We start from the raw sequence: 100,245 nt of genomic DNA, 5'->3' as shown, positions 1-100,245 counted from the left end.
GTGAACCAGAGTGCCAAATGGTGAAACAGGCAAATGATGAGGAATAATAAATGATGAGGATAAGCCGATTATTCCTAACAATAGGAATAATCGGCGAGAAGAGCTTTAGACTGAGCAAACTAAAGATGAAGATAGCAGGAACCTTCCGTTCCTCTGAAGGCGGGTCCAACTTCTGTACGATTTTCTCCATCATAGACACAGTCAGAAAGAATGGTGGAAACGCATTCGAGGCCCTAACACAATTGTTCAACAACTCATTCTCCCTGGCTTTTCTCAACTAAAATCTGCTTGGGAGACCTGAGCAGTTACACAAAAATGCCAAATTAATGTTTTACAGTGCGAGAAAACCATGCAATAATCATGAGTGTCGTTGCTCGAGTCTAGACCGATGTTTCCAGCGGATAGACGCGTACCCATAGGAGAGGAGTCCTAGGGTTCTCAAGGAGGTTGCCGCTACCCGTTTGGGTAGCGGTTTTACTTGGTCAAAGCCCTTGCATTGTCTGCAACATTCGCCTCTGGAATACCCATCGATCCAAGGCAACTGCTACGCTTCCTAGTACGGTACTTCGATCCTTGAGCTGGGAGCGTACCACAGGAATATTCGCAAGGCTGTGGTGGGTGTGCTGTTGGTAGTACTGCTGAAGCAATGAAATGTAGTGGTCAGGGAGGTTGGATACCCCTCCGCCCAAAATAATCTTGTTGCATCCAGTAATCGCACTGGCAGACGTTAGGGCAATTCCCATGGCCTCTGCGGCCTCTTGCAGAGCTTGAACTACTTTGGGGTCTTGGCTCTGTGCCAGGTCTTTGACGGACGTTCCTGCAAAGCGTTCACTGAGCGCCCAACCTGCAGCTACAGTCTCAAGGCATCCAATGCCACCGCAGCGGCACAATCCTGTCTGTCGGACGGGGAGATGTCCGAACCTGCTCTTCTCTCCTACGATAGTATTGTCTTGCACCAATGCTCCGCTGATATGCTCTCCCCAGTTAACATAGAGGAACGACTTCTGATCTTCTCCAGCAAACCATTGCTCTGCTTCAACCATTGCCCTCATAGAATGCACCAGGATTGCAGGGGTTTGGGTATATTCACTGATAGCTTTTGCAAGAGGGACATTCTCCCACGGCCAGTGGTCATGACGGAGTATGGAAAGGCTGTCATTGCTGATTTGGGCGCTTGTCGCCACGGTGATGCCAGCAATGGGAGTCTTGGTAATCCGTCTCATTTTCAGACACGTCTTGATGATGGTAAGTCCATGTTCCTGTGCATCCGGTTTGATTGGTGTGGGGATGCGTTCAAACCTCAATACATTACCTAAGAGGTCGGAAAGGGTGAAACAGGTATTTTTACTGCCTAGCTCCACACCAAGGACCAGCCTGGAACCTTGTTGTAAGGCAAGCGTGGTGGGTCTCCTGCCATTGGCTGTCTTGGCCTTCCCCTTTTCCTCAACAAGCCCTTCCTGGAGCAACTGTTCCACAATCTCACTGGTAGATGGCTTGTTCAGGGTCAGACGACGTGCGATATCAGCACGACTGAATTCGCCCTCACGGGCCAGTAGATTGAGAACTCTCAGACGATTGATGGTTCTAGCTGAGCTTGGAGTGGAAAACTGCATTCCCAAGCATATCCCACCTCTGCCTTTTTGTTAAGGAACAATTGCCGTTGGTTTGAAAAATCAGTATGTTTATCAATATCCCTTTGGAGGTATCATACTACGATGGAACAAAAGAAGTTCAAAACTGAAGTATCTGAGCTATTGCATCTGATTATTCACTCGCTCTATTCTCACAAGGAAATCTTCCTCCGCGAGCTGGTATCCAACTCATCTGATGCTTTGGACAAACTCAAGTATCTCACCCTTACCGATGACAAGCTCAAGAATCTAACCTTTGAGCCGCGCATCGACATCTCCTTTAGTGAGGAGGGTGAAGACCGGACGCTCACCATTAGTGACAACGGCCTTGGAATGAGCCACGACGATTTGGCAGACAACCTGGGTACCATTGCATCCAGTGGCACGAAGAAGTTCCTCTCTTCCCTTACCGAGGAGCAAAAGAAGGACAGCAATCTCATCGGTCAGTTCGGTGTAGGATTCTACAGTGCCTTCATGGTTGCAAAAAAGGTTGAGGTAGTCAGCCGGAAGGCAGGTGAGGAGCAGGCTTGGAAGTGGAGCAGCACCGGAAAGGGGAGCTATATCCTTGAGGAAGCAAAGCGCGAAAGCCAGGGCACTACCATTACCCTGTACTTGAACGAGGAAGGCAGTGAATATGCAAACCGCTGGCAGATTGAACAGCTGGTGAAGAAATACAGCGACCACATTGCCTACCCCATTTTCCTCTCCTACGACCAGACTTCCTATGACGACAAGAAGAAGGATGATGAAGGGAATCCCTTGAAGAAAGTCGAGCACAAGATTGAGCAGATTAACAGCTCATCAGCCCTGTGGAGACGAAGCAAGAGCGAACTGACAGATGAAGAGTACAAGGAGTTCTACAAGCAGAGTAGCTATGACAGTGAAGATCCCTTGTTCTACTTGCACACCCGAGCCGAGGGTGCAACTGAATACATCACGCTCTTCTTCATTCCCAGCAAAGCTCCGTTTGACATGTACTATGCCGATTACAAGCCGGGCGTGAAGCTCTACGTAAAGCGGGTCTACATCACCGATGATGATAAGGAGTTGCTTCCTTCCTACCTTCGCTTCGTACGTGGTATAATCGACAGCGAGGACCTCCCTCTCAATGTCAGTCGTGAGATCTTGCAGCAGAACCGAGTGATGAATGCAATTCGCACTGCATCAGTAAAGAAACTGCTCGGGGAGTTCCAGAAGATCAGCGAACAGAACCCCGATCTCTATGCAAAGTTCATTGAGCAGTACAACCGACCTCTGAAGGAAGGATTGTACTCCGACTATGCCAATAGAGATGCATTGCTTGAGCTGGTACGGTTCAAATCCTCATCCGAGGATGGCTATGTAAGTCTCGCTTCCTACAAGGAGCGGATGAAGAGTGACCAGAAATCAATCTACTACATCACGGGTGGAAAGGAAGAAACCCTCAAGGCAAGCCCCTTGCTCGAAGCGTATCGCAAGAAGGGGTATGAAGTCCTCATTATGAGCGATGATATCGACGACATCGTTGTTGGTTCGATTGGTACCTACAAGGAATTGCCTTTGAAGGCAATCAACAAGAGTGGTGCAGTCGATGATCTGAAGGAAGAAGGTGAGGAGAAGAAAAAAGACACCAAGGAAGCAAAGGCCCTCATCAAGAAGGTCAAGAAAGCCCTTGGGGACAAGGTGAAGGATGTAGTTGCATCTTCCCGCCTTGCAGATTCTCCTGCTGTAGTGGTGGTCGATGAGAATGACCCATCAGTACAGATGCAGCAGATTCTCAAGAGTATGGGACAAACAGACTTTGAGGAAGCAAAACCAATTCTTGAGATCAACGTGGAAGACCCGATGGTCAAGAAGATTGAGAACAGCGACGATGAACAGTACATTGAGCAACTGAGCTCAGTATTACTGGATCAGGCTCTGCTTGCTGAAGGGGTTATGCCTAAGGATCCTGTAGGGTTTGCAAAGCGTCTACATGCTCTATTGTCTACATAATGGATAGTAATTAATTACTTATCATGCAAGGTGAAGAGGCCATTTTCTTCACCTTGTTTTTTTTCTCTACCGATGGTAGTGTTTTGTTTAACCCCTCTATAAGGAAGTAGTAGTATGATTGCGAATTTCATGGCACTGAGTAGTGAAGCCGTAGCTGAAAGCTCTGCCTTTGGTCGTTTTGTTGAGAAGATTGACAGCTGGATTCAAATCGGTCCAGTCGAATTCTTGGTAAACGTAGTGATTGGATTGCTCATTGTATTCATCGGAAAACTGGTGATTATCGGAATCTCCCGTGTGCTCAAACGTGCACTTAATCGTTCCAAAAAGATCAATGACCTAATGGCACGTTTCATCTTGAAACTGGTCAATGTCATAGGATGGATATTCCTTATCATCGCTTTCCTTGGTCGCATTGGCCTTGATATGGGCCCCGTGCTTGCCGGCCTCGGCATCACTGGCGTCGTCCTTGGATTTGCATTCCAGGATACCATTGGAAACCTGCTCAGTGGTATGATGATCGTCATCAACTCACCCTTCAGGATTGGGGACTACATCGAAACCGGATCTTTCAGTGGTACAGTCAGTGACATGGATATGATCTGTGTCATTCTGTCCACACCTGATAATAGGAAGATTACAATATCCAACAAGCTTGTCTGGGGTAACCCTATTGTGAACTATTCCAATGTCGAGCGACGAAGACTTGGTCTTACGGTCAGTGTTGCCTATGGGACGAACATACAGCTGGCAAAGGATACCATTTGGAAAATCCTCAATTCATACAGCGAGATTCTTCCCGAGCCTGCTCCCATGGTAGAGGTGAATACGCTTGCTGCTTCCTCGATTGAATTCGCGGTCCGGCCTTGGACCAAACCAGAAGACTTCTGGAAGGTTCATTGGAGATTCCAGGGAGAGATTGTTGATCGTCTTGCTGAGGTTGGGATTTCTGTTCCCTTCAACCAGCTTGATGTACACATCATTGATCAGCCGAAAGCGAACTAACGTCCTTCTCCAAACAGTGACGTTCCATGATGGTACAGAACTCCTTGGAATCCTGGAGGAGGAATTTTCCTAGATAGGATTTCCTTCTCCATGCTTTGGAACCGAACACCAAAGTGATGATTGCATCATTTGTCTCAACGATTACCGAGATATGGGAGAGTTTATTCCCTTGTGTCTCGTAATTTTGCTTACAGGATACAAAGTCTGCATACGGGAAGTGGTAGAACTCCTCAGCCAAAGTGATCCCAACAACCTGTTTTTTGGTATCGAAACAAAGAAGAATTCCGTCTCCGATATCATTGATGTATCCGTGTCTATCATCAAAATTGTATCCATGCTCTTTCATCAACTCATTGGTTCTCACCCCAAGCTTCTGCAAGGTAAGACGATAATTGGTTGCTGCCCGGTTACGATTTTTCTTACCGATGGTCAGTGCATAGAGGTTTGCGGCAGTAATGATGACTAACAGAGCTACCAGCAGGTATTGGAGTATGTTCATAGCCGGACAATACCAAGGGTAGACCGACTTTGTAAAGAGAACCGCTTATGATACACTCTCTTTGAGGTGTCACATTGATAAAGATTTTGATTGTTGTTCCCTACCAAGAGTTGCAAGAAGCATTTGATCAAGTCGTCCAGAGTTATGACCTGGATACGATTGAAGTGCGTACAACCCATATCTTTGGAAGTGATCCCCAGAAGATTGTACCGCTTGTTGCTGATATCATTGTTGCTCGCGGCATAACCGCCCAGGCAATTGCCCATCAGAAACCTTCGGTGCACGTGGTGCCAATTGCACTCAGCAGTGCAGATTTGCTCAGCGCACTGGCCAAAGCAAAAGAAATGAAAAACGATGCCCATATTGGGGTAGTCACGAATGAACAGCTTTGTGACCAGGAGGTAATCAGCACCTTGGTTGGGCAACCTGTGTCCATCTTTCAGGTAACCGATGAAAAAGATGTGGAAATCGGCTTGGCTCATCTTGCACGAAAGGGCTGTACTGTCTTTGTTGGTGGCTTGACGATGTGCCGCTTGTGTGAGGAGCAGAACTTTGCCCATGTGCATGTAAAGAGTGGTTATCAGGCAGTGGTCCATGCCGTTGCAGAGGCAGTTGCTGCCGCTCGTTCCCTGGAGCGGGCTCAGACAAGGGGAAACCTACTGTGGACCCTGCTCAATAATGCTGCGTATGCTTTGCTTGCAATCAACAGCAATACAACCATCATTGCGGCCAACCGACAAGCGGAACAGCTCTTTGGCACCAGTTCCCTGATTGGAAAGCAACTGATGGAAGTTTATCAGTCAGGGAAATGGGATCTCACCTTGAAATCAGGGAAGAAGGAAATACTGGTTCCCATTGCAGGCAAGCAATTCCTTGTCACTCAGCAACCGATCAGTATGGATGAAGAGACACCCGGCTTTCTTTTTACGTTCCAGAATGCAGAGACAATCCAGCAAACAGAGCATATGATCAGAACGGAGTTGAGCAGAAAAGGCTTGGTTGCCAAGTATACATTCTCCAACATCGTGACGCAAAATTCCCAAATGAGAGCTCTGGTGGAGAAAGCCAGGAGATTCAGTCAAGTCCCCGGAGCAGTGCTCTTGCTCGGGGAGACTGGAACAGGAAAGGAACTGTTTGCCCAGAGCATCCACAATGCATCCCCCCGTGCATCACAACCCTTTGTTGCAGTGAACTGTGCAGCGCTTCCTGAGCAACTGCTAGAGAGTGAGTTGTTCGGGTACACTGAAGGAGCCTTCACGGGTGCGAGCAAGGGGGGAAAGCCTGGGTTGTTTGAATTGGCACACAAGGGAACCATTTTTCTCGACGAAATTTCCGAGATGCCAATAGTCGTACAGGCGAAGCTCCTGCGGGTGCTACAGGAACGTGAGGTGCGTCGGGTAGGTGCTGATATGGTTGTTCCTGTCGACGTGAGAGTCATCAGTGCAGCAAACAGCAATATCCTGCAAAAAGTGCAGGATGGATTGTTCCGTCTTGATCTGTTTTATCGTATCAGTCTGCTGAGTCTCATGCTGATTCCCCTACGCGATCGTCCTGAGGATATCGGATTGTTGTTCTCCCATTTTGTTGCGGAGTACTGTGAGAGACATGGATTGCATGGAATCAATATCAATGCAGATGCACTGGAAATGCTCGGCCAGTTCTACTGGCCAGGAAATATTCGTGAGCTACGTAATGCAGCAGAACGACTGGCGATTCTCCATACTTCCAACCAAGTCGGGATTCGGGAGATTGAACAACTTGATATTGGATCCACAGGATTGTACCTGGAAGCCAAGAAAAGAGAAAAACCGAAAAAGAAGAAACTCTCTGACCATGACCTCTATGAACAGTTCCTCTCCAGTGGATTGACTCGTGAAGCATTCGCGAAGGGTGTAGGAATCAGCAGAACGACACTCTGGAGGAAGTTCTCCCGATTTGAAACGTAGCAATGATGTTTCACTTATGTTTCAAATGAAACATGAAACATAACTTATGTAACATTGAAACATGTTAAAAAAGTCTTAAAAATTTTTAGAAATCTGTATGATATCTTTCTTATTTAGTTACTTCACTAGAAAATATATATACAAAAGCCCAATATCCGAAAAAATTGTATACAATAAACCCCAACTTGGCACGTTAGTTGCTACCTCTATTGCCGAAGTGACGAACACCGTTATTCACTGCAAAGTATGAAGAGGAGTAATCCATGAACGATAAGCCTGTATTGGGACTTTTGACAGGGGACGGGGCCGGAGTCGGACCTGAGATCATTGCCAAGTTGGCGGTTGGTAAGTTCTTTGAACAGTATTGTAGACCAGTGGTTATTGGTGATGTCCGCATACTAGAGCGTGCTTTCTCCGTGATTGGTTCTTCGGTTCCATTGCAGGTGATAGGTGATGTGGATGAGGCTGACTGGAGCAAAGGTCTTCCCATCCTAGACCAGAGAGACCAGGACCCTGAAGTGGTGAAGTTTGGAACATTGACCACCGAGGCAGGTAAAGCAAACCTCAATGCATTGAAGCTTGGTGTTGCATTGTATAAAGAAAAGAAGATTGAGGGCTTTTGTTTCGCTCCCCTCCATAAAGCGGGACTCAAGCAGGCAGGAAGCAAGGTGGAGAGTGAACACCACTTACTCGCTCAGTTGTTCAACCACACTGAACCCTTTGGGGAAATCAATGTGGTAGGAGATCTCTGGACTACCCGCACAACCAGTCATATCCCCATCAGTGAGGTGAGCAAGAACTTGACTGTAGAGAGCATTCTTCGAGCAGTACGTCTTGCAAATACATCCTTGAAAACCAGCGGTATCGCAAAACCTCGCCTTGCTCTTGCTGCCCTGAATCCCCATGCAGGTGAAAATGGCCTATGTGGTCGTGAAGAGATTGATGTAATCATTCCGGCTATTGAGAAAGCAAGAGAAATGGGAATTGATGCCACAGGACCCTATCCGAGTGACATCACCTTCATCAAGGCATTCCGTGGTGACTTTGACGGGGTTGTGACCATGTATCATGATCAGGGTCAGATCGCCCTAAAACTCAGAGGATTTGATGAAGGGATTACCATTGCTGGCGGCCTTCCTGCTCCAATTGTTACCTGTGCCCATGGCACGGCCTACGATATTGCTGGTACCGGTGTTGTGAAAACCAGCGCTTTTGAGAATGCAGTGAAGATGGCCTCCCGTATGGCCAACCACCTGCGTCTGCAAGCGTAAGGAGAGAGAGAAATATGCAGTTGAAAAAGGTTACGAGTCAGATGGTGATTCCTGTAGTCACGGCAGTGATTGCTGCTCTGTTCATCTATCTCGGTATCACCAAGTACGGCTTCTGGCATGAGCTCAGGGGGCCGCTTCCAGGTTTTTTCCCTACCCTTATTGGGGTTGCATTGCTTGCCCTGAGCTTCATTGCATTCCTGGGATCTTTCAAGGAAGAGAAGACCACATATCCAATCGAGAGTTGGTACCCTGCCTTGGGAGTTATTGCCATTATGCTCGCCACGTTGGTCATAGGAATGATTCCCAGCCTTGCACTCTTTGTCATTCTTTGGCTCAAGTGGTACGAAAAGTATAGTTGGAAGACTACCCTCATTGGGTTGGCTGTCATCATGGCCATTGTAATCGGAGCCTTCGTCATGTGGCTCGGAGTTCCCTTTCCAAAGGGAATCATCTACAACTGGATCGCGTACTGAGGAGCAAGCAATGGAAAATCTAGAAATGCTATTAATGGGCTTTTCAGTAGTCCTTACCTTTCAGAATGTTATGGTTACCATGCTTGGTGCAGTACTCGGCCTAGTGGTTGGAGCAATGCCCGGTATTGGTTCTCTCGCTGGGGTTGCCTTGCTGCTTCCCCTTACGTATAAGTTCAATCCAACCACCGCTATTATCATGCTTGGCGCACTTTATTACTCCAACATGTATGGTGGGTCGTTCAGCGCTATACTGCTAAACATCCCTGGAGACTCTCCTGCTGTCATGACCGCCTTGGATGGGTATCCAATGGCAACCAAGCGCAATCGTCCTGGTCAGGCTCTGTTCACCTCCAATCTTTCCTCCTTCATCGGCGGTTTCATTGGTATGGTCATCCTTACCTTCATGGGACCTGCACTTGCAGAGCTCGGACTCAAGTTTGGCCCTGCTGAGATGACCTCGCTTTTGTTGGTCGCGATGACCTCCATCGGTTGGCTGGTAGGGGAAAGCCCGACAAAGGGTGTCATCCTGACGTTGGTTGGAATTTTGTTGGCGACAATGGGTATGGATACGCTTACAGGAAGCCCCCGTTACGACTTCGGCAACATGTATCTGCTAGGGGGCATTCCTTTTATACCATTTGTCATCGGAGCAGTTGGGTTCAGCCAGGTACTCAAGTTGATGACAGAGCGGAATAAGAAGGTTGATGTAAATCTGACACAGAAGCTGACGATTAAGGGCTCGATGTTGACCCTCCATGATGTGCGCCGTCTGGTCCCGCCGGCCATTCGTAGCGGTTTTATGGGCACCTTTGTGGGTGTACTTCCCGGAGCTGGTGCTACAACCGGAGCATTCCTTGGATATGCTGCCCAGAAGGCCTTCAAGAGTGAAAAGCCGCTTGGCAGTGGTGCAATCGAGGGGATTGCAAGCTGTGAATCAGCGAACAATGCAGCAGCAGCTGGTTCCTTTGCTCCCTTGCTTGCTTTGGGTATTCCAGGCAGTGGTACCGGAGCAGTCTTGCTTGGTGGGTTGATGATGTGGGGTCTGAATCCTGGACCACTGCTCTTCTCCAGTAATCCTGACTTTGCATGGGGCTTGATTGCAAGCTTGTTTCTTGCAAACCTGCTTACCTTGTTCATCTCACTGGGTGTCATCCCATTCCTGATTAAAATTCTCACCGTTCCGGTACGGATTCTAATCCCGATCATCACAGTGGTCTGTGTAGTTGGCAGTTATAGTACCTCCAACTCCATGTACGGGGTGATCATCATGTTCCTTTCCGGACTCTTTGGGTATGTACTTGACAGGAATGGCTATGGAGTTGCCCCGATGCTTCTCTCCTTCGTCTTGGCTCCGTTGCTTGAATCGAACATGCGCAAGGCATTCATCATCAGTAATGGTGGATTGGGAATTTTCGTTGATAAGCCGATTTCTGCCTTCCTGCTGTTGATTCTGTTAGCGATTGTCGTGACTCCTGTGGTGAAGTTCATTCTCCGCAAGGTTGGTACTCGTAAGCAATAAGGTTTTATTTCCTCGAAAGAGGAATTGGATATTGGAAAATATGGGACATTGTCCCATGAGAAACTAAGAGGAGATAGAAAAATGAGAAAAATTGCTCTCGTGTTGGCACTGGTTTTGTTGGCAAGTGTGTCTGTTTTCGCAAACGGTACTGCTGAAGCTGCAGGTGGTGCAGAGAAGTCCTTCGTCCCTACCCGAAATGTTGACTGGTATGTAACCAGCTCCCCCGGTGGTGGTTCTGACATCTTCACCCGCACAATTACGGACATTGCTGTTAAAGAGGACCTGATCAACGGAAAGAATTTTGTTATTCAGTACAAGACCGATGGTGCTGGTGAGGTTGGTAGACTGCTTGTTTCCAACATAAAGGCTGGCGTACAGGCTGACCACACCTTGTTGACATTCAACAGTGGTGACTTGATGCCGATGGTAAAGAATACCAGCAACCGTTTCCAGAACTTCCAGCCTATTGCTCACATGGCTGTAGACAAGCACCTCATCTTCATCGGTGAATCCTCCAAGTACACCAGTGCCGAAGAGATCATTGACGCATTGAAGCATGGTGAGAGACTTGTTCTTGGTGGTTCCAAGGGTGATGACATCGCATGTCATGCTGCTCTTATCAAGGAACTTGGCATTACCCAAGATCAGCTTTCCTACATCGCTCACGATGCAACCAGTGGTGCTATTACTGCAATTCTTGGCGGTCACTTCGACCTCTTGATCTCCAAGCCAGCAGCTGCTTCCCAGTATGTTGAAGCCGGCAAGCTCACTCCTGTCTTGGCTCTTTCCACCAGCCGTTTCCCTGGTAACCTCAGTGGTGCACCGACCCTCAGCGAACTCGGTTACAAGAACGTAGAGGTTCCCAACTGGAGATCTGTGGTTGCTCCCAAGAACATGAGTGCTGCTGCAGTCAGCTATTGGAGTAATGTCATGAAGCAGGTCAGCGAAACTGAAGCTTGGCAGAAAGGCTACATCGAGAAACAGAAGCTGGTTCCCGATTTCATGGATACTGATACTTACAGAGCATATGGTATGAAGTTCCAGGCTGACTACCTTGAGTCAATCGGTAAGTCCGAGTAAGGAATTCCGGGTCTATAGAGTTTGATCTTGGGGGGTGAAAGTGGTTTTCTTTCATCCCTCAACTTTGTGTTACACTTATTACTGTGAAATGAACAGAAATAAAGAGGGGATACTAAGATGAAACGTGTTGCACTTATCCATACGGTACGGCCTGTGTTGGGGAGTTTTCCGGAATTGTTGGAAAACGTAGTAGGGCAGAAGCTGAAGATTCATAACATGCTTGATGATTTTCTTGCGTCCGACCCTGCTGAGATTGGGTATTTTTCATTGGAAAATCGGAAGCGTTTGTTCAATGATTTGCAATCCTGTGAATTGACAAAACCTGATGTAATCGTCGTCACCTGTTCAACACTTACCCCTGCAGTACAGCTCATCAGGCCGTTTATCAATGTTCCTGTTGTAGCCATCGATGATGCGATGGCAGAAAAAGCTGTACGCATTGGAAAAAAAATCAAGGTCGTTGCCACTGCAATGAGCACCCTGGAACCCACCATCAGCAAACTCAAGCAAGAAGCTGCAATCGCAGGAACCGAAATTGAGGTGGATGCTGAGGACAATGAACCCGCTTATACGGCCATGCGTGCCGGGGACATGGAAACACATAATCGCTTGGTGCTTGAGATGATCAAACAAGTGAAGGGATATGACTGTATTGTCCTTGCACAAGCCTCTATGGGACATTTGCAAGAAGAAGCAGAGAAGCTAGCAGGTGTCCCCGTATTGGCAAGCCCGGTTCTCTGTTGCCAGAAGGTAAAGAAAATTCTGGAAGGGGAAGTGTAATGCACAAAGACATCCATGCATATTGTCGTATCGGAATTGTGGTCTCAATGGCCTATCCTTTTTGTTCAAATAGTGAACAAGACTATCATGATTCACTCAAGAAGCTTCTTGTTGACCCTTATTTCCAAGTAATGGAGCTTGGAAGTCTGCCGTTTCCTTCATTATCTGAGAAGGTACCGTTCATGATCCAGACAGCCCATTGCGATTGCACCTATAGCGGGCACTCCCTTCTCTTTGCAAAGAAGCTGAATATCAACAGCTTGGATGAAGCAGAGAGAAGGCTGGCAGTAGAGACATTGAAAGCAGGGATTGATGAGGCATATGCAATGGGAGCGGAGGAGTTCCAGTTTCTCTCCCGTAGGTATGAGAAAGGGAAAGAAGACTCCTATCTTGGAGCATTGATTGCCTCAACGAAGGAGCTGTGTACGTATGCAAGGAATAAAGGCCCCATGCCGGTAGTCCTTGAGGTGTTCGACCATGACATCGACAAGAAGTCACTGCTTGGTCCTTCTTCATTGGTCAAGCAGTATGCCGAGGCAGTGTGTCCTCAGTTCGATAATTTCGGAATCATGATTGACTGCTCCCACATTCCCATGATTGGGGAACGTATTGAGGAGGCGGTAGAGCCAATCAAGCAGTACATCAAGCACGTTCATATGGGAAATACCTTCATCAGCGATTCCAGCCATCCCAGTTATGGTGACTATCATCCACGATTTGGCTATCCCGGCTCAGAGAATGATACCGAGTACCTCGCTTCCTTCCTGCAGAAAATGAAAGAGATCGGGTACCTCTTTGAAGGGGGAAGGAATATTCTTTCCTTTGAGGTGAAACCCCAAGCAGGGGAGGATGCAGACCTGGTGGTAGCGAATGCAAAAAGAACACTGGAGGATGCTTGGAGGAGGGTACAGTGAAACTCGGAGATACAACTATGGAAGTTTCTTCCATTGCCTTGGGAACCTGGGCAATGGGTGGTGGAGACAGCTGGGGAGCCAGCGATGAAGTTGAGAGTATCAAGACAGTGCATTGTGCACTGGAGAGGGGGATCAATTTCATCGATACAGCACCTGCCTATGGCAATGGCTTCAGCGAAGAGCTTTTGGGAAAGGCTCTCAAGGGAAAACGCAATGAATGTATTCTGGCGACCAAATGCGGATTGCTCTGGGGACCAGAGGATGAGGGCTCACTACACAAGAGTCGTGATGGAGTGATCATTCGTCGCAATCTCAACCCAAAAAGTATTGTGGAACAGGTTGAGAAGAGCCTGAAACGCCTTGGGACCGACCATATTGATCTGCTCTTGACCCACTGGCAGTCAATTCCTCCTTTCTTTACACCGATTGAGGAAACAGTTGAGGCAATGGAGCGTTTGGTTGCACAGGGCAAGATTCGTAGCTATGGTGCTTGTAACCTTACTCTGGAACAGTTGAAGGAGTACCAATCCTATGGGAATCCTTCCTTGGTTCAGGAGCGGTTCAGCCTGCTTACCCGTAGCAAGGAAGCCCTTGCTTCCTACTGTGCTGAACAGGGGATTACCTTCCAGGCATATAGCCCTCTTGAGAGGGGTTTGCTTACTGGAAACGTCAGTCTCGATACCAAGGTAGTGGGTACAGCGAAAGCTTCAGTATCTTGGTATGATGCTGAGCATCGTCCCCAGGTATTGCAAATGCTTGAGTCATTGAAAGAGATGGCAGAAAGCTATGGTTGCACCGTAGGGAATCTGGTCATCGCTTGGACAAGAGGGGCAGAGGGAACGATGAATGTCCTTTGTGGTGCACGCAAACCAGAACAGGTTGAGGAGAACAGCAATGCCTTGTCTGTGGTGCTTTCCAGGGAGGACTGGAAAGCAATTGATGACCTTGCCAAGCCTCTTCTGCAATAATAGTGCAAGATAACTCCATGAGCAGGCACCCGTTTTGGTGCCTGTCATCGTTAGAACAATACTCTATACCTAATCAGCATTCAGTTCCTTGATGAACTTGATCATATCAATTGCCTTAGGAGGACAGCCTGGAAGGCTTTTCCCTAGTCCCTTGGTGCAGATGCCAACCCCTGCCTTGGAAGGGTCCTTCACGCCCTTGTACCCTTGACCGATGCAGATGTTCCGTTTGACATTCTTCAAGCGATCGACCTCCTCGAGACGCTTGAGAGCATGGATCAGATTTCCATAACAAGCAGAGCATGCACTATCTGGTTCAGTATAGCGACCAAGGTAGTTAGCCCTTCCTGTAGGGCGAACCACTGGTTCATCGCTTGGCTCATTCAGCTGGATGACATTGGCTTTTTCAAGATCTGTGGTTCCGGCCCCCAAATGTTCTGCCATCTCGATATAGGGAACATCCCTGAGTTCAAAGCCTAGGAGTGAGGCTCCGAAGCTGTCACAGAGAACACTGTCACGGCAAGCAAACATTCGGTTGGTCTCAACAGGGTTTCCCCCTTCCTCAAAATCAAGATCTCCGTTCAAGCTGTCAACAATGATCAGATCTGCAGCACGCACAACATTGAGTGCAGCAATGGGGCGGTGCAGCCCTAGGGAGTGAAACAACCGCTTGCTGCGGTCTGACAGGCACCCCTTCATATTCTTCAGAGCACAGGTCATTGCAGTTTGGCAGTGGCCCTTCAACACAGGAAGGCTGATCAGAAAATCAGTGTTTAGGATTGTCTGGCTGACTTCCATGGTGATCCCGTCTACGGTTTTCTTCTCATAACTGTCACCCTTCACATCAACAAGGGGAACATTGTATTTCTTGCTGATCTGGTTGTATCCATTGACCCTGAACCCATCTTTGGTGGAGTCACCCACCCATGCACTCTCCACGATTGAGATAGAGTGATATCCCTTTTCCTGGAGAAACTCGATGATGGAAACTACAATCTCAGGATGAGTGGTTGCTCCACTGTCTGCGGTTACTGCGACCACAAGATTAGGCTTGAGGGCAATGGATGCATGTTTATCAGGGAGGAGTCCTTCAATGTCGATGGATTGAAGCAATGCTCTGGTCATGCTGGTTGCATCCGATCCGTAGGTGATGATGATGTCTTCTTTCTTCATGCGTTGTCCTTATCTAAATGGCTGGTAAGGTCGTGGGTAATGTGTTCATAGAGCATATGCTTGCACGCTTCTTTCTCCCCATTTTTCAACATGCTCATCATCTGGGCATGTTGGCCAAGATAGTAGGAGAGCTCATCCTCGGGGAGGTTTTGTGCAATTCTGAGCTGCTGGATTTTTGCATCCAGCCGTTCACAGATGCTGATCAAGGCACTGTTCCGGCTGGCTTTCACCAATGCAAGGTGAAACAGACTGTCCTGTTCAAAAACGGTAGCCCTATCCCCAATTCCCATTGCATACTGGCAATCAGCTGCATAGCGGGAGAGTTCTTTTACATGTTCCGCATATGATTCCTCATCGATTGAATCGATGGCAAGCTGTTCCAAAGAAACCCGGACCTTGGCAATATCATCTGCCTCCTGGGGAGAGATGATTGAAACCACAGCATGGCTCCTTGGTTTAATGGTTACGAGCCCATATTCCGCCAATCGTCTGATTGCCTCCCTGATTGGAGTTCTTGAGACTCCAAACTGTTCAGCAAGGGACTCTTCAGGAATTTTCATCCCACCCTTGAGCTGGCCTGAGAGAATCTGATCCTTAAGCATGGTATAGACTTGGTCGGATAGACTGTTTTGTATACATTTAGGCATACTTGGTACCCCCATTGATTACTATCACTGTAAAAGGAATTTTCCGGTAAGTCAATGTTAATTGTGTACAAAAAACATTTTGCATAATAATCACACTTTCATTCCTAGTTAATGCTTGGAATTTGCATAGTAAATATATATGTATGAATCAAATTTATAAAATTTTTCTGATAAGTACAAGAATCCCTTTGACAAGAATTACTGTCCATGGTATCAATATTGTATACAGTACACAATGCACTGCTTCTTGGACTATAGCTAGTACCAAGCTGCACTGAATAAGGAGTTTCCTAGATGAATACAACAGTCGAGGAGTTGCTCAGCCAGAAGGAACGGAAGTTCAATGCAAAGGAACTTGCACTGCTGGCAGCATATTTTAGGAGCGTAATGTTCGATACTCTCCACACAAGAGGAACCGGACACTGGGGTGGAGCCGCTTCAAGCGCAGAATTGACCACATGCCTCTACTTCAATCGGCTCACTATCAAGAGCGACGACCCTCAGTGGGAAGATCGTGACCGGGTAGTACTTTCAAAGGGACATGCTTCGATCAATCTCTACACCATGCTTGCCCACCGTGGGTTTTTCCCTATTGAGGAACTCTCCACTTTCCGTACACTGAACACTCGGTTGCAGGGTCATCCCTGCATGAAGACCCTCCCTGGTGTGGATATGTCCACAGGAGCACTGGGTCATGGACTTTCCATCGGGTTGGGAATGGCTTTGGCTGCACGGCAGTCAGGAAAGCAATACTGGACCTATGTAATCAGTGGGGAAGGATGTTTGAATGAAGGGCAGAGTTGGGAAGCTCTCATGAGTGCAGCAAAGTTCAAGCCAGGGCACTTTGTCCTTATGATCGACTACAACAAGGTACAGCTCGATGGAACTACTGATGAGATCATGCCGCTTGAGCCGCTTGCAGACAAACTGAAGGCATTTGGTTGGAATGTAGCTGAGAAGGCCTACGATGGAAACAACACTGAAGAGGTGCTGGAATCCTTCGCATGGATGGATAGCGACAACCAATGGCCGAAAGCGGTTATCTACAACACGGTTAAAGGAAAGGGAGTCTCTTTCACTGAGGGGAAGAATACCTGGCATGGGGCTGTTATCGATGATGACTCCTACACCAAGGGTATGCTTGAATTGAATGCTGACATTGAGAAGAAGGAGGCCTCCCTATGAGTGATACAATGAGAGATGCTTTCGGAAAAAAACTCGCCGAGTTGGGTGCTACCCATCCTGAGTTGGTGGTGTTTGATGCTGATGTATCTTCATCCACCAAGAGTGCATATTTTGGGAAGGCTTTTCCGGACCGTTTTTACAATGTTGGAGTTGCTGAGGCGAACATGGTTGATATTGCTGCCGGCATGTCTACCGCTGGATACCATCCGGTAGTAAATGCGTTTGCCATCTTCCTTGCCCTGAAGGCTACTGACCAGATCCGTAACACCATCTGTTATAATAACCTTCCTGTCATCATAGCAGGAGCCTATGGGGGCCTTTCCGATTCCTTTGATGGTGCAAGCCACCAGGCAATAACTGACATTGCCATTATGAGAGCCCTGCCGAATATGCAGGTAATTGTCCCTGGTGATGCTAAACAAGCCGAACAGGCTTTGGAATATGCATTGCAGCAGGAGGGACCTGTCTATATCAGGCTCAACCGCAATGCAATGCCTGACCTTCCTGCAACCGATGCAATCGGAACAGTTTGTACTGCAATCGGCAGTGATGTAACCATCGCAGCAAACGGTATTACCGCAAGCTTTGCACATGAAGCAGCTGTCCTGCTCCAGAAAGAGGGTATCAAGGCTGAAGTGCTGAGCGTGCCTGTAGTAAAACCGCTTGATGTCCAGACACTCAAGAACAGCGTAGCCAAAACCGGTAAGCTACTTTGTGTTGAAGAACATGTACTCGCTGGTGGATTCTCCAGTGCTGTCAGCGAGGTCTTTATGAGAGAAGGAATTTCCTGTAGATTTGATGCTATAGGAATCGAAGATGTATTTACCGAGACGGGTCCTTATGAACCACTCTTGGCAAAATATGGAATTAGCGCAGAGCATATTGCAGAACGCGCGAAAAAACTTTGCAAATAAGGAGCTATTGTTATGGATCAAATGAAACGTGCCTATACACTCTTGAAGGATTGGAAAGGGGACTCGTATGTCCATGGGTTGGGAGTTCTTGATCAGGTAGGACCACTGGCAGCCAAGTTTGGCAAGCGTGCCCTTGTGGTCAGCAACACTACCTACATGAAGCCGGTTGCAGACAGGGTTGTCTCCTATCTCAATGCTGCAGGTGTCGAACTTGCCGGAAACATGATTGCTCCCGATGCAAAGCCCAATGCTCCCCGAGAGGACGTCTATCGCCTGGAGTCCTACATCCTGCACACCAAACCCGATTGCATCGTCGTCATCGGCGGTGGTTCGTCAATCGATGCGGTGAAAGCTGCAAATGCCCTGGCCACCCTTGGTGCAAAGGTAACTCCCGAGATCGACCACTACTTCGGAACCAATGTGGTGAGCAAGTCCCTTGATGAGACCGGCTCTTCCCTGCTTCCTGTCATTGCCGTGCAGACCAGTGCTTCCAGTGGAGCCCACCTGACCAAGTATTCCAATGTTACCGACCCTGTGGCTGGGCAGAAGAAGCTCATCGTGGACAATGCAGTTGTTCCGACCGTTGGGCTGTTTGATTATGAGACGACGGTCAGCATGCCGATCAGTGTAACCATAGACGGTGCCCTCGATGCCATTGCACACACCTTCGAGGTGTTCTGTGGTGCAAAGGAAGAGACCTATGAGAAAGCCCGTGAGATTGCCGAGTGTGCTATCAGCCTGGTGGCTGAGTATGCAAAGGTGCTGGTTGACGATCCCAAGAATGTGAAGGCACGGGAAGCCATCGGGCTTGCCACCGACCTTGGTGGCTATGCCATCATGATCGGGGGGACCAGTGGTGCCCACTTGACCAGCTTCTCCCTGGTGGACATTGTCAGCCATGGTACTGCCTGTGGAATCATGAACCCCTACTATGCGGTGCTCTACTCCAAGGCAATTCAGAAGCAACTGAAGGTTGTTGGTTCAATCTTTGCCGAGTTTGGATTTGGTTCTCCAGTGGACAACCTGGAAGGGAAAGAACTTGCAGTTGCCGTGGCTGAGGCCATGATTGCATTCAGCAAGTCCATCAAGGCTCCCACCAAGCTCGACGACCTGAAGGGATTCAGTGAGGCTCACATCCAGCGTGCATTGAATGCTGCAAAGGACCCGCAGCTAGAGATGAAACTGAAGAACATGCCGGTTCCGATGAGCTCTAGCGATGTCGATACCTACATGGAACCCCTGCTTCGCTCTGCAGCAAGTGGCGACCTCTCCCTGATCAAGGCGATGTAACCAGGAAAACAGGGCACCATATGGTGTCCTGTTTCTCCTCCAACGGAGTATTCTATGAAATTATCTGTAGCTATTGCCGGTAAAGAGGCAATGCCTAATGCGTTTGTGGTGTTTCGCGGGGTAAAAGAGTCAATCATCAAAGCCCATGAACTTGGGTATGATGGTGTTGAGCTTGCCCTCAAACGTCCAGATGAAGTATCCAAGGACGAACTGAACCAGTGGTTGCATGAGAATAGTCTTGAGGTAAGCGCAATTTCCAGTGGGCAGGTCTTTGCGGCAAGGAATCTCTACTTCACCGATGAGAACCAGGAAAACCGCGCTGAACTGTACAAGAGCTTCTGTGGCTTCATTGACCTAGCCTCTGACTTTGGTGGCTTGGTAAATATTGGAAGGACAAGAGGACCTATTGATGGTCGTGACCCTGCCTTTGCGGAGGAACTCTTCTTGGATATGGCCCACAAGGTTGCAGACCATGCTGAAAAGCGTGGCGTTGAATTGATCCTTGAACCAGTGAATCGCTATGAGATTGACTTCATCAACAACCTCGACGAGTGTTCAACCTTGCTCAAGAAGATTGACAGGAAAAACTTTGTCATGATGCCTGATGTCTTCCATATGAATATTGAGGATGATCACATTGGTGAGAGTTTCATCAGGAACAAGGAGTATGTACGGTATGTGCACTTTGCAGATACCAATCGGCATGCTCCCGGCGATGGGCACATGGATTGGGATGAGATTTTCTCTTCCCTCGCCTCCATCGGGTATGATGGGTGGACCACAGCCGAGATTCTTCCCTATCCCGATCCTGAGACGGCGGCAAAACGAACCGTCAGCTTCTTGAGGGGAACGTACGGTAAATACTACTCCTAACACGTAAGAAGAGCCACCAAACGGTGGCTCTCTTCATGAAATCAGCATTGATTCTACTGGATCAACGCCTGGATGTTGGCATGAACCATGGACTCCAGGCTCCCCCTGCCTCCGCTCTCAGGGAAGTTTCTCCAGACAACTATCTTTGAATCTGGGGACACCTCCAACAGGGGTCCTGCGATAGGATTATGGATATTGTCGATGATGATCTGATATCCACCTTTCGAGACCTCGCTGATCTGTTGGGCAGTGACCGGACCAGGGCCGAATGTACCGGCTACCTGCAAGCCCAGGTCTTTGGCAAGATAGACCTGCATTGCATGACAGTAGACCTTCGCCTCTGTCAAGCCAAGTGCTTCAGCCTGCTTTGCCCCCTCCTCAATCGTTGCAATGTAGCTATCTAGGCGTACCTTGCTCTTGTCTTCAGTTCCCTCAAGACTGGCAAGAATTGCTGCTTGCTTCTTCACGTTCTCGATATCATTGGTGGTGGTTATCTGCACCATTGTTCCTGCTTCTTTCTTGATGGAATCACCCATGCTCTGCATCATTCTCTCATATCCTGCGTAGATGAAATAATCTGCATGGTTGATCTTTACCACATCGCTGACCGTAATCTCATACTCAGGGGGGTGTGTGAGTGTGGCAGGGGCTATGAAAGCAACATCATCAAGTCCCCCAAGGTCGGCAAACGCTGCCGTCCAACTGGTGCTTGCCACTATGGAAGCAGGGTGGGAAGCGCTTGATGCAGCGACTTCTTCCGGAACGCCTTGGGCAGGGATACTGAACGCTGCCAAAAGCATGATGATCAAGGAGAAAAGATAGTTTCTCATGAGTGTAATCCTCTCTTATGGGTAGGTATGATAAACAGCAAAGCCGAGAGCAATGCAATCGTTCCACTGGGTGGCAAATCTGTTGCAATGGCAGCCAAAAATCCAAAGGTAGAGACAAAGAGGCCTGTAAGACAGGAGTAGAGCAGCAGTTGTTTCAAGCTTTCAGCACGTTTCCCTGCAATGAGCACGGGAAGAATGAGCAGAGCATCAATAAGCAATGCCCCGATCAGTTTCATGGCAAAGGCAATAACCAAGGCAATGACCAGAACCATTGCGGTGTAGTGTGCCTTTACCGGCATTCCCAGGGACTGGGCAATTTCCTGGTCGAAGAAGATGGCGCTCACTGTCCTGAAATTTGTAAAAAGATAGATGGCCAGGATGAGGGCTATGCCGCTCAATACCACGATATCTGCCCAGGAGAGAGCAAAAGGGCTTCCCCAGAGCAACTGCAGCGTATCCTTTGCTGGGACATCCCACAGATGCATCACCAGAGAGGCAGATGCCATGGTAAATACCATTCCAGCAGCGCTGGCAAGGCCGAACCCATGACGGGTATCCTTCGCCAAGTGCATCATTGCTAGAACCAAGACGATGTTCAGGGCGATGCTGAGAGGGAGTACTGGCAGGGAGAGTGCCAGGGAGATGGCCCCTCCAAGGATTACCCCGTGCATGAGCATGTAGCGCATGGGGACCAAGTCAAGGCGAAGAACCATGACCCCACTAGCGGGAAAACAGAGACCAGCAATGGCCATGGCAAGCAATCCTTTCGTTACCGGTGGTAGGGTTAGTGCATAGAGAAACTCATTCATATGCCCCCCAGAAGCAGTGTTGGCCACCCCAAATCTTTTTCCAGAGCCTTGTCATGGGTGACAATGATAATGGTTGGCATCTCTCCTATGGTCAGACTCTGTAGCACTTCCACTAGGGTAGTACGACTCTTTGCATCCAGAAAGGAGGTAGGCTCATCAAGGAGGAGTAGCTTTGCTTTCTGGCAAAGCGTTCTCGAAAGGGAGACTTTTTGTCTCTCCCCTCCGCTAAGGGTGAAGAAGTTTCTCTCCGCAAGATGCTCTATCTTGGTCCTTCTGAGGGCGGTGTCGATCTCCCACTGCTGCTCTTCCCTTGAGAGGCTGGAATCACATGCCATTGCCACAACTTCACGGGCAGAAACCGGGAACTGTTGTTCCTGTTGCTGTTGCTTGATGTAGCCGATGGTTCTCTTTTCCAGATGGCTAACTTCTTCTTCCCCAATGAGAATCGTTCCGGTGGTAGGCTTGAGTTTTCCCATCAAGAGTGCAAGCAATGTGGTCTTTCCCATTCCATTGTCGCCTTGGATGAGCAGTCGTTCTCCCTCCTCGAGATGAAAGGAGAGATCATCCAGGATGGGAGGATGGTCAGGGTATGAGAACGAAAGATGTTCCACATGCACAGACACTCCTCGTACCAGCTTGGCACGTTTTCGAAGCAGTCGATACATCTGCTCTTGGTCGTCCATCTCACTGAGCAACTCCTCGGTCTTGCATTGCAGTCGTCCGATGCGTTTTTCATAAGAAAACATAATTCCATGTTGCCGATAATATTCGATGGCAAGTTCGCTGATCAGATTGATATGGGCACGTTTCACCCCAAAGCGTGCCATCAACAAGGCAGCAGCTTTTCCTGCAGCTGTATCATGTGCACTGAGGCAATCCTTCTCCCCTGTGTAGGTTTCAAGAAATCGCTCGAAAGCAAAGAGCGGGGTGAGCCAATGTCCATTTTCTGAGAAAATGAGTTGATCATGATTATAGACTTCCAGGGTGTGGTCGTCTGACAGTGGTTGTGTATATCGTTCCAAAGCATTCTCCAAAAAAAGAGGGCCATGCAAGCAAAAAAAGTAGTATCCTTCTTTGCCTTCATGGCTCTCTTGTATAACCAGGTAATGAATCAGGAATATGCCCCTTCATGAGGCATGTTATGAAGTATGTTACCGACTAGCCATAGCACTGTCAAGGAAACGCTTGATTTCCTGTAAGGTAATGTCAATCATTACAGAGAGAGGAGCTTCTTGGACTCCCACTATTGTAACATTGCACTTGCTGATCGGTATTAAAATCTTGTGAGCTTTGCTCTGGGCGATTGCGACTGCCATTGCTGGAGTTATTTCTCCATGGAGTGCGTCAGAAGTAAGGATGCCCAAGGGACCAATGATGAGATCTGCATTCCTGCACGCTACGATGACAGGGTTCTCCCCTGTTGCGATAGCATCAGCCCCACTTTTAAGCATGGCACTGGCAGCCAGACTATTGGTCCCGATTCCCAATACATCTATCTGGCTGAATGTTTTCTTGATAGCCCCTACGAGGGCTTTCCCCAAGCTTCCGCCTTGTCCATCGATGACAACGAGTTGTACGTTCTGTTTCATGGACACAGTATAGAAGATAGGAGTTTTCAATGCCAGAGGTGGATTGTCTTGCTGATCAGAGCTCCTTTCTGTCCAATCCCACCAGATAGATTTCAAAGGAGTCATCCCTACAGGCTTTCGGCTTGTAGGGTTTTACTTTGGCAAAGAGTGTCCTCATCAATTGCAGGAGTTCGACCTGTCCTCCTCCTTGGAAGACTTTTACCACAAGGTTTCCATGGGGCTTCAGATGGTCTTTGGCAAGGTAGATGACCTGCTCTGCAAGGTTTTCACTCCTTGCGGTATCAACACTTCTATTGCCCATGGTCATAGGAGCTGCGTCACTGATGATGGCATCATAAGGACCTTGCGCTACTAGGGTTTCCCTGATTTCTTTGGAGAAGGCATCACCTACATAGGCGGTGACAGTCGAAGGAATTGGGTTCAGGTTCAAGGGGTTCAGATCTACAGCTATGATCTTTCCCTTTCCTTTTATCAGATTCCTGTGGGTATACAACGTCCACGATCCTGGAGCTGCTCCGACATCCAGGACGGCGTCCCCACTCTTTACCAGGGTGAAGTGTTGTTGTAATTCTTCTAGCTTATAGACGGAGCGGGCTGGATAGCCTTCCTTGTGTGCCCGTTTTGTATAGGAGTCTGCACGGTCCCTTCTACTTGTTGCCATAAGCCAACTATAACAAACTATTGAAAGAGCCGGAAGAGCATAAAGATGGTGCCAGCGGTATTGTGGGGTGGGGAGAGAGAACCGCTGGCACCAAAGAAATCACACTTTAAGGAGGTTTGAAAAAACTGTTGCTCTGTTCTGTCTATTGTATTGCAACTAGTGTGCCAATTATTTGTAATCAATGCAAAAAGTAATTAAATATCACCATAGGAATACTATTCTACTGACGTTTGATGGTGCAATGGTGTGAAAAATTGTTACACTATTTCAAAATTTCACAGATATGGATAAAAAGAAGGGTGCCAAAAGAGGTTTGGGGAAAATCTCTTGGCACCCTGTCGGTATAAAAGGAGGAGTATGAAAAAAATGTTGCTCTGTTCTATCTATAACCATGCAATAAGCGTGCCAAGCTAAAAACTGCCAATAGAGCCTTTAAACAGGGGTATAGAGGGTGAAAGAGTGTGCATTGCTTTCACACTCTTGGAAAGGTGTGCAAAATTTGCTCAATTGACGTTGTCTCTTTCCCTTTATACTGTATACCTTATGAAAAAGAGCACTATCTTGAACCGGAGATTCCGGGATACTACCTATAAAAATGTCACCCTCAAGTTGGTCATCATCAACGTCTTGGTTTATCTCGTCACATCGATGATCTATCCGAGGCTTACCTACTATCTTGCAATGATTCCTTCCTTTGTATTGAGTGGGTATCTTTGGCAACTATTTACCTATATGTTTGTGCATGCTGGATTCAGCCATCTGCTGTTCAATATGCTGAGTCTCTTTATTTTTGGCTCAATGGTGGAACGTAGAGTAGGAAGCAAGGAGTTTCTCCTCTTCTATCTCTTGACTGGTTTGTTCAGTGGGATTGCCAGTTTCATCAGTTACTACCTGGCTGGTACAAACGTCATTCTCGTGGGAGCCTCAGGAGCTATCTACGGGGTGCTCTTGATGTTTGCGGTCTTTTATCCCTACTCGGTAATTTTCATCTTCGGACTTATCCCCATCAAGGCACCGATTCTGGTCATTCTCTATGCAATCATTGAACTCTACAGTCAAGTTTTTGGTGCTGGGGGAAATGTGGCACACCTGACGCATCTCAGTGGTTTGGTATTCGCGTATCTGTACTGCAGGATCCGGATGAGAATCAGTCCTCTGGAAGTATTCAGACGGACGCTTTAGTCTTGGAGGTCATACCGCTGACGAATCTCGGCATACTGTTTCTTGATTACATCGTAGATGATTGAGAGTTTTTGGTCATGATGGATGAAAGCTGATTTCATTGCATTGATTGTAATCTTCTCAAGATCACGGGTGTTCAGATTGTAGTACTGGACTGCTATCTCCATCTCCTTCGTAATAGTGGTATCACTCATCAATCGATTGTCACTGCAGAGGAATACCCTGAATTTATTTCTGAACAGGATAGGGAAGGGGTGGCTGTCATAATCTTTCACTGCCCCTGTCCCTACATTGCTGGTTAGACACATTTCCATGGGAATTCTCCGGTCAAGGATAAAGGCAGCAAGAGAACCCATACTCTCGATTCTAGTCCCTTCGATTCCCATATCTTCCACCAAGCGGACCCCATGTCCGATTCGATGGGCTCCGCACAGTTGCACAGCCTGCCAGATTGATTCGACCCCGAATGCCTCACCTGCATGGATAGTGATATTGAAATTTTTGCTCCTAATGAACTGGAATGCCTCAAGGTGTTTCTTCGCAGGGTAGCCAATTTCATCGCCGGCAAGGTCGAACCCAACGACGCCCCGGTCGGCAAAGGCAACGGCAAGTTCTGCAATGCTTTTGCTGACACTGGGGGATTGGTTGCGCATGGCACAGAGGATCAAGCCAGTGGGCATCCCTGTTTTGCGTGTTCCCCGTTGCAAGCCGTCAAGGACAGCTTGTACAGCTTCTTCCAAGGTTAGTCCTCCATGTACATGGAGAATGGGTGCAAACCGTATTTCCGCATAACATACATGTTCAGAAGCAAGATCCTCTACGGCTTCGAATGCTACACGTTCCAATGCTGCTCTATTCTGCATGAGCTTAGTGGTCAAGGCAAATGACTCCAAGTAGAGAGAAAGGTTTTTCTGCTTGCCTCCCCTGACAAACCACTGGTGGAGTGTCTCAGGATCCTTGCTGGGAAGTGTAATGCCCTGTGTGTTAGCTAGTTCAAGAATGGTCTGAATTCTCAAGCCTCCATCGAGGTGGTCATGGAGTTCTACTTTTGGGATTTGTTTAATGATTTCCTTGGTTACCATGGTTTTATCATACTGCATTTATGTGCTGTGAAGCAAATCCAAAAGAGGGCAATTGAATGATAGAGCAATGAAAGGTATCAATACCCCAGGGCAAGCCCTGGACTCAGGAGGCGTTGTCTCCTTTTCCGCCCCAAGGGACGGGGTATCTCACCTTGCTTTCCCGGCACTCGCTCCAGAGAGGAACCATCATGCTGATTCCTTTCCTCTCGCTCCGTTGGGGAATGAAAACAGGGTCAAAGACTGTACAATTTGAGGAAAAATTGGAATACTGGCTACGTAAGTATACTTCAAATATTGAGTAAGGAGATATTCTGCATATGTCAAAACGAGAAGAGACTCTCAACAAGAAATTGCTGGCGGCATCTGTTTCCGCTACCAAAGTGAAGGAAGTGAAAAGTCTTCTTGAGCAGGGTGCAGACATCCATGCTCAGAATGAGTGGGGGCTTACTCCCATCATGCTGGCTGCCCAGTACAACCCATCCGTGAATGTACTGAAGGCGTTGTTGGAGGCAGGTGCGGATATTCAGGAGGCTGAACCCAAGTATCGATCCAATGCGCTTCATCTCGCAGCCAACAAGAGTACCAGTCCAAAAATCATCGAAGAATTGCTGAAAGCCGGTGCAGATCTGAATGCACGAAACTATCTTGGGGAGACTGCCTTGATCATGGCAGTGAACAGCAATCCTGAAACGCGTGTGGTAACCGCCTTGCTGAAAGCTGGTGCTGATATCAATGCCCGTGACTACCAGGGGCACTCTGTACTTGAATATGCAAAGGCAGCAAAGCGAACGTACATAGTCAATCAGTTGAAAAGGATGGGCGCCAACTAACATCTGGAGCCTCGGAATACAACAATCCCCTAATCAATTCATATTGAATAGGGGATTGTAGTTGTGTCTTGGTTCAAATTTTAGTTGTTCTGCCACTCATTTTCTACAATCTGAGATGCTAAATCATTCCTGAGTTTCGTAATCAGACTGAGGGTTTCCTCCACCACAGTATCTACACCAAAGGAGAAAGACTCTTCAAGATTGCTTCTGAGCTTCACCTCTACTTTTCCTTCCTTCAGGGAACGGTTACCCAAGGTAATGCGGATTGGAAGACCAATAAGATCTGCATCAGCAAACTTGACACCGGCTGACTCCTTGCGGTCGTCGTAGAGCACCTCAACACCAGCTTGGGTGAGCGCGGTGTAAATGGTTTCTGCGACTTGTACGTCCTTCACCAAGCTTACCAGATGTACCTGCATCGGAGCAACACTGATAGGTAGACTGAGTCCCTTCTCATCACTGTAGTTCTCTGCTAGACAGGCAAGCAGGCGTCCAACTCCAATACCATAGGATCCCATGATCACAGGCCGACGAACACCGTTTTCATCCTGATAGGTACAGTTCATGCTCTCACTGTAACGAGTGTTCAGCTGGAAGATGTTACCCACTTCCACTCCCTTTGAAGCAACCAAAGGCTTCCCACACTCAGGGCAGGCATAGCCGTCGCTCGCACTTGCAATATCCGCAACTTCTCCTTGATAATCCCTGCCAAAGTTGGTATTCAGCAGGTGATAGCCTTCCTCATTTGCACCAGCGACCAGATTGTTGCTTTTTGCCACTGAGTCATCAACTACAACGAGTACATCATCTGTGCAGCCAATAGCTGAACCATAGCCAGGTATCATGTTTTTTGCAGTAATTTCTTCCGGGTGGGCAGGCCTTAGGGAGTTAGCCTTGACTGTATTCTGGAGTTTGTTCTCTTCTACTTCGAGGTCACCTCTGATGATGCCAACGATGAGTTTTTCCTCTTCCTCCCCGTTGGTGTCATTGATGAACGTACCCATCAGGAATACGGCCTTGGCAGTTTGGCGTTTTTCAATCTTAAGGAATGCAGCAAGTTCTTCGATAGTCTTGCAATCGGGGGTAAGGACTTTCTCAGTTTCCTTCAATTCTTCAGTGTAATATGCTTTCTTGAACGTAGCTACTTGTCGGTTTGCGGTATACTTACATGCTGGGCAGGTAATGATGGTGTCTTCCCCTATGGGGGAGAGGTACATGTATTCATGACTGATCTTGCCACCCATCATGCCACTGTCTGCCCCAACGACGATGACCGGAAGGCCACAGCGGCTGAAAATCCTGAAGTAGGCTTTATAGTGTTCAGCATATTGTTTATCCAACCCTTCCTGATCAATATCGAAAGAGTAGCTGTCCTTCATGGTAAACTCTCTCACCCTTATCAGCCCTGCACGAGGACGGGGATCATCCCTCCACTTGGTCTGAATCTGATAGACAAGCAAGGGAAGACGCTTGTAGCTGTCGATTTCACCACGGGCGAGGTCGGTCACAGCTTCTTCATGGGTCATGGCAAGGACCATGTCGCGTCCCGCGCGGTCCTTGAACCGACTCATCTCACGGTCAATACTGTAGAATCGACCGGTTTCCTTCCAGATATCCGCTGGATTGACCAGAGGCATCAGAATCTCCTGCCCTCCGATTGCATTCATTTCTTCGCGAATGACCTGTTCTATCTTCTTGGTCACACTGACCCCAAAGGGGAGCAAGGTGAAGATGCCAGCTCCCAACTGGCGGATAAAGCCTGCTCGAAGCAGATATTCATACCCCTTGCTGTCAGCTCCGTTTGGGGCTTCCCTCAGGGTTTTGGAAAAGAGTTTAGACATCCTCATCGTGATACATCTCCTTAGTATTCGAACAGGGGCCATTGTAGCAAAAGCTCCTTGCCTTCTCAAGGCATCAGTAATAAGGTTTTACGTTCCCCAAGTCAGACAGTCATGCTATACTCGCTGTATGGATACCAAGAAATATGAAAAATACCGCCGGCAGGTAGCTTCGTTCATGACCCGCCTGTATGACCGACAACTCACCACCGCTAGTGGTGGCAATATTAGCATGAGGATCAGCAAGGATCTTTTTTGCATCACACCCAGTGCCCTTGACAAAGGACTGCTTACCCCTGATGACATTGCTGTGGTGACCTTGGACGGAAAGAATCTGACTCCGAACCTACGTCTCAGCATCGAAACTGAAATGCATCGGTTGATTCTTATAGCACGTCCTGACATCCAAGCGATTGTGCACGCCCATCCTACCTGTGCATCCGCGTTCACCGCAATCACAAAGAATGGAAAGAGCGCCATAAACACCCATCTGATTGCAGAATCCTACTTCATCCTTGAGGATCCCGCATATGTCGAGTACCGCCTGATGGGCACAGTGGACCTAGCTGAGCAGGTTGCAGCCAGTTCCTTTGACCATGATGTACTCCTTTTGGAAAACCATGGTGCCGTAGCCCTTGGACGAACAATGCTGGAAGCCTTCGATAAGATGGAATTGCTCGAGCGGGCAGCACAAATGACGGTCATTACGAAGCAGATGGGTGGTGGGGAGTATGAGGTGAGAGAGCTACCTGAACCACGACTGAAACAGCTGATGCAGATGAAGTACGGGTCATAATACTATGAAGCTTGAACTTGAGACCATTCCTGTCTGGGACGGGGTACAGCATAACAGTGAGTGCTTCATCTGTGAGTTGATGACAGAGGCTCAGAAGGATGCTATCAACTTTTATCTGGGTAACTCAGTTATGAATCCAGAGACCCGGGTACGGGTGAATGAGCATGGATTCTGTCCCAAGCACTGGCGTATGCTTACTGCAGCCAACAAACCGCAGGGTGTTGCCCTGATGAGCGACACCTATCTCGAAACAAGCAGAAAGAAAGGTGAGGCTGCCATCAATGGACTGCTTTCAGCGAAAAGCCCCAAGCAAGCAAAGAAAGCGGTAGGAGCTTTTCATGCGGTAATGGATTCTCGTGAGAAGGGGTGTCTTGTGTGCTCATCCATGGAAGAGCGACTCCAGCGCTACCTGTATACGACCTGTTACCTCTGGGGGGAGGACCCTGCATTTCGTGAGGCACTCTCACAAGGAAAGGGGTTCTGCCTCCACCACTTCTCACTCTTGTTGGAAACAGCACAGAAAGCGCTCTCTTCATCGTTGTATCCAGAGTTTGTACGTGAGCTGTCGAAGATTGAAGTTGCCTCCCTCGATAGGATTGCAAAAGATGTCCATTGGATGACCCAGAAGTATAAGTCAGAAAATGCAGATAAGCCTTGGCATGGCTGTGAGGATGCCCACAAAAGAACAGTGGACAAAATGACAGGACGCAGCAGGGTCATTGATCCCGTTCACTGACCTGTTTCCTACGTTTCTTTTTCCGTTCCTTGATCCCCAACAGCAGCTGCAAGGAATCTTTTTCTCCATCCACATCCTTCTGTTTAAGATGAGTTGTGGTACCGTCTGCCTTGTTGAAATGGTAGTACTCCAAGCTCTCCTGTTTTGGGCTATAGAGCAAAATGTACTCTCGCTGGGGGAGGAATGAAGTACCCAGGACAAGTTGGCATCCTTCAGCTTGGGCCTGTAGGAGATGGTTTTGCTGAACCTTTGTCAGATACTCATTACCAAGGATGATTCCCAGAAGTTTGGTACCCTTTCGGTCATGGACAAGCACATCAAGCCCGTGCCTCTGGATATCTACCTTGATGTTGCCGGGAAGGGAGAAAAAATAAGGGTTTGCGATGTCTTCTGAAAGGCTGAGTACCTTCCGTAGGCTCAGTTGCAATTGGGATGCCAGGCAGTGGGCAAGACTCGTCTTTGCCTTCGGCCAGGACAACACCACCTCATCTTCAACAAGAAGTTGCCGCAAGGCAGTTTCGAACGCTTCAAAGAGAAGAATATTGGTATATCGCGCATTGTTTCCCATGGTACTACAGGAAGTCCACTGAGTAATCCATCTCACTCACATGTGAAATGGTCTGATATATGGAGCAGTACCGGGTGGCAGTCTCAAAGGCTTTCAGAAATTTCTTTTGGTTGTCCACTCCACTTGCCTGTACCGTGATGTGCAATGACTTGAGTGTGGTAGGGCTTTCTTCACGCTTCTCGCCATTAATCTCGAAGCTGATATGTTCCCAACGGATTCGCATTTTTTCAGCAAGTTCTTCGAATGTTTTGAAAAGGCATCCACTCAGAGCACCCAACAGGTAATCGTAGGGTGTACTGGAAGGGCCAATTTCAAAGCTGGAACCCTTGTCTGTAACGAACTGGGAGTGGCCAGGTACAAAATCTGCACGAACATGTTTTTTCTCACCCATGAGATATCTCCTATTGCAATATCATAGCCCATACAGAATGATTTTTCTAGGATGGGGATCCTTTGTGTCACTGCTTTTTAGTCTTGTGTGGGTTCACATGCACCATGCAGTGTTTGACTTGTGGGAAACTGGTTTCTATGGCGTGGTGGACTCGTTCAGCAATACAGTGAGCATCAACGAGGCTTTGGGAACCTTCAGCTGAGATTTCAACATCCACATAGGCTCGTGAACCAAATGTGCGGGTTCTCAACAAATCGATTCCCTCTACTCCTTCCTGGTCGAGAATGATGAGGCGGATTTCTTCCACTGTTTTTTCAGGGCAGGCGTGGTCGACCATCTTGTAGGTGCCATCGCGGAATATTTCAATTCCGACTCGGATGATGAAGAGGGAGATGATGATTGCTGCAACGGAATCAGCTATGGGATACCCTATCCTTGAAGCAATGATTCCGATCAAGCCACCGGTGGTTGCCAGTACATCACTCTGGGAGTCCCATGCAGAGGCCATCAAGGCAGAGGAGTTAGTCTTTTTTCCGGCCCAGCGGGTATACAGGAACATTCCTTGCTTGATGATGATGGAAACAATGGCCGCGACCACAGCAAGAAAGCCAGGCTGTGGCTTGTCCTGGTAGCTACCAGTGATAATGGTTGAGATTCCATCGACCAAGAGGCCGAATCCCACGACCATGATGATACCGGAAAGAAGAATTGCAGCAACTGATTCCAGCCGCTCGTGTCCATACTGATGATCCTCATCAGATTCCTTGGATGCAGCGGAGATACCAATCATGGCGATGATGGAACTTACCACATCACCTGCGTTGTTGATTCCATCATTGAGCAGAGCTGAAGAGTGCGCAACGAAGCCAATCGTTGTCTTGCTTATGGCGAGAACGATATTGCTGAATATGTTGAGATAGGAAATTTTCAATGCCAAGTTTTTTTTCATGTCCAAAATTCACACCTTCGTTCGGTGCTCCTCCTTGGTAAGAAAAGGCCCCGGTTGTCCGGGGCTCTCTGTCAAGTCTTAGACTCAGGATATTTTATGATCAAGTGTAAGTCTTCAAGTTGTTTCTCGTCAACTACTGAAGGTGAGTCATCCATTGGGGATATCCCTGCAGTATTTTTCGGGAAAGCAATAACCTCATGAATCGAACTCTGCTCGGCCATGATCATGACCATTCTATCGACTCCTGGGGCAATACCTCCATGAGGTGGAGCTCCATATCTGAAGGCGTTGAGCAGGAATCCGAAGCGCTCTTCCGCAGTCTCGTCATCAAAATTACAGATACGGAAAATACGTTTCTGGAGCTCTACATCATGGATACGGATGGAACCACTTGCCACCTCATACCCATTGAGGACTAAGTCATACAGGTCACCCTTTACGCTTCCGGGATCAGACTCGAGCGAATCGAGATACTCTGCCTGCGGCATACTGAACATATGGTGTGCAGCTTCCCAGTGCCCTTCATCCTCATTGTACTCAAAGAGGGGGAAATCAACAATCCAGCAAAACTCAAAACTCTTCCTGATTAGGTTCAGATCCTTTCCCAATTTGGTTCGAACCGCACTGAGGCTGGCACAACATTGCTTCCAGTCCTGATGGGCTACAAAGAGGATCATGTCCCCTTCCTTTGCATCCATCTTGGTAGCAAGTTCATCTTCAAGCCCAGCGAAGAACTTGCTCACACCGCCGGAGAAGGTAGCGTTCTCTCCCACCTTGATCCACGCCAATCCCTGCGCACCGTAAATCTTTGCGGCATCCTCAAGGCTGGTGATGTACTTCCTTGAGAAGTCAACAGTCTCGCTCTTCGGAGCACAGATTGCCTTTACATACCCACCCTGGGAAACAATATCCTTGAAGGTGGCAAAACTACTCTTCTGGGCAATTTCGTTGACATCTGAGAGAGGAAGGTCAAAGCGAAGATCTGGTTTATCGCAACCATAGGTATTCAGTGCATCCTGGTAACTAAGTCTTCTAAATCGTGCAGGTAGGTCATAATCCATAACCTCCTTGAATACGGAACCGAAGAGATCCTCCATGAGAGAGAGAACATCGTCACGTTTGACAAAACTCATTTCGAGGTCAAGCTGAGTGAACTCCAACTGTCGGTCGCCTCTGGCATCCTCATCACGGTAACAACGGGCAATCTGAAAGTACTTATCCATTCCTCCGACCATCAGGATCTGCTTGAAGAGCTGTGGGCTTTGGGGAAGTGCATAGAACTTGCCCGGGTAGAGCCTGCTGGGAACAAGGAAGTCACGAGCTCCTTCAGGGGTGCTCTTGATCATGGTAGGGGTTTCTATCTCGTAGAAGTCGCGACTGGTAAGAAACTTTCGGCAGGCAAAGATAAAGTCATGACGAAGTTTCATCCTCTTTTGCATGCCCTGGGTGCGAAGGTCAAGGTAGCGGTATTTGAGCCTGAGGTCTTCCCTCGGTTCATTCCCATCATCAATTTGGAATGGAAGTGGGGCACACTTGCTGAGAATCTCAATCTTTTCAGCTTTTACTTCTACCTCTCCGGTTACCATCGCCGGATTGACCATTGAATCGGGTCTAAGGCGTACCACACCTGTTACTGCAATGCAGTACTCCAGGTGCAACTCGTTGGCAACTGCCTGAAGTTCTTTGCTGGCATCATCATCCACCACCACCTGGGTAATCCCATAGCGGTCACGGAGGTTGATGAAGTGCAGGGCACCATGATTTCGGTCACGGTGTACCCAGCCGTTGAGAACCACCGTAGCTCCATTGTCAGCTTTGGTCAGTGATCCACAGGTAGTCGTTCGTTGGGAAAATACTTCTTCTGCCATAGTCGGTCCCTTTTGGTCTCCTTAAGAAAGTATTCCCATACTATACGATAGAAGTCCAAAAGGCAATTGCCTCTAGGACGTTAGCTCACGGACAACAACCTGTTTTTTCTGCAGGTATTCAACCGCCTCAACCGCTGCCACGGCAGCACTTGTGGTAGTGGTGTAGGGGATTTTCATGCGCATGGCAATACTTCGTATCTCATCATCACTTATGTGTGCGTGGAGTCCCATCGGGGTGTTTATCACAAGAGCAACCTGCTTTTTCTGCAGATAATCAGTGATGTTCGGGTGCCCTTCGTGCACTTTTTGCATCACTTCAACAAGGATGCCTTGCTCAAAGAGGAATGCTGCCGTCCCTTGTGTTGCAGCAATCGTGAACCCGAGGGAGACCAATTTCCTCACGACGGGAAGGATAGTCTTGCGATCCTTTTTGTTAACACTGATGAACACCTTTCCTGAGACCGGAAGGCGGTTACCACTGCTAATCTGACTTTTTGCAAAGGCTTCCCCGAAGGTTTTGCCCAGTCCGATCGACTCGCCGGTCGACCTCATCTCAGGTCCAAGTGCTGGGTCCACATTACTGAACCTATCGAAGCTGAATACAGCTTCTTTCACTGCCCAGCCAACCTTGCAGGTGCCCAAGGCTCGCCCTCCAGCGCTTTGTACCAGCCCTTGCTTCACCAAGGTTTCTCCTTCCCAGACACGGACCGCGGCCTCAATAAGGTCGACCGCACTGGTCTTGCAGATGAAGGGAACTGTACGGGATGCACGTGGGTTGACCTCGATGAGGTAGAGCTTCCCGTCTTTGGCAGCGAACTGGATGTTCATCAATCCCTTTACATGCAGTGCAAGTGCTAGCTTGTGTGCCCAATCCTGCATCTCTTCAAGTAACTCTGGTGTACTCTTGTATGGGGGGAACACTGCCGCAGAGTCTCCACTATGGATGCCTGCAGCTTCGATATGCTGGAGAATTCCCCCCACATACAGACTCTCCCCATCACACACCGCATCAAGATCATACTCAAAGGCATCCTCCAGAAACTGGTCCACCAATACAGGAGCATCCACTGTCGCCTCAATATCGGCAAGGGAGAGAAGTCCATCCTCGTCATACACAATGTACATTCCCCGTCCTCCCAGTACATGGCTAGGTCGAATCAATACCGGGAAGCCAATTTCTCGTGCAGTGGTGAGAATATTCTCTTTCTTGGTGACTGCTTTGTTCTTTGGTTGCCTGAGCCCCAGCTGTGTTACCAAGGCCGAGAACTTCCCACGGTCTCCTGCACCCAAGAGTCCCTCTAGATCAGTTCCTTCCAGTTTGGCCCCTGCACGTGTGAGAGCCGGGGCAAGGTTCAGTGGGGTCTGACCTCCCAGTTGTACCACCACCCGTTGGGTTTGTTCGTGACGGAGAATCTCCTTTACCTCTTCAGCGGTGAGACCTTGCAAGTAGAGTCGGTCACTGATGTTGAAATCTGTTGAGACAGTCTCTGGATTGCTGTTCACCATGATGGTTTTTCGCCCCAGCTTTCGATAGGCCATGGAAGCAAGGGTACAACAGGTATCAAACTCGAGTCCCTGTCCGATCCTGTTGGGGCCGCTGGCAAGGATAAGTACAGCATCTTCCCCCAAGGGAAGTGCTTCCTCTGTTTCACCGTAGGTGGTGTAGAGATATGGGGTGAGCGCATCAAATTCCCCACTGCAGGTATCGACATGGTGAGTTACTGGATGCATCTCATAGGCATAACGAAGTCGTTCGATGTCCTCGCTGTTCCTTCCGGTCAGCATTGCAATATAGACATCACTCATTCCAGCTTGTTTTGCCTTGAGCAGGACATCTGCATCCAAGTGAAATGCTACGTCCTGTTCAATGGACAATTGTTGCACCAAGAGATCAAGAAACCAAGGATCAAATTTTGTGATCTCCTGGATTCGAGGGAGAGAACCCAAACCTTCCCTGCAAAGCGTGGTGTATGCAGCAACCAGGCGCAAGGGGTGTGCGCTTGTAAGAAATCTTGCAACCTCCTGTGCATCATAAAGCCCTGCTCGAATGAGGTCACACAGCCCCTCGAGCTTTCGCTCTGAGCTTCTGATTCCCTTGTTCAACGCTTCCAAGGCAGTCCTCCCCAAGGCCAACGCTTCCCCGATACTACGCATCTGTGTTCCCAAGGCAGAGAGGGGAAGTGGGAATTTCTCCAGCTCGAAGCGAGGGACCTTCACCGCACAGTAGTCAAGTACCGGCTCAAAACAGGATACCGATTGGCCGGTTATCTCGTTGACCACTTCATCAAGGGTATATCCGACTGCCAACTTTGCAGAACAACGGGCAATAGGAAATCCAGTTGCCTTGCTGGCAAGGGCTGAGGAGCGGGAGACCCGGGGGTTCATCTCTATGACAACCATCCTTCCGGTTTCCGGGTGTACAGCGAATTGGACGTTGCTTCCCCCACAGTCGACCCCGATCGCCCGCAGAATTGCAATTGATGCGTCCCTCATCTTCTGGTAGCTTTTCTCATCAAGGGTTTGAATCGGGGCAATGGTAATACTATCCCCAGTATGTACTCCCATTGGGTCAACGTTCTCGATGGAACAGACAATGATTGCATTGTCCTGTTTGTCACGCATTACCTCCATTTCGAACTCCTTCCAACCGATGAGAGACTCTTCAACGAGAACCTCATGGGTGGGGCTGGTTTCCAGGGCATGTTCAAGTAATGACGGGTATTCTTCCTTGTTGTAGGCAATGGATCCTCCCATGCCGCCCAGCGTATAGGAGGGGCGGATGATGAGAGGAAAGGGTAGGTCTGCAAGCAGTTCCATACCCTCATCGATGTTGTGGGCGATGGAGCTCTTTGCGCTTTCCAACCCCAACTGGTTGATGACTTTTTTGAAAGCTCCGCGGTCTTCAGCTAGCTTGATGGATGCTATGGATGATCCAATGACCTCGACCCCATACTGGGCTAGCAACCCAGACTCATCGAGTTCGAGTGCCAGGTTGAGCCCACTTTGTCCTCCCATGGTAGTCAGGATTGCATCAGGGCGCTCCCTCTGGAATATTTGCTCAACATACTCGGTTCTCAGTGGGTCAAGGTAGATATGGTCAGCCATGCCAAGGGTAGTCATTACGGTTGCAGGATTAGGATTGAGTAAAATGACCTCATACCCTTCCTCTTTCAAGGCCTTTACCGCTTGGGTCCCGCTATAATCGAACTCGCAGGCTTGCCCGATGACAATAGGACCGCTGCCGATTACCAGAATCCGTTTGATATCACGTCTTGCACTCATGCTCTTGCCTCCTTGGCTGCCAGGATGAATGAATCGAAAATCCAGGTTGCATCATGGGGGCCTGGAGATGCTTCTGGGTGAAACTGGACGCAGCTGACTCGCTTGTCTGTGCAGAACAGTCCTTCGATGGAGTTGTCATTTGCATTTTTGAACCACACTGTTGCAGAGGGCGGAAGTGTTTCAATCTCACTGGCGTAACTATGGTTCTGGCTGGTGACGAAGCATGTGCCACTTTGGGTATCCACTACCGGATGATTCCCCCCGTGGTGCCCATATTTCATTTTCTTTGTGGTTCCCCCCAGTGCCCAGGTGATCAACTGATGACCGAGGCAGATTCCAAAGACAGGCAGCCCTGCCCCAATGACCTGCCTGGTCATCGAGACAGCGTCTTGCAATCGTTCAGGATCTCCCGGACCGTTGGACAGCAGCATTGCATTACATCCAGAGTGGAGGATGTCATAAGAGTCTACCGTAGGAGGAAAGAGAGTGACTGCCACCCCACGACGATAGAGTTCGGTAATGATTGAGCGCTTTATCCCGAAGTCTACAACAGCGAATCGTAGGGATGCCTCCTTGGGTGCTCCCTCCCAAGGATCCTTGATGACCTGCTTGGTGCTCACCCCTTCTATGAGATCGATCTCACTGACCGAGGGATAATCCCTCACCAGGGAGAGCGCATGTTTATGTTCTGAACGTGAAAGCGACTTGCCTTCAGTCCTGAATATGATTGCTTTCTGGGCTCCCTTGTTTCGTATATGGATGGTTAATGCACGGGTGTCTACGCCACTCAAGCCCACTACCTTGTGTGTGAGCAAATAATCATGTAAAGAGACCCTCTTTGGAGGAAGAGGGCCTGTGTATACAGAATGAACTATCAGTGCTGTACAGCTAATGGGATTGGGTAGATCCAGATGCTCCTCAAAGGAGGCTTCACACCCATAGTTGCCTATGTGGGGGTAGGTCATGACCACCATCTGCCCATGGTACGAAGGATCGGTGACAATCTCTTGGTATCCACACATACTGGTGTTGAAGACCACTTCAGCCATGGGCGCCTCTCTACCAAGCAAAGGCGCAGGCAATCCAAATCCTACTGCGGTGAATACTGTTCCATCCTCGAGAAGAAGAAAGCTTGTGTCCATAGGTTCTCCATCAGTTCAAATTGTAGGGATCATACCGTATACTGAAAATTTATGCAACAGTATGTGTATATTTATGCAACAAAAAACTGATTTATTAATACCTATGCAACACACTAGAGGAAAAATAGCGTAAAAATGTTGCTACTCCTTCCCAATGGTAAATTTTTCTGGATTGAATGCATCACTCCCGAGCCAGAGATCAATTCGCAGCCCACTATCTGAATTATCTACATCTGCATGCTTAATCTGCCATCCGATAAGCTCAAGTCTGGAGTCCCACGTCACATCGTGGCCTGCCATCAATCCATAGTATTCAGCAAGTTCCGGCCTCTCATATTTCGGGTGAAGGGCCTTGTTGATGCGGTTGAGCTCCTCTTCACTTCGTTTCTTATCGTCAAAGAAGGTCAGATGAGCCCCGTCCTCTTCCTGGTGCAGAGAAACCACCAAGCGGAGGGGATTACCGTCCAGAAGGAAGTTTGTAACCTCCCCGATCAATCGTCCTAATAGTTCTTTGCGCTTCATTGCGTGAAATCCTCCTCAGGTCGGTTGGTTTTATACCACTGTAAGATTGCCACAAACAGGCTTGCTGTCAGCCCACCGGCGAAACCATTGTTATACAGAACAAGTCCACCGTGCCAGGATGCCGTTGCTTCTACCATCACCAGGTGCAGGAATCCAGCCAATAGGCCTGCGAAGAAACCGAACTGCCCTGTAATTGGGGCCAAGGTGGTGGCGAAAAGTGTTGCCAAGAGGGGGCCTGGAGCTACCAGGGACTTTCCGAACAACAAAGTGGAGAGCACAACTCCCAACGCTACAGGATACGTATTCTTTAAGGTTTTTCCGAAACCTCCAAAGGCGATTATGGTAAATAATGCTCCAATGGTTGGTCCATTTATCGGGGCTCCGATGATAACCAGATATCCCCAGAAAACCAATCCAAGCAGTCCGATATTCAAGAATGTTCCAGCCGTGTATCCGGTGTCAAAAAAATCATAGGGGAGACGGCCTGAGAGCTTCTGTACTTCAAGGAAACCTTGGAATCCTTGTTTGGGTTTCTCAATAAACAAGGCTGTTACGATCAACATAACGGAAAACAGAGGGATAAGAAGGAAGAGTGGGAGCGAGAACTCTTCACTCCACTTGATGGTCAAGGGTTCCATCTTGCCAGCAGCAATGAGCAAGTTGGATGCAAACAGGCCGATGAAACCACAACTAAAACCAACGTTGTAGAGATTGTAACCTTGATGTAGTTGCAGCATGGATCCGGCCACTGCAGGAAGGATGAAGCCAGCAGCAAGGCCCGCGATGATTCCCAGTGGAACGGAGAGAGGCAACGGTAGGCCTATTGAGAACATTAGATAGGTCACCAAGGGACCGAGTGCGGTGCTGAAGAGGGCGATCAGGCTGTAGGAGCCGAAGGTCTTGCGTGCAAGTTTGCTAGCCAGCCATACCCCCCCAATGAGAGGGATGCTATTGAGCAACGTATTTCCGAAGAAGGAGAACCCCATCATGGTCAAAATTGCCGAAACAGCAGGACCTGAAAGACTGACTGAGGCATGGAAAATGAGAACCATTGCCAGCAGTCCCACTGTTGCTGCGTTGAACATTGCAGTCCCAACTCCATGCAACGTAAAGTCGCTGATCAGGCGGGCTGCCTGAGTCTGCAGATGGAGTGTGTTTTTCAAGACAGTGAGCGGACCCTCAAGAATCATGGCTGTGAGCATGAGGGAAGAGATGAGCACAATGAGTAGAGCATAGAGGATGCGTTCACTTTGTTCCATGGTGTCTCCTTGATTGCTGCATGTTACCTACAGATGAGGGATTATGGCAAGTAAGCAAGCTAAGATAAGGGAAAGAAAGAGGAATGGAAGAAAGGGCTGCCACTCGAAGGTAGCAGTCCGTACAGTTGCTCACGATCCTATTGCTTGTTGATATCCACTCCACCGTATCAGTGAAGCGAAGATCCCCAAAGGTTGGAGATGCTTGGTCGAGAACCAGGATTCCATCTCCTGCACTGTGCAGTATCTCCCCGTTTCTGAAGATTGTTTGGGCAGTTCCCAGGGTAATGAATGGAGCCTGAATTGTAAATAATTCCAACCCAATCTCCAGCTTGTGGTTTGGTTGCAGTCCCTCCCCATTCGTGTCATTTCGAAGATCATCGTTGTAGCTGGTGATGGAAATGGGGTAGTCAGCTGTTCCCTTTGCTATCAGGGTGCCTGAAACGGCCAGGGAAGAGTTCTCTTGCATTTTCAGCGTGACGGCAGGTTTCAAGGTGAGTCGACCCTTGTCTCGGACTGTCAAATCTTTTGCAATATAAGGAAAGTTGTCCCAGTTCTGTAATAATAGGTGAACGCTTGCTTGAATTGGTTGAGAAGGTAAGGTTAACAGCTGGGTCGGTCATTGGCACTGGCTCAGTTGCTGGAGGAGGAATGACCTTCGCTTCATCAGCTCTCTGCAACAGGAAATTGACTTTCTTTCCAACCATGGGTTTGTCCGCAGTTATATTCTCGGCGATAATATCCTTATTGTTGATATCCTTGCTGTAGAGCCCCATGTAGAGGAGAACATCTGTGTTTTCCATATTGATGAACTAACCCAAAGTGTCCAGATATAGCGATTGGAATTTCCAGAATCAACGGGTCTGAAATTTTAACCGTGAATACTTGTTCTGGGTTCGATACATACGCAATCCCTTGTTCGCCAGTGTAGTATTGGAAAAAAAGCGGTGTTCCCAGAATTGCAAGAACCGTTTCAAATCCAGTCAAACTTACGATAAGCATGATGAACAGTGCATGCAACGAGATTGTCCTTCGTTTTGTTCCCATGAAATACCCTCCAGTATTGATGGCATAGTCAAGGTACAATAGTAAATGCCTCGGAAAAAGGAAAAATACTGAATATATGGCAAAAATGTCTAAAAACGGAGCCAAAAACGAAGGCAGAATTTTTCAATCCTGCCTTCGTGTACCCATTATCTGGAGCTTAGTATACCAAATCGATTGAGCCACTTACCGATGAGAGTGTAACTGAGTTGCTTCCTTCCCCAGTCTGTAGGCTGGCATTATTTCCTGCCTGCCGCTTGTCATTGAATTCAATTGACCCGCTGACAGTGGAAGTAGTTATGTTTAGGTTGTTGCTTGGGCGAAGATCAAGTTCAATTTCGCCACTTGTGGTTTTAGCTTCCATTGATCCGTTCTTTGAAATGCTCACCCCTGCTTCAATTCCGGAGCTTGTTGTCTTGAGGATGGTCTTCGGCCCCGTTATCCGCTGGATCTCAATCGTACCGCTTGTTGAGGAGATATCTGCATTGCCATCAGAAGAGGCTTCTTTTCCAGAGATGTCCCCGCTGATGGTATGTAGTTCCAGGTGCTCAGATGCCCAGAGGGTAAGGAAGTCTACCTCGCTGCTTACTCCAGAGACCTTTGTCGACTTGGTCTTCAAGGGGTGCATGAGGGTGATATCCCCACTGGTGGAAGTGACTTCCAAATGTCCCAGGTTCTCACTGGGAAGGGTGAGTACCAAGGGTGAAGCGGTATAAGAGAAGAAGCGAAGAAACCAACGCTTGACTGGACTGACCGAAACTGTGACCAGGGAACCTCGTTTGGAAACCTCGAGCTGTTCATTGTCATGGCTCCCAAGTGAAACACTTGCTTGTTTTTGTCCTTCATTCACTTCAATGAAAATGTCATTGCTGATGGTCGATACCTGCAGGGAGTCTCCTGCCTGGAAGTCAATCTGCTGATCCATACGCTGCTCGATTCCCCGTCTCTCCCATCCCTTGTAAAGAAAGAAGGAGAGAGCAAGTATAAGGACAAGGATGATCAGGAAGATTTTGTTGGCATTGGTGTCCTTCAGCATATTATGTCCCTTGGTGGAATCGGTTGTCCCAATCACGTTCCTTGTTGAACATCTCGTTTTCCATTTTTTCTACTTTTTGCTTGAGCCGTTCATACTCAGCCTTCAGTTCCTCTTCACTCGCGTCTGGTGCATCATCAGTATAGCTGGTCGAGTTGTAGGTACCTTCAGGATTCATCGGTATAATCAGTGCAGCAATCAAGTAGATGAGTGCTCCGGGAAAGATGCCGGTTGCCATTACCACAAGAAATACAATCAAACGGACCGGGTCTGGGGGAAGGTCTCTCCACTCGGCAAGGCCGGTGCAAACCCCAAAAATTTTTCCCCGAGGGGATCTGTACAATCGTTTGGTAGCCATAGTAGTCATTCCTTATTTTCAAAGCCTTCAAATGAATTTTTCCGGCTTTTCATAATCGTTTCAAGGTTTGCAAGCCGCCCCTGCAATTCATCAATTCCTTTTCTCAATTCAGCTCGGTTGGTACCTTGTCGCCATTCGGTAAAGCTGGCTTCAGAGGCAGCCCCTTTCTTATGCTTTCTATACGTTACATTGCTGTAGGTCCCAGGGGGGTATCCCATCTCCATCTCCCGCATCCGAAGTGCTGCCTCAATCTTCTTCTTTCTCAGGTTGTAACGGTGATCAAGGGTAGATACGACTATGATGAAGGAAAATATAACTGTTAAGATCCAGATTGTTTCCATGCCTTACCCCTTCGCTCACATGCCGGCGCGTTTACGCAATTCCTCGATCTCAGCATCGATGTCATCCATCTCCTCGAGGTCTCGGAACTTTTCGTCCAAGGTAGCGCTACTGTGGTTCAGGTCCTTATCAGCCTGCATCCGGTCAATCTTCTCTTCCATATCATTGAAGTGGTGAAAGGTGCTCCCATCGCTTGCCCGTCTGAGGGTTTCCTGGGCAGCTTGTTCTTCCTTCGCCCGTTTAGCCCTCTCAACCATCATTTGATACTTCTGCTTCACGGTGGTAAGCTTGTCTTCAATCTGGTTGATTTCACTCTTTGCAGTTTTGATTACCTCATCATAGGTAGTAAGTTCCTCTTTAAGGCGATCGAGTGCTGCCTTGGCTTGCTTTTTCTCAAGTAGTGCCTCCCGTGCCAAATCTTCACGTCCCTTGCTTATGGCAAGTTCTGCTCGACTCTGCCAGCGTTCCACAGCATTGAGTGCTTCTTTATAGGTACGGTCAGCCTTTGCTCTGCTGGCCATTTTTGCGGCACAGGAACTCTTGAGCTCAATAAGAGTATCTTCCATCTCCTGCATCATCAACTTGATCATCTTTTCGGGATCTTCTGCTTTGTCCAATAGTGAGTTGATGTTTGCATTAACAATATCCAAGAATCTTGAAAAAACTCCCATAGTTTCTCTCCTTAGGTAGTAGTACCACCTCTGTTTCTATAAGTCTAGTTGCACGATTCATGCCAACTCAAAGATATCTATGATAAATTTGATAAATCACCATTTTGCTTAGGTTTTAGACTCTCCTGCTTTTCTTGTCCGCTCAGCTGTGCTACCCTGTTTCTGGCAAATCATACCAAGGATGGCAAAATTTACCAACAAAGGAGTATCAAATGGAATCTCCACAGGGAGGAGGATACAACCAGCAACCACTTGGCGAGAGCGAGGTCTTTCTGGATTTTCAGAGTAAACTGAGTCGTGCAGCTACCGTTAACCGTTCTATTCTCTTGGTAGGGGAGCGTGGGAGTGGTAAGGAGATAGCAGCCAGAAGATTACATTTCCTCTCTCCTCGATGGCAGCAGAGTTTGGTAACCGTCAACTGTGCAGCGCTTCCTCCTTCCTTGATCGAGACTGAACTCTTTGGCTACGAGCAAGGTGCCTTCACTGGTGCTCAGAAGACCCGTAAGGGTCGGTTTGAAGAGGCTGAGGGAGGTACGCTCTTCCTGGACGAAATCGGGCTCATCCCACTGGAGGTCCAAGAGAAGATTCTTCGTGTGGTGGAATACGGAACCTATGAGCGAGTAGGATCTTCGGTTACCCATGAGGTGAATGTAAAGATCATCGGAGCAACCAACGCAGACCTTCCCACCCTGTGCCAGGAGGGCAAGTTCAAGGAAGATCTCCTGGATCGCCTCTCTTTCGAGGTATTATTCCTCCCTCCCCTGCGCGAACGAGGTGAAGATATCCTGCTGCTTGCTTCCTATTTTGCTTCCAAGATGGCTCTTGAGTGTGGGAGAGAGGAGATGCCGTTCTTCTGTGAGGAAGTGGAAGCTTCCTTGCGCTCCTATCCATGGCCTGGAAATGTTCGTGAATTGAAAAATGTAGTGGAGCGTGCTGTCTACCGGAGTGATACCCCAGAAATTGAGCGGCTCGATTTCAATCCCTTTGATAATCCTTTCAGCCCGCCGGAGATGCAGAGAGAGGAAAAGACCACCACGAAAGAGCAAAAACACTTGGATTTGTCACAGTTTGGACAGGCTCGTGTTGACCTTGATGTATCCTACCTTGCAGAAGCCTTGAAGCAGGCAGGCGGGAACCAGAGGGAGGCTGCTAAGCTGCTCAACCTTACATATGACCAGCTCAGGGGATTGTACAGAAAATACCAGGATCTGTTGTAAAGAGAAGAACAGGACACAACCATGCCCTGTTCAAGGAAACAATTCAATCTATGTCATGAAACCTATCGTGAGGGGAGGATGAGGGCAGCGCCAAGGTAGGCGATTACCATCGGGGTGAACCCCACAGAGAACAGCAGGATGACGGCGACGATTCTCAGCAGGAGTACGGGAAGCCCTGACCATGTTGCCAAGCCTTGGAATACTCCCAGAATCATGCCTCTTCGCTCACGGTAGAGCGACCTGTGGCAGTTGTCCATTACTTCTGCTCCTTCTCTTTCTTCTTGCTCATCGATGCCTTCAGCTGTTCCATCTCTGCATCAATTTCACTTTCATTTTCCATCTTGCTGAATTCATCGGCAGCACTGGCGGTACCATGATAGCCGGCCATTTCTGCGTCTGCTTCCATGCGTTCAATCTTGCTCTCGAGTTCACTGAACTTGCGAGCCAAGTCTGTACTGTCACTGCTTTTCAAGGTGTCGGCAACCTGTTTCTTCTCCTTGGCGCTTCTTGCTCTCTGGACAAGAATCTGTTGCTTATCCTTTACTTCCTTGAGCTTGTCGGCAATCTGGGTAAGCTGGCTGCTCTGACTGGCAAGAATGGTCTGCAGGTTTGTTTCAAGCTCTTCGATGCGCTTGATACGTGAATTTGTATTGTTCTTTTCGATCAAGGCTTCACGGGCAAGATCCTCCCTTCCGTTGGTAATTGCCAATTTGGCACGGTCTTCCCAACGAAGAAGCAATTTCTCCAACTCTGCCTTCTCCCGCTCCAGGCTCAATTGCTCGGCTTTTCTTGCAGCCATCGATGAGCGGGCCTTGCTCTGGGTTTCCTCAAGTTCGGTGATCATCAAGTTGATCATCTTTTCCGGATCCTCAAGTTTATCCAAAGCACTGTTTACGTGGGAGTTGAAAATATCGGCGATTCTTTTGAACATCTGCATCATTGTCTCCTTTCGCCACTGTGTGGCTGTGGTTTGCGTTTGTTTGTACGTAAAATAATGTGCATATGGCGTGCCAACTTTGAAAATATGGAAAATTTCCATGATTAATCATCATGTAATGACTAGATTGCCATTCAGATTGGTAAATTATACCAACCTGTTTGGCCAATACTACCATCCTCTTTGGCTTGTAAGGGGTACTCAGAGCGTGTAGACTGCATTCATGAGTACCTTGTATATGGTGGCAACACCGATTGGAAACCTTGAAGATATTACCTACAGGGCTGTTGAGACACTAAAAAGTGTTGAGGTAATCGCCTGCGAGGATACCCGGCATACACAACAACTGCTGACCCATTGGGGGATCAGCAAGCGTTTGATCGCATGTCATGCACATAACGAGATCAACTCGGCAAAGGGAATTGTAGGCTTGCTAGCCGAAGGCAAGGATGTTGCGTTTGTCAGTGATGCAGGGACACCGGGCATCAGCGACCCGGGGGCTCGAGTAGTCAGTGCAGTACGCCAGGCTGGATACCCTGTAGTTCCCATTCCGGGAGTCTCTGCACAATCTGCTCTTGTCAGTGTTGCGGGCTATGTAGGCAAAACGTTTACATTCGAAGGGTTCCTCAGTCCAAAAAAAGGCAGAAGAAAAAAACGTTTGGAAGAGTTGCTCAGCCGAAATGAAGCCTTCATCATCTATGAGTCGCCCTTCAGAATTCTCAAGACGCTTGCTGAGTTGGCTGAACTAGATGGGGAGCGTAAGCTCATATTGGGAAGAGAGATGACCAAGAAGTTTGAGGAGTTCTTGCAGGGAAGTGCTTCCCAGGTGATGGAAATGCTTTTAGCAAAACCATCGATCAAAGGGGAGTTTGCCTTGTTGGTTGCTCCGCTCCAGGCACAGGATAGCGATGATCACACTGAAGAAGCTTAGAAGCCTGAACAGTCGGACCTGTGTACGAAAGTGTGCAAGTCTGTTTCATCAACTGTCACAAGAACAGGAGTTGGACCGCACCTATCTCAGTGGTTTGCTCTCTCTCTTTGAAGAGAAGCAGTTTGGTGAAGTATTGGATACAGCTGAAAAGGAACACTTGCTTGCCTTGGCAAGGAGAGTTTCCTCAGTCCAGGGAAAGGATTTGAAGATTCTGCTGGAGGATATCCATTATTTCTTGCTTGCGGTCTTGGGTAGCGATCCTTCCGATTGGGATGTCACTGATGAGAATGGACAGCTTGATGCTTCAGCTCGTATCATATTGCCCCATATCCTGGTACTCGACCGGATTCGTTCTCCCTATAATATCGGATCCATATTTCGTAGTGCAGACTCCTTCGGTGTCAAGAAAATTTACTTGGTTGAAGGGTGTGCAAGAATCGATCACCCGCGCACCATAAAGACCAGTCGGGGATGCGTAGATACGGTTGACCATGAGGTATTGCCTGAAGATGTGGTGTTGCAGCGGATACAATCACTTCCCATCTTTGCCTTGGAAACAGGTGGGAAAGATCTCTCCCGGTTCCCTTTCCCTCGGGAAGGGGTGGGGATCATAGGCGGGGAGGAGCTGGGAGTCAGCCCATCCCTTGTACAAGCAAGTGAGTCCTCCCTTGGTAGGGTGTCCTTGCCGATGGGAGGTACCAAAGGTTCATTGAATGTGGCGGTAGCCACAGGCATTATGCTTTGCAGTTGGTACCAGAGTTCTAGCCCCGGTTGGAAGTGACCGCTACATACATCCGTTTCAGCTTATCTTCAATATCAAAGTTGAAATTACCTGCACTCCAGTTGCCCTTTGCATTACGTACCCCGACGCTTCGCCCGGTGAGTATCTGCATTGCTTCATCAATGGTACTGACCGGATAAATGAAGAATTGCTTCTCCTTGATGGCTTCCAGTACCTCATAGGGGAGGATGAGGTTGCGTATATTCTGCTTGGGAATGATGACTCCCTGTTTTCCGGTGAGTCCGGTTGCCAAACAGGTGCGGAAGAAACCCTCAATTTTCTCATTGATGCCCCCTACCGGTTGAATCAAGCCCATCTGGTTGACCGACCCGGTCACCGCAATATCCTGGCGGAGAGGCAGTTCCCCTATTGCCGACAACAGGGCGAGCAATTCACTGGAGGATGCACTATCGCCATCCACTTCCGCATAGGATTGCTCAAAGGCAATACCTGCATATATGGAAAGTGGGAAGGTACGTGCATAATGTGTACGTAGGTACCCTTCCAGAATGAGAAGGCCCTTGTCATGGATCTCTCCACTGAGTCCGGCTTCATGTTCAATATTCACAATGCCTTCATTTCCTGGACTGGCAGTACAGGAAATGACCGTAGGGGTTCCAAAAGAAGCGCTGCCTCGGTCCATGACTGCCAAACCATTCACTACCCCGATTTTTGTCCCGGAGAGGCTGATAATCATATCACCGCTGAGGATCTCTTCATTGATTTTGCTCTCACTGATTCCGTTGATGTATCCTCGCTCCTCATTGACACGGAGGATGAGCTCTCCATCGATGTAGGTCTGGTTTTGGTGCTTTGCCCACCAGTGGGCTTCCTCAATGAGATCATACAAGGAGGAAAAGTGCGTGGTCAGATGGGTACGGGACTCCACATACCAACAGGAGTATCGCAGCAATTGACTAAAAGCACTGTCCAGGAGGGGGAGCATATGATGGTTCTCTGCATAGGTTTCCAAGATTGCTATGCTCTGGGCAATTGTTGTCTTGGAGAGCTCCATCGAATAATCAAACTGGGCGCAAATCTTGAAGAGGGTTAAAAACCGTTCATCCTCCTCAGAGAGCATATCATAGACCTCTTCACTACCGATGAGGATTACCTTGATCGGTAAAGGAACTACCTGAGGTCTTATCACTTTACTTCTCAGTTCACCCTTGGTGACAAGTCCTCCTTCATATGCCAGGGCATTTGCATCGAGATATCGTTTCAGTGCTTCCCAGAGACCACTCTCGCCGAGCAGTTTTTCAGCCTCTATGACAATGAATCCTCCTGCTGCTTCGAGCAGAGATCCTGCATGTAGGCTGAGGTGGGGGATTTTTTCATCGGAATCCACTGACCCGAAGAGGTTGTTGAAGGTTGGGTAGGATTCAATGATAAGGGGGCGTTGTTTTGTTTGTGCATGATTGACAAGCAGGTTTGCTTGGTATTTCCGTGCAATCGGGTCGTTCTTGAGCATCTCTGCATCAAGATGCTGGATATGGACATCTTCCCTGGCAAGATCGGCCTTGAGATGGGCAAAGTATGAGGATAATTGTCGATTGTCGGGAAATTGCTGTTCCATCTGGTCCACAAGATGCTCTGCTTTCTCCAAGAAGTGCTGACCGTCCTGGGCGAGACTGAGCAGTTCTTGGTTGAATGTGCTGCAGGCATCACAGAAGCGCTCTCCCTCTCCTGGTTTGAAGGTAAGCGCGGTAGGGCTGTCAGGTTGTTTGAAATTACACACATAGACGATATCCCTGATTGCATCAAGATTGTTTCTCTGGTGTTCAGCACAGAAACATACCGCCTCATACTGTCCACTTGCAGCCTCTCCACTTACAAAGATGTTATATCCGCATTTCTGTAGACTGAGTCCAATCTCCAAGCTGCGAAGTGCCCTAGGTTGGCCAACAATGTGTTCGTTGCTGCCCAAGGCTCGGCATTCGCTGATGAGTAGGGGATCAAAATCAAAGGAGGCTTCTTCATAGGTGAGCGGATGGACCCGCTTTTTGGTGTCGGTCATGAAGGAACTATAGGTGGTGGAACAAAAGGTGTCAACTCTATATACTGAGGGCATGAAACGAAGCGAACTTGTTGCCTATCTTGATGTATATCTGGGACTTGAATCATTTGAGGGTTTGGATCGTTCACTCAATGGATTGGTTGTAGGGGGACCAGAGAAAGAGGTCCATAACGTTGCCTTCGCGGTTGATGCATGCCAGGCTACCTTTGAGAAAGCCATTGGTGAGGGTGCAGATGTTCTTATTGTGCACCATGGGCTCTATTGGGGCACCCCACTGCCTATTACCGGGACACACCACACCCGCATCAGTACATTGTTGCAAGGCAATCTGGATTTGTATGTAGCACATCTTCCCCTTGATGCGCATCCAGTGGTAGGAAACAATGTCGTCATGGCTGGAAAGCTAGGACTTCAGGACATTGAGCCATTTGCCCCATATAAAGGCACAACGCTGGGGTTCAAGGGAGTACTCAAAGAGGGTAGGGACGTACGATGGATTGCCAGCCAGCTCGGTTTTGAGAGTCCGGTAGTACTTCCCTTCGGCAAAGAACGCATCAAGACAGTGGGTATTGTAAGTGGAGGAGCAAGCAGCGATGTCTATGCTGCCCTTGCAGATGGACTGGACTGCTTCATTACCGGGGAAGTGGAACATCAAATCTATCATGATGCGCAGGAAGCGGGTATCACAGTTATTGGGGGTGGACACTACCAGACGGAAATTTTCGGGGTACAGGCGCTCTCAGAACATATGAGGGATACGTTCGACCTTGCAGTTTGTTTTATTGCCAACCCAACTGGCTTATAGTATAGTCAACACCATGGCACAGAAATACACCAGCAGATTCATCCCGCTCATCCTCACCCTCCTTATTGTCGTTTCCGACCAACTCAGCAAGGCATGGGTGGTTGCCACAATCCCAGAGAACACTGTGGGGTTTCGCTATCTTGGTGATTTTCTTGCACTTGTTCATGTCCGCAATACTGCTATTGCTTTCAGTATGGGAGATGAGCTTCCTATTGTGGTGAAGTTGCTGTTCTTCATCATCGTTCCCGTTCTTTTGGTTGTAGCGGTATGTATCGTATACTTTTCACGAAAGATTCATCTTTCCACGTTCCAGAGATGGGTGCTTGCACTCTTCCTGGGGGGTGGCATCGGAAATTTGATCGACCGTATTTTTAGGAGTTTTCGGGTAGTGGATTTCATCAGCGTAAAGGTCTATGGGTTCCTAGGATTTGAGCGATGGCCAACCTGGAATATTGCTGATGCCTCGCTGGTAATCAGTGGGATTCTTCTTGCCGTGAGTCTCCTGTTTGAAAGCTCTGAAACGAAGGAAGATAACAATGTCTAAAAAAATGAACACCGTTTGGTTTATGTTGGCAGCAACCGTACTGAATATCGTGCTGATGATAGTCCTTTTCATCATCTGTTTTGTACTCATTACGCGTTTTGTCGACCCGAACAGCTCCCTGATTCCCCTCTGGTTGGGCCTTACCTTCCTGGTGAGTATCGGAGGGAGTTTCTGGGTTTACTCACGAGTCATCAAGTGGATGAACAACAAGTTCAACCTTGAGGATAATCTCAGCCCGCTTTTCAATAGAAAGAGAAAGCCAAAGCGCCGAGAGGACTGATACCATGAACCAGAGCCTCTCCACATTCTCTAGAATTTCTTGGTATCCATTCAGTGATGAACCAGTCATCAGAAGCCTCTGGTACATGCCTAGGCTTTGTGATCCCTTCTTTCTGTTCCCTGAGGAGAGTCCTGATGGGAAATGGCATCTCTTTGGTCACACCTGGGTGGGTATTGAACACTTCATCAGTGAGAATGGGATCAGCTGGGAACCAAGAAAAATGGTTGCTTTACGGGGACATTCCCCCTCAATCTATCAAGAGGATGGGGTGTATTACCTCCTGTACGAGAAACATAATGCCTCATTACCTAATCTGAAGAAAGGAAGACTGAAGCGTAGAGAGCAGGAGAAGGTCAGCTATAGCCGGTTTGAAATGTGCTCCTCTACAGATTTGATACTTTTCAGTGAGCCTAAGATTATACTGGATAGTAGGGAGATACCCTTCTCTGCAGACGGGTTGAAGAAGCCAAGGATTTCACGACCTCAGATTATCAAGGATGGAGCAGGGTATCGACTGTATTTTGGAGCCTCCCACCTGCTGCTTCCTGACACGAAGCAGAAGACCAGCCGCTATTTTGCCCTTGCTCTTGCTTCAACTATTGAAGGACCATATGCTCTTGCGAACGAGGGAGAACCTCTGCTCTCCCCGGATCCAGATGATCCGTATCGGAGCATGGCGGTAGGAAGTATCAAGGTAGTACGTGCTGAGGATGGCTATGTTGGGTTTGAATGTGCAATGTATTGGGATAAGGAGTGTGCAAAAACCGCTTCCGTGCTGCTGCAATTGGAGAGCAGAGATGGGATTTCCTTCAAGCCTTCCTTCCGGTCCCCCCTCTTGGTCTCTCCGAAGGAAGGGTGGGCTAGCCGGTATATTGTCAGTTGTGATGTCCGCTATAAGAAGGAAGAGGCTTGCTGGTATTGCTACTATAGCGCCAACTCCAAGCATGGATACTATCCGGTAAGAGAGTCCATCGGTTTGCTTTTAGGCAAGGAGCCTTCCTTGCGGAAGGTCTTTATCTAAGATCTTCCCGTGCTTTCCACCGTGTGGATCCCACCCATACCAGTGTTTCAGTCCCATCTGTTTCTTTTCGGATAATCCTGTGGTGCAACAGTGGTTCATCCTTCTTTAATGCATCAGGGTCTTTGCTCTCGGTGTATACGACGATTGTATCCTCAAGGAAGGTCTGGCGCAGATACGATACGTCCACCTCCGCTACCTTGAGGCGGTTACGGAAGGAGGAGGGAAGGCTCTCCAAAGCCCATGAGAGGTAGGATATATTGTTCACATGCTGGTTACGGTCGGTATCGAGGTAGGTAATCCTGGGGGAATGGACGGTCAATTGATGAAGATCCGCATCTTCCCCATGGTGGTTGTTCTCAAGATGCATGTCCAATGAGTGCTCACTATCATCCTTAGGGGGAATACCGATACGAAAGGACATATCCTTCGGTCTGCACGGCCTGTTACGTTCCAGATCTAGAATCGCCCAGTGGGTCTTGGCAATGAAAATCAGATTTCCTTCTGTATCGAAGGCTCTGACCACACGAGGAATATGCAACCTGATCGGATCCTGTGCCCAGGTTTCCACCTTCAGAACTTCCGGCCAATGGGTATAGCGGAATACTTCCATCCGAATTCGGGTGATTACCCAGGTTTTCCCTTCTTTGTTCATCTCGGGAAGAGAGTATCCCCTGCTTGCTGCATGGGCTCCTGCTGCTTCCTGTATAATCTGGAAATAGAAGGCCAGACGGGCATCAGTGTAGCAATCGGTCTCATAGCTGTAGGTAGTAAATGTGCTGTGTGCCACATTCTGCTCGTCAATGGTTACGAGTGCATCATACATTTGCTTGTTCCTCCCCCGTGGTGTTCCGATAGAATCGTAGTGTACTTCTTCCATATTTTCGCTCATCATAACAGACCAAGGCACCTATCGCTTCTGGCCACTGTTTCTTTTCTTCTGATGGGTAATGTATGATGAACAAGCCTCCAGAACTAAGCAGTTTTTGTGTATCCACTGCCTTTGCCAGGTCAACCTTGCCTTGCATTGGAAAGGGAGGATCTGCATACACAATGTCGTACTGCATTTTTGCCGTAGGGATAAAGCGTCTGACGTCAGCCATAAAGAGCTTGATTTCGCTCTCCACCATGCTGATATTATCCAGGATGGTGGCCTTTTTCTGCCGGTCTTTTTCCACCAAGTGAACCAAGCCTGCACCCCGGCTCGCTGCCTCGATACCGACGCAGCCGCTCCCGGTGAATAGATCCAGCCAGGTTTTTCCTTCCAGATTTCCCAGGATTGAGAAGAGAGACTCCCTCATCATGTCCATGGCAGGTCTGATGATACCTGGCGGACACGCGACGGTCCTCCCCCGATAGATTCCTCCGGTAATTCTCATATTCTATGCCTCATGGGATTGATGATAGGTAATTGTGTAGAAATGTGCAAGTTACGCCTCACTTCCTTCCGCGGTAAAGGGTGGAGCGTGGCGAAGTACTTCCCTGATACTTGCAAGCGGCGGGGCAAGAAGCCCTGGATCGGTGGTAAGGATGAGGTCTGCTTCCTCTCTTGCAATCTCGATGAGGGGGAGATCATCGGTTAAGGATGCGTAGGCGAGCTTGAGGTACCCTGACTGTTTGGTTCCGGTCAACTCTCCAGGCCCCCTGATCAAGAGGTCCTGCTCAGCAATATAAAACCCATCATTCGATTCCTTCATGACCTTGAGACGTTGCTTTGCTTCATCGGTCAACTCATTTGAGAAGACGAGGAAACAGTAGGATTGCAGCTCAGAGCGGCCGACCCTTCCTCTCAGCTGGTGAAGGGCGGAGAGCCCAAAGCGCTCTGCATGTTCAATGATCATGCAAGTTGCATTGGGAATGTCGATTCCGACCTCGACAACACTGGTGGAGACCAGATACCCAATTTTTCCAGCTTGGTAGTTTTTAAGGATTGTGACTTTTTCTTCTTCATCAAGTTTGCTATGGATCAGCTCAGAGGGTACATCAGGATACTCTTGTTTGAGAAAATCATACATCGAGATGACATCTCTCAGGTCACTCTGTCCACTGTCATCAATTCTTGGGTAGACGAAGTATGCTTGGTGACCTCGCTTGAATTCGACCCCTACAGCTTGGTACATCCGCCTTCGACTTTGTTCATTGACCAGGTGGGTGATTACAGGCTTTCTTCCTGGTGGCATGGTCCTCAAGGTGGAAACATTGAGATTTCCAAAAACCGTAAGGGAAAGCGTGCGGGGAATCGGGGTGGCTGTCATCAGCAACACATCAGGGACTGTCCCTTTCTGTGTCAATGCGAGCCGTTGTTCCACACCGAATCGATGTTGTTCATCGATGATGACATACGCCAGGTTCTTGAAGCTGACCTCAGCAGAGAAAAGTGCATGGGTGCCAATGATGATGTCTACTTGCCCTTCCGCTATCGCCTTGAGCAATAGGCGTCTTTCCTTGTTTTTCACTGAACCGGTGAGAAAAGCGAGGCGGATTCCCAAATCTCCAAGCAGGCTTGCTGCTGACTCTGCATGTTGGCGTGCCAACAGCTCCGTTGGAGCCATGAATGCAACTTGGGCACCATGGGAAAGTACATGGAGGGCACTGATCCAGGCTACAAGGGTTTTACCACTACCAACATCTCCTTGGAGAAGCCGGTTCATCGGCAACTCCCCATCAAGATCTTCCCTGATCTCTTTCAAGCTGGTCATCTGATCTTTTGTCAGACTGAAGGGAAGCTGCTCCATAAAGTGCAGTTCAAGTTTGGTGGGAATGCTCGGGCCCTGACTGGCGAGTCGTTGTTGCAGGCCCTTGTGCCTGCGTACTATAAGCTGGAGGTAGAAGAGTTCAGTGAAAGCAAGGGTCTTTCGTGCCTGATTCAGGAGCTCTATGGTTGGCGGAAAGTGGTAGCTTCGAATTGCCTCATCAGTAGAGAGTAGCTGGTATTTTTCTTGCAGACTTTCAGGTAACTCATCATGGAAGTGGTTAACACTTTTCAGAATCTCCTGGATATTCTTCCTGATCAAACGCTGACTCAAGGAGCCTCGCAAGGGGTAGATGGGAAGAATCTTGCCAAACTGCCTGGGAAAGTCACCATCTTCGGTTGCTGGATACAATTCAAATTGGGAGCACTGCAGTTCTCCATGATGCCTGCTTACAGTTCCATAGAGGTAGTAGATTCTGCCGATCTGTATTGTCTTTTCCAGGAAATTCCGGCCAAAGCAGAGTAAGCTCAAACGACCATCTCCCTGGCCCGAGACATCCCGTACCATAATTTTTAGGGTCCGTTTCTTACCCGTTCGCATCCCAAAGTAGGAATGAGAGAGCACTTCGACCAGGGTGTTCGCCATCTGGTTGTCCTGGGTGCTTCCCAAGGGATGGACCCTGCTACGGTCTTCCCAGGTTCTAGGAGAGAGCAGCAAGAGGTCACTGAATGTAGTGATTCCCATTTCAGCATAGGAGGTCTTTGCAGCAGGTCCCACTCCACTCAAGGTGGTGATGGGGCGTTGCAGGTTCCTCAAAAACTCCATGGCTTAGAAAGAGAGCGTCCCAAAGAAGTTCAACAGGAACCTAAGTGCGAATGATGCAGCAATATAGAGAACGATGAAAAAGACCAGAGCTGTGGTGACAAGCTGTCGGTCGTTGATTGCACGCTTGTGGTAGAAGATTCTCTGGACCCAGTTCAAAACACCACCGATCAAGGAATCCAACATAGTTATGTAACTGATGGTTTTTGCACTCCGCTTATAGCACAAAAAGAGCCGGATGCCCAAAAGAATGATTAAGAACCAAAAAATTGGGCTTACCAAATAAGACCAGAGTGTCTGGAGGATCAAGGCAACAACCATACCCACGGTAATGGTTCCATAGGCACCATAGAGGCGGAGCATGGATTGCACAACCGAAAGGACTGCCAGGGCAACCAGCGGGGTAAGGTCGATATGGCTGCGCCTGAGGCTTGAGATTCCCCTGAACCAAGAGAGATAGGGGTCAACAATCTTGCCGATATAGTAGGCAAGTGGGTTTTCTCGTGTTTGTCCAGGTACCCTGATCCAGGTGAGGATGATCCTGAGCCAGATCAATAAGGAGTAGAATGAGAGCAAGCTTGCTGCAATCGAGGCGATGCTCATCAAGACATTCCCTCCAGCTGTTGCTGTCATACCACTTTCGTAATAGGTTTGGTTCATCGCGTTCCTCCACCTAGTAAGATACCGAACTTTTTGCCGTTAGTCGAACCAAATATGCAAGATAGCAGGATTTTTCTTTGTTGCTTCCACTAATTCGTCACAATAGCGTACACTGAACTCTCTACCACAGGCAATACTGAGTGGGGACGCTTCTCCCTCTTCCTTGAAGTGGAGCAGGAGGGAGCAGGACCCACCATAGGAGAGGCAAAGGTCCCTAAGCTGTGTGATGTGTTCATTGTTGCAGAAAGATTTCTCCAGTTCAATATGGCATCTGCTTACCGCCACCGGGGAGAGCTGGTTCGGATCAACGAAAATTTGTTCGATGAGATAAGAAATCTTATCATTGCCTCGGGAGTTGTCAAATTTCCCCACAAATCCATAGATGCCATCCACCTTGAGGATGTCTCGATACTGTTCGTAGGTTTTTGGGAAGAGCGTTGCGTCGAAGGTCGCATTCTTGTCGGTGAGTTGCAGGAAGCCCATAACACTGCCCTTTTGGGTGGTGAATGGCCTGATACCTGTGACCATGGCAATGATGTTAACCTGCCGGCCGAAGGGCACCTGTTCCAACTTAGCGGTATTCACCGTCACTCGTTGTGCAATTGCTTGGTTGAAAGCATCCAAGGGGTGTCCAGAGATGTAGAACCCGAGCAATCCTTTTTCCATTTCCAGCTTTTCGGGAAGGTTCCAGTCAGGCACCTCGCGCATGGAAAATGTCTCCATGGCTGCCTCTGTTTCCTCATCGAAGAGCGATATCTGCCCAAATGCAGTAGCTTCTTTTCGTTTCTGTACATAGGTGATAGCATCGCTAAGATTTTCCAGCAGGGTGGGGCGGTTGGTTCCCAATGTATCGAAGGCTCCTGCCTTGATCAGGGATTCCAGAAGCTTGGTATTCATTGCCTTGGTATCCAGGCGGGTGAGGAAGTCAAGCAAGTCTTTGTACGGCCCGTTTTCTTCCCGTTCCTTTACGATAAGTTCAACGATTCCTTCTCCAACATTCTTGATGCCTGCAAGTCCATAGACGATCTTTCCCTCCACAACAGAGAAGTGTTTGTCGGAGTAGTTGATCGAAGGAGGAAGAATTTCCAGTCCATTATCTTTTGCGACCTGTAAATACTCACTGAACTTATCTGGATTGCCCATCTCATTGGTGAGGTTGGCAGCCCAGAATTCAGAGGGATAGTTTGCTTTTAGGTATGCGGTCTGGTAGGCAACCACAGAGTAGGCCACAGCATGGCTTTTGTTGAATCCATACCCCGCAAAAGGTTCCAACATCTCGAAAATCTCGATGGCATGTTGTTCGGTTCTTCCAAGGGCTTTTGCCCCTGCAATGAACTTCACCTTCTCCTTTTCCAAGGCTGCGACTTTCTTCTTCCCCATGATACGCCTGAGGATATCAGCATTGCCCAGCGAGTAGCCGGCAATAATCTGGGCTACCTTCATTACCTGTTCCTGGTAGACGATGACTCCGTAAGTGGTTTTCAGTTCTTCTTCCAGTTCAGGGTTCGCATAGGTTATGGGTTGTTTTCCAAGTTTACAGTTGATGAACTGCGGTATGTAAGCCATTGGTCCGGGGCGATAGAGGGCGTTCAATGCGACCAGGTCTTCTATGTCATTGGGTTTTGCTTCCTTGAGGATGTTCTGCATCCCCTGGCTTTCAAACTGGAATACAGCATTGCTTTCGCCTCTGCCAAGCATGGCAAAAGTCTTTTCGTCTTGTTCATCGATTTTACTTGCATTGAAGGAGGGGTCCTTCTTCTTAATCAAGTCCTCGGTATGCTTGATCAAGGTCAGTGTCTTGAGTCCCAGGAAGTCCATCTTTACCAGCCCACACTCCTCAATCAAATCCATTGAGTATTGGGTGGAGATGGCACCTGTTTTTGCATCACGGTAGAGTGGGACATAGTTGAGTAGATTCTCTTTGCCAATAACCACCCCTGCTGCGTGGGTGGATGTATGACGGTTCAACCCCTCAAGCCTCCGTGCTGCATCAAAGAGTTCTGCGTAAACACCTCCCTTTTTCTCCAGCTCAGCCAATTCGTTGTTCTGGGCGAAGGCCTTTGTCAAATTCATCTTTGGGTCATCGGGGATGAGTTTGCAGATATTGTTTGATTCCTCGAAGGGGATATCCAATACCCTGGCGACGTCTTTCACCACAGCCTTTGCTTTCAGGGTTCCAAAGGTGGCTATCTGGGCGACTCGTTCGGTCCCGTAATGCTCGGTGACATAGTTGATGACTTCCTGCCTTCGCTCATAGCAGAAATCAATATCGAAGTCAGGCATGCTAACCCGTTCAGGATTGAGGAATCGTTCGAAAAGCAGGTTGTATTTGATTGGGTCGACATCGGTTATGCCCAGGGAGTAAGCAACAAGCGACCCTGCACCTGATCCGCGCCCAGGTCCGACGGGAATGTCATGGTTCTTTGCCCACTGGATGTAATCCATGACAATGAGGAAATAGCCTTCGAATTGCATCTTGGTGATGATATCAAGTTCGTAGTCCAGACGTTTTTGCAAATCCTCGGTTATCGTTTCATAGCGTTTCTTCAGTCCCTCGTTGGAGAGATGGCGGAGATACTCTGCAGTGTCACGAAAGCCGGGAGGAACTTCAAAGTTGGGGAGCAGAGGACCCGGGAAGTGGATCTCTAGATTGCAGCGTTCAGCAATCTTGGCAGTGTTTTCAATCGCTTGGGGACACCATTTGAAGAGTTCACGCATCTCTTGCTCACTCTTCATGTAGAACTCTTGGTTGGGGAAACGCATCCTGTTCGGGTCATTTTTCTTGGAGTTGGTGCCAACACAAAGCAGGAGATCCTGTGCGTTGGCATCACTCTTCTCGATATAATGGATGTCATTCGTACAGACCAAGGGTATGCCTGTCTCATCACTGATCTGTTTCAGCAAGGGATTGGTTTTCTTCTGTTCCGGTAGTCCGTGGTCCTGCATCTCCAAGTAGTAGCGCCCGTCATCGAAGACAGAGGCAAACCACTGTGCCCTCTCCTTTGCCAGATCATACTGGTCATTGAGCAGATGTTGCAGAATCTCTCCGCCAAGACAGGCTGAGAGGCAGATCAACCCTTCATTGTGTTCGATGAGTAACTCGTCATCAATTCGTGGCTTGAAATAGAACCCTTCAGTATAGGAAATCGAGTTGAGTTCCATCAGGTTATGGTACCCCTTCTCATTCATCGCAAGGAGAATGAGGTGGTACTGGCTGGTCTTCTTCCCTCCTGGAAGAGGACGTTCTGTATGGCCCTTTGGGTTGCAATAGAACTCACAACCAATGATTGGGTTAATCCCAGCATCCTTTGCAGCGTAATAAAAACGGAGGGCCCCGAACATGTTCCCATGATCAGTGATGGCAAGACTCTTCATTCCCAATTCTTTGGCCTTTGCCATATAGCGAGGAATCGGGGCTGCTCCATCAAGCAGGGAAAAATCGGTATGGTTGTGCAGGTGGATGAAATTACTCTGCATCTCGGTGTACTCTCGTTCAGACTCAGCCATGTACATATGCTCCAAGCATCAGGAGGAGAACGTTTGGGCATTGAGTTCATGCAAGAAGGATTCGAAGATTCTCCTGGCACGCTCAAGCTGTAGTTCGCTAATCGCTCCCTGCATTTTTCTCAATTCAGATACCAGCTCATAAGAGAGCGTATTGACCCGTTCTGGATGAATCGGGAGGGTCTGTCCCGACAATTTCGAAACAAGGTCCTTGCTGATATGATAGGCCTTGTTTGGGAAGGTTGTGCAAAATTGTACCTTGGAAATGGTGTTTTGTGCACGGGTTGCTTGAAAGGCAACTATAACACATTCATCAGTATTTCGGATAGGGTCTTCAACAATAATGAACCGTTGGAAATCACCATATTCCAAGCCAATGCGAATTCTTGTCAGCAGGGCTTTCTGCGGGCCAAGCAACAGGTTTCCGCTTTTGTCATAGAGCTTCGCAATCGGGATCCAATGAGTGGTTGTCTTTCCCCCTTGGTAGTACTTTACTTCGGCATTTGCGTCGAGAATAGCAAGCGTGGTGGATAACCCCAAGCGAATATCTGGAACACACAGACTTCCCCCTATGGTGGTCTGCCTCCTCACAATCTGAGAGGCTTGGCTTTGCAGTGTCTTCTGGAGAATTTCAGGGAGGACCAGTTTTCCTGCATACAACAACTGACTTGCGGTGACCATGGCCCCGATTTCAACGAAGCGATCATTTCTGGTGATTCGCTTCAGTTCATCCAACTCCCCAAGATTGATGATGCCATCCTTGATCTCACTTGGATAATAATCCTTTCGGCTCATCAAATAGGTACCACCTCCCCAGATGACGGCTTGGGGATAGCGGTGGGCGATGGTAGCAAATTCGTTTAATGTCTTGGGGGTATGGATGACAGGAGACCTAATGCCTTCGTACACGTTTTCGCCTCCTATAGGTTAGGGCAATTTCAACAATTTGCAGTAATTCAGCCATATCCATACACTGGCAAGTATTCAGGCTGAGTTCCTGAATAATAGCTTCCTTGTTCAAGGAATTATCTTCATTTTGAGTTCCTGGTAGAGACAGATTGTTTCTTCCAAATGTCCTGGTACGGGTGCTGTTTGTCATCTCTTGCAAGATAGATTCAATGATCAGTGTCTTGGATGCGTAACAATTGGGACACGGGGTGTTTCCTGTAGCCTTGTAAGCCCGCTCAATATCGCGGTACAGACGTGTTTTCTGATAACTGTCAAACGTCTTAACCGTGGCATCCTTGAGGCGGAACGCCGGGATGACACAGGAGAGGGTAGCCTCATCATTAAGCAAGACGATGCAGTTTCCACAGGCATTTCCCCTGCAATGGCTGTTTATGCTCTTGATTCCCACATCCTCCATGAGGATGAGCGAGAGTGGTTTGTTTGAGTTGACCGAGAGAGAGAGAGCCTTCCCATCTATAGTGCATTCTATCTTCATACATTACCTCGCAGAGCTCCAAGCAGGGTGTTTCCATCTACAGGGATTTTTCCAACAGGAAAACCGAGGGCTTGTTCCAGGGCTGAGACAAACGCACTGGTGATTACCCCTTTCAAAGCACTGGTGATTGAAGAGGAAATCTGCTGTCCCTCATCCTTTATGGTGATCTCGATAGTAAACGTATCGCTATGGCTCAGGAGTGCTCCTGCTTCCCTGAGGGTGGTGACAATCGTGTGGCGGATCTTGCTTCTCAGGCTCTGCTCCTCAAATACCCTGGAAAGGGATACTGCACACCAGACCCTTCTTACCAGGGGCCGCAACGTGACCGAATCAATCTCTAGTTCCAGGACAGTTGCTACCCAGCTATTGCTGAGAAACATGGAACCTTTCATGCCAGGTTGTTTAGGAGAGAGTACACTCTCGCAGATGGGCAACGGCTGGACAAACCGTTTTTCCTTGATTTGATTGCAAGCCTTTTGAATCTGCTGAGGCATTCTACCGCTATTTGCGGACAATACAGAGGGGCCGCTGTCAAGCATCTCTTTTTGTTCCTCAACAAAGGAGATGTCACTTTTTGCAACCTGGAGCTCCTCACTGATAATCTGCCTCCATATCTCAGCGCTCGAGCCAATGGTATAGAAGGAAGTGTTTACTTCGACTTTGTTGTTTGGCTTGAGGGTAATCTGTACAGGTTGCTGTGGTAGGGAACGACACTCACTGCTGAAGCCGCTGATACCTGCACCACAGGCAAGGGCAACACCCCTGCTGTAGTTGAAGAATGTTGAGAGTTTGACTCGCATTTGAGCCTGCATCTCATAAGCAGCATTTTTCCTTTGGAAGTCACTTGAATCACTGACGGTAGCTATCAATTCCTTGAGTTTTGCATATTTGTCTGAGCGGATCACCTGGCTGTGAGTGGAACTCTCAGAGGCAAATTTCAATCGCCAGGTTAGGGGATTGTACCCACTGAGTTTTGCCAAAGCGCTATAGTGGGTCTCGGTAGAGCAGAGGGCATCGCTGTAGCCTAGGTCACCAAAGAAATGTGCTGGTCTTCTTCGCGAGGTATTGAAGGTGATGCTGATGGACAGCGATATGAGCGGATACAGTGGCACCAAGCCGGCAATGAGCTGGTTTGCCATCTCATCGCTGAACATTGAAACACTCCCTTGGTCTACTGCCACCAGGATAGATTCAGCTTGAACGCGACCATCTTTGAAGTACCAGGTCTTTCTCTTGATGGTGAGATCGGGGCGGAAGCTTTCCGCATTGAGGAGAATTTCAACAGGGCAGTTGCCTTTGAGACAGGCAACAGAGGCGATAGCACACATGGTACTTGGTGTAATGAGCATCTCATCATGCGGTGCAAAAAAAGGTTCTCGATGGATTACAATGCGGCGTTTGGGAATGCCGGTTACATCACTCACGGTCTCCCTGACATGGCTTGGCCATTGTGTTGGCGTAGTGATATGCAGTATATCATCTTCCAGCACGACACTGATTCGTGAGAGAGTATTACTCTCATAATTGCTGCCGCTATAGCGATAGGTCCGCTCCAGGACCTCCAATCCTTCCTCCTTGGTTGCTGATTCCAAGTTGCCGAATTGGTAGGAGAATGGTTTTACTTCCTGCTGAGGAGCGGGTTCCTCCCGACTGGGAAGTTGGTAGGAGATATTGATCTCCTTGCTTTTCAGCTGGACAGATTCCGTATCATAGCCAAAGAGAGCAAGGATGGGTTGTTGATAATAGGAAATGGTAGAGGAGGTGAGCAGAGGGGTGGAGGCATCCAAGACGCGTACGCGGTTGGTACCGGGGATATCCCGGGTGGTGACCAATACAAAGTTATTGTCTAATGCAGGTAGGGATATTTCCTCTATTCGGCCGGCATCGACCGATGAGGTGACGATATAGCCATGAAGGGTGGTTACCTTGCCTGTCGATGATCGTTTTTCTGCCATGCGATATTCCCCTCTCGAGTATGAAAGATACCATGTACCGCCTCCAAGGGCAATGAGAGAAGCCGCCTACTCTGCTTGCAAGGCAGGGGTGCAAGCCGTACAATCAGATGCATGAATACCTATGATGAATCCCACCAGGAGGAAGTTCGTTCCCTGATAGAACAGCTTTCTCGTTATCAGAAAGCATACTATGTCGATAATCAGCCCTTGGTAAGCGACACAGAATATGATCGTCTTTTTGACAGACTGCAATATCTGGAAAATCAATATCCATCCTTGCGCTTCCCTGATTCCCCCACCCAGCGGGTTGGAAGTGATCTGGATGCAACGTTCCCCGAGGTCCGCCATACCATACCGGTACTGAGCCTTGATAAAGCATATACTGACAGTGAGCTGCTTGCTTGGATTGAACGGACCGAAACCAAGGTTTCCCGGGATCTTGGGATTGTGATTGAAGAGAAGATTGATGGCATTTCCATTGTGCTTTACTACGAGGAAGGGTATCTAGTTCGGGCCGTTACGCGTGGAAACGGGACAATCGGCAATGATGTAACGGCTAATGTGAAGACTATCGCTTCCATTCCTTTGCGCTTAAATGAGCCGGTGACCCTTGCTGTCAGGGGAGAGGTCTACCTTCCGAAAGACAAGTTTGAAACGCTCAACTCCCAGATGGAGGTTCCCTATGCAAATCCACGGAACCTTGCTGCGGGAACCATCAGAAGGATCAAGAGCCGTGAAGTGGCCAAGGTACCTCTTCAAATCTTTGTATATGAGGGATTCTGGGAGGGTGAGACAGATTTCAAGGACCATCTCTCCATTCTCAGTAAACTCTCCTCCTACGGTTTTAGGATCAACAGTAATTTTGCCTACTTTACCAAAGATGCAGAGCAGGCAAAACGCCAGCTTGGTGCAGCAGGTCTAAAAGGGTATGCCGGTGCATACGCAGATATTGCTTCCTATATCAAGGAACACACCAGTAAACGTGCTTCGCTCGGGTATGAGATAGACGGTCTGGTTGCCAAGGTGAATGAGCTTGATGTTCGATCTCAGCTCGGCTATACAGCTCATCACCCGAGGTGGGCTATGGCGTACAAGTTTGAATCTCCTCAAGCCCAGACAACCTTGCTTTCCATTGATCTACAGGTAGGGAGAACCGGACGGGTGACCCCGGTCGCACGGGTAAAGCCTGTGCAGGTAGCTGGCTCCACCATCAGTAGCATTACCCTTCACAACCAGGATTACATCAATATGTTGGAACTTGCACTGGGGGATGTGGTGGAGATTTCCCGTAGGGGGGATGTTATCCCAGCGGTAGAACGGGTTATCGAGAAGAATGAGGATTCCAAGGGGGTGTACACGATGGATCCCTTCTGTCCTGTTTGTGGCACGGCGTTGGTGGAAAAGGGAGCGCATACCTTCTGTCCCAATAGCCAATGTCCTGCACAAGTTCGGGGTCGTATCGAATTTTTTATTTCCAAGGATGGCATGGATATTGATAATTTTGGTCCTGAAACTGCCGCTGTTTTAATCGAACAAGGGGTCCTGCAGGATGTCCCCGATATCTACAGGATTGACTATCGAAAGGTCCTCGGTGATTTGAATGGGTTTGGAGAGAAGAAGATCCTTTTGCTTGAGAAAGGGGTGGAACAATCCAAGAAACGGAGTTTCAGACAAGTGTTGATCTCCTTGGGAATTCCCGAACTGGGTAAGAAGGGTGCACAGATTTTGATTGAGTCAGGTCTAGACAGCATGGAAAAGCTTCTTGATGTTGCCAAGCGTCAGGATGTGGAAAGGCTTACCAGTATCAAGCAGATCGGAGAGAAGAGTGCAAGGCTCTACATCGATGCATTGAATAATCCTGCCATGCAGGAGCGGATCGCGGCGTTGGCAAGCTTCGGCTTGGCAATGGAGGAGAGGGAAGAAGAACATGCCTTGGTGGATGAGAGCTTTTCAGGTCAGGTGTGGTGCGTCACTGGTTCCTTCGAACACTTTAATCCCCGCTCTAAGGCCATGGATGAGGTAGTCAAGCGGGGTGGCAGGACTGTCAGTGCCGTAACAAACAAGACTACCCACCTGCTTGCCGGCAGTGGGGGGGGAAGTAAACTGGAAAAAGCCCAGGAACTTGGGATAACCATTGTGGACGAAGAAACCTTCCTGGCGATGTTGGGGGAAGGAGCAAAGAAGCGTGAAGAAATGCAAGGAGAATTCTCTTTTTAGGGTTGTTTTAGTGACATTTCTCCCGAAAACGTATATACATACCCATGATTGGAGGACAGATTATGCATGTACTAGCCAAAGAACTGAATGAGACGTTGCAGGGTACTATTGTGGACGCAATGCTCTCCGACGTAGGACGAAGGATGTTTTTCCCCAAGGGAATTGTCGCCCAAAGCGCCGAAGCCGGCAAAAAAGCCACTCGGTTCAATGCCACTATCGGGATGGCTACATCCGGGGGGCAACCGATGTATTTGTCAGACATTTACCATCAGTTTACTGAGAACGCCTTCAAACCCTCCGAATTATTTTCCTATGCACCCGGTGGGGGAGATCCCGCCCTCAGGGCATTGTGGAAAGAACAGATGGTCGTCAAGAACCCCAGCCTGCAGGGAAAGACATTCAGCCTTCCGGTTGTTACCTCCGGGTTGACTCATGGCCTGCAGCTGATGGCTCAGCTTTTTGTCCAGGAAGGGGACACTTTGGTGATTCCCAACCTTGCTTGGGACAACTATGAGCTGATTTTTGCCCATCAGACGAACGCTTCAATCAAGACTTTTGATCTGTATACCCCAGAAGGGGGGTTCAATGTGAAGGGAATGCGCGAGGTACTTGCTGCAATTCCAGAGAGAAAGGCACGTATTTTACTCAACTTCCCGAACAACCCGACCGGGTATACTCCAACCAAGACAGAGATGCAGGCCATTGCAGACACCCTTGTTTCGCTTGCAGAAGAGGGTATGCAGCTGATGGTGCTCAGTGATGATGCCTATTTTGGCCTCTTTTTTGAGGAAGACTCGGCTACCCAGAGTTTGTTTGCACTCCTTTGTGATGCTCACCCCAATATTTTCGCGGTCAAGTGTGATGCCGCTACCAAGGAAGAGATGGTCTGGGGATTCCGTATTGGATTCATCACCTACGGGAGCAAGAATCTGAATGAAGAACAGTACGATGCCTTGAACAAAAAGACCTTGGGCATCATCAGGAGTACTGTTTCCAACTGTGACCGCCCTGGACAGAGCCTTCTGCTCAAGGCAATGCGCTCTGGAAAGCACTATGAGGCAGACAAGCAAGCTGCCAAGATTGAGATGGAGAAGCGCTACCGTACACTCAAGGAAGCATTGAAGAAGCACGAGGGTAGTGATTTGCTCAAGCCGCATCCGTTCAATAGTGGTTACTTCATGGCTTTTGATTGCAAGGGGAGTGCCGAGCAACTTCGCAGGCATTTACTCGATACCTATCAGGTAGGGTGCATCAATATCGCCGATGTTACGCTTAGACTTGCCTATTGTTCAGTAGAATGTGATAGAATAGCTGAACTGGTAGATGTTGTGTACCAGGCGGCAGGAGAAGCATGGAACTAAAAGCGAAGCTCTACCTCGTCGATGAGGAAGGCAATAAATTTATGGGAATCGGGGTGTTGTGGCTGCTCGAGCAAGTTGAGCAACAGAACTCGTTGCGCAAGGCAGCTTCTGCTTTGGGCATCTCCTACTCCAAGGCGTTTGCAATGGTCCAGCATCTGGAAAAAGGTCTTGGAGTTCCTGTTCTCAATCGACGAAAAGGTGGAGCGAGTCGTGAAGGTGCGACACTGACGGAGTTTGCTGTACAGTTCCTTGCATTATATCGACAATTCAACAAGCAGGCCAAAGGGAGCCTTTCTTCTCCTTTTTCCCTGTTCAAGAAAGAACTGGGTTTGCTGCTTGAAGAATATGATGAACATGGAGGCGAGGTGTAATGAATAAGAAAATGGATTTCTCCATACCTAGTCTGGGAGTAGCGAAAATTTCCTCCCCGATTATCATGAGCTCAACCCAGAACGATGGGCAGGCAGATTATGTGGATGATAGTGACCATATTCTGTATGGCATCGACACGGATATTGATAAGGATGGACATCCCGTTCCACGGCATGAAGAGACTGTAGAACTTGCAGGTCCTCGTTCAAAGATTTATTTTAATCCTGCCCATGTGCATGCTGCCATCGCTACCTGCGGCGGAATCTGCCCAGGCTTGAATAATGTAATCAGGGCTGTGGTACGTTGTTTTTGGTACCGCTACGGGGTCCGGAGGATCAGTGGTATTCGGTTTGGCTATCAGGGTCTGCTCGAGAACAGCCCCTGGCCTTTGATGCCCCTCGACCCGGATGTTGTTGATGACATCCAGGAGAAAGGTGGTACAATCCTTGGTTCCGCTCGTGGTGGGGGCAAGCAGGTTGAAGAGATAGTTGACTCCCTTGAGCGACTGAATATCAATATTCTTGTCACTGTTGGAGGGGATGGGACGCTCAGAGGTGCATGGGAAATCTATGAAGAGGTCAAGAAGCGGGGATTGAAGATTTCAATCATTGGAATCCCAAAGACCATCGACAATGATCTCTCGTTCATCCAGAGCTCATTCGGGGTGGATACTGCAGTGCAGATGGCTGTACCTGTGGTCCGTAGTGCCCATGTGGAAGCGAAGAACTCCGTCCATGGTATAGGCCTTGTAAAAGTGATGGGGCGTGAATCAGGGTTCATTGCCGCCCAGACTGCCCTTGCCCAGAGTGATGTGAACTTTTGTCTGATTCCCGAGAATCCGTTTGACCTGGATGGTCCTAATGGATTGCTTGAGCATCTCAGGAGAAGAGTGCTGGACCGTGGCCATGCGGTCATTCTGGTCAGTGAGGGAGCAGGGCAGGATTTGGTTCCTGAAACTGGAGAAAAGGATGCATCAGGGAATGTGAAGTACCATGATATCGGAGTATTTCTCAAGGAAAAGATCATCGAGTATTTCAAGAAAGAGGGTATTGAGACCAATGTTAAGTACATTGATCCTTCCTATATCATCCGCAGTGCTTCTGCCGATTCCTATGATTCGATTTACTGTGCTCGTCTTGGTGCTCATGCCGTTCATGCTGCAATGGCAGGAAAGACCCAAGCCTTGATTGGGCTGCTTCACAACCGCTTTATTCACTTACCAATCAGCTTGGCAGTCTCCAGCCGCAATCATGTGGATCTGGAAGGCTCTTTATGGAGAGATGTGCTGGAGAATACCCGCCAACCACTGTCGATGAAGAACTTCAACTTCGACTAGGCAAGAAACTTGTACCAGGAGAGTAAGGCTTTGCTTTTCCAAGCTTACAATCTGTACGTGCGTCATTCGATACATTTTAAAGACAGTATGTAAAGGATTTTTTCAAACCTTGGATAATTTTTAGAAAGATTGAAAGCTAGTAGCATAACTTACTATCCAGTAATCAAAAGGAAAATTAAAAAAATGTAAAAACTTTAAAAACCCTCTTGATTAAAATATTAGTTATGTACTATTGTCTGTTTCAGAAAGAGAACGACATGCTTCTGCACCCGTTGGGTCGGTTAGCAACGAAATCGGATTTTTTCTAACCTCCTTTTGTTCCCCCTAGGGTTTAACCTCCTTTTCCCTGGGGGGTTTTTCTATTCATTGACGCCTTCCTGTAAAGAGCGTATCATCTGCGAACAATGACACAACAACCTATCAATACAATACTCTTTGACCTTGATGGCACCTTGTTGCCGCTTGATCAAGATCAATTCATCCAAGACTACTTCTCTCGTTTTGTGAGAAAGGGACAGGACCTTGGCTATGCATCTGAGATGCTTGCCATTGCATTGCAGAGCGGTATTACCGCCATGGTCCAGAATGATGGAACCTTAACAAACAAGGAACGATTCGACCTGGTCTTCGAAGAGGTCAGTGGAATCGATGCAGAAGAATTCAATGAACGCTTTGCTTCATTCTATGAACATGAGTTTGGTTTCTTGAAGCGTCATGCAACTCCCTCCCCATTGGCAAGGGAGATTGTGCATGAGGTGAAGGAGAAAGGGTACACCGTCGTACTGGCCACCACTCCGCTCTTTCCTTGGCAGGGAACCAAAGCACGCATTGATTGGGCAAGCCTGGATTCGTCTCAATTCTCTTTGGTGACCACCTATGAAGATTTTCACCATGCCAAGCCAAATCTCGGATACTACCGTCAGATACTACAGCAGATTGGAAAGGAAGCTTCTTCTTGTCTTATGGTCGGCAACGATGTTGAAGAAGATATGGTTGCCCAGACCTTGGGTATGGAGGTGTATCTGGTTACTGATTGCTTGATAAACAGTACCAATAAATCAACTGCCAGCTACCGTACTGGTTCCCTACAGGAATTGGCGATTTTTTGTAAGGAGCTTCCCCCATGCAACCATTGAAACCGTCACCCTTGAGCCGTCCCTTGATCGCTTCCCTGCTTGCCAGTCTCTGCGCAATCCTATGGGGTAGTGCCTATCCTTCAATAAAGTTGGGGTATGAATTGTTCCTGGTTGGTCCTGATGATACTGCTGCAAAGGTGGCATTTGCAGGTCTTCGGTTCACGTTTGCCGGACTACTCGTACTGCTCTTCAGATTTTTCCAACAAGGAGAGAAACAACGCTTCAGGACATTGGAGGGCAAGTCTTGGGTTCAGATTCTCATGCTTGGATTGTTACAGACTGCCATTTATTCTATCTTTTTCTACATTGGAGTCTCCTATACCACCGGTGCCAAGAGTTCGATTCTGAGCTCCTCTTCAGTATTTTTCAGTGCATTGCTTGCACACTGGGTATATGCAAATGACCACATCAATAAGAGGAAGGGCTTAGGTATCTTACTAGGGTTCTTATCGGTGGTCATGGTGAACTTTGAGCCCAATCTGGGGATTACTTTCTCCTTAAAAGGAGAGGGATTCGTGGTAATTGCTGCCTTTCTCACCAGTGCAGGGGCACTGTACAGCAAACGGGTAAGCAGGAGGATAGATTCGGTACTACTTACCAGCATGCAACTCTTCCTTGGTGGTCTCATCTTGCTCGCACTGGCATTGACACAGGGAGCATCCTTTCCCACCAGTACGCTTGCAGGATATGTCTTGTTGTTGTATATGGCTTCGCTGAGTGCAATTACATTCTCCATATGGACAATGTTGCTTCAACACAACAAAGTGAGTTCCATCACGGTATTCTATTTCCTTATACCTGTAGCAGGAACATTTCTTTCTGCATTGTTCTTAGGAGAGTCGATTTTCCGTTTGCAATATCTTTTGGCACTTCCCTTGGTAGTTGCAGGTATTGTCTTGGTGGCCTACTCCAGTTCAAAAACACCAGTATAGAGACGGTAGTACTGACCCCCAAGAGCCATGAGCTCTGCATGGGTTCCCCTCTCAATGATTTCTCCCATTTGCAACACCATGATGACATCGGCGTTGTGAATGGTCGAGAGCCGGTGGGCGATAACAAATACCGTTCTGCCTTCCATGAGGGCGTCCATCCCTTTCTGAACCACTTCCTCTGTATGGGTATCGATGCTGCTGGTTGCTTCATCAAGCACGAGGACAGGGGGGTCGGCCACAATGGCACGTGCAATGGAGATGAGCTGTCGCTGTCCCTGCGAGAGCGTGGAACCATCGCCGCTGAGTTGCGTTTGATACCCTTGGGGAAGGTGTGCAATGAAGGAGTCGGCATTGGCCAATTTTGCTGCCTTGATCACCTCTTCATCGCCTGCTTCCAGATTGCCATAGCGGATGTTATCCATGACCGTTCCACTGAAGAGATGAACATCCTGCAGTACTACACCCAGTGAGCGTCGTAGATCAGCCTTGCATATCTTGTTGATATTGATTCCATCGTAGCGAATCTTACCATCAGCAATATCGTAGAAGCGATTGATCAGATTAGTGATGGTGGTCTTGCCAGCACCGGTAGCACCGACCAAGGCGATTTTCTGCCCAGGTTCTGCGTGAATGGTAATGTTCTTGAGCACCAAGGTCTCTTCGGTGTACCCAAAGTCTACACCGGTGAGGGAGACCTGACCTTTCAACTCAGTGAGTGTTCCTGTACGGGGATCTTTCCAAGCCCACCGTTCATTTCTCTCAGGTGTCTCTTCCCCTGTCTCTGAGAGATTGACCAAGGTGATGAATCCCTCGTCTCCTTCCGGTTCCTCATCAAGCAAGGCGAAGATACGTTTGGTTCCTGCCAGTGCCATCACGACGGCATTCAGTTGGTTCGCCATCTGGTTGATTGGCATGTTGATCGTCCTGCTTAACTGAAGGAAGGCAGCGATGATTCCCAGGGTTAATGCCCCTATGCCATTAATTGCCAATATTCCTCCAACAATTGCGACCAGGACGTACTGGATGTAACTGATGTTGCCCATAATCGGCATGAGTATGTTGGCAAACCGGTTTGCATTGAATGCATGGTTGTTCATTTCTTCATTCAATACATCAAAGCGTTCTTTGGCTTTCTGCTCATAGGTGAAGACCTTGATGATCTTCTGTCCATTGATCATCTCTTCTATATAGCCGTTGGTTTTTCCGATTGACTTCTGTTGCTCAACAAAGTGTGCGCCACTTTTTCCTGCAACAAAAGAGGAGATTTTCAGCATTATCGCAAGTGAGAATAGGACAACCAGTGTCAGTTGCCAGCTAGTAAAAAGCATGGCAAAGAAGATAGCCAATACCGTGATGATTGAGTTGACGAAGTTCGGGATTGATTGACTTACCATCTGCCTGAGTGTATCAGTATCGTTGGTATACAGACTCATCAGATCCCCGTGGGATTTGGTGTCGAAGAACTTGATTGAAAGCTTCTGCATATGGATGAACATTCCATCACGAAGAGTTTTCAAGGTTCCTTGGGCTATGGTGATCATCAAACGGTTGTACATAAATGTTGCAATGACACCTGCAGCATAAATCGCTGCCATCACCAGAAGTGCCTGTATCAGCGGGGCAAAGGAGGCGGTTTCAGGGTTTTGTGCCATCGGTACGATATAGGTATCGATCAAGATTCGCAGGAATAATGATCCCGCAACTGATGCAAGAGCACTGACAAGGATACAGACCAAGACAACGAGAAAGCGTAGCTTGTATGGTACAAAGATGTAGGTGAAAAGACGTTTCAAGGTTGGCCAATCGAATGTAAGCATTTTGGAGTTTGGCTTGTTCATGCTCGTTCCTCCTTATGCATCTGGCTGCAATACATCTCCTTGTATTGGGAACAATGATCCATCAGCTCTTGGTGGGTACCTACATCGTGAATTCTTCCATCATCGAGCATGATGATCTTGTCAGCATCCATTACCGAGGTTACTCGCTGCGCAATAATAATTTTCGTGGTTTCAGGTAGCTCATGCAGCAAGCCTTCCCTGATGGCAGCATCTGTTTTGGTGTCAACAGCGCTGGTTGAGTCATCAAATATGAGGATTTTTGGATACTTAAGCAATGCCCGTGCAATGCACAGCCTCTGTTTCTGCCCTCCAGATACATTGGATCCATCCTGTTCAATGTAGGTCTCATATCCATTTGGAAATTGCTGTATGAATCCATCGGCCTGGGCAATGCGGCAAGCCCATCTCAGCTCCTCATCACTAGCATGTTCATTACCCCAACGAAGATTTTCTGCTATGGTCCCACTGAAAAGAAGGTTCTTCTGCAGTACCATGCCGACCTCCTTCCTAAGACTTTCCAGTGTATAGTCCCGTACATCCACCCCTCCAACCTTTACCGAACCGCTGAAGGTATCATACAGTCGTGGAATCAACTGGACGAGGGAGCTTTTCGCACTACCGGTAGGTCCTAGGATGCCGATGGTTTGTCCACTGGCAATATCGAGGTTGATGTCACAGAGACAACACTTTTCCTTGGTTTTGGTATAACTGAAGTAGACATGGGAAAAAGAAACCGAACCGTCGGCTACTTTGGTGATAGCATCCTTTTGCTCAGCCAGATCACTCTGTTCGGTAAGAACTTCCTCAATTCGTACTGCGGAGGCCCTGCTGATGGTAATCATAACCACAACCATGGAGAGCATCATCAGGCTCATGAGAATCTGGGAAGTGTAGGTGATGAAGCTCATCAACTCCCCTGCGGTCATGGAGGAGGAGACAATCAATCGGGCTGCAATATAGCTGATAGAAAGGAGGCTGAGGTACATCATCCCCTGCATCAGGGGACTGCTATAGGCGATGATTTTCTCGGCCTTGCTGAAATCATTATAGATGTCAGTAGATACAACACCAAACTTCTGTACCTCATATGCTTCCCTGACAAATGATTTAACCACCCTGATTCCCCGGATATTTTCCTGAACCACTGTATTGAGCCGATCATAGGTCTTGAATACCCGAGTAAAGATGGGGTAGGCAGCCTTGATCAGGAAGAAGAGCCCAATAGCCAGCAGCGGGAGTGCGACGAGATATACCAAGCTCAAGGTCTTGTTTATGGACACCGCCATAAAGAAGGCAAACACAAGCATGCCCGGACTGCGTACTGCTATTCGGATGATCATCTGATAAGCACGCTGTACATTGGTGACGTCGGTGGTAAGTCGGGTCACCAGGCTGCTGGTAGAAAATTTGTCGATATTGGAAAATGAGAAATCTTGTGTGTGATGGTACAGTTTCTTTCGTACATTCTTTGCAAATCCAGTAGATGCTTTAGCAGCATAGTGGCCTGAGAGTACCCCAAAAAGGAGTGCTACTGATGCGCAGAGAAGGAGCAAGAGACCCCATTTGAGGATTTCATCAAAATTCCCTGCATCAATACCTCGGTCTATGAGAAACGCCATGAGAAAGGGAATAATGACATCCATGATTACTTCCAAAGTAACAAATACCATAGTGAGGATGGTTGGACGCCGATATCCTACTGTCAGTTTTCGTAGTTCTGCAAACATATTATTTCCAAATTCCTTCTGATTTGATCAGTAATTGTGAAGAACTGCGCTCGTTGTTCTTTTCTAGGGCATTGAATCATTGCTGTCTCTCTCAGGACCACCTGCTTCTTCCGTTCCTTTCCTCAGGATTAAGCCATCTCGTTCCATTCCCTTGAGCATATTGGCTATGGTTGAACGATGGATACTCAATTGCTGTTGCAATTCGCTTTGCAGTAAACAGATTTTCTTATAATGAGCGAAATACCCAAGAAGGCGACTTTGCACAACAGTGCCGTTGCACTCATCTTCAAGGTTCACCATCGTCGTCATGCTCCCCTGGAGGAGCTGTGAGAGTGTCTTTATTCCCCAACGGAGCGAGAGGAAAGGAATCAGCAGGAAGGTTCCTCTCTGGAGCGAGTGCCGGGAAAGCAAGGTGAGATACCCCGTCCCTTGGGGCGGAAAAGGAGGCAACGCCTCCTGAGTCCAGGGCTGCCCTGGGGTATTGATACCTTTCATTGTATGGCCGATCTGTCGTTGTTCTTTTTTCAATCTTCACACTTTATTGTTGAGTTTATAACAATAGTACTTATCTCTTCCTTCATAGGCAAGCAGGATACGTGAGGAATAATTCGGCCCCCAATCGGGGGCCGAGGAGAGGATGTGTTACAGAAGGCCGATAAAGGATTCGAGTACCTCGTCTCCTTCACAGCCATTGAGAACCTTGGTTGCGAGTACCTTTCCCAATTGGACCCCTTCCTGGTCGAAACTATTGAGATTCCAGATGAATCCTTGGAACATCACCTTATTCTCATAGTGTGCCAACAAGGAACCCAAGACCGAAGGGTTAAGCTGTTTTGCGTAGAGCAAGCTGCTTGGTCGGTTTCCACAGAACTGCTTATTAGGATTCGTATCATCCTTTCCACGTGCAAAGGCTACAATCTGGGCGACCAGATTGGCATTGAGCTTTTCTTGGCTGCTCGAACCTTCCACCTGAATATCCTTCTCATACTGGGAAACAGAGAATCCAATGAACTGCAGAGGAACGATATCGGTCCCTTGGTGCAGCAACTGGTAGAAGGAGTGTTGTCCATTGGTCCCAGGCTCGCCAAAAATAACAGGTCCGGTGGGATAGGAGAGTGTCTCACCATCACGGTTTACATGCTTTCCATTGCTCTCCATGTCAAGTTGTTGCAAGTGTGCTGGGAAGCGGCTCAATGCCTGTGAGTAGGGTAGAATGGCAGTACTGGGATAGTGAAGGACGTTGCGCAGGTAGACACCGAGCAGTGCATCAAGCAAGGCAGCATTTTCGCTGATTTTTGGGGATTGTGCTGCCAAGTCAGCTTGATGGGCACCCTCAAGGAACAACTGTACCGTTTCGAAGCCGTAGGCCAAGGAGAGAATGACAGCCCCTACTGCACTGGTGGAGCTGTACCTTCCTCCAATATAGTCATCGATGAAAAAGGCATCGAGTACAGAGGATGAGGATGCAAGTGGACTGCTCTTGCTGGTTACTGCAACCATATGGGCAGAAGGGTCTATTCCTGTAATGCCACTTTTCTTGATGGCTTCAATGACCAAATCTCGGTTGGTCAGAGTTTCCAGTGTCGTCCCACTCTTGGAAACCAAGATGAAGAGCGTACGCTCCAAATCTAGCTGTTCGATTACAGCCTGTGCATCATCAGGGTCGACATTGCTGATGAATTGGGCATTCAACTGCTCAATACCCTCTCTTGTACACCACCCCTTCAAGGCCAGATAGATGGCTCTTGGCCCTAGGTCGCTTCCCCCGATTCCTATCTGGACAACGGTGGTAAACCGTTTTCCCGTTGAACCTACAATGGTTCCACTTCGAACTGCATCGGAAAAGGTCTTGATCCTGGAAAGTTGCTCTCGGTAGAAAGCTCCTTTGTCTTCACCGTCAGCTTCTACAGTTTTTCCTACTTGGCCACGGGTGAGATGGTGCAGCACAAGGCGATTCTCTCCGGTATTCATGACGTTTCCATCAACGAGCGCTTGGTACTTCTGGGTAAGTTGGAGTTCGTCACTCAACTGTTGTAGGACCGAAAGATGGTGTTCATCAATTGGCATTGCCGCATAGTTGTACATCAGTGTATCACTGGCTTTGACCTGGTAGGTTTTGATGCGCTCAGGATTCAGGACTTGTCTTAGGTCACTTGCCTCGAGAGCTCCCAGAGTTTTGAAAGCCGTACTTGTATCGAGATTTTTGTATGTCATTGTGGTTGCTCCTTATGGTAGATGAAAGCCCCTCCATTGTAAGCGGAGGGGCGTTTCTAGGCAAGGTATGATTACTCTTCTATGTCGGGGATGCGTGTCTTGAAGCTCTCCTGCAGATCTTCCTTGGTCATCCCTTCTCGGAGGATGACAAAGATGGTGTCATCACCGGCCAAGGTTCCAAGAATCTCAGGGATTGCCAGCACATCCAAGGCAATACCGACCGAATTGGCATGTCCCGGTCTGGTCTTGATGACACCGAAGTTTCCTGAAAATTCTATGGACAGGATTCCTCTTCGTACATCTTGAATGTAGCTCTTCTCTGATTCACTGATTAAGTCATTTTCCGGCAAACTATAGTAGTAGCCTGACCAACCGTCGGAAATTTTTCCGACCTTGAGCATCTTCAAATCGCGGGATAACGTAGCCTGTGTAACTGTATACCCCTCGGTTTTAAGCATCTCCAGCAGCGTATCCTGGTTGTCGATCCTATTATTCTTGATAAGTTCTTTGACGACCGCCAACCGGTTGTGTCGTTCCCTCATGGTTTGGATTCTCCTGGAATGGAATATTTATGCGTTTTACACGAATAAAGATACAGTACAATCGCTTCCATTGCAAGCTTCATAGCTTCTTTTTGTCGAACTCTTGACCGGAGCTTCCGCATATTGCATGCTACACATTAGTATGGAGTAAGGAGAGGATTGTATGACAATTGCCTATCTATTGATTGCAGTGGTGCTTCTGCTTGTCTTGTATGGGATTAGTATCTATAACCGGTACGTTCGGCTACGAAATCAGGCTGAAGAAGCAGAGTCGGCAATTGATGCCCACCTTAAACAGCGCTATGACCTAGTACCTAATCTTGTTGAGACGGTGAAAGGGTATGCCAAGCATGAGGAAGAGACGTTGCGAAAGGTCATTGAGGCAAGGAATATGGCGATGAATGCAACGGGAATGGTAGACAAGAATGAGGCAAATAATGCCTTCAGTTCCACCCTTAAATCTCTGTTTGCCCTCAGTGAGGCATATCCTGACTTGAAGGCAAACCAAGGATTTTTGGACCTCCAAGCTCAGCTGCAGAAGATTGAAGAACAATTGTTGGGCGCTCGTAAGTACTACAACGCCATTATCAAGCAATTGAACACCATTTGTGAGGTATTCCCTTCTTCGATCATAGCTTCCATGGCACATTTCTCTAAGAAACCCTATTTGGAAATCGAGGAGGAGGCCAGAGCTCGTGTAGAGGTGAAGTTTTAATGGTAAAAAAACCACTGTTGTTGCTATGGGTTGTCTCTTTCACTCTGGTGCTATTGCCTGCAGTGGACTATCAATTTGAGTCATATGATTTACAAGTTGATGTAAGACTGGATAATAGTTACGCAGTGCAGGAACACATTGTTGTTGATTTCTCTTCTCCTCGACATGGTATCTACCGGGAAATACCGGTTCTCTTTGGTCGACAGAACGTGAAGCTCACCAACCTTGAGGCCAACGTGCCGATTGTTAGGGACTCGGTTTCCTCTGGGTATGCCACGTTCCGTCTTGGATCGGAGAACAGGACAGTGACAGGTATCCAGGAGTACCAGATCAGGTATGACTACGCCATCGGTGACGACAGAAACGATGAATATGATGAGTTTTACTACAATATTGTAGGGGTAGGGTGGCAAGCTCCCATACAGCATGTTTCCTTTACCGTGAACTTACCCAAACCTATTGATCGTTCCCTGGTCTTTCTTACCGGGGGAACATATGGATCCACTGCACAACGTGGAAGTTTTTCCATTAGTGCTGATGGAAAAACAATAACAGGGGAAGCGAATGACCTGTACCCAGGAGAAGCACTTACCCTACGGGTGCAGATGGATGAGGGATACTATTCTGATGTGCGCCCTTTTATAGATTTCACCATTCCTGCATCAATCTTTGCCATCTTGGTTGCATTTGCTGCCACAGTGCATGCTACATTCCTTTTCCGCCGCTATGGAAAAGAGGAGCTCTTTGTTCCTGTAGTGCGTTTTGATCCTCCAGAGGATCTTTCTCCGATGGAAGTGGGTTATTTGGCCGATGGGGTAGTTGATAACAAAGATCTAACCAGCATGATTTTCTACTGGGCAGACCAAGGTTGCTTGACCATCAGCGAACTCAGCAAGAAGGAGTTCACCTTTACCAAGATCAAGGAGCCCGCTACCACCAAGGCACACGAAAAACATCTGTTTTCTGCACTGTTTGCCTGTGGGGATGGTACAGAAGTGACGCTCAAACAGTTGGAGAAAGGGACTTTCAGCAAAGATCTTGAGAAGGCAAAAACGGAGGTTCGTTCCTATTTCAAGGGAGAGCGGGAGCTTAGGGATGGAAAGGCAGAACGCAAGCGTATTGCTGCCATGTTGTATGGTGCCCTCTCGGTAGTTATGTTGGCGATTGCCTCTACAATATCCTACATTGGCACTGAAACGGTGGTGTTCTTGGTAGTTGGCTTCTCCAGCCTTGGCGTTTTTGCTTTGGTTGCCAGTCGCCTCAATGCCATCTGGGAGACTTCTTCCGCTTTCAAGAAGGGATTCAAGTTTTTCCTGCTTGGTGTCTCGGCAATCGTCCTCTTTGGATTTGCTTTTTTGTTCATGAATTCCGTATTTGGACATGGTGTCTTCTACTCGGTAGTCATGGCGTTATTCCTTGTTGCTATTCCTGCGTATCTCGGATTCCTGGCCATCGTTACAGGAAAACGCAGTACGTATGCCCAGAAGAAACTTGAGGAGATTGTGGGATATCGCGAATTCATAAGCAAGGTGGAAATGGACAAGCTGAAAATGATGATCGACAGCGACCCATCACTGTTCTACCACGTCCTCAGCTATGCTATCGTGCTTGGGTTGGAAGATGTCTGGGCAAAAAAGTTCGCAAAAATAGCGCTCGCTGAGCCGCAGTGGTATATGGGGAACCGGCCGATTAGAAATGCACTGTTCTATAGTGCACTAAGCCATAGGATGCATACCAGTGTCATGGAAAAGGCAGTATATGCACAGGCAAAGAGTGGTTCTCGATCCCCCATCCACTCCTCGTTTGGCTCCAGTGGATTCTCTGGCGGCGGTTTTGGCGGTGGAGGCGGTGGGGCATGGTAGTTCCCCAGCAGATACAAAGGGGATGGTATCGTCATTCCCCAACGGAGCGAGAGGAAAGGAATCAGAAGGAAGGTTCCTCTCTGGGGCGAGTGCCGGGAAAGCAAGGTGAGATACCTCGTCCTTTGGGGCGGAAAAGGAGGCAACGCCTCCTGAGTCCAGGGCTTGCCCTGAGGTATTGATACCTTTCATTTCAAGGGAGGCTTGTACCAAGTGGTGGACACGGTCATTGAGAGTGAATTGCTCTCCACCATGGTGCTGTACCGCCCAAATGACAGTAATTACTTGTGGGTTCGTCCCTATCAGATGTTCACCTCAGAAGTTACACGTGATGGGGTAACCTACCAGACTAAAAAAACGGAGCCATTTTGGCTCCGTTCCCGTTACTGAATCATGGTGGTTTGGCTTAGTGGTGATAACTGCCGTGTGCCGGTCTGGGTTTTGCGATTGCTTCATTTACACGAAGGTTTCGCCCACCGAAATCCTTGCCATCCAGCTCGGATATCGCAGCATCGGCAGATGCATCCTCTTCCATTTCCACGAAGGCGAACCCTTTGGGGCGTCGGGTTTCGCGGTCAATGATGATATTGGCACTGAGTACAGTACCGTACTGTGCGAACAGGTCCCGAAGTTCTTCTTCGGTTGTCCGGTAACTCATGTTTCCGACATAAATTTTCTTGGCCATTCAAAGCATCCTTCACAGGCAGAGCCTGTCATTCAATATTGCTTCATGTGGCGCAGTCTTGAACTCTTACCTGTCTGCGGGAGCGATTCAGTAACGCACGCGTGCGAACATTTAGGAATTACGTATCAGCTGCAACACAAAACCGAAAGCACTCAAACGGTATCACGGCCCATTTTAGCTGTCAATTATCACACGCACCCAAAAGGATAAATTGCCTCCTGCAAGCCAAGGGGTTCTTGCATTTATCGAATATTCTCAGCATGATGTCGGTTATGGATAACAATATACTTGGGTTGGCACTATCATTTTCTTTTTTGGCGCTCATCATCTTGGTAGGAATTATCTTGAAGCGGTACGCTTCAATCTCCAGTGAGGCGATGCGCAAGTTCGTACATATTGGTGTTTCGAATTGGTGGTTCATTGAAGTACAATTTTTTACTTCACTTTCCTTTGCTGTTATCGGCCCAATTCTCTTCATCATCCTGAACAGCTTGTTCACCTTCCTTGACTGGGGCAAATCCCTTGGAATGGATGACAAGAGGCGGAACTATGGGCTGATCTATTTCCCCGTTACCCTCCTCCTTCTAGTCATACTACAGTATCAAGGGGTTGTCTCCACTCTGGTTTGTAGTATTGCTGTGTTCGTCATGGGCTATGGTGATGGGCTCGCTGCCTTGGTAGGTTCCAAGTGGGGAAAGAAGAAGTTGCCGGTCCCCGGTATGATTAAGAGCTGGGCAGGTACCTTGACCATGGCTTCTGTCAGTACATTGGTCGCTCTCATCGGATTGGGCTTTTTCTCTGCGCTCTCATTTCCCGCTGTCCTGGGGATATCCTTGGTGGTTGGGCTCGTTGCAGCAGCAGCGGAGGCACTTACCCCGCTTGGCTTGGACAATATTACAGTCCCCTTTTCGGCAGTACTGATTCTAGGAGTGTTGCTATGATTGATTATGCGAATCTTGTACCTCCAACTGGGTCGCTCGCATCACTGTTCAATACATTCTTTTTTGCACTTCCCTTTGCTTTTTGGGTTTTGGTTGGTATCATGGCCGTGGTGGCGATTTCAAGTTATTTTACCAAACAGCTCACTCTAGGTGGGGCTGTTGCTGCTTTCCTTGTTGGGTTTGGCACCACCTGGATATTGGGTTTTGGTGGGTTGGCTACCCTTTTGCTTTTCTTTATTTCTGCCGGGGTATTGGGAAAGATTGCGAAGCGTTCCATAGCCTTCGATGTAATGAAAATTCATAAGAAGGGTGGTAGGCGTGACGCTTCCCAGGTCTATGCCAATGGGCTGATGGCGCTGGTCAGTGCCCTGCTCTATGCACTAGATCCCTCCATCCCTTTCTTGGTTATGTTTGGCGCCTCGGTGGGGGAGGCCGCAAGTGATACTTTTGCAGGTGAGGTTGGGATTCTTTCCAAGACAAAACCTGTTTCCATTCTCACTGGACGGTCCATGACTCCAGGTCTCAGCGGTGCGGTAAGCCCCCTTGGCCTTGCCAGTGGGTTGTTGGGAGCAATACTGATTGCGCTTTGTGTATGGGGGTGTTTTCTTCCTGTCACAGGGAAAAGTGTTCTGTATGTCTCGGTTATAGCGCTGAGTTCCTTTTTTGGATGTTTGCTTGATAGCGTCCTTGGGGCAACAGTCCAAGCCCATTACTATGATGAGGTCAATGACCGTATCACCGAGCATGCAGTTGTGGATGGAAGGATTCTTCCTCTCGAACGAGGGATTCGTTGGGTTGATAATGATGTTGTGAATCTGCTGAGCAATGTGGCTTCAGCCCTGTTTGGCATGTCGCTGACCCTGATAATAGGGTAATCTGTATTTTTTACTTGCTTCTCCGCATTTTTCTTTGTATTTTACATGTCGGTAGGCCAAAAGCGGTCTACTATGTGTAATCGCACCACATATTCTTTAAGTGAGGATATATAGTATGGCAAAACAATTGCAGTTCAATGAAGAGGCACGCAAGTCCCTAGTGGCTGGTGTTGAAAAGATCTCTCGCGCAGTAATGGCAACGCTTGGCCCGAAAGGTCGCCTGGTTGTTCTCGACAAGAAGTTCGGTGCTCCGACTGTCACGAAGGATGGTGTTTCTGTAGCACGCGAAATCGAGCTGGAGAATCCGTTTGAAAACATGGGCGCTCAACTTCTCAAGGAAGTCGCAACCAAGACCAATGATGTTGCAGGTGATGGTACCACCACCGCAACCGTTCTTGCCTGGTCCATTATCAAGGAAGGCATGAAAAGTGTGGCCGCAGGTGTGAATCCAATGGGTATTCGCCGTGGTATCGACAAGGCTGTAGCTGATGCCGTTGCCGAAATCAAGAAACAGGCCAAGATGATCAAGGACAAGGAAGAGATAGCACAGGTGGCTTCCATCAGTGCAAACAATGATCGCACCATTGGTGATGAGATTGCCAATGCAATGGAGAAGGTTGGTCTGGACGGAGTAATCACCGTTGAAGAGTCCAAGACCATTGAGACCACCACTGATTTCGTCGAAGGAATGCAGTTCGATCGTGGGTATCTCTCTGCATATTTCTGCAACAACCGTGACACCATGACCGCTCTTCTTGATGATCCCTTTATTCTTATTTATGACAAGAAGATCAGCAACATGAAAGAATTGCTTCCTGTGCTCGAGAAAGTTGCCCAGGCAAGCAAGCCTTTGCTCATCATCGCAGAGGATGTGGATGGGGAAGCTCTTGCAACATTGGTTGTTAACAGCGTCCGTGGCATCTTGAATGTAGTTGCTGTGAAGGCTCCTGGGTTCGGCGATCGTCGTAAGGCAATGCTTGAGGATATTGCTATTCTTACTGGTGGCGAGGTCATCAGTGAAGAGCTCGGTCTGAAGCTTGAGAATGCTGACCTTTCCCAGCTTGGACGGGCAAAGACCGTTAAGGTTGAGAAAGAGAATACCACGATTATCAACGGAAACGGAAAGCAGAGTGACATCAAGGATCGTATTGCACAGATCAAGGCCCAGATTGGGGATACTACCAGTGATTATGACCGCGAGAAGCTTCAAGAACGTTTGGCTAAACTCGCCGGTGGTGTTGCCGTTCTGAATGTCGGTGCTGCTACAGAAGTTGAGCTGAAAGAGAAGAAGCATCGTGTTGAGGATGCGCTTTCCGCTACTCGTGCAGCTATTGAGGAAGGCGTCATCCCAGGTGGTGGTGTTGCACTCATCCAGGCAGTTCAGGTAATGGACAAGATGGATATCTCCAAGTTCACTGAAGATGAACAGGTTGGATACAAGATTGTTCGCCGTGCTCTTGAGGAGCCGATTCGCCAGATTGCCCAGAATGCCGGGCTTGATGGTTCACTTATTGCCGACAAGTGTAAGCATGAGAAGCCGGGTATTGGCTATGATGCTGAAAGCGACAAGTGGGTAAACATGTCTGAGAGTGGTATCATCGACCCGGTGAAGGTCACCAGAAGTGCCTTGCAGAATGCTGCATCGATTGCTTCTTTGATCCTAACCACCGAGTGTGTTGTTACCGATATCCCAGAGCCTGCAGCTCCTGCAGCTCCAGGGCCTGAAGGGATGGGCGGGATGATGTAGTCCCAGAGCCTGCATGAGGGGTCGCTTTCTGGCGACCCTTTTTGCGTCTTATGGCTTTTGATGCTGAAACTTGACTAGTGGGTAGCGAACGTGCTACTTTAACCGGTACTTGGAAAATTGGATGCGAAGTTTTCTTCCGCCTCTTTTCTGCATCCGATTTTATGCAAAGTGAGGATTACCAATGCTTTCATTGATTAGTGTTATGGCAGCCCCTGAAACGGCCGGCGCCGCAGGTTCAACAACCGGTTCAATGATGACGACCTTTGTTACGTTTGGTCTCATTATTGTTATCTTCTATTTCTTGATTATCCGTCCGCAGAGGAAAAAGGACAAGGAGACCAAGGAGATGCTTTCCTCCATTAAGAAGGGGGATAAGGTTGTCTCCATCGGGGGTATCCATGGAACTGTTGTGGCGGTGAAAGAGACTACCGTGGTGGTCAAGGTTGACGACAACACACGTATGGAGTTCTCCAGAAATGCCATCAGTAGCATCATAAACAGAAAAGGTGATGGTGCAACTGCTTCCAGCAAGAAGAAGAGCAAAAAGGAAGAGCAGGTTTCTGCTCCTGAAGAGAGTGTTGAGGCTCCCGTAGAGGAAGTCTCCGCCGAAGCTGAGAAGAAAGACAAATAATTCTATAAAAGACATCTGGAGAGTATCATGAAAAAACGGAGTCGTCTGGTGGTCGTTCTGTTGGTTGTCTTGTTGTGCGGGTTCTTCCTATATCCCACGATTGCGTGGTATGGATTCGTACCACAGGACGCCAAAGAACTTGCAACAGGCTCAAATGTACAGATTAAGGAGTATTCCCGTGGACAGGCTTCACGTGATCTCCGTGCACTCAAGGAGTTGGTCGCTGATGACCCCCAGGCAGCCCTGCCTTCTGAATTCTCCTATTTGAAGGAGTATGCAAAGGAAAACTACAAGGCGATGAAGCGTTCAGTTCCCCGGAATTGGACTGTTGAAGCATTGTTTGCTGGGTTCTACAACGAGCAGGATATGTTCGATTCGGCCGAGTCCTACTATCGTACTTCATTGCTCGATCTGAAGGCTTTGGGAAACAAGGCTTTGCAACTGGGCTTGGACCTTAAAGGTGGTATGAGTATTCTGTTGGAGGCTGATGTTGCTGCCTATGAGGAAAAAATTGGCAAGGCCGCCTCTTCTGCTGAGATTTCTGAAGCAATTCACCAAGATATCGAGATTCTTGAGAAACGTATTGACCAGTTTGGTGTTAGTGAGCCAGTCATCCGGTTGCAAGGTGACGACCAGATTCTCATTGAAATTCCCGGTGCTGCAGACCCAGAACGTGTAAACTCCTTTCTCCGTGGCAAGGGTTCCCTTGTCTTTAAGATAGTTGACAACACACTAACCTCTGAGTTGAACGCTTATTATGCAGAGAATCCTTCTGAGGTCTATACCGACACCGGTGCTCTGAAGCAGCCTTCATTCCTGCCTGCTGGCAAGATTGCCGCTGGCTATTATGTCAGTGACGAGTATGGTATTGATGAGCTGGAAAGTTATGTAGTGATCGAGGAGGAGATTGGGCTTGACGGAATTCACCTTGAGAGTGCAACCACTGCAACCGATGGAATCACCGGTCGTCCAGTTGTCAACTTCAAGTTGGACAGCCTTGGAGGAGATATCTTCTACAAGCTGACATCCACCCATGTTGGAGACACCATGGCAGTAGTGATGGATGGCAAGGTAAAGGCTATGGCCACCATCAATGAGGGGATCAGGAGCAATGTGCAGATTTCCGGTTTCAATTCCGAGGAAGCAGCTGACCTTGCGATTGTTCTGCGGACCGCTGCGCTCCCCATCGAGTTGATTGTCAGCAGTCAGCAGGCTGTAGGTGCTACACTTGGTGAAGATGCCGTATCTGCCGGTTTGAAGGCTATTGCTGTTGGACTCGCTCTGGTAATGATTTTGATGTTTGCTTACTACCACGTTAGTGGCCTGGTTGCAGACCTCGCATTGCTGCTGAATATGTTCTTCATGATCAGTATTCTCTCTGCTTTCAATTTCACCCTGACCTTGACCAGCGTTGCCGGTCTTATCCTAACCTTGGGAATGGCTGTTGATACCAATGTCATCATCTTTGAGCGTATCAAGGAAGAGCGAAGGTTGGGCAAGAGTGATGTCGCATCAATTAAGGCAGGATTTGATAAAGCATTCTGGACCGTCATGGATGCAAACATAACTACAATCATTGCAGCTTTGGTTCTCTCCCAGCTCGGAAGTAGTTCAGTTAAGGGCTTTGCAAATACCCTTGCTATCGGTATTGTGAGCTCGGTATTTACTGCTCTGTTTGTTTCGCATCTCATCTTTGATGCGACCGTCGCCCAACGTGAGGGCAAGAAGCTACACATCAGCTGGAGGAAAAACTAAATGCTTAAGAAAGATATTCCTGTTATCAAGCTTCGCTGGTACGCCTGGGCTTTGGCTGTAGTCCTCCTGCTCGCCGGAGGTATCTCCTTCGTTATGATGGGTGGTTTCAACCTGGGTGTTGATTTTGAAAGTGGGTTGAGTCAAAGAATCCAGATAGCTCCCATTGGCTTGGAAGTTACCTATACTGGGAACAAGGATGCAGTCCTTGCTGTATCTGGTTCTGGCCTCACGCTTGAGATTCGGGGTGATGAAGGGGTTTCCAGTACCAACTTCAGTGCATCAAAGTATCCAACCGCACAAGATCTGGCAACAGCACTTGGCGCTGTGCAAAACATCAGTGTAACAGTTGTGGATGGTTCCTTGAAAACTTCCCAGTTGCTCAGTGGGTATGGATTCCCTGCAACACTCTCAGCTGAACCCACCAAACTGAATTTCCAAAGTAGTGGGAACACCAACATTGAGGATGTGCGCTCTGCTTTTGACTCATTGGGTAATGTACGTGTACAAACTGTCGGGATGGATGGAAGCCAGACGTTCCAGATTCGTCTTGGTATCAAGGAAGGTGCAACACAAGCTTCCATGGAAACTGAGGTGAAAGATGCGTTGGATGCAGCCTTTGGATCGGGCAACGTTGTGGTACTCCAGAGCGATTATATTGGACCTAAGTTCAGTGCAACGCTGCTCTCCAGTTCCATCCTTGCTATTGTGGTTGCAATGGCTTTGATCCTGCTTTATGTCTGGGTCAGATTCCGCTTTGCCTATGCAGTATCATCCCTGATCGCACTGGTGCATGATATTTTGATGATGCTTACAGTAATCACACTATTCCGCTTTGAGTTCTCTGGAATCACTGTTGCAGCACTGTTGACCATTATTGGATACTCACTGAACAATACGATTGTTATCTTCGACCGTATCCGTGAAAATGTTGCATTGTCACCGAACGCTTCGTTGTCTGTGAATATCAATCACAGTGTTACCCAGTCGTTGACAAGAACGGTTATGAGTGCAGTCACAACCTTGATTGCTATCATTCCGCTCGCAATCTTTGCTTCCGGTGACATCCAACTCTTCGCAGTGAAGATGGGCTTTGGTATTCTGTTTGGAACCTACTCATCCAACCTGCTGGCACCTGCGATGCTCTACTGGGTCAGCAATGCTCAGGCAAAGAGAAAAGCAAAGAAAGCAGAGTAACCTGTTCTATCTTGCAAGTCATACGCTGCCGCACTCTTACCATGTGGCAGCGTTTTTGCCATAATGGGGGTATATGAAACTGATTCTTTCCAAAAACATGGGGTATTGCAAAGGGGTGTCCAGAGTATTGGCTCTTGCTGTTTCAGCTTTGCAGGATGCAAAAGATGCTGGCAAGCCTGTGTATTCATTGGGAAAACTCATTCACAATGACGAAACTTGTGCTTTTTTTGCCGATCAGGGGATGCAGGTTATTGCAGGATCAGAAGGCTATGAGCCAGGGGTGGTCGTACTTCGTGCACACGGAGTACCTGATACAGTACGTTCCTCCTTTGTGGAGGCTGGGTTTGATTTGGTCGATGCAACCTGCCCAGTGGTGAAGCACAACCTCTCAAGCATTGCCGCATATGCTTCGAGTCACACCATTTTGATTATAGGGCACCCAGGGCATCCTGAGACTCTTGCGATGAGAGGCGTGCAGTGTGGGGGGAAGAGCTGTGAGACTGTCTTGATACACAATCCTGAGGATATTGGGCTTCCTGAGCCTGGGAAATCCTATGTGGTGTTTGTGCAGACGACATTTGACCAAGGCTTATGGAATGAAATCCAAGCTATCTTGAGAACGTGGGAACGTTACGGGTGTGAGATTATCTTTGCCAATGAGGTATGCCCAAGCTCAATCAACCGACGACAAGCAACGCTCGAGTTAGCTGATGCCTGCGATGCTGTGGTGGTAATCGGGGGGAGGGAGAGTGCAAACACCCGTGCACTGTACCGGCTGGTATGCAAACGGGGAAAAAAGGCCTGGCATATAGAGAATGAAACGGAAATTACCGACGAAATGCGTAGCTATGATATACTAGGGATAACGGCAGGGGCTTCAACCCCTTCTGAAGTGATTCACCGCGTAATAGATAGTTTGCAACAGGAGTGATACATGGAGACAGGTTATCGGGGGATTCCTATTCCCACCATCAAGCGGCTTCCTTCCTACCTCAGGCTTTTGCAGGGGTATCGGGAGCAAGGAATGGAGATGGTCAGTGCAACTACCTTGGCTGAAGAGCTTGGATTGAAACCGATTCAAGTGCGTAAGGACATTTCCTGTACCGGGATTGAGGGTAAACCCAAGGTAGGGTTCGTAGTTGTAAATCTTATTGAGGCGATCATCCATACCTTAGGGTGGGATAATGCCACCGATGCAATTGTGGTAGGTGCTGGCCATCTGGGGTCAGCTCTCGCACGGTACGAGGGTTTCGAGAGATATGGACTTAAGATTGTAGCTGCCTTTGATGTCGATCCAAATAAGTGGGATACTTGGCTTGGAGACGTTCCAGTCTTTCCTCTCAGCAAGGTCAAGGAGTACATTGATCGGAACCATGTCAACATTGGCGTGCTTGCCGTTCCCGCTGACCAAGCTCAGGAGACATCTGAGCTACTTGTGGAGTGTGGATTGCTCGCCATCTGGAACTTCGCACCCAAGGATCTGAGGCTTCCGGACCATGTGGTGGTACAGCGCACAGATCTGGCTACAAGTTTCGCGGTCCTTTCTGCCAAGGTACGGCAAAAGATGAACAAGAAGGAACTGAGTAGCGAAGTGGATGATTGGTAATACGTAGTGTGCAGATATATGGGGTATCGTAATGATACCCCATTTTAATGTGAATATGAGTATATAAAAAAGCATTTTTATCCTAAATATGTGCATTGAAATCGGAAAATATTAAATTATAAAACCCATTGGATTAAATATTTATTGACTATTCGACACTTCCATCGCTACCATGACCACAAGAGAAAAGGTAATGAGGTCACTAATGAAGAAACTGGTCGTGGAGCTGTGCATGGGGAGTTCTTGCTTTGCTCGAGGGAATTCCCAGACACTTGCAGTCTTGGAGTCTTATTTGCAGAAGTCTGGATATGCAAGTCAAGTCGAATTGGTAGGACACCTGTGTATGGGTGATTGTTCCAAGGGTCCGAATATCCGTATCGCCGATGCTACCTACCAGGGGCTTGTTGCTGAAGAGGTGCTCCAACTGGTTGTAGATGCCTTGGTAGAGAGGGAAGGGTTGTAATGATACACCCCATCTTTACTGAGCTGACTGAATGTCGCGACTGTTATAAATGTGTTCGTGGTTGTCCTGTAAAGGCTATCCAGGTGAAGGATGGCTCAGCTGTTGTTGTAAAGGATCGATGTATCTATTGCGGGCACTGTGTTGATATTTGTCCTTCTCATGCAAAAAAGATACGTGGTGACTTGTCAAGGGTCAGGCAGTTTGTCCAGAGTGGAAGAAAAATCTTCTGTTCGCTTGCTCCTTCCTGTGTAGCCGAATTCCCCTTCAGCATTGACAGCTTGGTAGTTGCGCTTACCCGTCTGGGGTTCAGTGGAGTGAGTGAGACAGCTATTGGAGCACATTTGGTTAACCAGGCAATTGAGATGTATGCAGAATCCCATGAAGGAACTTGCCCATGGATTTCCTCTGCCTGTCCAACGGTGGTTCAGATGGTGAAAAAGTACTACCCATCACTGATAAACCAGCTAAGCAAGGTACCTTCCCCCTTACAGTGTCATAGCGCATATTTACGAGCGCTCTATGGACAGGAGATTGGAGTGGTCTTCATTGGTCCGTGCATTGCAAAAAAGGTGGAAGCAGACCAGACTCCCGGCTATCCGGATTTTGCCTTGACCTATGAGGAGCTCAATGCTTGGCTCTTGGCCGAGCAGATTGATTTGGACATGATTGAAGCTGAAGTCACCGCAGATTCGTCCATTGTTCCTTCTCTGGTCCCCTGCCGAGCTGGAAAGTCAACCCTATACCCGGTTGAGGGCGGAATGATTGCTTCCTTGAAGTGGGGAAGTGACCCCTTCCAGACTCATGCTGTTGCTATCAGTGGTATGAACCAAGTAGCAGGGACTTTATCGGGGATGGAGAAGGAAGATCTGAATACAGCATTTCTAGAACTCCTTGCATGCGAAGGAGGGTGCATCAATGGACCAGTAAGCAGCCAAGGTCGTTCCTCTGCTACCAAAAAGAGCTTGAGCTCACGCTATACACGCAGTCGGATCACAGACCGAGTGCCAATATTTAACGGAGATGCCTCATTTGTTGCCAAGCTTCTAGATGGGGGCTATTCCCTTATTGTGAAAAACAATGAGCAAGAAGAGAAGCCTGTATCCAGCTTCATATCTTCGCATAGTAAAGAGGAAATTGACCAAGCGCTCAAACTTCTGGGAAAGCGGGATGCAGCAGAGGAGTTGAACTGTGGAGGGTGTGGTTACAACAGTTGCCGGGAGATGGCCGTTGCCTATCTAGATGGTATGGCTGAACCTGAAATGTGTGTAACCAAGATGAGGAAAGAAGCCCAGAGCAAGATGGATGTATTGCTCAGGACCATTCCTGTAGGAGTGGTAATTGTGGATGACCAACTCCAAATAGTGGACTGCAACAACAACTTCCTGAAGCTGTTCGGTGATCTTGACTTCTCTTTGGGGCCATCACAGTTGAATCTGGTCTTTGGGTTGCCTGTAAAACGGTTTGTACCGTTCTATGAAAAGTTCATGGACCAGTTCACCTCTTCCATGGTACGGCAGTACCGGCTGCACTACGAGGACACCTTTCTCAAGGTGACCTTCTTCTCAGTAGAGAAGCAGCATCTAGTTGGTGCTTTGTTTGAAGATATTACTACTCCTACGGTTCGGCGCGAGACAGTAGTAAAGAAAGCTGAGGATGTAATCCAAAGGAGCTTGGAGACAGTACAAAAGATTGCATCCTTGCTTGGGGAGAATGCAGCAGAGACTGAAATCATGCTGAATAGTCTTATTGATACCTTCAAGGTTCCTCCCAGCGGGGAGCAAGACGGATATACGCAGGAAGAATCATGAACGACGTTTTCATTGATGTAGATTATGCACAAATCTACAAGCATGGTCAAAAAATTGGAGGGGATGTGTTCCTGCTGTCTAGACAGGATGCATCTGGCCAGATTGTCTGCACACTCAGTGATGGACTGGGTAGTGGCGTAAAGGCAAATGTGTTGGCAAGCCTTACAGCCCGTATGGCCCATAAGCTTAGCTTCAGTCCCATGGATTTGACGCGCTCAGCTAAGATTATCATGAATACACTTCCTGTGTGCAAGGAAAGAAAGATCAGCTATGCAACATTCACCATTGCTGATCTGAGAAGGAACAACGCGGGTGAAGTACTGGTGAATCTTGTTGAGTACGACAATCCTTCAGCACTCATGTTCCAAGGGGGTGTTCCCGTCCGATGGGAACGGGAGAAGATTGATCTCAAAAGGGATGGGGCATTTAAGCGGGAAGTGTTAGGGCATTCTTTTCTGAAGCTTCCCATTGGAAGTCGTCTCTTGATATTTAGTGATGGTGTTACCCAGGCTGGCATGGGAAAATCGCTTCCCTTGGGCTGGCGTCTTGATGGAGTGAGGTCATTCGCCCAAAAGTTAATCGAACGGAATCCAGATATATCTAGTCACGATCTTGCACGGGATGTTGTGGCCCATGCCCATACGCTCGATCGTCTTACTGCAAAGGATGACATTACCTGTATGGTTTTGTATGTGAGAAAACCCAGGAGGACACTGGTAGTAACTGGTCCTCCCTTTAAGAAAGAACAAGATTGTGTACTGGTAGAGAAAATCCGGAGTTTTGAAGGGAAACGGATTGTCAGTGGAGGAACGACAGCCCAGATTGTAAGCAGAATCCTGAATCGACCTTTGAAAGTTGATATGAGCTGTTGGTCCCCACAAGTACCGCCATGCTCGAAGATGGAAGGGCTGGATCTGGTGACGGAAGGGATGTTGACACTGAGTAAAGTGGCAACCGTCCTGGAGCAAAAAAGGCAAGCATATACCCTACCCAATGATGCAGTGAAGAAGTTCATTCAGGTCATGCAAGAGAGTGATCAAGTACACTTCATCGTCGGAACGAAAATTAATGAAGCACACCAAGATCCCAGCATTCCGGTGGAAATTGGGATTCGTAGAACCTTGATTTGCAGGTTGCAGCGGGCATTGGAAGACAACTATTTGAAAGAAACATCTTTGGAATATATATAGGAGATACAGTCATGGGAAAGAAAGAGAAGGTGAGTGTCAGGATTTGTGTGGGGACTGCATGTTTTGTGCAGGGTGGGGCCGATCTATTGCTTTACCAGGATTTTTTGGACCCTGTTGTGCTTGCAGGATGTGATATCCATGGCATTTCCTGCATCTCAGGTTGCAAGGATGATACAATGGCCGTCCGTCCCCCCTATATTGAGATTGATGGAAAAGTATTTGGAGAGATGACCCAGGATAAGTTATGTAAATTATTGCGGGAGGCCGTCCATGCTTGAATTGAACAACCAGTACACAACAATCAAGCGCCAAGTGCACACTGAGGTGCTCAAGCAATTTTTCCAAGATACCTTGGTCCAGAATGTGGACAAGATTCCCATACAGCTCATTCCAAAGCAACGTATTCCCACTCGGTGTTGCATCTACAAGGAACGGGCGATGGTACGCTACCGTATCATGGCCTTCTTGGGTTTTGATATCGAGAGAGAGGATGATGAAATGAAGAGCCTCTCTTCCTATGTGCAGGAGATCATGGAGGAAGACAAACCGCTTTCCCCTTTGTTGACGACAATCAGCACTGCTTGTTCATCCTGCCCTCCCGATCGATACATGATCAGTGATGCCTGTCGTGGATGTTTTGCGCGTCCTTGTCTTTCCAATTGCCCGAAGGACTGCATTACCTTCTCAGGGGGCAAGGCACACATCGATGAGAGCAGGTGCATCCGTTGTGGGAAATGCATGGAGGTATGCCCCTTCCATGCAGTAGTGCATATTCCCGTTCCCTGTGAACAGGCTTGTCCAGTAGATGCAGTGAAAAAGAATGAAACGGGCTATGTGGAAATTGATTGGGACAGATGCATCAGTTGCGGAAAATGCGCAATAAGCTGTCCTTTTGGAGCGATTGTGGAGCGTTCAACAATCATGACTGTAGCCAAAAAACTCAAAAACAGAGACCATATGACTGCAATTATTGCGCCAGCGATTGAAGGGCAATTTCCCGGAACCCTTGCCCAAATAAAGCATGCTCTGCTTGCCACCGGCTTCACCTCAGTGATTGAGGTCAGTGAAGGTGCTCATGAAACGTGCTTGCACGAGGCTGAAGAATTGGCCTCCAGAAAGAGAGAAGGAACAGGATTCATGACAACAAGCTGTTGTTCAGCGTACATGACGCTGGTAGACAAGCACCTTCCGTTCCTTGAGAATCGTCGGTCATCAGCTCTCTCCCCGATGGCATACACAGCAATGCTGGCCAAGGAGCGGAATAAGGATACGAGTGTGATTTTCATCGGTCCTTGTCTGGCAAAGAAAGATGAGGCTGCCTCCCTTGGCACCATAGACGGTGTGCTGACCTTCAGCGAACTGGCGTCCCTCTTTGTCGCAAAAGATATTGATGTTCGGGAGATGGATGCCACTGATCTTGAAGATGTTTCCCGCTTTGAAGATTGCAGGGAATTTGCCCTCTCTGGCGGTGCTGCTGCCTGTGTGAACAAGCGTGCTGCGATTGGGGATGAGATTTCGTTCTTCCCGGTGAATGGGATAGACAGAAAAATGGCCCGGGTGATGAAAACGTGGGAGAAAAGACCTGTAGATGCCGACTTGGTTGAGGTCATGTGCTGTGAAGGTGGCTGTATCAACGGGCCGGGGGTGGTAGTAAAGCCCTCTGTTGCACTTCGACTCAGGGGAGGCAATAGAGCCTCTAGCCCCGTAGAAGCGATGCGTGCAATACTGAAGCCCAAGGAGTAATCATATGCATGTAGGTACAGGCAGTTCATTCCTTGAACAACTTTCTGCAATAACTGAAGGGTGGGATGGGAGTATAGAGAGACGATATTGCCATCTTTCCAATGTCTCAGCTCTGCTCAACCAGTATCTGGAGAGGATCAACTGGGTGGGGTTTTACCTCATGAAGGAGGACCGCACGGCCTTGGTGCTTGGTCCATTCCAGGGAAAAGTTGCCTGCACTGATATCAGCTTGGATCGTGGAGTATGTGGACTTGCTGCTCGTTCAAAACAGAGTGTGAGGGTAGACGATGTGCACACCTTTCCTGGCCACATTGCCTGTGACAGTGCTTCCAGAAGTGAATTGGTGGTTCCCTTGATCAATAAAAATGGGGATGTGCTAGGAGTCCTGGATGTGGATAGCGCCCAAAGAGGGCGTTTTGCTGAAGATGACCAACATCTGTTGGAACGTGCTGCCAAGATTATTTCCCAGGCACTTTGGACTTGACTAATTGCTTCGATGTGAGCATTCTATAGGACAAGGCGATGAGAAAGACGAGTAGTCGGTAGCGGATTCAAAGAGAGGACTTCCTTGGTTGAGAGAAGTCTGAATGGCGCCCGATGAAAACCCCTTTTGAGCTGCAGGTCGAACGCATCAGTTAGTAGGCCATGCCGCATACCTGGCGATACAGGTGCAATGAGTGTCTTTCCCAGAGTGAATAAGCTGGGAAGGGAAGCAAGGTGGAACCGCGGAACATGAGAGCTTTCATGTCTTCGTCCTTGCCGGAAGTGGAACATGCCACCCGGTAGGGTGAGGGCATGAAGGCTTTTTTTGTTGGAATGGGTATGAGTGAGGAGATAGTATGGCAACGTTAGAAGCAGGAGAGAAACTCTCCAAGATACGGCATTCAATGGCACATGTGATGGCAGAGGCGGTTCTCGAGATGTTCCCAGATGCACAGATTGCTATTGGTCCTGCGATTGATAATGGATTCTATTATGATTTTGATCTTCCCCGGCAGCTGGTCACAGAGGACCTCGATGAGATTTCCGAGCGGATGCGTGCAATCATCAAGGAGGATAAGCCGTTTGTAAGGACGGTGGTCAGCCGAGATGAAGCAAAGCAGCGCTTTGCAAGCCAGAAGTACAAGTTGGAATTGCTCGAGGCAATTCCCGAGGATGAAGAGGTAAGCCTCTACAACCAAGGAGGGTTTACCGACCTCTGTCGTGGTCCCCATGTGGATTCTACCAAGGAGCTTAACGGTGATGCCTTCAAATTGATGAGCATTGCCGGAGCATATTGGAGAGGCAAGGAAACCAATCCCATGCTGACCCGTATCTATGGTACGGCTTGGTCCAATGCCAAGGAACTTCGTCTCTATTTGCAGCATCTTGAAGATGTTGAGAAACGCGACCACCGCAAGCTCGGCAAGGAACTTGATTTGTTCAGTTTGCATGAGGAAGCAGGTCCGGGTCTTGTCTATTGGCATCCAATGGGTGCCCGTATAAGACAGGCAATCGAGGATTTCTGGCGTAAGGAGCACTATGCCAATGGGTATGAAATGGTGTACACCCCCCATATTGGACGTTCCTGGCTTTGGGAGACCAGTGGTCACCTTGGTTTCTACAAGGAAGGGATGTATCCTCCCATGGAGATGGACAAGAGCGATTACTATGTGAAACCGATGAACTGTCCGTTCCACATCATGATCTATAAGAACAGCAAGCACTCCTATCGCGATTTGCCTTTCAGATGGGCGGAGCTGGGGACTGTCTATCGCTATGAGAAGGCTGGTGCGATGCACGGGCTGATGCGCGTTCGTGGGTTCACCCAGGATGATGCTCACCTGTTTGTCACTCCAGACCAGATGAACGATGAGATTTTGGAAGTACTCAGGTTCTCGCTGCATATGTTGCACTCCTTCGGGTTTTCCGAAATTAATGCATACCTCTCCACGATGCCGGAAAAGGCTGTCGGGGATCCGCAGCGTTGGGCGGATGCAACCGAGGCCCTCAGACAGGCCATTGAGAAGGAAGGTCTTTCCTATGAGGTTGACGAGGGTGGTGGTGCCTTCTATGGCCCGAAGATTGACCTGAAGGTCAAGGATGCCATCGGACGTGAATGGCAGCTTTCCACAGTGCAATTCGATTTCAACGAACCTGAACGATTTGACATGACCTTTGTAGACAAGGATGGAGTGGAGAAGCGTCCCTATATGATCCACCGTGCCCTCCTTGGTTCCATCGAGCGGTTCTTCGGGGTGCTTATCGAGCACTACGCAGGGGCGTTCCCGCCTTGGCTTGCACCTGAGCAGATCAAGATCATCCCAGTAGGGGAGACCTTCTTTGACTATGCAAAGACCTTGGAGAAGCGACTTCGCAGCGAAGGTTTTCGAGTTTCTGCTGATCTTGGAGATGACAGGATGAATGCAAAAATTCGTAACGCCCAGAAACTGAAGATACCGTACATGGTAATCATTGGTGAACGTGAGATGGAGCATGACCAGGTTTCAGTACGCCTCAGAAGCGGCAAACAGGAGAACGGACTTACAACCCAGGCTTTCATTGATATGGTGAGAGAGAAGGTTGCAAGCAAGGAACAACTGTAGGACAGTAAGGAATGTAATACTGAGAGCCGGAGCCATTCTGGCTCTCAATTTCAGTTGGAGGTATCCATGACACAAAGAGAAGCATATGCACGTTTGGTTGAGATTGATCGCCAGATTGTATTGATTGATCATATGGAGGCAACACTCTACTGGGACCAGGAGATATCACTATCTCCTCTGGGATTGGAAGAGCGGTCGGTGCAACTGGGCTATCTTGCCCAACTGCGGCATGACTTGGCCAGTTCCCCAGAAATGGGGGAGGTGTTGGCACATCTTGAGGGTTTGAATGATGCATCGGATGTTGAGCTTGGGCTGATTAGGATCAGGAGACGGGAGTATGAGAAAATGAGAAAGCTTCCTGTCTTATTGGTACGTTCAATATCTGAACAAGGGGCAAGAGCCCATAACAGCTGGGTTGCTGCGCGCAAGGCAGGCGATTGGTCGCTCTTCAGTGGGGACCTCTCTTCCATGGTAACGTTGGTGCGAGAGAAAGCTACACTATTGAAACAGGAGGGAGGGTGCCTCTATGATGGATTGCTCCAGGAGTTTGAGGAGGGGATAAGGACTGACCAGGTTGCCCAACTCTTCAGTGAGATCAAGGAACCTTTGATCTCCTTGGTGGACCGATTCTCCTCAAAGACTGTGGATAGTTCTTTTCTCTATGGTTCCTACCCGATTGAACAACAACAGATGTTTGCAAATGAGGTGTTGAAGGCAATGCAGTTTGACTTCCAGAGAGGGAGTTGTGCTGTCTCTGTGCATCCATTTACCACCACCATTGGTTCTGATGATATTCGAATTACTACCCGCTATACTGATCCTTCGGTGATGGATAGTTTCAGTTCCACCGTTCATGAGGGAGGCCATGCTCTTTATGAGATGGGTGCCTCAAATGCAGCACTGAAGGGGACCAGCTTGGCAGTTGGCGCCTCGCTTGGAATGCATGAGTCGCAGAGCAGGCTCTGGGAGAACATGATTGCCAAAAGTCCTGAGTTTTGGCATTTCTACTATCCCCGGTTCAAAGCACTCTTTCCTGTACAAACTGCAGGGATTTCCGAGGATCAGTTTGTAATTGCAATTAACAAAGTGGAGAGAACTCCGATCAGGGTTAACGCTGACGAGGTTAGCTACAGCCTGCATGTCATGCTTCGCTTTAATCTGGAACAGATGATTATCAATGGGGAGGTCTCCATCAATGAGGTTCCCGAAGCGTGGAATGCGGAGCACCGTTCACTCTTGGGTTTCACTCCTGCATCGATTAAGGAAGGGGTGCTGCAGGATGTCCATTGGAGTAGTGGTGATTTCGGGTATTTCCCAACCTATGCTCTGGGAAATCTCTATGGAGCACAGATTTGGAAAAAGGTGAAGGAAGATCTGCCAGTTTCTTCATTATTGCAAAGTGGTAATCTGGGGACCATCAGTGACTATCTGAAAACCTCAATCTATGAACGAGGAGCAATCAATACCGGCCTTGAAACGCTGGAGAAGGTAACCAACAGAGGTCTTGACGCGAGTTTGTTCACAAGCTACCTTGAAGACAAATTCAGCCGTTTGTTCGGCTAATGAGAGGTCCGTATGAATATTCCGAATAAGCTTACTGTGTCGCGGTTGATTATGGCACCACTTTTTTTCATTGCATTTCATCTTGGCTCATGGTTCGGACCTTCATTTCAGGATGCGGCCTCCATCCTTACGCTTGTGCTTTGGGCTTTAACAGAGCTGACCGATCTGTTGGACGGCCAGATTGCGAGAAGTAAAAATTTGGTGACTGACTTGGGAAAGGTAATGGATCCCTTTGCTGATACTTTTAGCAGGTTGACCTATTTTGTCTGCCTCTCGGGAGCGGGAATTATGCCACTCTGGACTTTTATTTTGATCATGTGGCGTGAGTTCTCCATCCTGTTTGTCAGGATGCTGATGATGGGCAAGGGGAAGCCGGTTGCTGCAAATATCTGGGGGAAGAGCAAGGCAGTGCTGTATGCAGTGAGTGGAGCGTTGGGTATCCTCTATATTGCGCTGGGTAATTGGATTGGTGATTCCTCGTTTGTCCAGGCCTTGCGTCCCGTAGTCACTGGGGTTTTTGTGTTGGCAGCAATTGCTGCTGTGATGTCCTTCTTGACCTATATTAGGGCTATTATTCGTGATGGCACACTTTCTTCGATGAGTCGGTGAGCATGCAACCATTAAAAAATCTCTTAGATACAGAAGCAAAAAAGATTGCCTTCCTGCTCACCGATGTTGATGACACGCTTACCACCCATGGAAAACTACGGCCAATTGCTTTAGAAGCATTGTATAAGCTTGAAGAGGCAGGAATCCGAACCATCTGTGTAACAGGTGGTTCAGCCGGTTGGGGGGACACCTATCTCCGCCAATGGCCGATAGAGGCAGTGTTGAGTGAAAGCGGGGCTGTCTGTCTCTATCGAGAGGATGGTGCTATTCGTCATTTTGTACATCCTTCAATTGTGCAGGAAGGGTATCAGGAACGCGTGCAGGCTATGATTAAACGGGTCCTCGCTTCTGTTGATGGTGCCAAGGTATCGAGCGATCAGTTTGCACGAATATACGATGTTGCTTTTGACCATGGAAGTGAACCCCCCTTTCTTTCTGAGGCCGGTATCGATAAGATTGTCGAGATCTGCCGAGATATGGGTGCTGGTACAGCTGTCAGTTCGATACACGTGAATGCTTGGTTTGGGTCGTTTGACAAGTATGAAGGTTCCAGAGCCTTTTTTAGCCAGGTGCTTGGCCTCGATGAGCAGGAAATGCTGGAAACTGGTTGTTACTGTGGGGACGCCCCAAACGACCAAGTGATGTTTTCCCATTTTCCTCTGAGTTTTGGGGTCGGGAACATAAAAAAACGAGTTGATTCCATGCAGTTTTTACCTACCTATGTTGCAGAAAATGAAGGTGGAGAAGGGTTTGCAGAGATAGTTGATGCTCTGCTCGCCAAGCGACAGCAAGATTTGTGAAAAATCTTTGAATGGAACGCTTGACACTGTAAGAGGTCTTTTGCTATGTTATCGGAGCACGCTAAACGACGTTAAGTCGTAAGCGAGCAGATTTTTGACAGACATATGAGAGAAGAGAAGAGAAGATATACCGCGAGATGATTGCCGTTTACGGCCGTTGATCAAGCGGGTTAGGAAGCTTTAGGGCTTCCCAGTCAATTCACAAGAATGAAGAACGATAGTGTAACAAGCTACGTTCGTGCGAGAATTACAGGGAAAACTTACAAGCAAGGCAAGCCGGG

At 48.3% G+C, this 100,245-nt stretch carries 98 protein-coding genes and 1 other annotated feature; of the genes, 54 read left to right on the top strand and 44 right to left on the bottom strand.

All coding sequences use genetic code 11. The features are described from left to right. Positions 1 to 50 precede the first annotated feature (50 nt). On the top strand, positions 51 to 281 hold the full coding sequence (locus tag DYP60_RS10870; protein WP_117331034.1) for a hypothetical protein: 231 nt from the start codon (positions 51 to 53) through the stop codon (positions 279 to 281). 201 nt (positions 282 to 482) lie between these two features. Here the strand turns inward: DYP60_RS10870 and DYP60_RS10865 are convergent, their stop codons facing one another. Next, positions 483 to 1,613 carry an ROK family transcriptional regulator gene (locus DYP60_RS10865; protein ID WP_117331043.1) on the bottom strand — a complete coding sequence of 377 codons (1,131 nt, stop codon included), beginning with the start codon at positions 1,611 to 1,613 and terminating at the stop codon, positions 483 to 485. A gap of 102 nt (positions 1,614 to 1,715) precedes the next feature. Between DYP60_RS10865 and htpG the strand changes: the two genes are divergently transcribed. Both htpG and DYP60_RS10855 read left to right on the top strand, forming a co-directional pair. Next, on the top strand, positions 1,716 to 3,605 hold the full coding sequence (gene htpG / locus DYP60_RS10860) for a molecular chaperone HtpG (RefSeq protein WP_117331033.1): 1,890 nt from the start codon (positions 1,716 to 1,718) through the stop codon (positions 3,603 to 3,605). A gap of 114 nt (positions 3,606 to 3,719) precedes the next feature. Beyond that, positions 3,720 to 4,607, top strand: a complete 888-nt coding sequence (locus DYP60_RS10855) for a mechanosensitive ion channel family protein (protein WP_117331032.1) — start codon at positions 3,720 to 3,722, stop codon at positions 4,605 to 4,607. Here the strand turns inward: DYP60_RS10855 and DYP60_RS10850 are convergent. Beyond that, positions 4,582 to 5,106, bottom strand: coding sequence for a hypothetical protein (locus DYP60_RS10850; protein ID WP_117331031.1), 525 nt, complete (start codon positions 5,104 to 5,106; stop codon positions 4,582 to 4,584). The two genes, DYP60_RS10855 and DYP60_RS10850, sit on opposite strands and share 26 nt — an antisense overlap. A 74-nt stretch (positions 5,107 to 5,180) precedes the next feature. On the opposite strand from DYP60_RS10850, the gene DYP60_RS10845 reads away from it, so the two are divergent. From DYP60_RS10845 to DYP60_RS10810, 8 genes are all read left to right on the top strand, one after another. Next, the gene (locus tag DYP60_RS10845; RefSeq protein ID WP_240622871.1) at positions 5,181 to 7,052 is read left to right on the top strand and encodes a sigma 54-interacting transcriptional regulator; all 1,872 of its coding nucleotides are present in this window, start codon (positions 5,181 to 5,183) and stop codon (positions 7,050 to 7,052) included. A 263-nt stretch (positions 7,053 to 7,315) separates the two neighbouring features. Further along, on the top strand, positions 7,316 to 8,323 hold the full coding sequence (locus DYP60_RS10840) for a PdxA family dehydrogenase (RefSeq protein WP_117331030.1): 1,008 nt from the start codon (positions 7,316 to 7,318) through the stop codon (positions 8,321 to 8,323). A 14-nt stretch (positions 8,324 to 8,337) separates the two neighbouring features. After that, positions 8,338 to 8,796, top strand: coding sequence for a tripartite tricarboxylate transporter TctB family protein (locus DYP60_RS10835; protein ID WP_117331029.1), 459 nt, complete (start codon positions 8,338 to 8,340; stop codon positions 8,794 to 8,796). Positions 8,797 to 8,806: 10 nt separating this feature from the next. Next, positions 8,807 to 10,315, top strand: coding sequence for a tripartite tricarboxylate transporter permease (locus DYP60_RS10830; RefSeq protein WP_117331028.1), 1,509 nt, complete (start codon positions 8,807 to 8,809; stop codon positions 10,313 to 10,315). An 81-nt stretch (positions 10,316 to 10,396) separates the two neighbouring features. After that, positions 10,397 to 11,395 carry a tripartite tricarboxylate transporter substrate-binding protein gene (locus tag DYP60_RS10825; protein WP_117331027.1) on the top strand — a complete coding sequence of 333 codons (999 nt, stop codon included), beginning with the start codon at positions 10,397 to 10,399 and terminating at the stop codon, positions 11,393 to 11,395. A 117-nt stretch (positions 11,396 to 11,512) separates the two neighbouring features. Continuing rightward, positions 11,513 to 12,175, top strand: a complete 663-nt coding sequence (locus DYP60_RS10820) for an aspartate/glutamate racemase family protein (RefSeq protein ID WP_117331026.1) — start codon at positions 11,513 to 11,515, stop codon at positions 12,173 to 12,175. Then, positions 12,175 to 13,089, top strand: coding sequence for a TIM barrel protein (locus DYP60_RS10815; RefSeq protein WP_117331025.1), 915 nt, complete (start codon positions 12,175 to 12,177; stop codon positions 13,087 to 13,089). Before DYP60_RS10820 ends, DYP60_RS10815 begins: the two co-directional genes overlap by 1 nt. Further along, entirely contained in the window at positions 13,086 to 14,057 is a 972-nt protein-coding gene (locus DYP60_RS10810; protein ID WP_117331024.1) for an aldo/keto reductase, read from the top strand. The genes DYP60_RS10815 and DYP60_RS10810 overlap by 4 nt, the downstream gene beginning before the upstream one ends. A gap of 69 nt (positions 14,058 to 14,126) precedes the next feature. Here DYP60_RS10810 and DYP60_RS10805 read toward each other — a convergent pair whose 3' ends face one another. Further along, positions 14,127 to 15,227 carry a DUF362 domain-containing protein gene (locus DYP60_RS10805; RefSeq protein WP_117331023.1) on the bottom strand — a complete coding sequence of 367 codons (1,101 nt, stop codon included), beginning with the start codon at positions 15,225 to 15,227 and terminating at the stop codon, positions 14,127 to 14,129. Further along, positions 15,224 to 15,874, bottom strand: a complete 651-nt coding sequence (locus tag DYP60_RS10800) for a GntR family transcriptional regulator (protein WP_117331022.1) — start codon at positions 15,872 to 15,874, stop codon at positions 15,224 to 15,226. The genes DYP60_RS10805 and DYP60_RS10800 overlap by 4 nt, the downstream gene beginning before the upstream one ends. Before the next feature lie 294 nt (positions 15,875 to 16,168). On the opposite strand from DYP60_RS10800, the gene DYP60_RS10795 reads away from it, so the two are divergent. The 4 genes from DYP60_RS10795 to DYP60_RS10780 are packed head-to-tail and all read left to right on the top strand — an operon-like array spanning position 16,169 to position 20,136. Further along, positions 16,169 to 17,059, top strand: a complete 891-nt coding sequence (locus DYP60_RS10795) for a transketolase (RefSeq protein ID WP_117331021.1) — start codon at positions 16,169 to 16,171, stop codon at positions 17,057 to 17,059. Then, positions 17,056 to 17,973 carry a transketolase family protein gene (locus DYP60_RS10790; RefSeq protein ID WP_117331020.1) on the top strand — a complete coding sequence of 306 codons (918 nt, stop codon included), beginning with the start codon at positions 17,056 to 17,058 and terminating at the stop codon, positions 17,971 to 17,973. Before DYP60_RS10795 ends, DYP60_RS10790 begins: the two co-directional genes overlap by 4 nt. 12 nt (positions 17,974 to 17,985) lie before the next feature. Beyond that, positions 17,986 to 19,263, top strand: a complete 1,278-nt coding sequence (locus tag DYP60_RS10785; RefSeq protein WP_117331019.1) for an iron-containing alcohol dehydrogenase — start codon at positions 17,986 to 17,988, stop codon at positions 19,261 to 19,263. 54 nt (positions 19,264 to 19,317) lie between these two features. Continuing rightward, positions 19,318 to 20,136 carry a sugar phosphate isomerase/epimerase family protein gene (locus DYP60_RS10780; protein WP_117331018.1) on the top strand — a complete coding sequence of 273 codons (819 nt, stop codon included), beginning with the start codon at positions 19,318 to 19,320 and terminating at the stop codon, positions 20,134 to 20,136. A gap of 53 nt (positions 20,137 to 20,189) precedes the next feature. On the opposite strand, the gene DYP60_RS10775 is transcribed toward DYP60_RS10780, so the two are convergent. The 5 genes from DYP60_RS10775 to DYP60_RS10755 all read right to left on the bottom strand — a co-directional run bounded on the left by DYP60_RS10775 (position 20,190) and on the right by DYP60_RS10755 (position 24,025). After that, positions 20,190 to 20,966 carry a metal ABC transporter substrate-binding protein gene (locus tag DYP60_RS10775; RefSeq protein WP_117331017.1) on the bottom strand — a complete coding sequence of 259 codons (777 nt, stop codon included), beginning with the start codon at positions 20,964 to 20,966 and terminating at the stop codon, positions 20,190 to 20,192. Further along, positions 20,963 to 21,775: a metal ABC transporter permease gene (locus DYP60_RS10770; RefSeq protein WP_117331016.1), complete on the bottom strand. Its 813-nt coding sequence runs from the start codon at positions 21,773 to 21,775 to the stop codon at positions 20,963 to 20,965. Before DYP60_RS10770 ends, DYP60_RS10775 begins: the two co-directional genes overlap by 4 nt. Beyond that, positions 21,772 to 22,797, bottom strand: coding sequence for a DUF1893 domain-containing protein (locus DYP60_RS10765; RefSeq protein ID WP_117331041.1), 1,026 nt, complete (start codon positions 22,795 to 22,797; stop codon positions 21,772 to 21,774). Before DYP60_RS10765 ends, DYP60_RS10770 begins: the two co-directional genes overlap by 4 nt. 129 nt (positions 22,798 to 22,926) lie before the next feature. After that, entirely contained in the window at positions 22,927 to 23,364 is a 438-nt protein-coding gene (locus DYP60_RS10760) for a DUF3842 family protein (RefSeq protein ID WP_117331040.1), read from the bottom strand. 55 nt (positions 23,365 to 23,419) lie between these two features. Continuing rightward, positions 23,420 to 24,025 carry an SAM-dependent methyltransferase gene (locus DYP60_RS10755; RefSeq protein WP_117331015.1) on the bottom strand — a complete coding sequence of 202 codons (606 nt, stop codon included), beginning with the start codon at positions 24,023 to 24,025 and terminating at the stop codon, positions 23,420 to 23,422. A 543-nt stretch (positions 24,026 to 24,568) separates the two neighbouring features. Here DYP60_RS10755 and DYP60_RS10750 point away from each other — a divergent pair. Then, a complete protein-coding gene (locus tag DYP60_RS10750; RefSeq protein WP_117331039.1) occupies positions 24,569 to 25,207 on the top strand; it encodes a rhomboid family intramembrane serine protease in 639 nt (212 codons plus the stop codon). Here the strand turns inward: DYP60_RS10750 and DYP60_RS10745 are convergent. Then, complete coding sequence (locus DYP60_RS10745; protein ID WP_237446334.1) at positions 25,204 to 26,289, bottom strand: adenosine deaminase; 1,086 nt, start codon at positions 26,287 to 26,289, stop codon at positions 25,204 to 25,206. The two genes, DYP60_RS10750 and DYP60_RS10745, sit on opposite strands and share 4 nt — an antisense overlap. Positions 26,290 to 26,356: 67 nt before the next feature. Here DYP60_RS10745 and DYP60_RS10740 point away from each other — a divergent pair, with 67 nt between their 5' ends. Next, complete coding sequence (locus DYP60_RS10740) at positions 26,357 to 26,542, top strand: hypothetical protein (RefSeq protein WP_117331013.1); 186 nt, start codon at positions 26,357 to 26,359, stop codon at positions 26,540 to 26,542. A gap of 64 nt (positions 26,543 to 26,606) precedes the next feature. After that, positions 26,607 to 27,119 (top strand): ankyrin repeat domain-containing protein, encoded by a 513-nt coding sequence (locus DYP60_RS10735; protein ID WP_117331012.1) that lies wholly within the window; start codon positions 26,607 to 26,609, stop codon positions 27,117 to 27,119. An 80-nt stretch (positions 27,120 to 27,199) separates the two neighbouring features. Here DYP60_RS10735 and DYP60_RS10730 read toward each other — a convergent pair whose 3' ends face one another. Then, positions 27,200 to 28,966 carry a proline--tRNA ligase gene (locus DYP60_RS10730; RefSeq protein WP_117331011.1) on the bottom strand — a complete coding sequence of 589 codons (1,767 nt, stop codon included), beginning with the start codon at positions 28,964 to 28,966 and terminating at the stop codon, positions 27,200 to 27,202. A 121-nt stretch (positions 28,967 to 29,087) separates the two neighbouring features. Between DYP60_RS10730 and DYP60_RS10725 the strand changes: the two genes are divergently transcribed. Then, entirely contained in the window at positions 29,088 to 29,753 is a 666-nt protein-coding gene (locus tag DYP60_RS10725) for a class II aldolase/adducin family protein (RefSeq protein WP_117331038.1), read from the top strand. A gap of 4 nt (positions 29,754 to 29,757) precedes the next feature. Next, on the top strand, positions 29,758 to 30,489 hold the full coding sequence (locus DYP60_RS10720) for a DUF6062 family protein (RefSeq protein WP_117331010.1): 732 nt from the start codon (positions 29,758 to 29,760) through the stop codon (positions 30,487 to 30,489). On the opposite strand, the gene DYP60_RS10715 is transcribed toward DYP60_RS10720, so the two are convergent. The 15 genes from DYP60_RS10715 to DYP60_RS10650 form a co-directional block, all read right to left on the bottom strand. Continuing rightward, complete coding sequence (locus DYP60_RS10715) at positions 30,470 to 31,057, bottom strand: hypothetical protein (RefSeq protein WP_117331009.1); 588 nt, start codon at positions 31,055 to 31,057, stop codon at positions 30,470 to 30,472. The two genes, DYP60_RS10720 and DYP60_RS10715, sit on opposite strands and share 20 nt — an antisense overlap. A gap of 4 nt (positions 31,058 to 31,061) precedes the next feature. Further along, positions 31,062 to 31,448 (bottom strand): OsmC family protein, encoded by a 387-nt coding sequence (locus tag DYP60_RS10710; protein ID WP_117331008.1) that lies wholly within the window; start codon positions 31,446 to 31,448, stop codon positions 31,062 to 31,064. Positions 31,449 to 31,515: 67 nt separating this feature from the next. Then, a complete protein-coding gene (locus DYP60_RS10705; RefSeq protein WP_117331007.1) occupies positions 31,516 to 32,397 on the bottom strand; it encodes a cation diffusion facilitator family transporter in 882 nt (293 codons plus the stop codon). A gap of 71 nt (positions 32,398 to 32,468) precedes the next feature. After that, positions 32,469 to 34,265: an aspartate--tRNA ligase gene (gene aspS / locus DYP60_RS10700; protein ID WP_117331006.1), complete on the bottom strand. Its 1,797-nt coding sequence runs from the start codon at positions 34,263 to 34,265 to the stop codon at positions 32,469 to 32,471. Between the two features lie 72 nt (positions 34,266 to 34,337). Further along, positions 34,338 to 37,547 (bottom strand): carbamoyl-phosphate synthase large subunit, encoded by a 3,210-nt coding sequence (gene carB / locus DYP60_RS10695; protein ID WP_117331005.1) that lies wholly within the window; start codon positions 37,545 to 37,547, stop codon positions 34,338 to 34,340. Further along, entirely contained in the window at positions 37,544 to 38,689 is a 1,146-nt protein-coding gene (gene carA, locus DYP60_RS10690; protein ID WP_117331004.1) for a glutamine-hydrolyzing carbamoyl-phosphate synthase small subunit, read from the bottom strand. Before carA ends, carB begins: the two co-directional genes overlap by 4 nt. A gap of 141 nt (positions 38,690 to 38,830) precedes the next feature. Then, complete coding sequence (locus tag DYP60_RS10685) at positions 38,831 to 39,211, bottom strand: hypothetical protein (protein WP_117331003.1); 381 nt, start codon at positions 39,209 to 39,211, stop codon at positions 38,831 to 38,833. Next, positions 39,208 to 40,470 carry a DUF1576 domain-containing protein gene (locus DYP60_RS10680; RefSeq protein ID WP_117331002.1) on the bottom strand — a complete coding sequence of 421 codons (1,263 nt, stop codon included), beginning with the start codon at positions 40,468 to 40,470 and terminating at the stop codon, positions 39,208 to 39,210. Before DYP60_RS10680 ends, DYP60_RS10685 begins: the two co-directional genes overlap by 4 nt. Then, positions 40,457 to 40,936 carry a hypothetical protein gene (locus DYP60_RS10675; RefSeq protein WP_117331001.1) on the bottom strand — a complete coding sequence of 160 codons (480 nt, stop codon included), beginning with the start codon at positions 40,934 to 40,936 and terminating at the stop codon, positions 40,457 to 40,459. The genes DYP60_RS10680 and DYP60_RS10675 overlap by 14 nt, the downstream gene beginning before the upstream one ends. After that, entirely contained in the window at positions 40,878 to 41,270 is a 393-nt protein-coding gene (locus DYP60_RS14040; RefSeq protein WP_133299334.1) for a hypothetical protein, read from the bottom strand. Before DYP60_RS14040 ends, DYP60_RS10675 begins: the two co-directional genes overlap by 59 nt. Further along, positions 41,212 to 41,514 (bottom strand): hypothetical protein, encoded by a 303-nt coding sequence (locus tag DYP60_RS10670; RefSeq protein ID WP_117331000.1) that lies wholly within the window; start codon positions 41,512 to 41,514, stop codon positions 41,212 to 41,214. Before DYP60_RS10670 ends, DYP60_RS14040 begins: the two co-directional genes overlap by 59 nt. 157 nt (positions 41,515 to 41,671) lie before the next feature. Further along, a complete protein-coding gene (locus tag DYP60_RS10665) occupies positions 41,672 to 42,547 on the bottom strand; it encodes a DUF4097 family beta strand repeat-containing protein (RefSeq protein WP_117330999.1) in 876 nt (291 codons plus the stop codon). 1 nt (position 42,548) lies between these two features. Beyond that, positions 42,549 to 42,902 (bottom strand): PspC domain-containing protein, encoded by a 354-nt coding sequence (locus tag DYP60_RS10660; RefSeq protein ID WP_237446333.1) that lies wholly within the window; start codon positions 42,900 to 42,902, stop codon positions 42,549 to 42,551. 5 nt (positions 42,903 to 42,907) lie between these two features. After that, complete coding sequence (locus tag DYP60_RS10655; RefSeq protein ID WP_117330997.1) at positions 42,908 to 43,243, bottom strand: hypothetical protein; 336 nt, start codon at positions 43,241 to 43,243, stop codon at positions 42,908 to 42,910. Between the two features lie 15 nt (positions 43,244 to 43,258). Further along, complete coding sequence (locus tag DYP60_RS10650) at positions 43,259 to 43,912, bottom strand: PspA/IM30 family protein (protein WP_117330996.1); 654 nt, start codon at positions 43,910 to 43,912, stop codon at positions 43,259 to 43,261. A 212-nt stretch (positions 43,913 to 44,124) separates the two neighbouring features. Between DYP60_RS10650 and DYP60_RS10645 the strand changes: the two genes are divergently transcribed. Next, positions 44,125 to 45,129, top strand: a complete 1,005-nt coding sequence (locus DYP60_RS10645) for a sigma 54-interacting transcriptional regulator (RefSeq protein ID WP_117330995.1) — start codon at positions 44,125 to 44,127, stop codon at positions 45,127 to 45,129. Between the two features lie 62 nt (positions 45,130 to 45,191). Here the strand turns inward: DYP60_RS10645 and DYP60_RS10640 are convergent, their stop codons facing one another. Together DYP60_RS10640 and DYP60_RS10635 are read right to left on the bottom strand one after the other, a co-directional pair. Then, a complete protein-coding gene (locus DYP60_RS10640) occupies positions 45,192 to 45,386 on the bottom strand; it encodes a PspC domain-containing protein (RefSeq protein ID WP_117330994.1) in 195 nt (64 codons plus the stop codon). Next, entirely contained in the window at positions 45,386 to 46,066 is a 681-nt protein-coding gene (locus tag DYP60_RS10635) for a PspA/IM30 family protein (RefSeq protein WP_117330993.1), read from the bottom strand. The genes DYP60_RS10640 and DYP60_RS10635 overlap by 1 nt, the downstream gene beginning before the upstream one ends. Positions 46,067 to 46,289: 223 nt before the next feature. On the opposite strand from DYP60_RS10635, the gene rsmI reads away from it, so the two are divergent. Both rsmI and DYP60_RS10625 read left to right on the top strand, forming a co-directional pair. Beyond that, positions 46,290 to 46,997, top strand: a complete 708-nt coding sequence (rsmI, locus tag DYP60_RS10630; protein ID WP_117330992.1) for a 16S rRNA (cytidine(1402)-2'-O)-methyltransferase — start codon at positions 46,290 to 46,292, stop codon at positions 46,995 to 46,997. Further along, positions 46,975 to 47,778: a TrmH family RNA methyltransferase gene (locus DYP60_RS10625; RefSeq protein ID WP_117330991.1), complete on the top strand. Its 804-nt coding sequence runs from the start codon at positions 46,975 to 46,977 to the stop codon at positions 47,776 to 47,778. Before rsmI ends, DYP60_RS10625 begins: the two co-directional genes overlap by 23 nt. Here DYP60_RS10625 and DYP60_RS10620 read toward each other — a convergent pair. Beyond that, entirely contained in the window at positions 47,759 to 49,795 is a 2,037-nt protein-coding gene (locus DYP60_RS10620; protein ID WP_117331037.1) for an AAA family ATPase, read from the bottom strand. The two genes, DYP60_RS10625 and DYP60_RS10620, sit on opposite strands and share 20 nt — an antisense overlap. 52 nt (positions 49,796 to 49,847) lie before the next feature. Between DYP60_RS10620 and DYP60_RS10615 the strand changes: the two genes are divergently transcribed. The 4 genes from DYP60_RS10615 to DYP60_RS10600 are packed head-to-tail and all read left to right on the top strand — an operon-like array spanning position 49,848 to position 52,445. Beyond that, a complete protein-coding gene (locus DYP60_RS10615; RefSeq protein ID WP_117330990.1) occupies positions 49,848 to 50,600 on the top strand; it encodes a Nif3-like dinuclear metal center hexameric protein in 753 nt (250 codons plus the stop codon). 13 nt (positions 50,601 to 50,613) lie between these two features. After that, on the top strand, positions 50,614 to 51,144 hold the full coding sequence (gene lspA / locus DYP60_RS10610) for a signal peptidase II (protein ID WP_117331036.1): 531 nt from the start codon (positions 50,614 to 50,616) through the stop codon (positions 51,142 to 51,144). After that, positions 51,137 to 51,424, top strand: coding sequence for a leader peptide processing enzyme (locus DYP60_RS10605; protein WP_117330989.1), 288 nt, complete (start codon positions 51,137 to 51,139; stop codon positions 51,422 to 51,424). Before lspA ends, DYP60_RS10605 begins: the two co-directional genes overlap by 8 nt. A 4-nt stretch (positions 51,425 to 51,428) precedes the next feature. Beyond that, a complete protein-coding gene (locus DYP60_RS10600) occupies positions 51,429 to 52,445 on the top strand; it encodes a glycoside hydrolase family protein (protein WP_117330988.1) in 1,017 nt (338 codons plus the stop codon). Here the strand turns inward: DYP60_RS10600 and DYP60_RS10595 are convergent. From DYP60_RS10595 to DYP60_RS10560, 8 genes are read right to left on the bottom strand one after another with little or no spacing between them, the layout of a single operon-like run. Then, positions 52,438 to 53,268, bottom strand: a complete 831-nt coding sequence (locus DYP60_RS10595) for an acyl-[acyl-carrier-protein] thioesterase (RefSeq protein ID WP_117330987.1) — start codon at positions 53,266 to 53,268, stop codon at positions 52,438 to 52,440. The genes DYP60_RS10600 and DYP60_RS10595 overlap by 8 nt on opposite strands. Then, positions 53,261 to 53,821, bottom strand: a complete 561-nt coding sequence (gene rsmD, locus DYP60_RS10590) for a 16S rRNA (guanine(966)-N(2))-methyltransferase RsmD (RefSeq protein WP_117330986.1) — start codon at positions 53,819 to 53,821, stop codon at positions 53,261 to 53,263. The genes DYP60_RS10595 and rsmD overlap by 8 nt, the downstream gene beginning before the upstream one ends. Before the next feature lie 51 nt (positions 53,822 to 53,872). Further along, positions 53,873 to 55,960, bottom strand: coding sequence for an ATP-dependent DNA helicase RecG (gene recG, locus DYP60_RS10585; protein ID WP_117330985.1), 2,088 nt, complete (start codon positions 55,958 to 55,960; stop codon positions 53,873 to 53,875). A gap of 3 nt (positions 55,961 to 55,963) precedes the next feature. After that, the gene (locus DYP60_RS10580; RefSeq protein WP_117330984.1) at positions 55,964 to 56,617 is read right to left on the bottom strand and encodes a YggT family protein; all 654 of its coding nucleotides are present in this window, start codon (positions 56,615 to 56,617) and stop codon (positions 55,964 to 55,966) included. A gap of 39 nt (positions 56,618 to 56,656) precedes the next feature. Then, a complete protein-coding gene (gene dnaE / locus DYP60_RS10575) occupies positions 56,657 to 60,094 on the bottom strand; it encodes a DNA polymerase III subunit alpha (protein WP_420820492.1) in 3,438 nt (1,145 codons plus the stop codon). A 48-nt stretch (positions 60,095 to 60,142) separates the two neighbouring features. Continuing rightward, on the bottom strand, positions 60,143 to 61,030 hold the full coding sequence (locus tag DYP60_RS10570) for an FAD binding domain-containing protein (RefSeq protein WP_117330982.1): 888 nt from the start codon (positions 61,028 to 61,030) through the stop codon (positions 60,143 to 60,145). Beyond that, positions 61,014 to 61,565, bottom strand: coding sequence for a 2Fe-2S iron-sulfur cluster-binding protein (locus DYP60_RS10565; RefSeq protein WP_117330981.1), 552 nt, complete (start codon positions 61,563 to 61,565; stop codon positions 61,014 to 61,016). The genes DYP60_RS10570 and DYP60_RS10565 overlap by 17 nt, the downstream gene beginning before the upstream one ends. Continuing rightward, the gene (locus tag DYP60_RS10560) at positions 61,562 to 63,520 is read right to left on the bottom strand and encodes a molybdopterin cofactor-binding domain-containing protein (protein WP_117330980.1); all 1,959 of its coding nucleotides are present in this window, start codon (positions 63,518 to 63,520) and stop codon (positions 61,562 to 61,564) included. Before DYP60_RS10560 ends, DYP60_RS10565 begins: the two co-directional genes overlap by 4 nt. A 111-nt stretch (positions 63,521 to 63,631) precedes the next feature. Between DYP60_RS10560 and ligA the strand changes: the two genes are divergently transcribed. From ligA to DYP60_RS10530, 6 genes are all read left to right on the top strand, one after another. Further along, positions 63,632 to 65,737, top strand: coding sequence for an NAD-dependent DNA ligase LigA (gene ligA, locus DYP60_RS10555; protein ID WP_117330979.1), 2,106 nt, complete (start codon positions 63,632 to 63,634; stop codon positions 65,735 to 65,737). Positions 65,738 to 65,799: 62 nt separating this feature from the next. Continuing rightward, complete coding sequence (locus DYP60_RS10550) at positions 65,800 to 67,098, top strand: aminotransferase class I/II-fold pyridoxal phosphate-dependent enzyme (protein WP_117330978.1); 1,299 nt, start codon at positions 65,800 to 65,802, stop codon at positions 67,096 to 67,098. Beyond that, positions 67,089 to 67,469: a winged helix-turn-helix domain-containing protein gene (locus DYP60_RS10545; protein WP_117330977.1), complete on the top strand. Its 381-nt coding sequence runs from the start codon at positions 67,089 to 67,091 to the stop codon at positions 67,467 to 67,469. The genes DYP60_RS10550 and DYP60_RS10545 overlap by 10 nt, the downstream gene beginning before the upstream one ends. Next, a complete protein-coding gene (locus tag DYP60_RS10540; protein ID WP_117330976.1) occupies positions 67,469 to 68,806 on the top strand; it encodes an ATP-dependent 6-phosphofructokinase in 1,338 nt (445 codons plus the stop codon). Before DYP60_RS10545 ends, DYP60_RS10540 begins: the two co-directional genes overlap by 1 nt. A 404-nt stretch (positions 68,807 to 69,210) precedes the next feature. Next, positions 69,211 to 69,942, top strand: a complete 732-nt coding sequence (locus tag DYP60_RS10535) for an HAD family hydrolase (protein WP_117330975.1) — start codon at positions 69,211 to 69,213, stop codon at positions 69,940 to 69,942. After that, the gene (locus DYP60_RS10530; RefSeq protein WP_117330974.1) at positions 69,930 to 70,874 is read left to right on the top strand and encodes a DMT family transporter; all 945 of its coding nucleotides are present in this window, start codon (positions 69,930 to 69,932) and stop codon (positions 70,872 to 70,874) included. The genes DYP60_RS10535 and DYP60_RS10530 overlap by 13 nt, the downstream gene beginning before the upstream one ends. Here the strand turns inward: DYP60_RS10530 and DYP60_RS10525 are convergent. The 6 genes from DYP60_RS10525 to DYP60_RS10505 form a co-directional block, all read right to left on the bottom strand. Beyond that, positions 70,847 to 72,712, bottom strand: a complete 1,866-nt coding sequence (locus DYP60_RS10525) for an ABC transporter ATP-binding protein (RefSeq protein WP_117330973.1) — start codon at positions 72,710 to 72,712, stop codon at positions 70,847 to 70,849. The genes DYP60_RS10530 and DYP60_RS10525 overlap by 28 nt on opposite strands. After that, the gene (locus tag DYP60_RS10520; RefSeq protein WP_117330972.1) at positions 72,709 to 74,439 is read right to left on the bottom strand and encodes an ABC transporter ATP-binding protein; all 1,731 of its coding nucleotides are present in this window, start codon (positions 74,437 to 74,439) and stop codon (positions 72,709 to 72,711) included. The genes DYP60_RS10525 and DYP60_RS10520 overlap by 4 nt, the downstream gene beginning before the upstream one ends. A 63-nt stretch (positions 74,440 to 74,502) precedes the next feature. After that, positions 74,503 to 74,739 (bottom strand): MarR family transcriptional regulator, encoded by a 237-nt coding sequence (locus DYP60_RS14035; protein ID WP_133299333.1) that lies wholly within the window; start codon positions 74,737 to 74,739, stop codon positions 74,503 to 74,505. Continuing rightward, entirely contained in the window at positions 74,726 to 74,974 is a 249-nt protein-coding gene (locus tag DYP60_RS14030; RefSeq protein WP_133299332.1) for a hypothetical protein, read from the bottom strand. Before DYP60_RS14030 ends, DYP60_RS14035 begins: the two co-directional genes overlap by 14 nt. A 107-nt stretch (positions 74,975 to 75,081) precedes the next feature. After that, on the bottom strand, positions 75,082 to 76,653 hold the full coding sequence (locus DYP60_RS10510) for a glucose-6-phosphate isomerase (protein WP_117330970.1): 1,572 nt from the start codon (positions 76,651 to 76,653) through the stop codon (positions 75,082 to 75,084). Between the two features lie 71 nt (positions 76,654 to 76,724). Continuing rightward, positions 76,725 to 77,195 carry an arginine repressor gene (locus tag DYP60_RS10505; RefSeq protein ID WP_117330969.1) on the bottom strand — a complete coding sequence of 157 codons (471 nt, stop codon included), beginning with the start codon at positions 77,193 to 77,195 and terminating at the stop codon, positions 76,725 to 76,727. Between the two features lie 163 nt (positions 77,196 to 77,358). Here DYP60_RS10505 and DYP60_RS10500 point away from each other — a divergent pair, with 163 nt between their 5' ends. From DYP60_RS10500 to DYP60_RS10485, 3 genes are all read left to right on the top strand, one after another. Beyond that, positions 77,359 to 77,910 (top strand): LemA family protein, encoded by a 552-nt coding sequence (locus tag DYP60_RS10500; protein ID WP_117330968.1) that lies wholly within the window; start codon positions 77,359 to 77,361, stop codon positions 77,908 to 77,910. Continuing rightward, a complete protein-coding gene (locus DYP60_RS10495) occupies positions 77,910 to 79,772 on the top strand; it encodes a DUF2207 domain-containing protein (protein ID WP_117330967.1) in 1,863 nt (620 codons plus the stop codon). Before DYP60_RS10500 ends, DYP60_RS10495 begins: the two co-directional genes overlap by 1 nt. 174 nt (positions 79,773 to 79,946) lie before the next feature. Further along, positions 79,947 to 80,159: a DUF1653 domain-containing protein gene (locus tag DYP60_RS10485; RefSeq protein WP_117330965.1), complete on the top strand. Its 213-nt coding sequence runs from the start codon at positions 79,947 to 79,949 to the stop codon at positions 80,157 to 80,159. A 16-nt stretch (positions 80,160 to 80,175) separates the two neighbouring features. On the opposite strand, the gene DYP60_RS10480 is transcribed toward DYP60_RS10485, so the two are convergent. Continuing rightward, the gene (locus tag DYP60_RS10480) at positions 80,176 to 80,454 is read right to left on the bottom strand and encodes an RNA recognition motif domain-containing protein (protein WP_117330964.1); all 279 of its coding nucleotides are present in this window, start codon (positions 80,452 to 80,454) and stop codon (positions 80,176 to 80,178) included. A gap of 272 nt (positions 80,455 to 80,726) precedes the next feature. Between DYP60_RS10480 and DYP60_RS10475 the strand changes: the two genes are divergently transcribed. The 18 genes from DYP60_RS10475 to DYP60_RS10390 all read left to right on the top strand — a co-directional run bounded on the left by DYP60_RS10475 (position 80,727) and on the right by DYP60_RS10390 (position 99,964). Beyond that, positions 80,727 to 81,395, top strand: coding sequence for a diacylglycerol/polyprenol kinase family protein (locus DYP60_RS10475; RefSeq protein ID WP_117331035.1), 669 nt, complete (start codon positions 80,727 to 80,729; stop codon positions 81,393 to 81,395). Then, positions 81,392 to 82,270 (top strand): DUF92 domain-containing protein, encoded by an 879-nt coding sequence (locus tag DYP60_RS10470; protein ID WP_117330963.1) that lies wholly within the window; start codon positions 81,392 to 81,394, stop codon positions 82,268 to 82,270. Before DYP60_RS10475 ends, DYP60_RS10470 begins: the two co-directional genes overlap by 4 nt. A 115-nt stretch (positions 82,271 to 82,385) precedes the next feature. Then, the gene (gene groL, locus DYP60_RS10465; RefSeq protein ID WP_117330962.1) at positions 82,386 to 84,017 is read left to right on the top strand and encodes a chaperonin GroEL; all 1,632 of its coding nucleotides are present in this window, start codon (positions 82,386 to 82,388) and stop codon (positions 84,015 to 84,017) included. A 181-nt stretch (positions 84,018 to 84,198) separates the two neighbouring features. Continuing rightward, positions 84,199 to 84,648, top strand: coding sequence for a preprotein translocase subunit YajC (gene yajC / locus DYP60_RS10460; RefSeq protein ID WP_117330961.1), 450 nt, complete (start codon positions 84,199 to 84,201; stop codon positions 84,646 to 84,648). A 27-nt stretch (positions 84,649 to 84,675) separates the two neighbouring features. Continuing rightward, entirely contained in the window at positions 84,676 to 86,403 is a 1,728-nt protein-coding gene (gene secD / locus DYP60_RS10455; protein WP_117330960.1) for a protein translocase subunit SecD, read from the top strand. Continuing rightward, on the top strand, positions 86,404 to 87,597 hold the full coding sequence (secF, locus tag DYP60_RS10450) for a protein translocase subunit SecF (protein WP_117330959.1): 1,194 nt from the start codon (positions 86,404 to 86,406) through the stop codon (positions 87,595 to 87,597). A gap of 73 nt (positions 87,598 to 87,670) precedes the next feature. Then, positions 87,671 to 88,528: a 4-hydroxy-3-methylbut-2-enyl diphosphate reductase gene (gene ispH / locus DYP60_RS10445; protein WP_117330958.1), complete on the top strand. Its 858-nt coding sequence runs from the start codon at positions 87,671 to 87,673 to the stop codon at positions 88,526 to 88,528. A gap of 3 nt (positions 88,529 to 88,531) precedes the next feature. Continuing rightward, a complete protein-coding gene (locus DYP60_RS10440) occupies positions 88,532 to 89,203 on the top strand; it encodes a redox-sensing transcriptional repressor Rex (RefSeq protein WP_117330957.1) in 672 nt (223 codons plus the stop codon). A 205-nt stretch (positions 89,204 to 89,408) separates the two neighbouring features. Then, positions 89,409 to 89,666, top strand: a complete 258-nt coding sequence (locus tag DYP60_RS10435) for a (2Fe-2S) ferredoxin domain-containing protein (RefSeq protein WP_117330956.1) — start codon at positions 89,409 to 89,411, stop codon at positions 89,664 to 89,666. Further along, a complete protein-coding gene (locus DYP60_RS10430; protein WP_117330955.1) occupies positions 89,666 to 91,474 on the top strand; it encodes a [Fe-Fe] hydrogenase large subunit C-terminal domain-containing protein in 1,809 nt (602 codons plus the stop codon). The genes DYP60_RS10435 and DYP60_RS10430 overlap by 1 nt, the downstream gene beginning before the upstream one ends. Continuing rightward, positions 91,471 to 92,664: a SpoIIE family protein phosphatase gene (locus tag DYP60_RS10425; RefSeq protein ID WP_117330954.1), complete on the top strand. Its 1,194-nt coding sequence runs from the start codon at positions 91,471 to 91,473 to the stop codon at positions 92,662 to 92,664. The genes DYP60_RS10430 and DYP60_RS10425 overlap by 4 nt, the downstream gene beginning before the upstream one ends. A gap of 11 nt (positions 92,665 to 92,675) precedes the next feature. Then, positions 92,676 to 92,942: a (2Fe-2S) ferredoxin domain-containing protein gene (locus tag DYP60_RS10420; RefSeq protein WP_117330953.1), complete on the top strand. Its 267-nt coding sequence runs from the start codon at positions 92,676 to 92,678 to the stop codon at positions 92,940 to 92,942. Beyond that, the gene (locus DYP60_RS10415; protein ID WP_117330952.1) at positions 92,935 to 94,407 is read left to right on the top strand and encodes a monomeric [FeFe] hydrogenase; all 1,473 of its coding nucleotides are present in this window, start codon (positions 92,935 to 92,937) and stop codon (positions 94,405 to 94,407) included. Before DYP60_RS10420 ends, DYP60_RS10415 begins: the two co-directional genes overlap by 8 nt. Before the next feature lie 4 nt (positions 94,408 to 94,411). Continuing rightward, a complete protein-coding gene (locus DYP60_RS10410) occupies positions 94,412 to 94,891 on the top strand; it encodes a GAF domain-containing protein (protein ID WP_117330951.1) in 480 nt (159 codons plus the stop codon). A gap of 29 nt (positions 94,892 to 94,920) precedes the next feature. Further along, positions 94,921 to 95,168: a binding site (T-box leader), on the top strand. A gap of 78 nt (positions 95,169 to 95,246) precedes the next feature. Further along, positions 95,247 to 96,992 (top strand): threonine--tRNA ligase, encoded by a 1,746-nt coding sequence (gene thrS, locus DYP60_RS10405; RefSeq protein WP_117330950.1) that lies wholly within the window; start codon positions 95,247 to 95,249, stop codon positions 96,990 to 96,992. 66 nt (positions 96,993 to 97,058) lie between these two features. Next, positions 97,059 to 98,555 (top strand): carboxypeptidase M32, encoded by a 1,497-nt coding sequence (locus tag DYP60_RS10400; RefSeq protein ID WP_117330949.1) that lies wholly within the window; start codon positions 97,059 to 97,061, stop codon positions 98,553 to 98,555. A gap of 12 nt (positions 98,556 to 98,567) precedes the next feature. Further along, a complete protein-coding gene (gene pgsA, locus DYP60_RS10395) occupies positions 98,568 to 99,164 on the top strand; it encodes a CDP-diacylglycerol--glycerol-3-phosphate 3-phosphatidyltransferase (protein ID WP_117330948.1) in 597 nt (198 codons plus the stop codon). 2 nt (positions 99,165 to 99,166) lie between these two features. Continuing rightward, a complete protein-coding gene (locus DYP60_RS10390) occupies positions 99,167 to 99,964 on the top strand; it encodes an HAD-IIB family hydrolase (RefSeq protein ID WP_117330947.1) in 798 nt (265 codons plus the stop codon). Positions 99,965 to 100,245: the final 281 nt, after the last annotated feature.

The sequence above is a fragment of the Sphaerochaeta halotolerans genome, assembly GCF_003429665.1.
Lineage (GTDB): Bacteria > Spirochaetota > Spirochaetia > Sphaerochaetales > Sphaerochaetaceae > Sphaerochaeta > Sphaerochaeta halotolerans.
This window is presented reverse-complemented; position numbering and strand designations above follow the sequence as displayed.

What these genes read in the sequence shown, in the direction of transcription:
- DYP60_RS10870 (WP_117331034.1), top strand. Translation starts at nt 51, where the DNA reads ATGATGAGGATAAGCCGATTATTCCTAACAATAGGAATAATCGGCGAG.
- DYP60_RS10865 (WP_117331043.1), bottom strand. Translation starts at nt 1,613, where the DNA reads ATGCAGTTTTCCACTCCAAGCTCAGCTAGAACCATCAATCGTCTGAGA.
- htpG (WP_117331033.1), top strand. Translation starts at nt 1,716, where the DNA reads ATGGAACAAAAGAAGTTCAAAACTGAAGTATCTGAGCTATTGCATCTG.
- DYP60_RS10855 (WP_117331032.1), top strand. Translation starts at nt 3,720, where the DNA reads ATGATTGCGAATTTCATGGCACTGAGTAGTGAAGCCGTAGCTGAAAGC.
- DYP60_RS10850 (WP_117331031.1), bottom strand. Translation starts at nt 5,106, where the DNA reads ATGAACATACTCCAATACCTGCTGGTAGCTCTGTTAGTCATCATTACT.
- DYP60_RS10840 (WP_117331030.1), top strand. Translation starts at nt 7,316, where the DNA reads ATGAACGATAAGCCTGTATTGGGACTTTTGACAGGGGACGGGGCCGGA.
- DYP60_RS10835 (WP_117331029.1), top strand. Translation starts at nt 8,338, where the DNA reads ATGCAGTTGAAAAAGGTTACGAGTCAGATGGTGATTCCTGTAGTCACG.
- DYP60_RS10830 (WP_117331028.1), top strand. Translation starts at nt 8,807, where the DNA reads ATGGAAAATCTAGAAATGCTATTAATGGGCTTTTCAGTAGTCCTTACC.
- DYP60_RS10825 (WP_117331027.1), top strand. Translation starts at nt 10,397, where the DNA reads ATGAGAAAAATTGCTCTCGTGTTGGCACTGGTTTTGTTGGCAAGTGTG.
- DYP60_RS10820 (WP_117331026.1), top strand. Translation starts at nt 11,513, where the DNA reads ATGAAACGTGTTGCACTTATCCATACGGTACGGCCTGTGTTGGGGAGT.
- DYP60_RS10815 (WP_117331025.1), top strand. Translation starts at nt 12,175, where the DNA reads ATGCACAAAGACATCCATGCATATTGTCGTATCGGAATTGTGGTCTCA.
- DYP60_RS10805 (WP_117331023.1), bottom strand. Translation starts at nt 15,227, where the DNA reads ATGAAGAAAGAAGACATCATCATCACCTACGGATCGGATGCAACCAGC.
- DYP60_RS10800 (WP_117331022.1), bottom strand. Translation starts at nt 15,874, where the DNA reads ATGCCTAAATGTATACAAAACAGTCTATCCGACCAAGTCTATACCATG.
- DYP60_RS10795 (WP_117331021.1), top strand. Translation starts at nt 16,169, where the DNA reads ATGAATACAACAGTCGAGGAGTTGCTCAGCCAGAAGGAACGGAAGTTC.
- DYP60_RS10790 (WP_117331020.1), top strand. Translation starts at nt 17,056, where the DNA reads ATGAGTGATACAATGAGAGATGCTTTCGGAAAAAAACTCGCCGAGTTG.
- DYP60_RS10785 (WP_117331019.1), top strand. Translation starts at nt 17,986, where the DNA reads ATGGATCAAATGAAACGTGCCTATACACTCTTGAAGGATTGGAAAGGG.
- DYP60_RS10780 (WP_117331018.1), top strand. Translation starts at nt 19,318, where the DNA reads ATGAAATTATCTGTAGCTATTGCCGGTAAAGAGGCAATGCCTAATGCG.
- DYP60_RS10775 (WP_117331017.1), bottom strand. Translation starts at nt 20,966, where the DNA reads ATGAGAAACTATCTTTTCTCCTTGATCATCATGCTTTTGGCAGCGTTC.
- DYP60_RS10770 (WP_117331016.1), bottom strand. Translation starts at nt 21,775, where the DNA reads ATGAATGAGTTTCTCTATGCACTAACCCTACCACCGGTAACGAAAGGA.
- DYP60_RS10760 (WP_117331040.1), bottom strand. Translation starts at nt 23,364, where the DNA reads ATGAAACAGAACGTACAACTCGTTGTCATCGATGGACAAGGCGGAAGC.
- DYP60_RS10755 (WP_117331015.1), bottom strand. Translation starts at nt 24,025, where the DNA reads ATGGCAACAAGTAGAAGGGACCGTGCAGACTCCTATACAAAACGGGCA.
- DYP60_RS10750 (WP_117331039.1), top strand. Translation starts at nt 24,569, where the DNA reads ATGAAAAAGAGCACTATCTTGAACCGGAGATTCCGGGATACTACCTAT.
- DYP60_RS10745 (WP_237446334.1), bottom strand. Translation starts at nt 26,289, where the DNA reads ATGGTAACCAAGGAAATCATTAAACAAATCCCAAAAGTAGAACTCCAT.
- DYP60_RS10740 (WP_117331013.1), top strand. Translation starts at nt 26,357, where the DNA reads ATGAAAGGTATCAATACCCCAGGGCAAGCCCTGGACTCAGGAGGCGTT.
- DYP60_RS10735 (WP_117331012.1), top strand. Translation starts at nt 26,607, where the DNA reads ATGTCAAAACGAGAAGAGACTCTCAACAAGAAATTGCTGGCGGCATCT.
- DYP60_RS10730 (WP_117331011.1), bottom strand. Translation starts at nt 28,966, where the DNA reads ATGAGGATGTCTAAACTCTTTTCCAAAACCCTGAGGGAAGCCCCAAAC.
- DYP60_RS10725 (WP_117331038.1), top strand. Translation starts at nt 29,088, where the DNA reads ATGGATACCAAGAAATATGAAAAATACCGCCGGCAGGTAGCTTCGTTC.
- DYP60_RS10720 (WP_117331010.1), top strand. Translation starts at nt 29,758, where the DNA reads ATGAAGCTTGAACTTGAGACCATTCCTGTCTGGGACGGGGTACAGCAT.
- DYP60_RS10715 (WP_117331009.1), bottom strand. Translation starts at nt 31,057, where the DNA reads ATGGGAAACAATGCGCGATATACCAATATTCTTCTCTTTGAAGCGTTC.
- DYP60_RS10710 (WP_117331008.1), bottom strand. Translation starts at nt 31,448, where the DNA reads ATGGGTGAGAAAAAACATGTTCGTGCAGATTTTGTACCTGGCCACTCC.
- DYP60_RS10705 (WP_117331007.1), bottom strand. Translation starts at nt 32,397, where the DNA reads ATGAAAAAAAACTTGGCATTGAAAATTTCCTATCTCAACATATTCAGC.
- aspS (WP_117331006.1), bottom strand. Translation starts at nt 34,265, where the DNA reads ATGGCAGAAGAAGTATTTTCCCAACGAACGACTACCTGTGGATCACTG.
- carB (WP_117331005.1), bottom strand. Translation starts at nt 37,547, where the DNA reads ATGAGTGCAAGACGTGATATCAAACGGATTCTGGTAATCGGCAGCGGT.
- carA (WP_117331004.1), bottom strand. Translation starts at nt 38,689, where the DNA reads ATGGACACAAGCTTTCTTCTTCTCGAGGATGGAACAGTATTCACCGCA.
- DYP60_RS10685 (WP_117331003.1), bottom strand. Translation starts at nt 39,211, where the DNA reads ATGAAGCGCAAAGAACTATTAGGACGATTGATCGGGGAGGTTACAAAC.
- DYP60_RS10680 (WP_117331002.1), bottom strand. Translation starts at nt 40,470, where the DNA reads ATGGAACAAAGTGAACGCATCCTCTATGCTCTACTCATTGTGCTCATC.
- DYP60_RS10675 (WP_117331001.1), bottom strand. Translation starts at nt 40,936, where the DNA reads ATGCAAGAGAACTCTTCCCTGGCCGTTTCAGGCACCCTGATAGCAAAG.
- DYP60_RS14040 (WP_133299334.1), bottom strand. Translation starts at nt 41,270, where the DNA reads ATGGAAAACACAGATGTTCTCCTCTACATGGGGCTCTACAGCAAGGAT.
- DYP60_RS10670 (WP_117331000.1), bottom strand. Translation starts at nt 41,514, where the DNA reads ATGGGAACAAAACGAAGGACAATCTCGTTGCATGCACTGTTCATCATG.
- DYP60_RS10665 (WP_117330999.1), bottom strand. Translation starts at nt 42,547, where the DNA reads ATGCTGAAGGACACCAATGCCAACAAAATCTTCCTGATCATCCTTGTC.
- DYP60_RS10660 (WP_237446333.1), bottom strand. Translation starts at nt 42,902, where the DNA reads ATGGCTACCAAACGATTGTACAGATCCCCTCGGGGAAAAATTTTTGGG.
- DYP60_RS10655 (WP_117330997.1), bottom strand. Translation starts at nt 43,243, where the DNA reads ATGGAAACAATCTGGATCTTAACAGTTATATTTTCCTTCATCATAGTC.
- DYP60_RS10650 (WP_117330996.1), bottom strand. Translation starts at nt 43,912, where the DNA reads ATGGGAGTTTTTTCAAGATTCTTGGATATTGTTAATGCAAACATCAAC.
- DYP60_RS10645 (WP_117330995.1), top strand. Translation starts at nt 44,125, where the DNA reads ATGGAATCTCCACAGGGAGGAGGATACAACCAGCAACCACTTGGCGAG.
- DYP60_RS10640 (WP_117330994.1), bottom strand. Translation starts at nt 45,386, where the DNA reads ATGGACAACTGCCACAGGTCGCTCTACCGTGAGCGAAGAGGCATGATT.
- DYP60_RS10635 (WP_117330993.1), bottom strand. Translation starts at nt 46,066, where the DNA reads ATGCAGATGTTCAAAAGAATCGCCGATATTTTCAACTCCCACGTAAAC.
- rsmI (WP_117330992.1), top strand. Translation starts at nt 46,290, where the DNA reads ATGAGTACCTTGTATATGGTGGCAACACCGATTGGAAACCTTGAAGAT.
- DYP60_RS10625 (WP_117330991.1), top strand. Translation starts at nt 46,975, where the DNA reads ATGATCACACTGAAGAAGCTTAGAAGCCTGAACAGTCGGACCTGTGTA.
- DYP60_RS10620 (WP_117331037.1), bottom strand. Translation starts at nt 49,795, where the DNA reads ATGACCGACACCAAAAAGCGGGTCCATCCGCTCACCTATGAAGAAGCC.
- DYP60_RS10615 (WP_117330990.1), top strand. Translation starts at nt 49,848, where the DNA reads ATGAAACGAAGCGAACTTGTTGCCTATCTTGATGTATATCTGGGACTT.
- lspA (WP_117331036.1), top strand. Translation starts at nt 50,614, where the DNA reads ATGGCACAGAAATACACCAGCAGATTCATCCCGCTCATCCTCACCCTC.
- DYP60_RS10605 (WP_117330989.1), top strand. Translation starts at nt 51,137, where the DNA reads ATGTCTAAAAAAATGAACACCGTTTGGTTTATGTTGGCAGCAACCGTA.
- DYP60_RS10600 (WP_117330988.1), top strand. Translation starts at nt 51,429, where the DNA reads ATGAACCAGAGCCTCTCCACATTCTCTAGAATTTCTTGGTATCCATTC.
- DYP60_RS10595 (WP_117330987.1), bottom strand. Translation starts at nt 53,268, where the DNA reads ATGTATGATGCACTCGTAACCATTGACGAGCAGAATGTGGCACACAGC.
- rsmD (WP_117330986.1), bottom strand. Translation starts at nt 53,821, where the DNA reads ATGAGAATTACCGGAGGAATCTATCGGGGGAGGACCGTCGCGTGTCCG.
- recG (WP_117330985.1), bottom strand. Translation starts at nt 55,960, where the DNA reads ATGGAGTTTTTGAGGAACCTGCAACGCCCCATCACCACCTTGAGTGGA.
- DYP60_RS10580 (WP_117330984.1), bottom strand. Translation starts at nt 56,617, where the DNA reads ATGAACCAAACCTATTACGAAAGTGGTATGACAGCAACAGCTGGAGGG.
- dnaE (WP_420820492.1), bottom strand. Translation starts at nt 60,094, where the DNA reads ATGCAGAGTAATTTCATCCACCTGCACAACCATACCGATTTTTCCCTG.
- DYP60_RS10565 (WP_117330981.1), bottom strand. Translation starts at nt 61,565, where the DNA reads ATGAAGATAGAATGCACTATAGATGGGAAGGCTCTCTCTCTCTCGGTC.
- DYP60_RS10560 (WP_117330980.1), bottom strand. Translation starts at nt 63,520, where the DNA reads ATGGCAGAAAAACGATCATCGACAGGCAAGGTAACCACCCTTCATGGC.
- ligA (WP_117330979.1), top strand. Translation starts at nt 63,632, where the DNA reads ATGAATACCTATGATGAATCCCACCAGGAGGAAGTTCGTTCCCTGATA.
- DYP60_RS10550 (WP_117330978.1), top strand. Translation starts at nt 65,800, where the DNA reads ATGCATGTACTAGCCAAAGAACTGAATGAGACGTTGCAGGGTACTATT.
- DYP60_RS10545 (WP_117330977.1), top strand. Translation starts at nt 67,089, where the DNA reads ATGGAACTAAAAGCGAAGCTCTACCTCGTCGATGAGGAAGGCAATAAA.
- DYP60_RS10540 (WP_117330976.1), top strand. Translation starts at nt 67,469, where the DNA reads ATGAATAAGAAAATGGATTTCTCCATACCTAGTCTGGGAGTAGCGAAA.
- DYP60_RS10535 (WP_117330975.1), top strand. Translation starts at nt 69,211, where the DNA reads ATGACACAACAACCTATCAATACAATACTCTTTGACCTTGATGGCACC.
- DYP60_RS10530 (WP_117330974.1), top strand. Translation starts at nt 69,930, where the DNA reads ATGCAACCATTGAAACCGTCACCCTTGAGCCGTCCCTTGATCGCTTCC.
- DYP60_RS10525 (WP_117330973.1), bottom strand. Translation starts at nt 72,712, where the DNA reads ATGAACAAGCCAAACTCCAAAATGCTTACATTCGATTGGCCAACCTTG.
- DYP60_RS10520 (WP_117330972.1), bottom strand. Translation starts at nt 74,439, where the DNA reads ATGTTTGCAGAACTACGAAAACTGACAGTAGGATATCGGCGTCCAACC.
- DYP60_RS14035 (WP_133299333.1), bottom strand. Translation starts at nt 74,739, where the DNA reads ATGGTGAACCTTGAAGATGAGTGCAACGGCACTGTTGTGCAAAGTCGC.
- DYP60_RS10510 (WP_117330970.1), bottom strand. Translation starts at nt 76,653, where the DNA reads ATGACATACAAAAATCTCGATACAAGTACGGCTTTCAAAACTCTGGGA.
- DYP60_RS10505 (WP_117330969.1), bottom strand. Translation starts at nt 77,195, where the DNA reads ATGAGGGAACGACACAACCGGTTGGCGGTCGTCAAAGAACTTATCAAG.
- DYP60_RS10500 (WP_117330968.1), top strand. Translation starts at nt 77,359, where the DNA reads ATGACAATTGCCTATCTATTGATTGCAGTGGTGCTTCTGCTTGTCTTG.
- DYP60_RS10495 (WP_117330967.1), top strand. Translation starts at nt 77,910, where the DNA reads ATGGTAAAAAAACCACTGTTGTTGCTATGGGTTGTCTCTTTCACTCTG.
- DYP60_RS10480 (WP_117330964.1), bottom strand. Translation starts at nt 80,454, where the DNA reads ATGGCCAAGAAAATTTATGTCGGAAACATGAGTTACCGGACAACCGAA.
- DYP60_RS10475 (WP_117331035.1), top strand. Translation starts at nt 80,727, where the DNA reads ATGGATAACAATATACTTGGGTTGGCACTATCATTTTCTTTTTTGGCG.
- DYP60_RS10470 (WP_117330963.1), top strand. Translation starts at nt 81,392, where the DNA reads ATGATTGATTATGCGAATCTTGTACCTCCAACTGGGTCGCTCGCATCA.
- groL (WP_117330962.1), top strand. Translation starts at nt 82,386, where the DNA reads ATGGCAAAACAATTGCAGTTCAATGAAGAGGCACGCAAGTCCCTAGTG.
- yajC (WP_117330961.1), top strand. Translation starts at nt 84,199, where the DNA reads ATGCTTTCATTGATTAGTGTTATGGCAGCCCCTGAAACGGCCGGCGCC.
- secD (WP_117330960.1), top strand. Translation starts at nt 84,676, where the DNA reads ATGAAAAAACGGAGTCGTCTGGTGGTCGTTCTGTTGGTTGTCTTGTTG.
- secF (WP_117330959.1), top strand. Translation starts at nt 86,404, where the DNA reads ATGCTTAAGAAAGATATTCCTGTTATCAAGCTTCGCTGGTACGCCTGG.
- ispH (WP_117330958.1), top strand. Translation starts at nt 87,671, where the DNA reads ATGAAACTGATTCTTTCCAAAAACATGGGGTATTGCAAAGGGGTGTCC.
- DYP60_RS10440 (WP_117330957.1), top strand. Translation starts at nt 88,532, where the DNA reads ATGGAGACAGGTTATCGGGGGATTCCTATTCCCACCATCAAGCGGCTT.
- DYP60_RS10435 (WP_117330956.1), top strand. Translation starts at nt 89,409, where the DNA reads ATGAAGAAACTGGTCGTGGAGCTGTGCATGGGGAGTTCTTGCTTTGCT.
- DYP60_RS10430 (WP_117330955.1), top strand. Translation starts at nt 89,666, where the DNA reads ATGATACACCCCATCTTTACTGAGCTGACTGAATGTCGCGACTGTTAT.
- DYP60_RS10425 (WP_117330954.1), top strand. Translation starts at nt 91,471, where the DNA reads ATGAACGACGTTTTCATTGATGTAGATTATGCACAAATCTACAAGCAT.
- DYP60_RS10420 (WP_117330953.1), top strand. Translation starts at nt 92,676, where the DNA reads ATGGGAAAGAAAGAGAAGGTGAGTGTCAGGATTTGTGTGGGGACTGCA.
- DYP60_RS10415 (WP_117330952.1), top strand. Translation starts at nt 92,935, where the DNA reads ATGCTTGAATTGAACAACCAGTACACAACAATCAAGCGCCAAGTGCAC.
- DYP60_RS10410 (WP_117330951.1), top strand. Translation starts at nt 94,412, where the DNA reads ATGCATGTAGGTACAGGCAGTTCATTCCTTGAACAACTTTCTGCAATA.
- thrS (WP_117330950.1), top strand. Translation starts at nt 95,247, where the DNA reads ATGGCAACGTTAGAAGCAGGAGAGAAACTCTCCAAGATACGGCATTCA.
- DYP60_RS10400 (WP_117330949.1), top strand. Translation starts at nt 97,059, where the DNA reads ATGACACAAAGAGAAGCATATGCACGTTTGGTTGAGATTGATCGCCAG.
- pgsA (WP_117330948.1), top strand. Translation starts at nt 98,568, where the DNA reads ATGAATATTCCGAATAAGCTTACTGTGTCGCGGTTGATTATGGCACCA.
- DYP60_RS10390 (WP_117330947.1), top strand. Translation starts at nt 99,167, where the DNA reads ATGCAACCATTAAAAAATCTCTTAGATACAGAAGCAAAAAAGATTGCC.